This is a genomic window from Bradyrhizobium sp. 147 (genome assembly GCF_023073935.1).
In the GTDB taxonomy this organism is placed as follows: domain Bacteria; phylum Pseudomonadota; class Alphaproteobacteria; order Rhizobiales; family Xanthobacteraceae; genus Bradyrhizobium.
Genome location: NZ_JADPKL010000001.1, coordinates 1 through 113010 on the forward strand (window position 1 = coordinate 1; position 113010 = coordinate 113010).

The following is a 113010-nucleotide window of genomic DNA, read 5'->3' on the forward strand; positions in this document are numbered from 1 at the left end:
CCGAAAGATCCCACGGTCGGGACGAAGAGCTGGCCTGCAATCGAACAAAGAGCTGATCATAAATCTTGACACACCAAACCCCCATGTGAGCAATCCAGATTGTCTCTGCAGAAAGATTCTTGATTGCTTCGCTTCGCGCAATGACGGCGGAAGGGGCCGCACCTAAGCGAACCCCACCGACACCTTGCCCAGCACGCCGAAATCCACTGCAAAATGATCGCGGGCCTCGATCGGCGGCGGTGGATGCACGGGCCCGTGGTCACCACCTCCCTGCCCGATCTGATCCTCATCGAGCATGCGTCGTCACCCGATGATGATTTTTGTTCTTGGTCCCAATCGTCGCAGCAATTGCAGCATCGCAGATTTCGTCATGGCGACGCAGCCTGCGGTCGGGCCGAAATTGTCGCGGGCGAGGTGCAAGAACACCGCGCTGCCGCGGCCGGCGATGCGCGGCCTGGTGTTGTGGTCGATCTCGATGATGAAATCATAGAGATGGTCGGTCCGCTTGAGCCGGTCACCGCCCTGCCCTTCGCCGAGCCGGATACCCTGGTTGTAATGACGGTCTTTGGGGTCCTCGCACCAGGCGTCCTCGCCGGTGATGATCCGGGCCGGCAAGAACGTCTGCGGACGGCTGTGCCGATCGCCCCGCCACCACAGCCGCCTGGGACGGAAGCTGCCTTTCGGGGTGCCGCCGTCGCCCTCGCGCTTGTTGGCGAGGATGCCGCCGCGTCCGAGCGCCACCGGTATCGTCAGTGCTCCGGCCGTCAGCCAGCCCCGGCGGGGATTGCCGGCGGCAGGCCTAACGCGGATCGCGGACAGCGGCCCGGCACTTCGGTTCATGGTGTAACTAGCTGACGCAGCTTTGTTTTTCATGTGAACATGCGGTTTCGAATTCATTACAGGACATTCATCAAAACGCCCTGCTATTCTGGGTTAGAGTGGTTCTGGCTTGTGAATCGGTAACAGCCCACTACTTCAACACGAACAACAATAACAACGGCGACCCCTAACTTTCCCTCGCGGCTGGGTGCGGCTTGGATGCGCGCCGAGCCGGACCCAAAAGGATGATCCCCTATGGCCAATGCCCGCAAGATCCTGATCGTGGATGACGATACCGATCTGCGCGATACGTTGGTGGAGCAATTATCGCTGCACGAAGAATTCGAAGCGTCCGCCGTCGACACCGGCGCCAAGGGCGCAAGCGCCGCAAAGGCCAATGCTCCCGATCTCGTTCTGATGGATGTCGGCCTGCCCGATACCGATGGTCGCGAGGTGGTCCGCTCCTTACGCAAGGGCGGCTTCAAGGCCCCGATCATCATGCTGACCGGCCACGACACCGATTCCGACACCATTTTGGGGCTGGAATCCGGCGCCAATGATTATGTGGCAAAGCCCTTCCGCTTCGCCGTGCTGCTCGCCCGCATCCGCGCTCAGCTTCGCCAGCACGAGGCCAGCGAGGACGCGGTGTTCTCGGTCGGCCCCTACTCTTTCCGCCCCGGCTCGAAGATGCTGACGGCAGCGAACGCGCGCAAGGTCCGCCTTACCGAGAAGGAGACCGCCATCCTCCGCTTCCTCTACCGGGCCGGCCAGATGCCGGTGTCGCGCGAGACGCTGCTCCAGGAGGTCTGGGGTTATAATTCCGGCGTCACCACCCACACGCTGGAAACCCACATCTACCGCCTTCGCCAGAAGATCGAGAAGGACGCCGCCAACCCGGAAATCCTGGTCACGGAAGCCGGTGGCTACAAGCTGGTGCCGTGATACGCTTCAGGGGCCTGCGAATCGTTAGATCGCGTGCCCTTGAGCCTCGGACCTGAATGTCAATCGACGACGATGTAGCGCTTCTCGAGCGTGTCCCGACACTGCGCCTGTTGGGAGGCGCCTCGTTGCGCATGCTGGCGATCGGCTCCGAGCAGCGCAACTTCGTCCGCGGCGACGTCCTGTTCAATCTCGGCGACGATGCCGACGCCGGCTTCGTAGTCCAGCGCGGCGCCTTCCGGGTCGATGACGGCGCCGGTGCCGAAATGATCGCCGGTCCCGGCGCCCTGATCGGCGAGCTCGCGCTGGTGGTGCCGATGAAGCGGCCGTCGACCGCGGTCGCGCTGGAGCACGCCTCCGTCATCCGCATCGCGCGCAGCCTGTTCCAGCGCGTGCTCGAAAGCGACCCCGCCGCCGCGGTTCGCCTGCGCGACGAATTCGCAGTCCGCTCCAGCCAGATCGCCAGCGATATTTTGATGGCCGGTGCGAAGCTGACGTCGTAGCTCGGTCTTTCCGCTCGTCATTCCGGGGCGCGCGTAGCGCGAGCCCGGAATCCATCGAGCCGCAGAGATAGTGGGTGAATGGATTCCGGGTTCGCGACTTCGTCGCGCCCCGGAATGACGGGAGATCAAACCTCCAGGGTCACCGTCACCGGGACATGGTCCGACGGCCGCTCCCAGCTCCGCGCATCGCGAAGGATCTTGAAATCCTGAACCGCATCCTTCAGCGCGCGCGAGACCCAGATGTGGTCGAGCCGGCGGCCGCGATCGCCGACGGTCCAGTCGGGGGAGCGATAGCTCCACCACGTATAGACCTTCTCCGACATCGGGATGCGCTCGCGCGCGACATCGATCCATTCGCCGGCTGCCAGCGCCGCCTTCAGCTTCTCGGTTTCGATCGGTGTGTGCGAAACCACTTTCAGAAGCTGCTTGTGCGACCAGACGTCGTTCTCGTGCGGAGCGACGTTGAGGTCGCCGACCAGGATGTGGCGGTCCTGCCCTCGCGGATGCAGCGGCTCGCAGGCTGTCATCTCGTCGAGGAAGCGCAGCTTGTGGTCGAACTTCTCGTTCAGCGCGGGATCGGGAATGTCGCCGCCGGCGGGCACGTAGAAATTATGCACGATCAGCGGCTGTGCGATGTTGGCCTTGCCGCCGAACGACACCGAGATGTGGCGGGAATCCAGCTTGTCGCAGAAGGTCCGGATGTCTTTCGACTCGAACGGAATCTTCGAGACGATGGCGACGCCATGATAGCCCTTCTGCCCATTCAGCGCGACGTGCTCATATCCCAGCCGCTTGAAACGCTTGAGCGGAAAGGCGTCGTCGATGCATTTGGTCTCCTGCAGGCACAGTACGTCCGGCCGCGCGCTCTTGAGGAATTTCGCGACCAGATCGATGCGTAGCCGCACCGAATTGATGTTCCAGGTTGTCAGGGAAAAACGCATGGGACGTGCGTCTTAGCAAGCTCTCGCAGGATCGGCAAAGGCGCAGAGCGACGTGCTCACCGTCTTTTCGAGCTTGGAAATGCGAGGTCTCGAAGCACGGCCAAAGCAACTTGTCCGCTGCAGCGCGAAGAGCGAAGCGCGCCCACCATGCCGACCGCGAGGAAAGAGATGGTGGGCACGGCGCAAGGGCACCTTCGCTCACCCTACGGCAATAGAACGTTCAACCTGGCGATGGGCCGTAATTGGTGAAATCGATCTTGAACATGTTGGGATCGAGCTTCTTGCTCGAATCCAGATTGTAGACCGCGATCGTGGTGTCGTAGCCCTGCGGATCGGTGACGGTCCATTGCTTCAACTGACCGTCCTTGGCGCCAAACATCAAGAGGAGGCGGCTGGTGCCAACCAGCGCCTGCTTCTCCTCAATGGTAACGCTGATGAAGACGTCGTCGGCCGATACGTTGACGACGTTGGTGTCCCTCATCAGGTCGATGCGATCGGAGAGCAGGAAACGCAGCGGTGTCTGCGACAGCGGATAGACATCCTGGGTTGCGAGCTTGCGATCACGCACCACCAGCGACGACCCGTCAGCGACGATGTCGATCGGGCTCGGCGCATCATATTCGAAGCGGACCTTGCCCGGCTTCTGGATGTAGAAATCGCCCTGCGTCTTGCTGCCGTCGGGGCCGACCTGAACGAAATTCCCGACCAGCGTCTGAAGCGAGGACAGATAGGCGCTGACCTTGGCGGCTTGTGCCTTCTGGTTGGCGTCGAAGGTCTGGAAGATGCTGCTCGGCACGTTGCGGCGCGGATCCGGGATGACGGGATTCGGTGGCGTCTGCGTCGCACCGGTGACAGCCGGCCCGCCCGCGGCGGCGCCGCCGTCACGTCCCTTCGGCGCGGGCTTCGGCACAGGCACAGTCTGCGCCAGCGACGCTGCGGTCACCATCGCGGCGCTCACTAGAAGCACGCCGGCCACACGCGCGCTACGCGCAGCGATGGTGGCAGCGAATCGAATGTCCGTATGTCTGATCAACGCGTCGTCCTAACGTGGCTGGGCGCCTTCTTAGCGTGATTTCGGCCAAAAGCAGATATCGATTCTGCGTGAAATGATGTCTCGAGGCCCCTTGCCTCACATATGGCTGTCTTCTTCCTCGACCAGGATCTCACGCTTGCCGGCATGGTTGGCGGGCCCGACGATGCCTTCCAGTTCCATGCGCTCCATCAGCGATGCAGCGCGGTTATAGCCGATTTGCAGGCGGCGCTGGATGTAGCTGGTCGAGGCCTTGCGGTCACGTTTGACGATGGCAACGGCCTGCGCAAATAAATCGCCGCCGCCGTCGGCACCCATGCCCGTGGCGTCGAACACCGCGCCATCCTCGTCCTCGGTGGGCTCTTCGGCCGTGACCGCTTCGAGATATTCGGGCTGGCCCTGCGTCTTGAGGTGACGCACCACCTTCTCGACCTCCTCGTCGGAGGCAAACGGTCCGTGCACGCGGCTGATGCGGCCGCCGCCGGCCATGTAGAGCATGTCGCCCTGGCCGAGCAGCTGCTCGGCGCCCATCTCGCCGAGGATGGTGCGGCTGTCGATCTTGGACGTCACCTGGAAAGCGATGCGGGTCGGGAAGTTCGCCTTGATGGTGCCGGTGATGACGTCGACCGACGGACGCTGCGTGGCGAGGATCACGTGCAAGCCGGCGGCGCGCGCCATCTGCGCCAGACGCTGCACCGCGCCTTCGATGTCTTTGCCGGCGACCATCATCAGGTCGGCCATTTCGTCGACGATGATGACGATGTAGGGCAGCGGGTCGAGCGAGAGCTTCTCTTCCTCGTAGATCGCCTTCCCGGTCTCCTTGTCGAAGCCGGTATGCACCGTGCGCGTCGGCTCCTCGCCCTTGGCCTTCAATTCGAGCAGGCGCGTGTTGTAGCCGTCGATGTTGCGCACACCGAGCTTGGCCATGTTCTTGTAGCGCTCTTCCATCTCGCGCACGGCCCATTTCAGCGCAACCACCGCCTTCTTCGGGTCGGTCACGACAGGCGTGAGCAGATGGGGGATGCCGTCATAGACGGAGAGTTCGAGCATCTTCGGATCGACCATGATCAGCCGGCACTGGTCGGGGCGCAGCCTATAGACCAGGCTGAGGATCATGGTGTTGATGGCGACCGATTTGCCGGAGCCGGTGGTACCGGCGATCAGCATGTGCGGCGTGCGCGCGAGGTCGATGATGACGGGATCGCCGCCGATGGTCTTGCCGAGGCAGAGCGGCAGCTTTGCAACCGTGTCGGTCGCCTCTTTCGCCACCAGCAGTTCGCGCAGATAAACTTTTTCCCGGTGCGCGTTCGGCAGCTCGATGCCGATCGCGTTACGGCCGGGCACGACCGCGACGCGGGCGGATAGCGCGCTCATCGAGCGCGCGATGTCGTCGGCAAGCCCGATCACGCGCGACGACTTGATGCCGGGCGCCGGCTCCAGCTCGTACAGTGTGACGACGGGACCCGGATTGGCCTTCACGATCTCGCCGCGCACGCCGAAATCCTGGAGCACGCCTTCGAGGGAGCGGGAGTTGGTTTCAAGCTCGGCCTTGCTGAGCGGCTGGCGGTCGCCGGCCTTTGGCGCGGCCAGCATGGAGACGGACGGAAGATCGAACTTGTCGGAGGATTTCTTGGCAGGAGTCTTCGGCGCAGCCTTCTTGCGCGGCGCGCGCGCGGCGGGCTCCTCCTCTTCCTCCTCGTCTTCCTCTTCTTCGTACTCGTCCGCGTGGTCCTCGTCTTCGGACTGCGGTGTGATCGAGGGCGCGGCGCGGCCGCCGCCGAGATTGGGCTCCTGACGACTGAACGCAACGGCCTTGGTCTTCGGCCCGCTCGAGACCAGCGAGCGGTAAGCGGCACCGAGCAGCCAGATCAGTCGCGCCTTGGTGCTCATCAAGGCGTGGAACAGCCAGCCCAGCGACACCGAGCCGCGATCGCTCTCCTCGTCTGCGTCGAGCGGTTTGTCCTCGTTTTCGATCTCCGCGAGCTCGTCGTCATGCTCGCGTGCGCCGAGACCGCAGGCGATCAGGAAGGTCGCCGTCATCGCGGCGAACAGGATCGTGCCGAGCAAGATGCGATAGATCGTGCCCGCCGGCCCGAAGATCACTGCGGGTGCCCGCATCAGGGCGTCGCCGACCACGCCGCCAAGGCCGGTCGGCAGCGGCCAGGCGCCGCCATGCGGCCAGCAGCTGACGAAGCCCGCCGCGATCACCGTGCAGAGGATCCAGGAGCCGAGCCGCAGCGCTTCGCGGTCGAATGGCCGATGCGTCATCATGCGCCAGCCCCAAACCGCGACGGTCAGGACCAGCATGATCGCGCCGAGCCCGAGGATCTGCATTGCGAGATCGGCGCCGATCGCGCCGGCATAGCCGAGGATGTTGCGGATCGGCCGTGAGGTGGCGTGGCTGAGGCTGGGATCCTGCACTGACCAGGTCATCAGCGCCGCCGACGCGACGCCCGACAGCGCGACCAGGCCGAGGCCGGTGAGCTCGCGCAGGCGCCGCGCCAACCCCTCGCGGATCGAGGGCGGCAGATGGCCGACCAGTGGAATGACACGTTCGATTGCCGACATGCTCATGGGCCCCGCCTAACCCAGAGTCTCGACCAGGCGGTGCAGCGCCTGCGCCGTGGTCTCGCCATCCTGCACCAGCGCGAGGCGAATGTAGCCTGCCCCGGGATTGAAGCCGTCGGGCTGGAGCCGCGCCAGGTAGCTGCCGGGCACCACGCGCACGCCTGCTTCCTTGAAGAGTCTCAGCGTCACGGACACGTCGTCGCCGATCGCGGACGTGTCGAGCCAGACGCAGAAGCCGGCATCGGGCCGGCGGTAGCCGTAACGATTGCCGATGATCTGGTCGGCGAGATCGAACTTGATCCGGTAGAGCCTGCGGTTCTCCTCGACATGCGTTTCGTCGCCGTAAGCAACGGTCGCGACATGCTGGAGCGGCACCGGCACTTGTGGCGCCGCGATGTTGCGCAGCTCCAGGAACATGCCGATGAACTTCTTGTCACCGGCGGCAAAACCGACACGCAGGCCCGGAAGGTTGGAGCGCTTCGAGAGCGACTGGAACGCGACCACGCGGGTGAAATCGGGGCCGGCGCATTCGAGCGCGCTGCCCGGTGCCTCGCGGGTGTAGATTTCCGAATAGCACTCGTCGCTGAGAATGACGAAGCCGTGGCGATCGGCGAGTTGCTTCAACCGCTTGAAATAATCGGGTGTAGCGACCGAGCCCTGCGGATTGGCGGGCGAGGCCAGATAGAACGCCACCGTGCGCGCCAGCGTCGCCTCATCGATGGCATCGAGATCGGGCAGGAAGCCGTTGTCGACGGTGGTCGGGAGATAGACCGGCTCGCAAGCTGCTGCGAGGGCGCCGGCGCCATAGACCGGATAGAACGGGTTCGGCATCAGGACGGCGGGCTTGCCCGGGCGCGGGCCGACATAGCGCGCGGCCGCGATCGCGGCGAGGAACAGCCCCTCGCGGCTGCCGTTGAGGACGAGAATCTCGCTCTCGGGGTCGAGCGCCCGGGGCAGGTTGAAACGCGACGACAGCCAGGCGCCGGCGGCTTTGCGGAACGGGTCGGTGCCCTTGTTCATGGGATACCGGCCGAAATCGGCGATGTGCTTGGCCAGCACTGGGCCGACGAAATCAGGCACCGGATGCTGGGGCTCCCCAACCGCAAGCGTAATCAAGGGCTTACCCGGCTGATGCGGGGCCAAGAGCTCATTCAGCCGGACGAAGGGCGAGCGTTCGGTCTCGGAGCTTCCACCGGTCTGCGGCGCACGGGATGAAGCGGTCATAGCCATTCTGGGCGCCAGCACTCTTGGAACAGCCGGTCGCGCGAAGGCACCGGCGGGAAGCGGTTCAGTTCACCATAGATAGGGCGAGGTTAAGACGCGATTAACCATCGGCCGCCGCCTCCGTCCAGAGCGGGAATAATGAGGCGGGATGACGGCGGGATCCATGGCGCTTTTGTCGAGGTCCTCGCTTCTCGTCGCTGACGGTGCTTGATCGTGCTCTTCCCGGGAACGTCGATGTTTCGGCGACGTCATGGCCGGACAAGCCCCGCCAAAACGAGCTTCGCCACAATCGCGCAATTGCAATCTTTTCCTTCGGCACTCCAGATCAAAAGAAAGGGGCTCCAGCTTGCGCTGGAGCCCCTCAACGGTCAGGGCATTGCCGGGTATGTGCCCGAACCGTAGGTCTGGTCGCGGTTCCCAAGGAGATCGCGACTGGGAGGAGAGTTACATGTTGTAGGCGCGCTCGGTATGCTCGGTGATGTCGAGGCCTTCACGTTCGCTCTCGACATTGGTGCGGAGACCAACGATCACATCGACGACCTTGTAGAGGATCGCCGAACCGATGCCCGACCACACCAGCGTGGTGCAGACGCCCCAGAGCTGGGCGATCATCTGCGACGCGAAATCGTAGTCGCCGACCTTCGGCGGGATCGCGGTGTAGTCCATGATGCCGGCACCACCCAGCGCGGGGTTGACGAGGATGCCGGTGCCGATCGCGCCGACGATGCCGCCGACGCAGTGCACGCCGAACACGTCGAGTGAGTCGTCATAGCCCAGCGCGTTCTTCACGGCGGTGCAGAAGAACAGGCAGACTACGCCGACCAGGAGGCCGAGAACGATCGCACCCATCACGCCGGAGTAGCCGGCCGCAGGCGTGACCGCCACGAGGCCCGCGACAGCGCCGGAGATGACGCCGAGCACCGAGGGATGACCCTTAATGATCCACTCCGCGAACATCCACGACAGCGCGGCGGCTGCGGTGGCGACGAAGGAGTTGGTCATGGCGAGCGCAGCGCCGCCGTTGGCCTCGAGGTTGGACCCGGCGTTGAAGCCGAACCAGCCGACCCAGAGCAGCGAGGCACCGATCATCGACATGGTCAGCGAGTGCGGAGCCATCAGCTCCTTGCCATAGCCGACGCGCTTGCCGATCAGCAGAGCGCCGACGAGACCCGCGATGCCGGCGTTGATGTGCACCACGGTGCCGCCCGCGAAGTCGATCGCGCCCTTCTTGAAGATCCAGCCGGCGTCGGCATTGATCTCGTCGAGCTTGGCCTGCGCCGCGGTCTTGGCTGCCGCGTCAGTGGCAGCAGCGAGCGCCTTGGCCGCATCCTGAATCATGTCCGGGCCGGGCCAGTACCAGACCATGTGCGCGATCGGGAAGTAGATCAGCGTGACCCAAAGCGGGATGAAGAGCGCGATCGCCGCGAACTTCATGCGCTCGGCGAAGGCGCCGACGATGAGGGCGGGCGTGATCGCCGCGAAGGTCATCTGGAAGCAGACATAGATGAGCTCCGAGATGTTGGCGTCGACCGAGAAGGTTGCGGCCTTGGTATCGGTGGTCACGCCCATCATGAAGGCCTTGGAGAAGCCGCCGATGAAGTCGGAACCTCCGGTGAAGGTGAGGCTGTAGCCGTAGACGGCCCAGATCACGGTGACGACGCAGACGGTGTAGAACACCTGCATCAGAACCGAGAGCATGTTCTTGGAACGGACGAGGCCGCCGTAGAACAGCGCGAGGCCGGGGATCGTCATCAACAGCACCAGCACTGTCGATGTCAGCATCCAGGCGTTGTCTCCCTTGTTGACCGTTGGCTCGGCATAGGCTGCGGTCGCAGCGAACAGGCCGACTGCGAGAGCCGCCAATCCCGCGCCATAGGGACGCTTAAACGTCATTTTATTCACTCCTGATTGGATAAAGGTTGAGCGCGAAATCAAAGCGCCGCGGCGTCGGCCTCGCCGGTGCGGATGCGCACCGCATGGTCGAGGTTGATGACGAAGATCTTGCCGTCGCCGATCTGGCCGGTTTTCGCGGCAGACGTGATGGCGTCGACGGTCTTGTCGACCTGGTCGGAGGCGATAGCGACCTCGATCTTGATCTTGGGCAGGAAGCTCACGGCATATTCGGCGCCGCGGTAGATTTCCGTATGGCCCTTCTGGCGGCCATATCCCTTGACTTCCGTCACCGTGAGACCGTGAACGCCGATGGCGGTCAGGGCGTCACGGACTTCTTCCAGCTTGAATGGCTTGATAATCGCCATAACAATTTTCATGGGTCCTATCCCCGCTTTGGCCCGGTCCGGACATGGCCGGGCGTTCTCGACTGGTTCGCCACGAGGGAGAAGTTCACTACGCGGGCACAGCCGGGACCCTAGAATCAAATGCCGTGCCAGATCAGGCGCGTTGCCTAATAGATTATGAAAACGGGTGTTTTCGCGCTTGGCGCGTGCTGCTGCGCAGTGCGCTATTACGTCGCGCTCAAAACGTGGTCACGACTGCCCAAAAGGCGGGCAGGACAGGCTGTCGACACAATGTTGCTCATGCCTCGGGCAGCGGAAAGGTAATTTCGTAGCGCAAGGCTTATTGCAGGGCCTCGCCGTGCTGCGAAATGTCCAGGCCTTCGAGTTCGTGCTCACGGGATACGCGCAACGGCACGAACAGGCCGACCAGCTTGAGCAGGATGAAGCTCACGCCCGCCGACCACACGAAGGTGACGGCGACGCCATAGAACTGGATCAACAATTGCTGCGGATGGCCCTCGATCAGGCCGGCGGTGCCGCCGATGGCGCTGGTTGCGAACACGCCGCCAAGCAGGGTGCCGGTCAGGCCGCCCATGCCATGGACGCCGAACACGTCGAGCGAATCGTCATAGTTGAAGCGGTGCTTCAGCCAGGTGCAGGCCCAGTAGCAAACCGCACCGGCGGTGATGCCGATGACAATGCCGTGCCAGGGCGCCACGAATCCGGAGGCCGGCGTGATGGTGCCGAGCCCCGCGACCGCGCCGGAGATCATGCCGAGCACCGAGGGCTTGCGTCGCGTCGACCATTCGATCGCGCCCCAGGTCAGGGCGCCGGCGCAGGCGGCGAGATGCGTTGCGATGATCGCCATCACCGCGCGCGAATTGGCCGCGCCCGCCGAGCCGCCGTTGAAGCCGAACCAGCCGACCCACAACAGGCCGGTGCCCATCACCGCGAGCGAGAGATCGAACGGCGAAAGATTCTCGGTGCCGTAACCGTGACGGCGCCCCATCACCATCGCGGCGACAAGGCCGCCGGTGCCGGCCGACAGATGCACCACGAGGCCGCCGGCGAAATCCAACACGCCCATACTGGCGAGGAAGCCGCCGCCCCACACCCAATGCGCCAGCGGAATGTAGACGAAGATGAACCAGGCGACGGAGAACAAGAGATAGGCGGAGAACCGCATGCGATCGGCGACCGAGCCCGCAACCAGCGCCACCGTGATGATCGCAAACGTCATCTGGTAGAGCATGAACAGCGATTCCGGGATCGTCTTGGCCGCCGGATTGACGCTGTCCATGGTCATGCCCGCAAGGAACCAGCGGTCGAGCGTGCCGATCCACGGACCGTCGCCGACGAAGCACAGCGAGTAGCCGAACGCGACCCAGAGAATCGAGATCAGCGTCACTGCGGCGAGGCTCTGCGCCATGGTGGCAAGCACGTTCTTCTTCCGCACCATGCCGGAGTAGAACAGCGCAAGTCCCGGGATCGTCATCATCAGCACCAGCGCGGTGGCGACGATCATCCAGGCGGTGTCGGCGGTGTTGATATCGGAGCCCGCGGCGTGCGCCGGCCAGGCAATGATCGACAAAAGTCCGATCGGCACAGCCAAACAAGCTGCGCGGCGCAACAATCCCGCCATGTCGTTTCCCCCAGCATGGTGATGACGTCGCACGCTGTGGCCTCGTTGCCCGGTGCGATCGACGAAGACATATCAGCGCGTTTTCGGGCGAAGCGGATTCCGGCTCGCCTCAAGACAACGCGTCAAACCAGAATCTAGAGCGCGTCGCTGTCGGTTTCGCCGGTGCGGATACGCAGCGCGTGGTCGATCGGCGTGACGAAGATCTTGCCGTCACCGATCTGGCCGGTGCGCGCGGTCGCGGTGATCACGCTGACCGCCTTGTCGGCGACGTCGGATGCGACCGCGATCTCGATGCGCAGTTTGGGCAGGAAGTTCACGACATATTCGGCGCCGCGATAGATCTCGGTGTGGCCCTTCTGGCGGCCATAGCCCTTCACCTCGGTCACGGTCATGCCGTGGACGCCGATCGCCGTGAGGGCCTGGCGGACCTCATCGAGCTTGAAGGGTTTGATGATCGCGACGACGAGTTTCATGGTCAGGCCTATTCCCCGGGATGCGCCGTATGTCCCCGGCGCTGCGTCAATCTGGCATCTTTCCGGGCAAATGGCACAAAAAAGTTGCAGATTGAAGCGGAAAAACGTTTGGCCATGTGAACGGCCGCCTCTGTACAGGGCAGCCGTTCATCCCTCACAATGCATTTTTGGCATGGATGCGGTGAACCCAGGCGTCCCAGCCGGTACATAAGTATGTTCGAGGGGGCGGCTACATGGCGAGTTGGTTCTACGCATCCGAGGGCAAGCAGCAGGGGCCCTTTCCGGAGGGGCAATTTCGCGACCTCATCGCCCAAGGAATCGTGCGCCCAGACACGCTGGTGTGGACCGAGGGGATGGCCGGCTGGCAGAAGGCCGCCGAAATTCCTGGCCTGGTCCGCGGCAGCGGCGCGCCGCCGATGATGCCGACCGGCGGATATGCTGACGCTGGCCGCTATGATAGCGCAGCTGGAGAATCGCTTTCGGTCGATTTCGGCATCCTCGAGTTCACCTGGCGCAGCATCGTCTTGCTGATCGGAATGATCTTCGTCCTGCCGGCGCCGTGGGTGTTCGTCTGGTACACGCAATGGATCGTGTCCTGCGTGAAGGTCCCGGGGCGTCCGAACCTCAGCTTCACCGGCAATGCGATGACGCTGGTGCCCTGGTTTTTCGGCTTCATCGTCCTGGCGATCGCCATCTCCTTCATCGGCAGCGAGATCTTGAGCAACCTGCTGTTCATCGTCCAGATCGTTCTCTACTGGCTGCTGATCAAATGGATGGTCGCGAACCTCGCCTCCAACGGGCAGCCGCTGGGCCTGAGCTTCACCGGCTCGATCTGGGCCTATATCGGCTGGAGCCTGCTGTTCGCGGTCTCGATCATCACCATCGTCGGCTGGGCCTGGGTCGCCGCGGCGCAGATGCGCTGGTTCTGCCGCAGCGTCGAAGGCACGCGGCGCGAAATCGTCTTCAAGGGCAGCGGTCTTGACATTCTGTGGCGCGGAATTGTGGCCGTGATCCTGTGCAGCTTCATCATCCCGATCCCGTGGGTGTATCGCTGGATCATGAACTGGTTTGCATCGCAGACCGAGCTCGCTCCGCGCGGCTCGCGCTAAGCTATCCCGTCCTCCGCTCGCGCACCGAGCCTTCCTGCGCGACGGAGGCCACCAGCGTGCCGTCGGGCTTGAGGATCGAGCCGCGGGTCAGGCCGCGGCCGCCTTGTGCGCTCGGCGAATCCTGGGCGTAGAGCAGCCAATCGTCGGCGCGGAACGGGCGGTGAAACCACATCGCGTGGTCGAGACTCGCCGGCATCATGCGCTTGTCGAACAGCGTGCGGCCATAGCGCGCCATGATCGCATCCAGCAGCGAAAAGTCCGAGGCATAGGCGAGCGCACACATGTGTAGTGCCGGATCGTCGGGCAGTTTCGCAGCCGTCTTGATCCAGACGTGAATGCGGCCATCGTCGATCTTCTGGCCGAAATAACGGCCGAGCTCGACCGGGCGCAACTCGATCGGACGATCGGATTCATAATAGCGGCGGATGAACTCCGGCATCTGCTTGAACATCGGCTGCTTCGCCACCTCCTCCGCCGTGAGCTTTTCCGGCGGCGGGACGTCGGGCATCTTGTCCTGATGATCGAACGCACTCTCCTCCTCGGCGTGGAACGATACCATGATCGAGAAGATCGCGTTGCCGTGCTGGATCGCGGTGACGCGGCGCGTCGAGTAGCTCTTGCCGTCGCGCAGGCGCTCGACCTGGTAGATGATCGGGATCTGCGGGTCGCCCGGCAGAATGAAATAGCAATGCAGCGAATGCGGCAGCCGGCGCTCGACGGTGCGGCAGGCCGCCACCATCGCCTGTCCGATCACTTGCCCGCCGAACACCCGCTGCCAGCTCGTCTTTGGGCTGTTGCCGCGGAACAGGTTCACCTCGAGCTGTTCGAGGTCGAGGATTGAAATGAGGTCGATCAGGCCTTTGGACATGCTGCTGCTTTCGAGTGCCTCGTCATTTCGGAGCATCGCGACAGCGATGCCCTGGAATCCCGAGCTGATAACCTCCGGATTCCGGGTTCGCGCTCGCGCGCGCTCCGGGTGACGGAACGATTACCGTTCCGCCCTTGTTTCACCGCACTGTTTCGCCCACCTCAAGTCTGCTAGCAAGTCCAGGAATTGGCCGGGAAAGTCGGGTATGTCGGTACAGGGGAGCATTGTCATTGGCGGCGGCGCGTTTGCAGGGCTGGCGCTGGCGCTGGCGCTGCGCCAGGGGCTCGGGCCCGAGATTCCCGTCATCGTCGCCGATCCCGCGCTCAGCATGCGTCCAAGCCGCGATCCGCGCGCAACTGCGATCGTGGCGGCTTGCCGCCGGCTGTTCGAGGCGATCGGCGCCTGGGACGATGTCAGGGGCGAGGCGCAGCCGATCCTCGACATGGTCGTCACCGATTCCAAGCTGGAGGACGCGACCCGTCCGGTGTTCCTGAATTTCGCCGGCGATGTCGCGCCGGGCGAGCCCTTCGCGCATATGGTCGAAAACCGCCGCCTGATCGATGCATTGGTGGTGCGCGCCGAGGCCGAGGGCGTCGATCTGCGTGCCACCATTGTCGCGTCCTACGACGCGCGTTCCGAAGGCATCGACGTGACGCTCGGCGACGGCAGCGTGATCGCCGCGAGCCTGCTGGTCGCCTCGGATGGCGCCAGATCCAAGCTGCGCGAGCGCGCCGGCATCGCTACCCATGGCTGGGAATATGACCAGTCCGGCATCGTCGTCACCGTCGGGCACGAGCGCGATCACGAGGGCCGCGCCGAGGAGCATTTTCTGCCGGCCGGTCCGTTCGCGATTTTGCCGCTATCCGGCAAACGTTCCTCGCTGGTGTGGACCGAGCGCCGCAGCGAAGCCGCACGCATCATCGCGCTGAGCGAGGCGGAATTTCACGGCGAGCTCGAGCAGCGCTTCGGTCTGCATCTCGGCGAGGTCAAGGCGCTCGACACGCCGCGTGCGTTCCCGCTGTCCTATTTCGTCGCGCGCTCCTTCATCGCCGAGCGTCTGGCGCTGGTCGGCGATGCCGCTCATGTCATCCATCCGATCGCGGGCCAAGGCCTCAACATGGGACTGAAGGATGTCGCCGCGCTGGCCGAGGTGGTGGTCGATGCCGCGCGGCTCGGCATCGATCTCGGCGGCGCCGATGTGCTCGAACGTTACCAGCGCTGGCGCCGCTTCGACACTATGGCCATGGGCGTCGCCACCAACTCGCTGAACTTCCTGTTCTCCAACCAATCGACGCTCCTGCGCTCGTTGCGCGATATCGGCCTCGGCCTCGTCGACCGTGCCCCGCCGCTGAAGAATCTCTTCATCCGACAGGCCGCCGGACTGACCGGCGAGGTGCCAAGGTTGTTGAAGGGCGAAGCGTTGTAGGCGGAGGTTTCAAGAGCGCTCGCCCCACTCTCTCCTCATCGTCCCGGACAAGCGCGCTCCGAACGCGCGCAGATCCGGGACCCATACGCCGCAGCAATAATTTTGCGAACGCCTGGAGTTACCAGCTTCGCGCCATAACCTCTCTTTGTGGTTATGGATACTGGCCCCCCGCACGCAATTGCGCGCTAGGCGGGGACGAAATTAAGAATGTGGTGAAGCCATCGCGCTCCAGCCGGGGTACGCGCCATGACTTCAATCGATCTTGCGCGCCTCTTCCGGCAGCATGATCGGGATGCCGTCGCGGATCGGGTAAGCGAGCTTGGCGCTGCGCGAGATCAGCTCCTGCTTGGCAGCATCGAACTCCAGCGGGCCCTTGGTCAACGGGCAAACCAGAATCTCCAGCAGCTTCGGATCGACGCTGGCTTCGGGGCGGTCGGTGGGCGCGTTCATGATGGTCTCCGGCAGTCGGATTGCCTCTACCATAGAAATTCGCATCCGCCCATCGCGGGCTGTCGTCGTTCGAGCGGAGACTGTCGGCGGGGCGCTGTGGTGGCGCCTGCGGTTGCCGGTGACGAGCGGCCCCGCGCATTTCGGCCCGTGAGGCGTAAGGCCGCAGCCCCGCTTCAAATGCGCGCTGCATGCGGAGAGCGCTGATCTTTTGGCGACCGTTAGAACAAATCTAAGATTGGTCACCCCTGAACCGGATTGACTTCACCTTCGCCTTTGCTTCCTTCGGCTGCGCTTCGCGCTGAGCACACAGCGCACACGACAGAGGAGGAGACGTTCGTGAAGGTCATTCGAGTTGTTGCCATTGCACTGACGATCGGGATTGGTACGGGATCGGCGGTCATGGCCGACGGTTTCAAGAACTGCACCAAGCTCGACAAGGCGTCATGGAAGCCGGCCAGCGAGGCCGAAGCCAAGGCCAAGGCGCTGGGCTACGAGGTGCGGCGCTCCAAGATCGAAGGCTCGTGCTACGAGGTGTACGGCGTCAAGGAAGGCAAGCTCTACGAGCTGTTCTACAGCCCCGAAGATCTCAGCCTGAAGCACACGATTGCCAAGTGACTTGCGCGAAGTAGTCTGCGCCAAATGACTTGCGCAAAGTGAAGCGGAATTGATGGCAGAAGCGATGCCACAAGCGCGCGGGGTGTCCAACCGGACCCCCGCGGATCGAACGGCTCCGCGGGCGGTCGCGGTCTGGGACCTCCCGTTGCGGCTCTGGCACTGGCTTCTCGCGACCTCGGTTCTGATCGCGTGGTTCACGCCGACCGTCTATGGCGGCCTGCACCGCATCGTGGGCTATACGGTCATCGGCCTACTTGGCTTCCGATTGGTCTGGGGCTTCATAGGAGGCCGTTATTCGCGCTTCCGGATGGTCGGGATCAGACTTCGCGCCGCGCCCGGCTATCTCTGGAATCTGCGCCGCGGCATCACCGGCCGCTATATCGGACTCAATCCTGCCGGCACCTTGATGCTGGTGGCGCTGCTGGCTTCGCTCGCGGTGTCGACGATCACGGGCGCGATGTCGGTGACCGTCACCTTTTTCGGCGTCTGGTGGGTCGAGGATACCCACCATTATTCATCGGACGCGGTCATCATCCTGGTCGTGGTCCACGTGCTCGGCGTGGTGCTGATGGGGACGCTCCAGCGCGAGAACCTGATCCGCGCGATGTTCACCGGACGCAAGCGCATCCGCAATCGTCTCTAGGGCTTGTTGCCGATCCTTGCAGGTCTCCTTCGCTCTCCTTGGGCGCGATGGCGGTGTGACGCATGCGCAATGCTCGGCAAAATCGAATTGCGCAGGAAGCATTAACGTCACGGTAAGCATGCAATCAGGCGTTGCACAAAATTAACGCGAACGACGTTTAGCCCGTTCACCATCGACACTATTGACGATGGAGCGATATTGGATGTTCCGCGTTTTTTCCTGCCTTACCGTCGAGCATGATTGGCGGTTGGTCCTGCTGGCTGGCCTGGTCTGTTTCGTCGCGAGTATCGTTGCGATCAGTATCTTCCATCGCGCGATCGCTGCGCGCGCGCGATCACGGTTGATCTGGATCGCCATTGCTGGCGCTGCGATCGGATACGGAATCTGGGCAACCCATTTCGTTGCGATGCTCGCCTATGAGCCCGGCGTCCCGACCGGTTATGGAATCGTGCTGACGACGCTCTCGCTGGCTACGGCAATGCTGCTGACGTCGGGGGGCTTCGGTGTTGCGCTCGGCGATTCCGGCCGGTGGCGCGCGGCGGCCGGCGGCGTCATCATCGGCGGCGGCATTGCCAGCATGCATTATCTCGGCATGTGGGCGCTTGAAGTGCCGGGTCGCGTCGCCTGGTCGCCGGACCTCGTGCTCGTCTCGATCACTCTCGGCATGTGCCTCGGCTATGCGGCCTTGGCTGTGGCGATCAGGTACCAGAACTACCGCGGCACGCTCGCGGCGGCGGTCCTGCTGACCCTTGCCATCGTATCGCATCACTTCACGGCCATGGGTGCCGTGCAAATTACGCCGGACCCAATGCGTGCGACAGGTGTCCTATCGCTTTCTCCGGCCGTGCTCGCGCTTGCTATCGCCGGTGTAGCACTCTCTGTGCTGGGCATGAGCCTGATCGGCGTGGTGGCCGATCGTCGCCTGGCAAGCAGAACCGTGAAGTTCGAAGGGATCATCAGCCAGCTTTCGGACGCACGGCAGCAGCTCGAAGACTCCCAGCAGGAGCTACAGGAACAGAAGCTGAGGCTGGACACGGCCATCAATCACATGGTCGAGGGCCTTTGCATGTTCGATGCCGAGAAGCGGCTGGTCATCTGCAACGAGCGTTACGCCAATCTGTATCGGCTGCCGCCGGAATTGCTGCGCGCGGGAACCTCGCACCGCGACATCATCAGGCATCGCATCATCAGCGGTACACTCAAAAGCGACGCGAGCGACATTGCCGCCGAGCAACTGATCTCGAAGCTCGATGCTTTGCCCGTCAATGCGGTCTCGAGCCGGATAGACGAATTCGCTGATGGCCGGTTGATTTGCGTGACGAGACAGCCGATGGCTGGTGGCGGATGGGTGGCAACGCATCTCGATGTCACGGAGCAACGCCGGTCCGAGGCCAAGATTACCTATATGGCGCAGCACGACGCGCTGACGGAGTTGCCAAATCGCGTGCTGCTGAGAGCGCGTTTGGAGCAGGCCTTCGCCGACACGCGCAGTGGAGTTCGCCATCTGGCGGTCCTCATGATCGATCTCGATCGCTTCAAGGAGGTCAATGACACGCTCGGACATCCGGCCGGCGACTCGCTGCTGCGTGCGGCCGCAACGCGTTTGCGGGAATGCAGCCGAGACACCACCTTGATTGCCCGACTGGGTGGCGATGAGTTCGCCGTCGTGGACTATGTTACAAATCCCGTCGTGGATGCGGCCTCGCTCGCCGAGACGATCAAGGCTGCGCTCTGCGAACCCTTTGACCTTGGCGATCATCAAGTCACCGTGGGCGCCAGCATTGGGATCGCCATCGGCCCCCGCGACGGGGCTGATTCCGACGTCATCCTCAAGAGCGCAGACCTTGCTCTGTACGCGGCAAAGAGTGGCGGACGCGGTGCATTCCGTTTCTTCGAGCCGGAGCTGGACCAGCTCATGCATGTGCGCCGCAACCTGGAAAAGGATATGCGCAGAGCGCTTGCGCGGGGCGAATTCGAGCTCCACTACCAGCCATTTGTGAGTGTGGAGACCGGCCAAACCTGCGGCTATGAGGCGTTATTGCGGTGGCACCATCCCGAGCGCGGTCTGGTCTCGCCTGCCGAATTCATTCCGCTTGCGGAGGAAACCGGCTTGATCCTGCCCCTGGGCGAATGGGTCTTGAGAGCTGCCTGCACTGAGGCAGCCAAGTGGCCGTCCCATCTGATGATCGCAATCAATCTCTCTCCCGCTCAGTTCAGGAGCAAGGAGCTCGTCTCCATCATTGTCAGCGCCCTGGCGACCTCGGAGATTGCGCCGCACCGGCTCGAGCTCGAGGTCACCGAAACCGTCATCATGCATGACAGCGACGCGGTGTTCGCAGCGCTTGGGCAGCTGCGCGAGCTCGGGGTGCGAATTGCCCTCGACGATTTCGGCACGGGCTATTCATCGCTGAGCTTTCTGCAGAAATTTCCATTCGACAAGATCAAGATCGACCGCAGCTTCGTCGGCGAGCTGTCCAGCAAAAGCGAAGAGGCGCATCGGATCGCCCGTGCCGTCGTGGCGTTCGCCGTCAGCCTCGGCAAGACGACGACCGCCGAAGGCGTCGAAGCCGCCGAGCAGCTGGACATTCTGCGCGAACAGGGCTGTGTCGAGGCGCAGGGCTACTATTTCAGCCCGCCAATGCAGGCCTCCAGGATTCCGGAACTGGCCCAGCCGAAGGCACAAGCCGAAGCGGCCATCCGTGCCGCGTAGGTGTTCTCACTGCAGCGGCGGATCGCCGCTGGTGCGCTTCTTGGCGAGATCCATCTCGGTGACCGCGATCAGGATCTCGGCGCGGGTCTTCAAGTCAGGCGCCTCCAGCATGGCCTGCTTTTCCGCGGGTCCGTAGGGCGACATCATCGCCAGCGCGTTGACCAGCGCCTCGTTGGGCGCGCTCTCGACGCCCTCCCAGTCGACCTTGAGATTGTTGGCCTTCAGGAAGTCCGCCAGAACCGCCAGCAGGGCTTCGCGGTCGACCTGGTCCTCGCCCATGCGCGCCGTGAAATCGTCGACGAAGGCGAAGAAATCCACCTTGCACTGCCGATAGGCGGTCAGCACGTCGAGCTCCTCGACCACCTTGAAACGCGAGACGCCGGTGAGCTCGAGGATGTAGCGGCCATCCCCGGATTCAGCGAGCTGGGTGATGCGGCCGACACAGCCGACGCGGAACAGTGCCGGCTTGTCGGAATTCTTCGGCGAGTGCGCCACATCGGGCTGGATCATGCCGATCAGGCGATGGCCGTCGCGGAAGGAATCGTCGACCATCGCGAGATAGCGCGGCTCGAAGATGTTGAGCGGCATCTGGCCCCGCGGCAGCAGCAGCGCACCCGGCAGCGGAAATACCGGAATGACCTCCGGAAGGTCGGCGGGCCCGCGATATTCGATGTTGATCGGCATCTGCCCGGTCCCCCTGGCGTTGCCAGCACGCCCTACGAAAACAGGATCGTCGACAAACGCTTGCGGCCCTCGACGGTTGCATCATCCGTGCCGCCCCAGGCCTCGAAGAACTGCACCAGCTGCTTGCGGGCGCCGTCGTCGTTCCATTTGCGGTCGCGCTTGATGATTTCGAGCAACTGCTCGGTGGCGGCCGCGCGGTCGCCTTGCGCGTTGAGCGCGGTGGCGAGATCGAATCGTGCCTGATGGTCGAGCGGGTTTGCGGCGACTTTCTGTTCCAACTCGGCCACCGGTCCCAGCGCTTCCGCCTGCTCGGCGAGATCGATCGTGGTCTGCACGGCTTTCACAGCGGGATCGTTGCGCTTGGATTCCGGCACCATGGCCAGCGTCTGCTTGGCCTGCTCCATCGCGCCGGAGACGGCGTAGCACTTCGCAAGGCCCGCAAGCGCCGCGATGTTGGTCGAATCATGCTGGAGCGCCTCGGCATAGATCTGCGCGGCCGCAGCCGTGTCGCCCTCGGCGAGCAAGGCCTCAGCCTCCTGCACGATCTCGGCGACGTTGACCTCGCCCGGCGCGGTGACGCCCTTGGTCAGCCGCTCGATGAAGGCGTTGAGCTGGCTCTCGGGCACCGCACCCATGAAGCCGTCGGCCGGCTGGCCGTTGACGAAGGCGATCACGGCCGGAATCGACTGGATGCCCATCTGCCCCGGAATCGCCGGGTGCTGGTCGATGTTCATCTTGACCAGCTTGACCTTGCCCTTGGCTGCCTTGACCGCCTTTTCCAGGATCGGGGTGAGCTGCTTGCAGGGGCCGCACCACTCCGCCCAGAAATCGATCAGCACCGGCTGGCGCTTCGATTCCTCGATGACGTCCTTCACGAAGGTCTGGGTGGTGGTGTCCTTGATCAGATCGGCGGCAGCCGGGCCCGCCGCTCCGTTACCCTGGTCGATGATCGTCACGGGATCCCCTCGTCATGTCTGGAATGGCGGCTCTTTAACACGCCGCCACATCGTGTGCTTGTTGTCGGCACCTAAATTGGGCCGAATGGGCCGAATTTCAATCCAGGTGCCTTGATTCGCCGGTTCCGGGGCGCTTTCGGGCGATTTGGTCGCATTCAGCGTCTATATCGGGCCTCCGATTGCGAATCTATGCCGCCGGTAGCTGTTGCATTCCCCTCCCGCTTTTGGCATACGACAGCCGTTGCCGGCGCGTCACGCGACCGACACAGGATGCGGGTGTAGCTCAGTGGTAGAGCACGACCTTGCCAAGGTCGGGGTCGAGGGTTCGAGCCCCTTCGCCCGCTCCAATTTTTCCCAGAGCATCCAGCCGAACCGGGCCGGGCCGTGGTTTTCCACGCCGCCGGCGACTGCATTGGGTCTCACATGACGATTCTGGTCACGGGCAGCGCGGGCCATCTCGGTGAAGCCATTCTCCGGACGCTGCGGGGGCGCGGATTGCCTGCGCGCGGGGTCGATCTGAAGCCATCTTCCTTCACCGACGCCATCGGATCGATCGTCGACCCAGGCTTCGTCCGGCGCCAGATGGACGGCGTCACGGCGGTGATCCACACTGCGACGCTGCACAAGCCGCATGTGGCGACCCACAGTAAGCAGGATTTCGTCGACACCAACGTCGCCGGCACGCTCAACCTGCTCGAGGCGGCCGCGGCGAGCGGCGTGAAGAGCTTCGTCTTCACCAGCACCACCAGCGCGTTCGGCTCGCAGCTTCGCCTGGAGGCGGAACAAGCCGCAGTGTGGGTCACCGAGGACCTGCCGCCGGTGCCGAAGAACATCTATGGCACGACCAAGCTGATGGCCGAGAACCTCTGCGAGCTGTTCTTTCGCGAGCGCGCCCTGCCGGTCGTCATCCTGCGGACCTCGCGCTTCTTTCCTGAAGCCGATGACGATCCGGCGATGCGACAGGCTTACACGACCGAGAACACGCAGGCCAACGAGCTGCTTTATCGCCGGTTGGACATCGCGGACGCGGTGAGCGCCCACCTGCTCGCCGCCGAGCGCGCGCCCAAGATCGGCTTTGCGCGCTACATCGTCTCGGCCACGAGCCCGTTCGAGCAACGCCATCTCGCGGCGCTCGCGCGCGATGCTGCCGGTGTCGTGCGCGAGCTCTATCCGGATTGTGTGCAGCTCTTTGCCGCGCGGGGCTGGCGCCTCTTCCCCGCGATCGACCGCGTTTATGTCAACGAACGCGCGCGGCGCGAGCTGGGCTGGCGGCCCGAATTCGACTTCGCGCATGTGCTGCGCAGCCTGCATGGTGACCGCGATTTTCGCAGCGCGCTGGCACGCGAGATCGGGTCGAAAGGCTATCACGACACGCTGTTCGACGACGGGCCCTACCCCGTCGCCCCCTAAGCGCGCTTATCGCTATTTTGCTCGATGCTTCAACTGTCTGTCCGGTGTCGCCGAGCGCAGGCTGGCGAGAGCCGTTCTACTGTGCATGGGGTTGTTTTCGCATTTTTTGGATGTCCACCCTCGCGCCGCCTGAAAATGGTCACGCGCCCTATTGATTCCGCGTTGCAGCGGGAGCGTTGGCATCGCGCCGTTCGCCCCCATTGACATTCCGTCTCAATTTTTCCGGAGAGCAACCGCAGTGCATGCGATGCCCTTCTCAGCGCTCGCAGATGTGCTAGCCTTTTTGCGTCTGCCTCCCGGCAGACTCCAAACTTCGCCTCTCGACTAGCAAAACAAAATAAATTGCAGCCCTGACGGCTGCCTTTGGGGAGTGACGCGATGACATCGATGTTCCATCGATCCGTGTTGGCGCTTGCAGCCGTTGCCCTTCTCGCGGGGACGAGCGCTGGCAATGCGCAACAGCAGGACAAGAACCGGGCGCTGAAGAAATACGAATCCGGTACCAAGGAGTTCTGGACCCATCCGCCGGATGACTGGTTCCTCGGCGACGAGACCGAGGCGCAGAAGGGCCTCGCGCCGCCATCGGGTCCGCCGACCGGCGCTTCCGACACCGAGCTCGCCAACATCGTCAAGAAGATCAAGCTGCCGCCGGGCTTCAAGATCGAGGTCTATGCCTCCGGCGTGCTGGCCGCCCGGCAGATGGCCTGGGGCGACAAGGGCACGCTGTTCGTCGGCTCGTTCGGCCTCGGCAACGTCTATGCCATCAAGGACAACAACGGAAAGAAGGAGGTCAAGACCGTCCTCAAGGGCCTGAACATGCCCACCGGTCTCGCCTTCAAGGACGGCGCGCTCTACGTCATCGCCGTCGACAAGCTGATCCGCTATGACGACGCCGAAGCCAAGCTCGACAATCTCGGCGAGGGCAAGGTCGTCTATGACGACATGCCGTCCTATGCCGCGCATGGCTGGAAATATATCGCGGTCGACAAGGATGGCTGGTTCTTCCTGCCGTTCGGGCCGCCGTTCAATGTCGGCATCCCGCCGACCAGCGTCTCGCAGATCCGGCGCGTCGATCCCAAGACCGGCAACGCCGAGATCTGGGCGCTCGGCGTCCGCAACTCGGTCGGCGGGGACGTCGATCCGCGCACCGGCAAATACTGGTTCACCGAGAACGCGCGCGATTGGATCAGCGATGATCTGCCCTCAGACAAGCTGAACATGATCAACAGGATCGGTGAGCATTTCGGCTATCCCTATTGCCACCAGGGCAATTTGCCTGATGACAAGTTCGCGATGGGCCACAAATGCTCCGAGTTCACGCCGCCGGTGCTGAATCTCGGCGCGCATGTCGCTCCGCTCGGCATGAAGTTCTATACCGGCGACCAATTCCCCGCCGAGTACAAGAACAATATCCTGATCGCCGAGCACGGCTCCTGGAATAGGCACAAGTACCAGGGCGCACGCATCGTGCGCGTGATCGTCGGGCCTGACGGCAAGAATCCCAAGCAGGAAATCTTCGCCTCCGGCTGGCTCGAGGGTGATCAGGGCTATCTCGGCCGTCCCAACGACATCCTTCTCGCCAAGGACGGCTCGATCCTCGTGGCCGACGACTGGGCCGGCGCGATCTATCGCATCAGCTACAGCAAGAAGTAGCGCGCGGACGATAAGAGGCTGCGGTGGTCGCGAGCTGCCGCAGCCTCGTTTGCTCTCAACTTCGATGTCGTTCCCGATTGCGCGCCACTTGCGCGCAAGTCCGGAAACCATATCCACGAGCGGGGGTTATGGATTCCGGCTCCCGCCAAGCGGCGCCCCCCGCCCGCAATGACGAACTCGACAGATCGGAAGTCCTAATCATGCGCCGCCAGTTTTTTCCGTATGTCACCGGCGCGCTATCGCTCGCGGCGCTTGCGTTCGTTTCGGCGCAGGCCGCCGATAATGCCGCGATCAAAGAGAAGGCGGCCGCCTGCGCCGGCTGCCACGGCGAGAACGGCATTTCGCAGACCGAGAACGTCCCCTCGCTCGCCGGCCAACCCGATCAATTCCTGCAATGGCAGCTGGTGTTCTTCCGCGCCGGCTCGCGCAAGAACGATCAGATGCAGCCGATCGTCGAAGAGATCAGCAACGAGGACATTCGCAATTTCGGCGCCTATTTTTCGCAGCTGGCGCCGCCGAAGGCACCGGAAGACGAGGACCCGGACTTGTCGAAGAAAGGCGCCCAGGTCGCCGCCGGCCGCCGCTGCGCCTCATGCCATACCGACAGCTACGCTGGCACCAAGGCCGTGGCACGGCTCGCGGGCCAGCGCGAGGAATATCTCGTGAAGGCGCTGCACGACTACAAGGCCGGGCAGCGCGTCGGCGGCGGCGTCGCCGCGATGGCCGATGTCGCCTATCACATGAGCGAGGAAGAGATTACAGCGGTCGCGCACTACCTGGCGCATTTGCAGTAGCGCAAGGCTGTTGCCCCAAACTCCACCGTCGTCTCGAGGACGGGACCGATAACCACAAGGTGTGGTTTGGCGAAGACAGGTCGTTCTTCGATCGTCGCGCGGTACTGATAGCGTCGCTTGCGATAGATCACGCAGTGTGGGTCTCGGCCTTCGTCGGGGCGGTCCCTACCCCGCCCTCTGCTTCTCATACGCCTTCAGATGCGTATACGCGATGCGCAGCTTCGGCACGGGAACCTTCGCCGCATCCCCACGCGCGATGAGATCGCCGATGACGTGATCGGCTTCGACCGGCAGGCCGGCCTTGATGTCGCGGAACATGGATGCCGTCATCGGCGAGCCCTCGGTGGTCAGATTGCCCTTCACGCGCTCGAAGAACGGTCCGCCCGGCGGATAGCCCGACGCAGCGGCAATCGCGCTGGTCTCGTCCAGCATGCCGAGCAGAAAGTCCCTGCCGCCGGGGGCAGCGAGAATGTTGCCGACGGAGCTGCGCATCAGGCTGGTGGACGCTGCGAGCGTGGAGAGGAACACCCACTTCTCCCACATGTCCTGCAGGATGTTCTGGCTGGCGCTGGCGCCATTGATACCGCTCCTGAAGGCCTCGTCGATCGCCTTGACGCGGTCCGACAGCTTGCCGTCGCGCTCGCCGTAATTGATCGATTGCATCGGCTGGAGCTGCACCACCTCGCGCTGCTCGTTGAGGGTCGCGGCGATGGCGCAGAGGCCGCCGAGCACGCGCTCCTTGCCGAACTTGTCGTCGAGGACGTCGAGATGCTTCATGCCGTTGAGCATGGGGATGATCGCGGTGTTCGGCCCGACGGCGGCCGCGAACGACTTGATGGCGTCGTCGAGGTCGAACGCCTTGCAGCTCAGCAGCACGACGTCGAATTTTTCCGCGAGCTTGTCCGCTTGCACGGTCGGCGGCGCCTTCAGCGTCACATCGCCATTCGGGCTCTTGATGACGAGGCCGGCGCTCGCGAGCTCGCTGGCGCGGCGCGGCCGGACCAGAAAGGTGACGTCGCGGCCGGCCTGCAACAGCCTGCCACCAAAATAGCCGCCGATGGCGCCGGCGCCGACCACGAGGATGCGCATGGGGAGAACTCCGTAGTTATTCTTGGCGAATGGCGAATAGGGAGTAGCGAATAGCAGCTTCGCTTTCCACTCGCTATTCGCTACTCACCATTCGCGCCATTCACTTTCCCGACACCATCTCCTCGACCTCGCGCAGCTGCTCCTTGCCGAAGAACATCTCGTTGCCGACGAAGAAGGTCGGCGAGCCGAACGCGCCGCGCGCCACCGCCTCCTCGGTATTCTTGATCAGTCTGCCTTTCACCTCGGGTTCCTGCGCGCGGGCGAATAACTTTTGCGCATCGAGGCCGGATGACGCCAGCGCCTTCGCCGCGATCTCAGGATCGTCCATCTTCTTCGGCTCGCGCCACATGTGGTGGAAGGCGGCCTCGACATAGGTCTCGAACACGCCCTCGAGCTGCGCCGCGATCGCCGCGCGCATCAAGTTCAACGTGTTGACGGGGAAGAACGGATTCATGGCGTAGGGCTGGACTTTGAAGCGCTTGATGAAGCGCTCGGTCTCGACCGCCTGAAACTCGCGCTTGTTCTTGATGCCAGCGAGCGTCTCGGCTGGCGACTTGTTGTTGGTCGCCTTGAAGATGCCGCCGAGCAGGATCGGCACATATTCGAACTTGACGCCGATGCGTTGCTCGATTGCCGGGATCGCCAGATGGCTGAGATAGGCATTCGGGCTGCCGAAATCGAACAGGAATTGCGGGGCTGTGCGGGTCAATTCGATCTCCCTGGCGGCGCTTTTCATCCATTGTGGCGCAGGCCGCGCGACAGGTCCATCGTTTAATGATGGTCATAATGCCTTGATGATCCCGTCAGAGCAGACGCCGGATCGCCTGCTTGCGCCACACCAGGAGATAACAGCCCATCTGCAAAACGAACATGGCGCAGAACACGATCGGATAGGCGGCCCATACGCCCTCAAGGCCAATCGTGCGGCTTAGTATCGTTGCAGCCGGCAGCTCGATCGCGACGATGGCGAAGATCGAGAGCAGCATCGGCGTCAAGGCGATGCCGGCGCCGCGCAGGGCGCCCGAGAACACCGTGGCGAGGCCAAACGGAACCGAGCTCCACAGGGCGATGTAGAGGAGAGTCTTCGCCAGATCGAGCACGGCGCCGTCCGTGATGAAGATGCCGAGCACGGCGCGCGGTACCAGATAGATCAGCGCCACCAGCCCGCCGGTCAGGACGACATTGAACGCGAGGCCGGTGCGCACGATGCCCTCGAACCGCACCCTGTCGCCGCCGCCGATCGCTTGCGCACCGAGGATCGAGACCGCGATCGAAATCGACATTGCCGTGAATTGCGTGTAGCCCATCACCTGATTGACGGCGCCGTACGCGGCCGTGGCGTTTGAGCCGAAGCCGTTGACGAGCCCAAGCAGCACCAGCTCGGCAATCGCCATCACCACCATGCCAATTGCGCTCGGCAGTCCGATGCCGAGGATTTTTCCGAGCACGGCGCCGTTGAGCCGCAGGTGACGCAGCAGTGCAGCGTCCGGTGCCAGTGCATGCTTTCTCCGGAGCAGATGGACGGCCAGCACGATCAGCGTCAGCGCGTTGGCGATTGCGGCTGCCCATGCCGGACTGGTGATGCCCGCTGCCGGCAAGCCGAAGGCGCCGCGGATCAGCAACGGCGTCAGGGCCAGGCCGATCGCGGTCGATAGCGCCAGCGCGAGGAGCGGCGTCAACGTGTCACCGACGCCGCGGATCATCGCTGTCATCAGCAGGAAGACGAAGCCGAGCGGCATGGTCAGCAGCATGATGCGGGCATAGGCGCTGGCCTGGTCGAGGATGTCAGCGGGCGTTGCCAGCATGACCATCAATGGCCGGCTGAAGATCCCGCCAGCGAGTGCAACCGTTGCCGAGAGCGAGAGACCGATTGCGAGCGTCGTGCCGACGACGAGCTTGATCCTGCCGTGCTCGCCCGCGCCAAAGGCTTGGCCGATCAAGACGGTGGCGCCGGTGCTCAGGCCGATGACGAAGGCGAACAGGAAGAACATCACCGGGAAGAACGCCGAGACCGCGGCGAGCGCGTCGATGCCGATCATCTGGCCGAGATAGACGTTGCTGACGGTGCCGAACAGCGATTGCAGCGCGTTGCTCGCCATCAGCGGTGCGAGGAAGCGAAGAAACGTCGTCCAGAGAGGCGCGGATGCGGACATGAATTTGCCTTTCATCGAAGCGTGCGAAGCCGTTGCCGCGCGATGCGCGGCTCGGCCGTTGATGGGGTGAATGCTGCGCGGTTTAAGCGAGGTCGCTGTAGGCGAGCTTGACGATGTGGTCGCGGATGTCAGTCGGCCAGTCGGCGATCAGCCTGGTGAAGCGCCGTCGGTCATCCGCGAACAGCGCGCGCGAGGCTTCCTCGAACTGCGGCAGATTGCCCGCCATGGTCGACATGAAGTGATAGGCCGCATCGCGCGCCTGCCGCTCGCGGTCCTTGTCGCCGCTGGCGCGTCTGGCCTCGTCGACGAGCCTGCGCAGCGCGACCGAGGCGCCGCCGGGTTGCGCGTTGAGCCACTCCCAGTGGCGCGGCAGTAACGTCACCTCGCGCGCGACCACACCGAGCTTCGGCCGGCCGCGGCCGCGCGGCTCGCTCGATGGTTGGGTGCTTTCGCTCGGCGGCGGTATGATCTCGGCGAGCCGCGCCAGCACCTCATGATCCTCGCCGCGCAGGTCGAAATCGATCGACCGGCCAGTCCGGTCGTCGAAAATGATGATCGGCTGGTCCGGCTTCGATCCGGCCCGCTTGACTGCGAGCGCGACGTCGCCGGCCGCTCCCGAGGCCAGCCGGCGCTGGCCCATGAAAGCTGTGAAGGTGGCTTGCATTGGAATCATTGCCAGATTGACTGTGTTGGGGATTTAATACCCGGGTAAATTCACGGCGTCAATATACCCGGGTGAAAATATCCGCACCGATGGCTCGACATTGTGTTCCCGGGCTGGCACCAACGGCGCGACGACCAAGCCAAGCTGGGGACCACGCGATGCTGACCGTTCACCACCTCAACAATTCCCGCTCGCAGCGCGTGCTGTGGCTGCTCGAGGAATTGGGCGTGCCCTACGAGATCGTGCGCTATCAGCGCCAGCCGGACATGCGTGCGCCGAAGGAGCTGCGCGCCATCCATCCGCTCGGCAAATCGCCGGTCATTACAGACAACGGCAACACCATCGCCGAATCGGGCGCGATCATCGAGTATCTCATCGCTACCTATGGCAACGGCCAACTGATCCCGCCACCGAACACGCCGGAACGGCTGCGCTTCACCTATTGGCTGCATTATGCGGAAGGGTCGGCGATGCAGCCGCTGCTGCTCAAGCTGCTGTTCACGCTGATGCCGAAGCGCGCGCCGGCGTTGCTGCGCCCTTTGGTGCGCAAGGTTTCGAACCAGGCGCTCACCGCGCTGGTCAATCCGCAGCTCAAGCAGCACATGGATTTTTGGGAAAGCGAACTCGGCAACAGCGAGTGGTTCGCCGGCAACGAGTTCACCGCAGCCGACATCCAGATGAGCTTTCCGCTGGAAGCAGCGCAAGCGCGCGGCGGGCTGGAGCAGGGTCATCCGAAGGCGATGGCGTTCCTGGAGCGCATCCACGCGCGGCCGGCGTATAACCGCGCGCTCGAAAAGGGCGGGCCTTATCAGGTCGGGCGGTAAATCATCTCGGCGCAGTGACAGGGTTACTGTCCCGCAGCTTCCGCCCCACGCGTGCGCGGATCGGGCGCGCCGAGCGGCCCATTCGACGTCACCAGAATCGAATTGGCCGATGTCTGTCCCATCGGCTCCACAACGAAGTGGCCCATCGCCTTCAGCTCCAGCAGAACATCGGCAGGAAACCCGCTCTCGACGCGCACCTCGTCCGGCAGCCATTGGTGATGCAGCCGCGGTACGGAGACGGCGGCAGCCACATCCATCTTGTAGTCGAGGACGTTCACGATCACCTGGAGCACGGTCGAGATGATGCGGCTGCCACCAGGCGAGCCCGTCACCAGCACTGGCTTGCCGTCTTTGAGCACGATGGTCGGTGACATCGAGGACAGCGGGCGTTTTCCAGGCCCTGGCAGATTGGCCTCGAAGCCGACGAGGCCGTAGGCATTCGAGGCGCCGACCGCCGCGGTGAAGTCGTCGAGCTCGTTATTGAGCAGCACGCCGGTGCCGTCGGCAACGAGGCCGACGCCATAGCTGAAGTTCAATGTGTAGGTGTTGCTGACGGCATTGCCGCGGCCGTCGACGACGGAGAAATGCGTGGTGTTGCTGCCCTCGCGCGGCGAGACAGCAGCGGAAACGAGCTCTTTCGAAGGCGTGGCGCGCTCGGCGGAGATGCCCGCGCGCAGCTTGGCAGCGTAGTCCTTCGCGGTCAGCGTCTCGATCGGTGCGTTGACGAAGGCGGGATCGCCGAGATAGCGCGCGCGGTCCGCATAGGCACGCTTCATGGCTTCGATCAGGAGATGCAGCGATGCCGACGATCCCTGCTTCAGATCGGCGAGCCGGAAGCCTTCGAGAATGTTGAGCGTTTCCACCAGCACCACGCCGCCGGACGATGGCAGCGGCATCGACACGATGTCGTAGCCGCGATAGGTGCCGCGCACCGGCGCGCGGATCACCGCCTGATAGGACTTCAGATCGGCAGGTGTCATGATGCCGCCGGCGTCAGCCACGGCCTTGGCGAGTTTCTCCGCAACTGGCCCCTCATAGAAGCCGCGCGGCCCCTGTGCGGCCACGGCCGATAGCGTTTCGGCGAGATCGCCCTGCGCCAGCCTGTCGCCTTCGCCAAGTGGCGTGCCGTCGGGGCGCGAGAAGATCTTGGCCGAGGAAGGCCAGCGCGCCAGCCGCCGGTGCCAGGCCGGCAGCGTATCGGCCATGTCGTCGCTGACGACAAAGCCATCGCGAGCGAGCGCGATCGCCGGCTCGAGCAATTGCGCCAGCGTGAACTGACCGGAGCCATATTTTTCCAATGCGAGCGCGAGACCTGCAACGGTGCCGGGCACGCCGACGCCAAGCACGGAATCCCGTGACCTCGTCGGGTCAGGCTTGCCGTCGGGCCCGAGGAAAACTTGCGGCGTGGTCGCAGCTGGCGCGGTCTCGCGATAGTCGATAGTGATGTCTTCATTGCGATCGGCGGAATGGATCACCATGAAGCCGCCGCCGCCGATATTTCCTGCGCGCGGATAGGTCACGGCCATCGCAAAGCCGGTGGCGACCGCGGCATCGACGGCATTGCCGCCACGCCGCAGGATGTCGGCGCCGACCTGCGCAGATATCTTCTCCTGCGCCACCACCATGCCGTGTTCGGCAGCAGCGGCGCGCACCATATCGCGCGCGGGCGGGACATAGCCCCGCCGCGCATCCTGGGCCGTCAGAGGGACAAGACCGAACGCCAGCGTGGCTATGACGGCGAAAAATGTCCGCCGTGTCGAATATGACGACATCATCAAAATTCCCGTCGCGCTTTTCGGCCAGTTCACACGCGTCACGGCAATGCTATACGGTTTGCCCCGAGACAGGCAAAACTGTTCGTGATGAGGACTGCGTGATGACGACGATCGCCCAGGATGTGCGCATGGCCGGCGTGCCGCGGACCTATCCGCGGCGCGCCGCCGTCGTCAGCTGGATCTTCTTCGATTGGGCCGCGCAGCCTTATTTCACCCTGATCACCACCTTCGTGTTCGCGCCCTATTTCGCGACCGGCATCGCGCCAAATCCTGCCACCGGTCAATCGCTGTGGGGCTTTGCGATGGCGGCCGCGGGCCTTGCGATCGCATTGCTGTCGCCAGTGCTCGGGGCCATCGCGGATGCTTCGGGCCGCAGGAAACCATGGATCGCAGGTTTCGGCGCGGTGCTGGTGTTGGCGTCCTGCACGCTGTGGATCGGCAAGCCCGGCGATGACGCCATCATTCCGCCGCTGCTCACCGCCGTCGCGCTCGCCAGCGTCGGCGCGGAATTCGCTACCCTCTTCAACAACGCGATGATGCCGACCCTGGTGCCGCCGGAGCGGATCGGGCGGCTGTCCGGCACCGGCTGGGCGACAGGATACATTGGCGGCATCGTCAGCCTGATCATCGTGCTCGGCCTGCTCGCCGCCAATCCCGAGACCGGCCGCACGCTGCTCGGCTTGATGCCGCTATTCGGGCTCGACCCGATCACGCATCAGGGCGACCGTGCCGCCGGGCCGTTGACCGGGCTGTGGTTCATCATCTTCGTGACGCCGATGTTCCTGTTCACGCCGGATTATCCGGCGAAGCGCCCGGTGCGCGAGGCACTGCGCGAAGGACTGTCTGAGCTGAAGCAATCGATCAAAGGTCTGCCGAAGCAGAAATCGCTCGCGGCGTTCCTGCTCGCCAACATGATCTACACCGACGGTCTGGTGTCGCTGTTCGCGTTCGGCGGCATTTATGCCGCCGGCACCTTCGGCTGGCACACGATCCAGATCGGCACGTTCGGCATCATGCTCGCGATCGCCGGTGCCCTCGGTGCGTGGCTTGGCGGCAAGCTCGACGATCGTCTCGGGCCGAAGCGCGTGATTGCCGGCAGCCTGCTGATCCTCCTGCTGTCCGTGGCGGCGATCCTGCTGGTCGACAAGGACAGTGTGTTGTTCGTCAAGGTCGCGCCGCCGCAGCCGGGTGCGGCCCTGTTCTCGAGCGCGGCGGAGCGTGCCTATCTGGTGCTGGGCTGCCTGATCGGCGCCGCCGGCGGCCCGTTGCAAGCCGCTTCGCGCACGCTGCTGATCCGTCTGGCGCCGAAGGACCGCATCGCGCAGTATTTCGGCCTGTTCGCATTGACCGGGAAGGTGACGTCCTTCATCGGTCCGCTGTTGATCGGCATGATCACCGCTGCGACGGCGAGCCAGAAAGCCGGCATGGCCGTGCTGGTGGTGTTCTTCGTCGCGGGATTGGGGCTGTTGATGCGGGTGCGGGATTAGCATTCCTGCCGTCATTCCGGGGCGCGCGGAGCGCGAGCCCGGAATCTATCGTGCAGCGTGTCGCGCGGAGAAATGGATTCCGGGCTCGCGCCAAATGGCGCGCCCCGGAATGACAGCGAATTCAATGCCTGAAGTGCCGCGTCCCCGTGAAGACCATCGCGATGCCGTGCTCGTCGGCGGCCTTGATCACCTCGTCGTCGCGCATCGAGCCGCCGGGTTGCACCACGGCGGTGGCGCCGGCTTCGATGCAGGCGAGCATGCCGTCGGCGAACGGGAAGAACGCATCCGACGCCACCACCGAGCCCTTGGTGAGCGGCTCGGCGAGCTTCAGCTCACTCGCCGCGTCCTGGGCCTTGCGCGCTGCGATCCGCGCTGAATCCACCCGGCTCATCTGGCCCGCGCCGATGCCGACGGTGGCGAGGTCCTTGGCATAGATAATGGTGTTGGACTTCACGTGTTTTGCCACACGGAACGCGAATTTCAGGTCGCGCATCTCGGCATCATCAGGCGCACGCTTGGTCACGACCTTGAACGTCATGTCGTCGACCACGGCATTATCGCGGCTCTGCACCAGCAGGCCGCCCGCCACCGTTTTGGCGGTGAGGCCGGGCGCGCGCGGATCGGGCAGGCTGCCGGCGAGCAACAGGCGGAGGTTCTTCTTACCGCCGATGATGGCGATCGCCTCTTCGCTGGCATCGGGCGCTATGATGACCTCGGTGAAGATCTTGGTGATCTCGCGCGCGGTCTCGGCATCGAGCGGACGATTCATCGCGATGATGCCGCCGAACGCCGAGGTGGAATCGCAGGCCAGCGCCCTGCGATAGGCCTCGACGAGGTTCGGCCCTTCCGCGACGCCGCAGGGATTGGCGTGCTTGACGATGACGCAGGCCGCGGTGCGTTTTGCATCGAACTCGCCGATGCATTCATAGGCCGCGTCGGTGTCGTTGATATTGTTGTAGGAGAGTTCCTTGCCCTGGAGCTGCCGCGCGGTCGAGACGCCCGGGCGCTTCTCGGGGGTTGCGTAGAACGCAGCGGTCTGGTGCGGGTTCTCGCCATAGCGCAGCGACTGGATCAGCCTGCCGCCGAAGGCGCGGAAGTCCGGCGCGTCGACTTCGAGCTGCCGGTTGAACCAGTTCGAGATCGCGGCGTCATAGGCCGCGGTGCGGGCATAGGCCTTTGCCGCAAGGCGCCGACGCAGCTTCAGCGTGGTTGCGCCGTTGTTGGCGACGAGCTCGTCGAGCACGGCCTTGTAGTCCTCTGCCTCGACCACGACGGCGACGTCGTCATGGTTCTTCGCGGCGGCGCGGATCATGGCGGGGCCGCCGATGTCGATGTTCTCGATGCAATCCTCGAAACCGGCGCGTTTGTCGACGGTCGCTTCGAACGGATAGAGGTTGACGACGAGGAGGTCGATCGGCGCGATGCCGTGGGTCTTCATCGCGTCGGTATGGTCCTTGTTGTCGCGGATCGCGAGCAGGCCGCCATGCACCTTCGGATGCAGCGTCTTGACGCGACCGTCCATCATCTCGGGGAAGCCGGTCAGCTCGGAGACGTCCTTCACCTTGAGGCCGGCGGCGGCGATCGCCTTGGCGGTGCCGCCGGTCGAGACCAGTTCGACATCGTGCACGGCAAGCGCCTTTGCGAACTCGATCAGGCCTGTCTTGTCGGAAACGGAGAGCAGGGCGCGGGTGGCGCGACGGAGATGGTCAGTCATGAGCAAGATCCTCTGTTCAGGGAGTGTCTATGCCCAGGCGCGCGGCGGATATGTGTCGCGCTTCCCGATGGTGCTCCATCCAAGGTCGCCAGTCGCGCGAACGAGCGCTCGATAGCAGCTTTCGGAGTCGCTCTCAACGGCTAGATAGCGCCGGATCGCGCCTGTTTACAAGGGAAGTTCCGGCTCGCGACGGGCATTACGGCGCGCATTGGTCACCGCTGGCGAGGCAGTGGAACGCACAAAACTCCAGCGGATCGAGGGAGCCTGCCGCGCATCCTGCCGGATCACGATCTGCGCGGTGCGGCGCGGCCCGTCATTGCCGGCCAGGAACACACTGTCTTCGAGATCGACCTTGTCGTCGAGCGCCTCAAAGGTCCAGACGTCGCGGTTCGGCAGCACCAGCATGACGCCGCGCGCATCCGACAACCGGCTCGCCTTCACTGCCGGATGCAGATGGAAGCGCAGCGCGAAATCGGCATCGGCGCCCTTGAAGCGTCCGCCTTGCGGCGGCGACAGCGTGTCCTCGCCGTCGATCCGCGCACCGTCATTGGCGATCATCAGCACGCGGCGATGAATCGCGCCGAATTTGGCGAAATAGCCGTCATGCGAGGTTGTAAGCAGGGTGCCGTTCTGGACAATTTCGCGATAGCTCTCGACCTCGACCGGGCCGCTGGTGACGGGCGCGCCGTGCAGGAGGCGCTTCATCGCCGACATCTCGACGAACTGGCAGGATGAGGTGTCGTGATAGGCCAGCGTCGAATGCGCTGCGGTGCCCCGTGCGAACGGCCGCCAATTGTCGCGGCCCGTGGTCGGCATTCCGCAATTGGTGACGATGCGGCTGATGCCGGAGGACAGTTCGAACGACAGGCAGCCGGCATGGGCGTCGTGGCTGACGCCCGCCGGTGGCGGGGGTCCGGTATCGATGATCAGCGTGGTCTGGCCGGCGTCGAGCCGCTGGAAGCCTGTATGCGGCATGTTCGCCATCGGTGCGCCGTGGGTATCGTCATAGGCGAGCAGCGTGGCGAGCAGGTCGGACGGCGTCGCACTCATGCCGTTGAACAGCGCGAAATTGCCGTCCCCATGGCGAAAGAAGCGCAGCATCGGCATCATGCGGTCGATCGCGTTGAGCAGCGCCGGCGGCGGCGCGATGTTACGCGCCGCGAAGGTCTGTCGCAGCGGCAACAGGTCGATCAGGAGATCGATCAGGGCGCCCGGGTTACGGGAGATGTGTCCGCCGTCGGGCAGGATCTGCCGCTGCAATTCGTCGGAGAGCTTTTTCGAGGCGGTGCGGATGTGGCGTGCCTGGTTGGCGAGGCATAACGCCGCGTAGCACAGCGCGATCAGCACCTGGAGCTTCGGCACCCCGTCGGGAATGTCGAGCATGGCGTAGCGCAGCAAGCGGATCTCGCGCGCGAGGGCGCGCAAGTAACGGCGGTAAAACTTGTTGTCGGTGTCGTTGAGCACCAAGGGTGCCTGTGACAGCAGCGAGATCACGCGCCGCGCCAGCACGTCGGCGCGCCGCGCGACCGGTCGGCGCTTGTTGGCAGGGTTCGAGATCCAGTCCTCGACCAGTGCGCGCGCATTCGCCCGCGTCAGCGCGGTGTCGGCGGCGCGTAAGTGCCGCAGCCAACCGAAGCCGAGCAGCGCGACCTCCCAATCCTCCGACGGCGGTTCGAGATCGAAGATCGAGCGGCCATGGCAATTGACGATCTTGCCGGCGAAGACGAAGCGGCCGGCATAGATCTCGGCGGCGCGGGTCGCATCCGCGGTACGCAGGTCATGCGGCGCGATGATCAGCCGGTCGGTGCGGCTGGGCCAGACCCGCGACACCGCCACAGGTCCGCCGCTCGCGCGCGCGAGCATGTTCCGCGCGAAGCGGTTCATCACCAGCGTCGAGATACGTCTGCGTTGAGCGACCGACACGCCTTGCCTTGAAGGGGAGAGGAGGATTCCGACGAATCCTTATTAATCCCAAAATCGCACGGCTGACACCACCTTGAAAGGGTGCGAATTAGCGTCGGGGGTGCAAAATCCAGTGCAAAATCAGGATTTAACGAGCCGAGCCGCGTAGAATCCGTCGAGCCCGCCGAGCTTGGGATCGGCGTTTGGAAGATGACTGGGCAGGGTGCGCAGATCGCCTTCCGCGGTGAGGATTTCGTCGAGACCTGCGACCTCGGACGCCTCGATTGGAACGCGGCGAAGCGCGGGCTCTGCGGCCAGCAGCGCAGCGATGGCCTGCTCACCCTCTTCGGGTTCCAGCGAACAGGTGCAGTAGACCAGCGTCCCGCCGGATTTAAGCAGCGACAGGGATTTGCGCAGCAGCCGCTGCTGGAGCGCGGTCAGGGCGGCGATGTCGGATTGCTGCCGGAGCCATGCCACGTCGGGATGACGGCGGATCGTACCGGTCGAGGTGCAGGGCGCATCGATTAAAATACCGTCGAAGGCTTCGGCAGGGCCGGCCCATTCAACGGCGTCAGCGACGACCGTCTCGGCCTGGAGCGACAATCGCCGCAGGTTTTCGCGCAGCCGCGCCACCCGGGCGGGCGAGCGGTCGATGGCCGTGACATGCGCGCCGGCATGTGCCAGCTGCGCGGTCTTGCCGCCGGGGGCAGCGCAGAGATCGGCGATGGACTTGCCGTTGATATCACCGAACAGCCGAGCGGGCAGCGCGGCCGCGGCGTCCTGCACCCACCATTGTCCCTCGGCAAAGCCCGGCAGCATGGTCACCGCGCCATGCAGCAGCATCCGCACGGTCCCGGTCGGCAGCGTCTCGCCATGCAGGCGGCTTGCCCATTGCGCGGCATCCGACTTCACCGTCAGATCGAGCGACGGCTCGTGGCCGAGCGCGAGCGCCATGTCTCTCGCTGTCGCCTCGCCATAATGCGCGCTCCAGCGCGCGAGCAGCCATGGCGGCAGGTCCAGCGATTGCGTGGCAACTTCCTCGACCAGAGCCTTGCCCTCGCGCGCGCAGCGGCGCAGCACGGCATTGACGAGCCCGGCATAACGCGCGGCGCGCCGGTCGGATTGCACGAGGCGAACGGAGAGATCGACGGCGGCGTGGTCGGGCACGTCCATCCAGAGGATCTGCGCCGCGCCGATCAGGAGCGCGCTCTGCGCACGCGGTGCGTCGGAGGGAATGCCCTTGTCGAGCAGGCGGGAGAGCACGTGGCCAAGCGTGCCGAGGCGGCGCAGCACGGTGGCGACCAGGCGCCGCATCAGCGCGCGGTCGCGGTCGGCCAGCGACTTCAGTCCGGGATGAGCGCCGCTTCCGTCGAGTTGGTCGTCGAGCGTGCGGTGCTTGTGCAGCACGCCGTCGACGATGTCGGCGGCAATCCGCCGTGCCGCAAGACCTGGCACTTCGGACGGAGGGGCGAAACGTTGAGATGGCATGCGGAAGCAAGGTTCTGAGCGAGCGGCAGTTCCGCCGCGATGGGCGCATGCCTTAACCGGCTCGTTTGTGGCACGCGAATATGCCAAATGTAAGAATCGCTTCCGGCTTTTTCAGCCCTTGGGCCCCATTTCAGGGATGCGTTATTGGACGTCGCGCTGCGGGCCGTCCTGCGCTAGAAGAGCCGCACGATGAGTGACCAGCCTTCCGTTCCCGATCGCAAGCCGCTGCCGCCCGCAGCCCAGCGCGCGCTGGCTGAAGCCGAGGCGCGACGGCAGGCCGCGGCAGCCGAAGCCAAAGCGCGGCCGAAGGAGCTTCAGGGACCCAAGGGACCAGAGCCCACTCGCTACGGCGATTGGGAGAGCAAGGGCATCGCTTCCGACTTTTGAGCCCTTGCTGGTCCAGCGGGATGTCCGCCGTGGCCATCACAGATCGCGATGCTCGCGCTCGGTGAGCGACAGGCGACATGATCTCGATGAACTTGCCCGCGCGGCTTGCTTATTCTCTGCTCGGATTCCATCTGCTCGATGCCGATCAGGCTTCCTTGAATGTTTTGGCCGCATGCGCGTCGTCGCCGATCCCGTCACCACGACCGAAACAGGGAATCTCGATTGTCTTCTTGCCACCGCGAGCTGTAACAGCACCTCGCGGTGCGACGATCGGGCCGGCGATGTTCAGCACCGAGAAGACGAATGCGCCGCCGACGAGCGCGAAGTTGGCGACACGATCCGCTCCCGCCGCACCGCGAATTCGTTTGCCTCGCCCATCGAGTCGACAATCCATGAAAGTGGGACTTTCCTGCAGGGCTCGTCTGTCGATCGGAATTGTCGCATCTGGAGCGTCGCACTTGTCCGTTTCCCCGACTCAGCCCTAGCTTGGCTGGATGCGCCTGCCCAATCGCCCTAGTGCCTATCGGCCGCAGTTCGGCGGCTCTCCGTTGCATCGCCGATTCTCCGGACTGTTGCCCTGGATGTTCGTGGTCGGCGTCGTGACGGCTGTCGTGCTTGCCTTCCGGCACGGCACGAACTGGCCCGTCCCGCATGGGCCCGAACGCCAGACCACCGAAGTCGTCCTCCAGCAGGCGGGAGATGCTGGCGCTCGCCAGCCGGTCGAGGTCATCCGCACTGTCGACGGCGACACGTTTCTGGCGCGCGTGCATCAGCGCAGCGGCGGCCATCTCGTTGTGCGGGTTCGCCTGCGCGGCATCGATGCGCCGGAACTGAAGGCATCCTGCCAGGATGAGCTGAACAAGGCCGAAGCCGCCACCGATGCGCTGCGCAATCTGCTCGGTCAGGGGGACGTGACGATTTCCAATCTCGGACCCGACAAATACGGACGCATTCTCGCTGATGTCGCGACCCGGCGGACTGCCAACGTCGCGGCCACGCTGCTCGCGGGCGGTTACGTGCGCAGTTACAATGGCGGCCATCGCGACGGCTGGTGCGCGCGGGGCTGGCGTTTCTGGTAACAAAAAAGCCGCGTCGCAAGACGCGGCTTTCGCAATCCTCTCCCGGTCTCTTCGATCAGTGCGTGACGACCACCGTCGTGCCCACGGGGACGCGGCCATAGAGATCGGTGATGTCGTCGTTGAGCATGCGGATACAGCCATAGGAGACGAAGCCGCCGATCGAGCCCGGCACGTTGGTGCCGTGGATCGCATATTCGCCGCCGGACAGCGTCATCGCCGCAACGCCCATCGGGTTGCGAGGCGAGCCGCCCGGGATGACGTCGGGAATGTTCGGCTTGTCGCGCTTCACCTCGGCAGGCGGTGCCCAGGCCGGATTGAGATACTTGCCGTCGATCTTGGTCGTGCCGGCCCATTGCTTGCCGGCCTTGCCGACGCCAACCGGATAGCGCACGGCATGGCCGCTATCGAGAATGAGATAGAGCCGCCGCTCGCTGGTCTTGACCACGATCGTGCCCGGCGAATAATCGGCCAGGTTCGTCCCGACCATTTCCGGCCGCGCCTCGGCCGCCGTCGACATCAAGACCCCGACCCCGATGGTGGCGGCCAGCGCCACCGCAATCCTCATCGATATCATTTTCCCTTGCCCCGAAAGGATCGTCCAAACCACGCAAACCCGGCAATTGCGGCTTGCCCAGACATTCCTAACCGCGCTTGTTAACCGGATGGTTTCCACGCACGGCCGCCAAGTGCCAGCCAGCGGGGGGAACAAAGGAAATGTTCGAAATAAAGTAAATGACTTGAAAACAACACTCGGCGGGAAAGAGGCGGACGTGCGTCGCGCATGCTGACGAGTGCGTGAGGATGTGAGCCGCGTCATTCCGGGCGCGCGACAGCGTGACCCGGAATCTCGAGATTCCGGGTTCGGTCCTGAGGACCGCCCCGGAATGACGATGGGTTGAGCCTATGCTTGTTTCCGGTTCTGCCGGTTCTTGACGAGGTCGTCGACCACGGCGGGATCGGCCAGCGTCGAGGTGTCCCCTAAGCTGCCCGGCTCGTCCTCAGCGATCTTCCGCAGGATGCGGCGCATGATCTTGCCGGAGCGGGTTTTGGGCAGGCTCGGGGCGAACTGGATTTGGTCGGGCGAGGCGATCGGGCCGATCTCCTTGCGCACCCAGGTCACGAGCTCCTTGCGCAGATCGTCGGTCGGCTCGACGCCGGCCATCAGCGTGACATAGGCGTAGATGCCCTGGCCCTTGATGTCGTGCGGGAAGCCGACCACGGCCGCCTCCGACACCTTCTCGTGCGCGACCAGCGCACTCTCGACTTCCGCGGTGCCCATGCGATGGCCGGAGACGTTGATGACGTCGTCGACGCGGCCGGTGATCCAGTAATAGCCGTCGGCGTCACGCCGGCAGCCATCCCCGGTAAAGTATTTGCCCTTGTAGGTCGAAAAATAGGTCTGTTCGAAGCGGGCATGGTCGCCATAGACCGTGCGCATCTGGCCCGGCCAGGATCGCGTCAGGCACAGATTGCCGGTGGCCTCGCCCTCGAGCACCCTACCGTCGGCATCGACGATCTCCGGCACAACGCCGAAGAACGGTTGCGTCGCCGAGCCCGGCTTGAGTTTTGTTGCGCCCGGCAGCGGCGTGATCAGGATGCCGCCGGTCTCGGTCTGCCACCAGGTGTCGACGATCGGGCAGCGGTCGTCGCCAACGACACGGTGATACCACTCCCAGGCTTCCGGATTGATCGGCTCGCCGACCGAACCGAGCAGACGAAGCGAGGCGCGCGAGGTCTTCTTCACCGGCTCGTCGCCGGACTGCATCAGCGCGCGGATCGCGGTCGGCGCGGTGTAGAAGATGTTGACCTTGTGCTTGTCGATGACGTTCCAGAACCTGGAATTATCGGGATAGTTCGGCACGCCTTCGAACATCAGCGTGGTCGCGCCGTTGGCGAGCGGCCCGTAGAGGATGTAGCTGTGACCGGTGACCCAGCCGACGTCGGCGGTGCACCAGTAGATGTCGCCGTCGTGATAGTCGAAGACGTATTGATGCGTCATTGAGGCGAACACGAGATAGCCGCCCGAGGTGTGCAGCACGCCCTTGGGCTGGCCGGTCGAGCCCGAGGTATAGAGGATGAACAGCGGATCCTCGGCATGCATGTGCTCAAGCGGGCATTCCGTCGTCACCATCGCCGCCGCCTCGTGGTACCAGAGGTCGCGCGTCGGGTTCATGTCGATCTTGCCGCCGGTGCGTTTGACCACGACGACCCAGTCGACGCCGTCGGTTTTGGCGAGCGCCGCGTCGACATTGGCCTTCAGCGGCACCTTCTTGCCGCCGCGCAGGCCTTCGTCCGCGGTGATTATCACCTTGGATTGGCAGTCATTGATGCGCTGGGCGAGGCTGTCGGGCGAGAAGCCGGCGAACACCACGGAGTGGATCGCGCCGATTCGCGCGCAGGCCAGCATCACATAGGCCGCTTCCGGGATCATCGGCAGATAGATGGTGACGCGGTCGCCCTTCCCAACGTTGCGGGTGCGCAGGATGTTCGCCATCCGGCAGACCTCGTCGTGCAGCTCCTTGTAGGTGATGTGACGGGATTGGGAGGGATCATCACCTTCCCAGATGATCGCGGTCTGGTTGCCACGCTTGGCCAGATGCCGGTCGATGCAATTATGGGCGACGTTAAGAACGCCGTCCTCGAACCATTTGATCGAGATGTTGCCGGGCGCGAACGAGACGTTCTCGATTTTCGTCGGCGCCTTCATCCAGTCGATGCGCTTGGCCTGCTCCGCCCAAAAACCGTTCGGGTCCGAGATCGAGCGCGCATACATGTCCCTGTACTTGGCCTGGTCGACCCAGGCCCGCTTCGCCCACTCTGCGGGTACGTCGTAGATCTTCTCGGACATGTTTCCCTCCACATACGGCAAGCCGAACGCATGCGATTGGCAAGCCGACTTGATCGCTGAACGATTATGCGTCGGGCTAACCGGACCCGACAAGGAGCACAAGCTGGACCTTCGGCGGGCGGCCGACCATGCGGAGGATCAAGGTCCGCGATGGCGGCTGGCGCAAATCTGAAGCCGGCCAAGGGCGCCTTTCGGCTCTTTACCCAGATCGCCGAAATAGCGGCGTGCAGAGCCGCATGCGCCGTCTGGAGGTATTTGGCAACCGCCTATCACTGATTCAGGACTCGCAATACGGTTCGGAACACCCTAAATGGCCAACCCGGGTCCAAAGAGACCCCAGGAACAAAAATCAGAACAGCGGCATTGAACGGTAAGACACAGGGCCAAGGCTTAACACTATGATGGATCAGCAGAATCTCGGGACGATGCGGCCCGCTTCAGCCGATCCTGCGGCCATTGCCCTCGCCAAAGCCCTTGGACAATGGCCGAAACCAGCTGGTTTTGGGCGTTCCAGCCCCAAAAAGACCTTCGACACGAGGCCGGCGGCAACCGTCGAGGCGCTCGCAAGGGAACTCGGCCTACGGCTCAGCGACCAAAACGAGCTGACCATCCGGCGCATCAAGCGCGGCAAGGGCTATTCCTTCGTCCGCCCGAACGGGGCCCATATCCGCGACGCCCGCACCATCCGCCGGCTGCACGCCATGGCAGTGCCGCCAGCTTACCGGGAGGTGCGCTACTCCGCCGATCCGAGCTCGCATCTCCAGGCCGTGGGACGCGATGCCGCGGGTCGGCTGCAATATCGCTATCACGCCGATTGGGAGAAGGTCCGCGAGCACCGCAAGGCGCATCGCCTGGAGAAGCTTGTCGGCGCGCTGCCCAAAATCCGGCGCAAGGTCTCGGCGTTCCTGTCGGGCGACGAGCCGACGCGCGAATTCGCGCTCTCGGCCGTCATCGAACTGATCGCCCGCACCGCGATCCGTCCGGGCAACGAATCCTACGCCCGTCTCAACGGCACTCGCGGCGCCACCACGCTGCTCAAGTCCAACGTCACGCTGGAAGACGATTGCTTTGTGATGACCTTCAAGGCGAAGGGCGGCAAGGCGGTGCGGAAGGAGTGCGACGCAGCCAAGCTAGTCCGCGCCATCGGCATTTTGCAGCGCGTTCCGGGCAAGCGCATGTTCCAGTATCGCGATGCCTACGGCATCGTGCGCGCGGTCAATACCACGCAGGTGAATGCGTTTCTGCGCGAGATCGCCGGCATCAAGATCTCGCTGAAGGATTTTCGCACGCTGATGGCGTCCGCCGTGGTCGTGGAATCGCTGTCGCGGATCACGCCGGCGACCAGCCAGCGTGGCCGCAAGAAGCAGGTGCTTGACGCAATCCGCGCCGCCGCCGACCAGCTCTCCAACACGCCGGCGATCTGCCGCAAGAGCTACGTCCACGACACCATCGTCACCGCCTTCGAGGACGGCATCCTCGAACGCTTTGCCGCGACCATGAAGGGCCAGCGCTCGCAGGCGAGGCGCGAGCAGCTTCTGGCGCAAGTGGTGGCGACCGCGGCGGTCTGATCCGCCTGTCGGCTACGCTTTGTTCGAAACGCCGCGGTCCGGACCGGGATCGCCGCCCGCAGCGGCCGTGGTGAGCCGTTCCAGATAGTGTGCCCACCCCGTCGCATGTGCGGCGGCCTGTTCTGCGGTCGGCAAGCCGCTGTGGGTCATCCGCAGCAACGTGCCGCCGTCCTGCTCAATCAGATCGATCTCGACCAGGCTCGAGCCGGGCGGCACTTCCTGGCCGCCCTCCCAGCCGAACGTGTAGGCGAGACGATGCACCGGCACGACCTCGCGGAAAGCGCCGCGGGCGACGCCGCCGCGCGGGCCGACGCCCTTCAGAAGATAGAGCCCGCCGGGATGCGGCTCCGTGGTCGCGTCGGAACCCATCCAGCTCAAAATCTTCTCGGGGTCGGTCAGATAGGCGAAAACAGTCGCGCGCGGGGCGGCGATCTGGGTCTCGCGTCGCACTATGAACGGTTCGGTCATTGGCGATCATCCCTGGGCTCACACTCGGACATGGCGGGGCCGGAGCGGCCCGTCAAGGATTGCCCGTGACAAAGACGGCGCGCTTTCGTCATGATTGAGCCATGCACCTCTCCCCGACCCTCGCCTGGCTTGTCGATGCCGCCGCAGATAGTGTTGGGGCGGACCGCCTGCTTGCGGAACTCGGCGCACATTTGGTCGCTGATGGCGTGCCGCTTGCAGCGGGCGCGCTGACCCTGGAAGTGCCTCACCCGCTGATCGCGAAGCGGACCTGGTTGTGGCGCGCCGATACCGGCCGGGTGATCGAAGCGCTCGGCTTTGCGCCGGGCGGCCTGGCACCGGACCCGCCGAACGATGCCGGCCGCCGCTGGCTGCGCGATATCGCGGGCGGTGAGGTGCAGGAAGACATCGTCGGACGGGCCGATGGGCCTTTGCTCGGGTGGATCGGGCCGCGTCCGTTCACCTCGGACGAGATCGAACGATTGCGTCAGGCTGCACGTTTTGCCGCGACGCCGCTCGCCGTGCTCGCCGCGCGTGCCACGTTGCGGGCGACGCTCGACGCCTATCTCGGCAAGCGCAGTGCGGAGCGGGTGCTGGCGGCGCCGCTGCGGCGCGATCTTGGCGACACCATTCAGGCCGCGTTGCTCTATGCCGACTTGCGCAACTTCACCGGTTTGTCGGAGACAAGTCCGCCGGGCGATGTCATCGCAGCGCTCGATGCCTGGTTCGACCGCATCGCCGGCGCCGTTCACGCCTTCGGCGGCGAGGTGCTGAAATTCATCGGCGACGGCGTGCTGGCGATCTTTCCGGTGGTCGAAGCGTCACCGCGGCGTGCCTGCGAGGCCGCTCTGCGCGCCGCGAGCGCGGCCGAAGCCGGGATGGCCTATCTCAACGAGGAGCGCCGCGGCAACGGCTCGCCGCCGCTCGCGTTCGGTGCCGCCCTCCATCTCGGCGAGATGCTCTGGGGCAATATCGGCGCTGCCAACCGGCTCGATTTCACGGCGATCGGCCCCGCCGTCAATCTCGTCAGCCGGCTCGAAGGGTTATGCAAGCCGTTGGGGCGGACCGTGCTGGTGTCGGGCGCGCTCGCTGCAGAGACGGACATGCCTCTGATCGCGCTCGGATCGCATTCGCTGCGTGGGATCGCCGCGCCGTGCGAGGTGTTTGCGCTGCCGGAGACGTAGGGTCGAGTTTCGCTTATTCGGGCTACGTACCTAGGACGACATCCCACCCATCTTGCAGACGAGCTTCCACTCCTCCGCCGTCACCGGCTGCACCGACAGGCGCGAATATTTCACAAGCGCCATGTCGGCGAGCTTCCTCTCGGCCTTGATCGCCGCCATCGTCACCGGTGTCTTCAGGGGCTTGTCGGCCTTGATGTCGACGCAGACGAACTTGCCGGTCTTGTCGGTCGGATCCGGATAGGCTTCCTTGATGACCTCCGCGATGCCGACGATCTCCTTGCCCTCGTTGGAATGATAGAAGAACGCCTTGTCGCCCCTCTTCATGGCGACGAGGTTCTGGCGCGCGGTGAAGTTGCGCACGCCGGTCCAGGCCTCGCCCTTGGCGCCCTTCGCCACCTGCTGGTCCCAGGACCACACCGACGGTTCGGATTTCACCAGCCAATAAGCCATGTTCATTCCTCTGCCTTGAAGGGGCGCGTCAACAGCCCCGAGATCGCGGCGTCGATTGTGCTCCGGCCGCTCAGGATCGAAGCGACCGCTTCCGATACCGGCATCTCGATGTTTTGCGAAGCCGCAAGCTCGATCAGCACCGGCGCGGTGGACTCGCCCTCGGCAAGCTTGCCTGCGGGCGGGTTCTCACCGCGGCCCAGTGCGAGGCCAAGCGCGAAATTCCGTGATTGCGGGCTCGAACAGGTCAGAATGAGATCACCGAGGCCGGACAGGCCCGTGAGGGTCTCGCTGCGCGCACCAAGCGCGCGACCGAGGCGTGTCAGTTCGGCAAAGCCGCGGGTCGTGAGCGCGGCCTGGGCCGAGGCGCCAAGCTCGCGTCCGACCGCAATGCCGACCGCGATCGCCAGCACGTTCTTGGCCGCGCCGCCGATCTCGACGCCGCGGATGTCGGTGGAATGATAGGGCCGGAATGTCGGCGAGCCCAGCGCCTGCACGAGCCTGGTAGCCAGCGCTTCTTCCTTCGCCGCCAGCGTTACCGCGGTCGGCAGGCCGCGCGCGACATCGTCGGCGAAGCTCGGGCCTGACAGGATCGCCGGCTGCGCGCCCGGTGCAGCTTCGGTGATCACATCGGTCATGAATTTGTGGGTGCCGTGCTCGATGCCCTTGGCGCAGGCGACGACGGGTACCGGCCTTGCAATGTGCGAAGCCAGCAGGTTGACCGCGCCGCGCAGGTGCTGCGCGGGCGTTGCGATCAGCAGCATGTCGGCGCGCGCGGCGAGCGCCAGATCGCTCGTCACGACGATTTCCGCAGCGATCCGCACGCCGGGCAGCCGCGGATTGTCGCGCGTCGAGGCAATCCGCGTCGCATGTTCGGCATTGCGCGCCCACAGCATCACGTTCCGTCCTGCCCGCGCCGCCACAATTGCGAGAGCCGTGCCCCAGGCACCTGCCCCGACCACGGCGACGGAATCGAACGCGGTCATCACTAGAATCCCGCTCGCGTGTTGCCGTAGCCCGCCGGTGCCGTCGCGTTGGCATCGAGCAGCCAGCGTGCGCGGGGCTGCGCGTCCATCGTATCGGTCATGCCGAGCGCGAGGCGTTCGGCGCCGGCCCAGGCGATCATCGCGCCATTGTCGGTGCAGAGCTCGGGCGGCGGCATGATCAGCTGGGTCCCGGCCTGCTGCGCGACGTCGTGCAGGGCCCCGCGGATCGCCTGATTGGCGGCCACGCCGCCGGCGGCCACGAGCGCGCGCGGCGCGCCGAACCGCTCGCGGAAATGTCTTAGACCGACGCTCAACCGGTCGGCCGTCGACTCCAGCACGGCGGCTTGAAAACTCGCGCAGAGGTCGCTGATGTCCTGCAGTGTGAGCTCGGCGATGCGACTTGCTTCGTTGCGGACGGCCGTCTTCAAACCGGATAGCGAGAAATTGGCGTCGGGGCGCCCTTGCATCGGGCGTGGAAAGGCGAAGCGGATCGCATCGCCGCTTGCCGCCGCGCGCTCGACCTGCGGACCGCCGGGATAAGGCAGGCCCAGCATCTTCGCGACCTTGTCAAAGGCCTCGCCAATGGCGTCGTCGACTGTGGTGCCGAGCCGCACATACTTGCCGACGCCGGTGACCGCAACGATCTGGGTATGTCCGCCCGAGGCGAGAAATAGGCAATAGGGAAATTCGATCCCGTCGGTGAGACGTGGCGTCAGCGCGTGCGCCTCCAGGTGGTTCACGGCGATGAGCGGGGTGTCGTGCACCATCGCGATCGCCTTGGCGGTGGTGAGCCCAACGATGACGCCGCCGATCAGCCCCGGACCCGCGGCCGCCGCGACCCCTCCCAGCTGGGCGAAGCCGACGCCGGCCTCACTCATGGCGCGGCCGATGATGTCATCGAGCAGATCGACATGGGCGCGGGCGGCGATCTCCGGTACCACGCCGCCGAAGCGGGCGTGCTCCTCGACCTGCGACCGTACGATGTTGGACAGGATCTTGCCGCTACCGTCATGCGCGCGCTCGACCACGGCTGCGGCGGTTTCGTCGCACGTGGTTTCGATGCCCAATACCAGCATTGGCGAATTGTTATCCAACTTGCGCCCTTGCGCTCATCCGTAAAGCAGAGTTCTGGTACGTCCGGTAGCATTCCGGGCACGGCTTGCGCAATCGTCACGCGCGGCCGCCCTCGCAAATGGCCACCGTCAAATGGCTCGGGAACACCAAGCGATGTCCATTCTCGTCACACGACCACATCCCGACAATGAGGCGACGGCGGCGAGTTTGCGCGCGCGAGGGCATGTGGTGCTGCTTGCGCCGGTGCTCAAGTTCGAGCCGGTCGCCTTTCATGACGAGAGTGAGACGAGCTATAACGGCATCATCGTTACATCGGCCAATGCGATCCGCGGCGTCGCGCCGCAATTGCCGGGCCTTGGTCTGTTGCACTTGCCGCTGTTTGCGGTCGGCGAGCACACGGCTATTGCGGCACGCGACGCCGGCTTTGCCGAGGTGATCGTTGCCGGTGGCGACGCCGCGGCCTTGCGCGACAAGGTGGTGCAGAGTGCACGCGACAAGGTGCTGAAGAAAAGGAGCACGCTGCTTTATCTGGCGGGTGCGGATCTGTCGCGTGATCTCGGCGCCGAGCTCAGCGCCGAAGGATTCAATGTGGTCACGCAGACCACTTATCGCATGGCTCCGGTCAAGTTGCTGCCGCGAGAAGTTTGCGAGGGCTTTGCCACCCACGGGATCGAGGCGGTGCTGCACTACTCCCGGCGCAGCGCGCGGGCGTTCCTGGAGGCGGCGCGGGACGAAGGTGTCGAAATCTCGGCGCTGGCTATACCGCAATGCTGCCTGTCCGAGACGGTTGCCGGCGTGCTGCGAGAGGCCGGCGCGTCGCAGGTTCTGGTGGCGGCGACGCCGGACGAAAATGCCTTATTCGACACCTTGGAGCGTGCTTTGCGCACCCGTTTGGCGTAAGAGGTCGAGCCGAATCCGACGCAATCGGATCCGAAGGATCTGTGCAAGGTATGGATGTGAGGAACCGTCACGATGGTCGACGACAAGCCTGAAGACGCAGGATTGGCCCCCGACAGCCGTCGTGCCAAGCGTGCCCCGCCCACCATCGACCTCGAGGCGAGCGAAGTCTCGACCCAGCCGCAGCAGGCGGCGGGCGAGCCCGAGGCTCAGCCGACGCCGGAGCACGCCGAGCCCGAGCCGGCACAATCCGAGCCGGCAAAGTCCGAACTTGCTGACGCTGAGCCGGAACGTGACGAGGCGCCGGCCGCTGTGGCATCCGCGCCCGTATCGCAGCCGATTTCGCCCTGGGTCGTTGCCCCGCTCTCCGGCGCTGTCGCAGCGGCAATCGTGATTGCGGTCGGTTGGATGCTGGGCTGGCCCGCGGTGCAGGCGCCGCCTGCCGCACCGCAAGTCACGAGCGCGACGGTTGATGCGCTCAGCGGGCGTGTGAGCGCAGTCGAAGCCAAGGCCGGCAAGCCCGTCGCCGATCCGGCGATGACGGCGCGGATCGACGCGCTGGAGAAGTCCGTCAGCAGTCTGCGCAGCGATATCGCCAATCTGCGCGCACAATCCGACAAGACTGCGAGCGCACTGAACGACGTGAAATCCGCTCCAGGTGCTGCCGCGCCCGATTTTGCCACGCTCAACGACCGCATCGCGCAGCTCGAGCGCGCCAGCAGGACCGAACGGGCCGAGCTCGCGCAGCAAGGCGAGAAGATCGCCGACGCCAGGACGATGGACGACAAGCCGCTGCGCCATGTGGTGGCGGCGGCCCTGCTCGACGTCGCCGTTCGCCATGGCGATCCCTATCAACAGCAATTGGCAGCGGCGCGATCGCTGGCGGCAAAGCCGGATATGCTGAAGCCGCTCGACGCCTTTGCATCGTCCGGCATCCCGACGCCGGTCGCGCTGAGCCGCGAGCTTCTCAATATCGTGCCGAAGCTGTCGCCGCCGGCGGAAACCCAGACCGGCGGTACCGGTATCGTCGAGCGTCTCCAGGCGGGCGCGTCGAAGCTCGTCCGCATCGAACGCACCGACGGCATCGGCAATGACCGCGGTGCGATCGTGGCGCGCATCACCTCGGCGGCGCTGCGCAACGATGTGGCGGAGGCGCGTCGCGAGCTGAAGTCGCTTCCGGAGACTGATCGCACTGCCGCGCAAGCCTGGCTCGACAAGGCCGATGCTCGCGACGCCGCGCTCGCCGCCTCCCGCAAATTCGCCGACGATGCCATGGCGGATCTCGCCAAATCTGATCCAGCCAAGCCTGCTCAATAAAGATTCGCGCAACGATCGGCGCGTATAGGGATCGCCATGCTTCGCATCGTCCTCTTTCTCATTCTGATCGCATTGGCGGCGGCCGGCGGAGCCTGGGTTGCCGATCAGCCCGGCGATCTGGTCCTGACCTGGGGCGGTCTCCGTGCCACGACGACCTTTCCCGGGTTCGTGCTCGGGCTCGGCATCTTCGCAGCCGCGATCGTGCTGGTCTGGAGCGTCTTGACCATGATGTGGCGCATGCCGGGGCGTCTGCGCCGCCGTCGTCATGAGAAGCGCCATGCCCGCGGTCGCCACGCTATCACTCACGGCCTGCTCGCGATCGGTCATGGCGACACCGCGCTTGCCCGTCGACATGCGGCAGCGGCGCGACGGCATGCGCCGGACGATCCGCTCGCGCTGCTCTTGCACGCGCAGTCGGCGCAGCTCGAAGGCAATCGCGACGAAGCGCAGCGCGTCTTCCGCGCCATGACCGAGCGTGAGGACACGCGGCTGCTCGGCCTGCGGGGCCTGTTCATCGAGGCGCAGCGCGCCGACGATGCGCTCGGCGCCGTGACGATCGCGGAGGAAGCCATCAAGCTGTCGCCGTCCTCGACCTGGGCCTCCCATGCCGTGCTTGGCTTCCGCTGCGCGCGCGGCGACTGGGGCGGCGCGCTCGCGATCCTCGATTCGAATCTGTCCGCGGGTCTGATCGACAAGGGTACCTATCGCCGGCAGCGCGGCGTCCTGCTCACCGCCCGCGCGCTGGAATTGGAAACCATGGATCGCGACGTCGCGCGCGAGAGCGTGATGGAGGCGATCAAGCTCGCGCCGACCCTGGTGCCGGCCGCGGTGCTCGCCGCAAGGTTCGAGAGCGAGGCGCATCAGGTGCGCCGCGCCATGAAGCTGATCGAGGCCGCCTGGCTCGCCAATCCGCATCCCGATCTTGCGGAAGCCTATGCCCATGTGAAGCTCGGCGATTCCGCCCGGCAGCGCTTGCAGCGGGTCGAGACGCTCGCGGCCAAGACGCCTGCCGACAAGCCCGGCCATGTCGAGGGCCAGCTCGCGATCGCGCGCGCTGCGATCGATGCCGCCGAGTTCGCCCGCGCGCGCGAGGTGCTCGCACCGTATCTCAACGATCCGACCCAGCGCGTCGCGCTGCTGATGGCCGAGATCGAGCGTACCGAGCATGGCGATGGCGGCCGTGCGCGCGCGTGGACCTTGCGTGCGGTGCGGGCCCGCCTCGATCCAGCCTGGACTGCGGACGGCTATGTCAGCGACCGCTGGCGCCCGGTCTCTCCGGTCACCGGCCGTCTCGACGCCTTCCAATGGCAGACGCCGGTCGCGAGCCTGCCTTCCGACAAGGGCACCACGATCGAATCCTCGGCCTTCGAGGAGGCCATGCTGGCGGCGCCCCCGCCGAAGCGAGTGACCGTGGCCAGCGAGGCGCCGGTGGAACCGCTGGAGACGGCCCCCGCCCTCGCCGCCCAGGACAATTCCCCTCCTCAGGCCAAGGAAGGTTCCGAGAAAGCTCCCGAGGAAGCCCCCAAGGAGGCTGCCAAGGAAGAGCCAACGATCGCGCCTTCCGAGCCGCTTGATCCGGCTCCCGCGCCTGCCGAATCATCGCCGCCGGCGGCAACGCCGGTCTTCCGGAGCCGTGCCGATATTGGCAAACCCGGACCGGCCCCCATCCCCGCCGTGATCCCGATCGTGCGCGCGCCGGATGATCCCGGGGTCGACGACGAGGGTCCGAGCGACGAATTTACGGAACAAATCGGCACGCCAAAGGCCCAGGCCGGCGGGTGGCGCGGATTCTGGTCTCGCTGGGGCGCATGAGGCCCATTTCGAACGCTTGTCCTTGCCAATTCGGGCCATGCCCGATATCAGGGGCGCGCGTATCGGGGCCGGCATCGTCCTGGCTCCGGCTGGGTTCGCCGCAATAGCTCAGTCGGTAGAGCACGTCATTCGTAATGACGGGGTCGGGGGTTCGAATCCCTCTTGCGGCACCAGCGCCCCTTTTGTCTAGCCCGGACACATAGGTAACAGGTCGTACCTGAGACATGGGTGACAACCTCGTGCCGAACGGGTTGTCGAGGGTTGCAGGGTTCTTCACGCATTGATGGCACACCCCATTGTTGCTCGGCCCGCGCTCTCGCCGCCATGTCCCGAGCTGTTGACGAGAGCCCAAGAACGTGGATGGCCGGGACGAGCCCGGCCACAGCGCAAGTTGAAGCTATCTGAGCGGGTGATCGCCTACTGCGAGACCGTCTGCACCACACTCGATATCGGGCGGGAGTTCGTGCCTGAGGTCGGCACCTTCAGGTCCTTCAGCAACGCCTCGTCATATTCCGGCAGCGTCTGGAGGCTCGTCTTGGCCTTCATCTGCACGATCTTGTAGCCGCCGGCCTTGAGCCGCGCGAGCAGCCCCGGCATGGCTTCGCCGGTGTGCTTCTGGAAGTCGTGCATCAGGATGATGCCCTTGCCGAGCTTGTCCAGCCTGGTCATCACGGTCTCGACGATCTTCTCCGGCGTGGCGCCCTTCCTGAAGTCGAAGGAGTCGATGTCGGTCGAGAACATCGCGACATTGCGGGTGCCGAAATAGGTCACCATCGCCGGATTGTGCTGAAGCTGCGGGAAGCGGAAGAACGGCGCCGGATTGGTGCCGAGCGCGAATCTCACTGCGCTGAAGCCCTTCTCGACCTCGTCCTTGACCTGCTGCTCCGTCATCTTCTTGCTGTTGAGGTTGACATGCGACCAGGTGTGCGTGCCGACCGTGTGGCCCTGGGCCAGCACCTGGCGCAGGATCTCCGGATGATAGGTTGCGTGCTTGCCGACCGAGAAAAACAGGCCCTTGGTGCATTCATCCGCGAGCGCCTTGAGTACCGCGGGCGTATTGACCGGCCACGGACCGTCGTCGAAGGTCAGCACGACCTCCTTCTCGGTCAGAAAGTCGAACTGCTTGAAGTGCTCGAAGCCGAAGCCGGGACCGCCTGTGGTGTCGATCTCGACCACGCGGGCAACACCCAGCGCATTCGGATTGGCGCAGGCTTGTTTCTGCTGCACCGGCATGGCCGGGGCGGGCGATGGGGCAGCTGCCGCCGGCTTGGCCGCGATCGCCGCGGTGGTCTCGACGTCATCCTTGGCGGCGAGCTTCGCCGGTGCCGGCAATGGATCGGCGGCACGGGCTGCAACTGTCTTGGGGGCGCCCTGATCGGCGCGCGCGGAATAATAAAACCAACCGCCGGCGGCGATCACGACCGCCGCAACTACACTGGCCAGCATCAGGCCCAACGCATTACGCATCGCTATTCTTTCCAATTACGCAACCAAACCGGCGGAATTTCCCGCGCGACGAGCCATTAATGCGAAGGAACAGTTAACGTGACACCAACGCGACGCCGGTCGCGCAGGAATTTCAGCGAGGTGCGCCAAAGTGGAAGTGCGCCAAAGTGACTGAGGTCACAGAGGCTGTGCCTCCCGTGACCATCATCACGGTGGAAACGGTTTGGCCGGAGCATCGTAGTTCCCATCAACAACCGGCGCCGTTCCGACGGTGCCAATGGGAGCTTCAAATGACCAAGTCGTTTTCCAGCAGGATCCGCGACACCAACCTGGCCCTGTGCTTTGCCGCCATCGTGTCGACCGTCTCGACGACCTCGGGCTTCGCCTTCTCGGCCGAAGCGCAGCAGATGTGCACTGGCGATGCCTTCCGACTCTGCTCCGCGGACATTCCCAATATCCCGAAGATCACGGCGTGCATGATCAAGCATCGTTCTGACTTAAGCGCCGGCTGCCGCGCGGTGATGGACAAGGACCTCGCCAAGGGCGCGTCGCGCAAGGTCGCTGACACGCAGGACAAGCAGTAAGCAACACGGCGATCGTTGCGTCGGATAGCTCCCCTCGCGATGTGCCCCGGCGTCAAGCCGGGGCCATGCGGCGGCACGTTGCAGCCACTCAACAAAGCCGTTGCGGCCTTAGGACCATCGCACTAGCTTCGCCCGCACATTTCTTCCGGGTAAGAGGCATTACGCGATGGCTAGATTTCTTTTCGTTATTTCTTTGCTCCTGTGCGCATCGGCCGCGTCCGCGCAGCAGCAGCCCGGCCACGATGCCTGCGCGCGTGATGTCAGTCGCTTCTGCCGCGCCGTGATGAACAATGGCGATGGCGCCGTGCTCGCCTGCCTGAAGCAGAACCGCACCCGGCTGAGCAAAGGCTGCGACAAGGTGCTGACGGATCACGGGCAGTAAGCTGTCATTCCGGCCTCGCGCCTGACGGCGCGCTGCGGAATGACGAACGTGAGGCTTACGTGCTGCTCCCCGCCGCGGTCGCGACCACCGGCAGCACTTCGCTATTGGCGCGGTCCGGCGTGTCCTCCTTCCAGCGCACCGAGCCGAACGGACGCTCCAGCATGCGCCGGATCCGCACCGGCTCGGGGCCGATGTGGAAGGCCATGGCTTCCTGATGCAGCGCGCGTTCGGACTGAGTCGAACGGTTGCGCTGGCGTAAGTAGTCGAGCCAAGTCGGACAATGATAGCGCTCGGTCCACAATTCCGGATCGGCGATGTCGCGTGCGATCGACCAGCCATAGGCGCCGTTGCGCTGCCGGGAGAGCTGTACGTCCTGCATCACATTGTGGAAGGCGCGGGCATTCTCTTGGCTTACGCGGTATTCGATCTCAACCACCAGGGGCCCGCTGCGGCCGGTCAGCGACAGCTTCACCTCAGGATCGGCCAGCACCTCGGCATCCTCATTGCGCGCGCCGACGCGCGGCATCGCTAGCCAGACGCCGAGCAGCGGCGAGATCAGCATCAGGCCGGCCGCGACCAGGAGTGCGACCTCGACCCCGGCATAGTCGGTGAGATGGCCCCAGCCCCAGGCGCCGATCGCGATACCACCCGAGATCGAGGCCTGGAACGCCGCGAGCGAGCGGCCCGCGACCCAGCGCGGCGCCGAGAGCTGCACGCCGATATTGAACAGCGCGATCGCGGCCATCCAGACCGCGCCGGCCAGCACCAGCGCGGTTGCCGTCAGCACCGGCTCCGTGCTCAAGCCGAGCGCGGCCATCGCAAACGCCATCGAGATGGTGCAGGCGCGGATCGCGGCTTCGCCGCTCATGCGCTTGCGCAATTCATGGATGTTGAGCGCGCCGATCACGGCCCCCATGCCGAAGGCGCCGAGCATGATGCCGTAGGTCTGCGCGCCGCCATGCAAGAGGTCGCGCGCGACCAGCGGCATCAGCGCCATCACGGCCCCGCCGATCAGGCCCATCACCAGCGTGCGCAACAGCACGATCTTGATCGGCGGTGAATTGGTGATGTACCGGAAGCCCGATACCATCGCGCGGTTGAGCTTCTCTCGCGGCAGGCGCGAGGGTTCGGTGTTGCGGCGCCAGAGCAGCAGCACCACCAGCAGCGGCAGATAGAGAATCGCGTTGCAGGCGAACGCCGCCACCGCGCCGAGCGCAGCGACGATCACGCCGCCAACTGCGGGACCGAAGCTGCGCGCAATGTTGTAGCTGATGCCGTTGAGCGCGACGGCCGAGGGCAGTGCGTCGGGCGGCACCTGTTCGCTCACCGAGGACTGCCAGGCGGGGCCGAACAGCGCATTGCCGCTGCCGACGACGAAGCAAAAGGCGAGCAGCAATTCTGGCGTGATCAGATTAAGGCCGGCCAGCACAGTGAGCGCGCTCGCGCCGACCAGCGCGATCGACAGCGAGACCAGAGTGACGATGCGTCGATCATACATGTCTGCGATGGCGCCCGCCGGCATCGAGATCAGCATGATCGGCAACATGAGCGCGGTTTGCACCAGCGCCACCTTATTGGCCGAGGCCGCCATCTGCGTCATCGCCCAGGCGGCACCAACGCCTTGGATCAGGAGGCCGAGATTGGAGAGCAGGCTGGCAAGCCAGATGCGCCGGAATACGGTGTACCGCAGCGGCGCGGTGATGCGTTCGGCGACAATTTTCTGGCGGTTGCTCTGCTCGGTCATATCCCTTCCAAACGGTCTGGCAGAAATGGTCCTGGCGATTCCGGCAAATTCAGTGATGCCCGCGAAAGTCCTTCGCTGTCCAGTGGTTAGGCCGGTATAAGCGGTGCAAAGAGGCGTTTGCCGGGGAGGAACAGATGAAGCTGTCGCGACGGACGATCCTGCAAGGGGTCAGCAGCTTGCCTTTCGCAGTTGCGAGCTTGCGGGCGGGCGCGATGGCCCAAACCGCACCGGCCGCCACGCCAAGCACTGAGCTGCCGCCGATCCTGTTGGTCCACGGCAACGGCGACTACGACGCGCTCTGGATGACGACTTTGTGGCGGATGGAATCGAACGGCGTCGCACGCGATCGCATGGCGGCGATCAATTTCACCGATCCGCTGGCGCGCAGCGACGACAAGGTCGAGCAGGCGAACCGGTTCTCGACCGAAGACCAGCGCCGCGAGCTCACCGCCGCCATCGCTGACCTGAAGCGCCGTACCGGCGCGCCGCGCGTGGCGCTGGTCGGCAGCTCCCGCGGTGGCTATGCGATCCGTAACGTCATCAAAAATGGCGGTGCCGGCGATGTCAGCCACGCCGTGTTGTGTGGCACGCCCAATCACGGCGTGTTCGCGACCGACGACCAGCCCAACAACGAGTTCAATGGCCGCGGCGCATTCCTGCGCGGCTTGAACGAGGGCGAGAGCGAGGTGACGGCGGGCACAGCTTTTCTCACCTTGCGCAGTGACGGCCTGGACAAATATGCCCAAGCCGACGGCCGTTTCATCGGAAACCCCGGCGTCCCGACCGGTGTTACCGCGGAGGGGCCGGAGCTGAAGGGCGCCACCAACCTCGTGCTCGGTGCGCTCGATCATCGCGAGGTTGCGTTTCATCCGCGCGCATTTCGCGAGATCTACAAGTTCGTCGCCGGCCGCGAGCCGATGCGCATCGCGATTGTGCCGGAGCCAAGCGTGAAGTTGAGCGGTTTGGTCACGGGCACGCCGGGCGGCGTGCCGACCAACCGTCCGGTGGCCGGCGCAACCGTCGAGGTCTTCCGCGTCGATCCCGAGACCGGAGAGCGCAAGGGCGGTGCGCTGCACAGCTCAACGATGGCCGCTGGGGACCGGTCCAGGTCGATCCCACCTGGTCGCTCGAATTCGTCCTGGCATCGCCCGACGCGCCGACGACGCACATCTACCGCTCGCCATTCCCGCGCTCGTCGGACGTCGTGCACCTGCGGCCCGCGCGCCCGCTCGGGCCGGCTGACAAGGACGCAGGAGCTGTCGTGATCATGTCTCGGCCGCGCGGCTATTTCGGTCTGCCACGCGACGTGGTGCTGCTCGACGGCAAGGAGCCGGCCGACGTCAAATCGGGCGTGCCCACGGATGCGGCAGCAACCCTGCGGCTTCCGGCGAGCGAGGTCGGGCGTAACATCGTGGCCCAGTTTGGCGAAGAACGGATTGTGGCACGCGCCTGGCCCGCCTCTGAGAACAGGATTGCGATTGCCGAGCTGACTTATTAGCTGTTTGCTTGCGTCACTTCCGCGGGAGAGAGCCATGAACATCGCCAGCGTGCGTCGGCCCATCATCCCTCCGACCCCGCCGCGTGCGCCGGACGATATGTCGTTCTTTGGCAAGCTCGCGGTGATCCGCCAGAACATGATCGCGTCCTGGGGGCAGCGCGCCTATGAGGAAGACGTCATCCCGGGCCGCTTTTTTTTCCGCAACAGTTTCATCCTGAACCAGCCGGACGCGATCCGGCACGTCCTGCTCAGCAATTACGAGAACTATACGCGCACGCCGGCGGGCATCCGCATGCTGCGCCCGGTGCTCGGTGACGGCCTCCTGATTGCGGAAGGTCATTCCTGGACGTTTCAGCGCCGCACGCTAGCCCCGGCCTTCACGCCGCGCGCTACCGCAAATCTCGTCCCGCACATGACCGCGGTGCTCGACGAAGCGATTGCGAAGCTCGACGCGCGAACCGGCGAGCCGGTCGATCTGCGCGAGGTCATGCAGCGCATGACGCTCGAGATCGCCGGACGCACGATGTTCTCGTTCGGTATGGACCGCCATGGCACGAGCTTGCGCAATTTCATCATGGAATATGCCGCGCGGCTGGGACGGCCCTATTTCCTCGACATGGTGCTGCCGGTGTCCTGGCCGAGCCCGATGGATCTTGCACGAGCGCGCTTTCGCAAGCGCTGGACCGAATTCGTTGCCATGCTGGTCGCCGAACGGCGCGCGGCGGGCAAGAAGGACGGCGCGCCGCCGCGTGACCTGTTCGACCTCATGGACGAGGCCCGCGATCCTGAAACGGGCAAGGGCTTTTCCGACGGACAGCTCGTCGACGAGGTCGCAACCATGATCCTGGCGGGTCACGAGACAACGGCGACGGCGCTGTTCTGGGCGCTCTATCTGCTGTCGCTCGACCCTGGCACGCAGGAGGAGGTCGCCTCCGAGACCCGCGGCGAACATCTCGACAGCATGGCCGACATCGAGCGGCAGAAATTCACCCGTGCCGTGATCGAGGAGACCATGCGGCTCTATCCGCCCGCCTTCCTGGTCGCGCGTGCCGCGCGCGAGAAGGACAACGCGGCCGGCATCGAGATCGGCAAGGGCGACATCATCATGATCGCGCCGTGGCTTTTGCACCGGCACGAGAAATTGTGGGATCAGCCGAACGCGTTCATTCCAAAGCGCTTCATGGCGAAAGAGCCGCCTGATCGCTTCGCATATCTGCCGTTCGGCGCGGGCCCCCGCGTCTGCATCGGCGCGCCGTTTGCGCAAGCCGAATCGGTGCTGGCGCTGGCCCGGCTGATCGGCGCGTTCCGCGTCGAGCTTGCCGATACCGTTCCCGTGATTCCGCATGGCGTCGTCACGACGCAGCCAGACCACTCACCCATGTTCCGCATCACGCGTCGGTAACGGACGCTCGTCTGGCCGATGGCGTGATCCACCTTAGACAGAGCCCCCGCCATGAGCGACATCCAGGCCCAGTTTTCCGTTCTGAAGCAGACCGCCGACGCCAAGGTGGTCGACGCGATTGCGCAACTGATCGCCAATGGTCAGGATCGAGACCTCAACCGCATCAACGTGCTGGATTTTGCCGATCGTGCCGGGCTCGATCAGGAGAAGGTCATTTCTGGATTCCTGCACGCATCGCGGCTCGGCCTGTTCGACATGAGCTGGAACGTGCTGTGTCCCGGCTGCGGAGGAGTTCTGGGTGCGCATACGACGTTGAAATCCCTGAAGCATGAAGACTACAACTGTGCGCTCTGTGCAGCTGGGTACGAGGCGTCAGTCGATGAGATGGTCGAGGTGGCTTTTACCGTCAGTCCGCGCGTCCGCCGAATCGGTGCCCACGATCCCGACACATTGCCGATCTGGGAATATGTGCGGCAGATGTTCTGGAGCTCTGGGGTCGACATCAACGATGAATCGTTCTCGCGCCTGATCAACGAAGTGACGCTGGAAGCGCTCGAATTGCCTGCCGGCGAAAAGGCGATCCTCTCGCTGAAGCTTCCTAGCCAGTTCGTCATCGTCTTCGAGCCGGTGACGCATTCCGCCCATTTCCTGGATGTTCAGGGTGAGCCGACGAGCGAACGTCAGCAGCTTTCGATCATGTTCAACAAATTAGAGGCGCCTACGGGGACCACTGTGATGCGCCCTGGACCGTTGCGCCTCACGCTCGAGAATCAATCAGGCAATCGCGTGTTGCCCTCGGTGTGGATTGCCGCCGATGCGCTGCATGAGATGATCGGCAAGCGCAAGCCCATTCTGACGGCCAAGCGGATGCTGTCCAATCAGACGTTCCGCGACGTCTTCAAGGCCGACAACCTCAATGTCGACCAGCGATTGAAGATCACGTCGCTGACCTTCCTGTTCACTGACCTGAAGGGGTCGACGGCGCTATACGAGCGAGTCGGTGATCTCAGTGCTTTTGACCTCGTGCGCGCGCATTTTCGTGCGCTGCTGGAGATCATTGCCGCCGAGAAGGGGGCGGTGGTGAAGACAATCGGCGACGCTGTCATGGCGACCTTCGTCAGACCTGAGCACGCAATTACCGCGGGGCTGCGCATGCGCGCCGCCATGGATGAATTGAACAAGGAGCGCGGCGCCAACGATCTCATTCTCAAGATCGGTATTCATGAGGGGCCTTGCCTCGCGGTGATGCTCAACGAGCGCCAGGATTATTTCGGCCAGACCGTCAACATCGCCGCGCGCGTGCAAAGCCTGTCGACCGCGCAGGAGATCCACATCACCGGTCCAGTGCTCGACGTGCCGGCGGTTGCCGAAATCCTTCAGCAGCGCGAGATCAAGCCGATCCAGAAGCAGGCGGCTCTGCGCGGCATTGCCGACAAGATGGTGGTGTACGAGATACCGTGAGGGATGCGTCCGACATGCGCTCCGTCGCAATGAGGGCGTGGCGGCGGATGCGCGCTACATCCTCCAGCGCCGATCGGACCGGGCATAACGCCAACCGGCAGATTGCCGAAACGTAATGCAGCGCGCGGAACTGACGCACATTGCGCCGGTTGAATTTGCGCCTCATATAATGCTGGTAACATCCGCCCCTCGCGGCTTCATCGATCTCGGTAGGACTTTATGCTCGACGGCCTGCGCCAATTCATCGCCGACATTGTTGCTCCCCACGACCAGACTCGCGCATTTGGCGATAGCGACTATCGGCTGGCAGCCACGGCGCTGCTGATTCACGTGGTCTCGCTGGACGGTCAGCCGAGCGCAGCCGAGCAACGTAAACTACATAGCCTGATCGAAAGCCACTTTGGGCTGGATCGCGGCACTGCGGACCGGCTGATCGCCGACGCCACCCAGGTCGAGGGCGAGGCGGTCGATCTCTATCATTTCACCAGCGTCATCATGCGCTCGCTCGACGAAGAGGGTCGCAAGCGCATCGTGCGGATGATGTGGGAGCTGGTCTATGCAGACGGCCAGGTCAGCGAGTTCGAGGACAACGTCGTCTGGCGCGCCTCCGATCTGCTCGGGATTTCGCAGCGCGACCGGATCGACTTGAAGCACGCGGTCGCGGACCGAGCCGGTGGTCAGGTCAAGGACACCGCGGTCGCGGCTGACGGCTCTGGCCTCGACTGATCGCGGCCTGCGCGGAGACATGACGAAACTTTAATTTATTCGCCGCCTGCGCCGAATTCGCCTGCAAATCAAAGGTTTTTCAGCGCGGCCTGTCGTTCTGCTCAAGCGGCCATGCTGGCGGCGCAGCTTGCATGTCGCGCGTGGCCTATGCTCTCGTTCCACCATTGCGGGGCCAAAAACTTGAATTCAAGAGACTTCGATCGTGACTGAGCGGGTGACGCTGATTACCGGTGCCTCGGCGGGTATCGGCATGGAGCTGGCGCGCGTGTTTGCCGCCAACGGGCATCGCCTCGCATTGACCGCGCGCCGGGCAGACCGGTTGGAAGCGCTCGCCGCTGAGCTGGCCGCCAAGGGCGGCAAGAAACCGATCGTGATCGCCTGCGATCTCGAGGAAGCGGATGCCGGCGACAAGATCGCGGCAGCGCTTGCCGCTGAAGGTGTCGAGCTCGATCATCTCGTCAACAATGCCGGCTTCGGCGTGTTCGGTGATGCGATCGAGCGCGATCGCGTTGAGCAGCTCGGCGTCGTCGATGTCAATGTCCGGGCCCTGACGGATCTGTCGCTGCGCTTTGCCGATCAGCTCATCAAGAACAGGGGCGGTCTTCTCAATGTCGGATCTGTCGCCGGCTTTCTGCCTGGCCCCGGCATGGCCGTCTACTACGCCTCAAAGGCCTATGTCATCTCCTTCACCGAAGCGCTGCGGGCGGAGCTTGCACCGCGCGGCGTCCGCGTCACCGTGCTTTGCCCGGGCCCGGTGCCAACCGAATTCCAGGCTCGCGCCGGTGTCGGATCCCAACATGATACGGCGGTTCTCAACGTCTCTGCCGCCGAGGTGGCCCGCGATGCGTATCGCGGTCTGATGGCCAACAAACGGGCAGTGCTGCCTGGTCTGGGCATCAAGATTGTGCCGTTGGCGCTGCGTTTCTTCCCGCGCGGCTTCATCCTGGCCGCGACCAGCCGATTCCAGAGGCGCAGATACTAAGAGAAAGCCTGAGGCGCCCCGTAGTGGCCCGGAGCTTGCTTTGATCCCGGTGTGTGCGCGAACTCACACGATGTTAACCATCGCTTAGCTATGCTGGCGGTCTGAACCGATAGCACTCGCAGAGGCCATGTCGTTCCGGACGGACAGGTTTCGTCGCGCAGAATTGGTGCCCCTCCGAAAGAGGACGCCTGGCGCGGCCGCCTTCGCCTCCGAAGCCCGGCTCCCGGTTCTGATCGTCCTGCATCAGGAATCCTCGAGCCCCGGCCGAATAGGCAACGCCCTGCGCGCGCTCGGTCATCGTCTCGACATCCGGCGACCGCGCTTCGGCGATGCCCTGCCCGAGACGCTCGATCAGCATGCCGGCGTCGTGATCTTCGGCGGCCCCATGAGCGTCAACGATCCCGACGACTACATCCGCCGTGAGATCGACTGGATCGAAATTCCGCTCCGCGAGCAGCGGCCGTTCCTCGGCGTCTGCTTAGGTGCACAGATGCTGGCGATGCAGCTCGGGGCCCGGGTCGCGCCTCATGCGGAGGCGCTGGCCCAGATCGGATACTACCCGATCAGGCCCACTGCCGCGGGACATGCGCTCTGCCCGCACTGGCCGGAGCAAGTCTACCACTGGCATCGCGAAGGATTTGATCTTCCGGTCGGCGCCGAGCTGCTTGCCGAGGGCGATGATTTTCCGGTGCAGGCGTTCCGTACGGGCAATGCCTTCGGTGTGCAGTTTCATCCAGACGTGACCTACGCGATGATGTGTCGCTGGACCACGCGCGGCTATGATGGCTTCAGCGCGCCGGGTGCGCGGCAGCGGCATCATCATTTTGCAGATCGTGCCGTCTACGATGCCGCGGAACGCGCCTGGCTCGATCACTTCATCGATGGCTGGCTGGCGCGCCGGCCGGCGCTGGCGCAAGCCGCCGAGTGATCGCGCCTTCGCGCGAAGCCCTTGCCTCTCCCCTGAATATGCTAGGCTCTCTGTCAACGTGCGCGCACGAACGCGCCGGCAAAGGGAGAGCGCCATGGCCTACGAGCACATTCTCTATGAAGTGAGCGATAAGATCGCAACCATCACGCTCAATCGCCCGGATCGTATGAACGCTTGGACGCCGATCATGGAGCGCGACGTGCGTCACGCGATGGAAGGGTCGAGCATCGACGACAATGTCCGCGTCATCGTGCTCACCGGTGCGGGCCGCGCCTTCTGCGCCGGCGCCGACATGGATGCGCTGAAGGGGCTCGATCCCGATGACGTCAGACGCGCCTCGAACCTGCCGCCCTTTGACATGAACCGCCGGCCGGATTGGCAGACGCGCTACGGCTATTACCCATCGATCAAGAAGCCGATCATTGCCATGCTCAACGGCGCGACCGCGGGCATCGGCCTCGTCCACGCGCTCTATTGCGATCTGCGCTTTGCCGCCGACAACACGGTGTTCACGACCGCCTTCGCGCGGCGCGGTCTGATCGCCGAGCACGGCATATCCTGGATGCTGCCGCGCATCGTCGGTCATGCCAATGCGCTGGACCTGTTGCTTTCGGCCCGGCGCGTGCCGAGCGCGGAAGCGCTGCGGATCGGGCTGGTGAACCGGCTCTGCTCGCCGGAAAAACTCCGCGAGGAGACCTATGCCTATGCCCGCGACCTCGCCGATTTGGTCTCACCGAGCGCGATGGCGGTGATCAAGCGGCAGCTTTACGAGGTGCCGTTCCAGACGCTGGCCGAGGCGACGATCGAAGCCAACCGAGAGATGATGGTGGCGCTGAACGGCAGCGATTTCCGGGAAGGAGTCGCAAGCTTCATGGAGAAGCGGCCACCGCGGTTTATGGGGAAATAGGGGCAGGAGCTTCGAACAGTCCGTCTTCGCCCTTTGGGCTTCGCCGGACACCACGCTTCGCGCCACGCGTAGCCCGAAGGGCCTTGGCTAATTGCTGTTTCGATTTGCGGATACGGTCCGTCTTCGCCCTTTGGGCTTCGCCGGACACCACGTTTCGCTCTTCGGACTCCTCGTGGCTGCGCCACGCGGAGCCCGGAGGCCTTGGCTAATTGCTGTTTCGATGCGGATACGGTCCGTCTTCGCCCTTTGGGCTTCGCCGGACACCACGCTTCCGGTCCGTCTTCGCCCTTTGGGCTTCGCCGGACACCACGCTTCGCTCTTCGGACTCCTCGTGGCTGCGCCACGCGTAGCCTGAAGGGCCTTGGCTAATTGCTGTTTCGATTTGCGGATACGGTCCGTCTTCGCCCTTCGGGCTTCGCCGGACACCACGCTTCGCTCTTCGGACTCCTCGTGGCTGCGCCACGCGTAGCCCGAAGGGCCTTGGCTAAGTGCTGTTTCGATTTGCGGATACGGTCCGTCTTCGCCCTTCGGGCTTCGCCGGACACCACGCTTCGCTCTTCGGACTCCTCGTGGCTGCGCCACGCGTAGCCCGAAGGGCGAAGCGTGGTGGAGCCAGGCGGGATCGAACCGCCGACCTCGTCATTGCGAACGACGCGCTCTCCCAGCTGAGCTATGGCCCCTTTGCTGGCCGCTCTGGTGAATGCGGCCGACAACCGGGCGCCATTTAAGTCCCCGCCAAGGTCAAGTCAAGGACGGGTATAACCCGGTTTTAGCCATCCGGGCGCCGACTTCCCTTGTTTGGGTCGGGGGGAACCGATATCAAGCCAGCGGCGTCAATCCCGACCGGAGCCAGAGTTTTCAAAAACCATGCGTGCCGTTCTCGACATCGTCATCATCGTGCTCGATCTTTACGTCTGGCTGCTGATCGCGTCCGCGATCCTGTCCTGGCTGATCGCCTTCAACGTGGTGAACACCCGCAACCAGTTCGTCTCGGCGGTGGCGGAGTTCCTGTACCGGATCACCGAGCCCCTGCTGGCACCTATTCGCAATTTCCTGCCCAGTCTCGGCGGCCTCGACATCTCGCCGATCATCCTGATCCTGCTGATCATGTTCATCGAGCGGGTGATCCTGTATTACATCTACCCGAACGTGATCTAGGCAAGCTGGAGCGCCTTGGTTGTCAAAGAACCCTGGCGTCCCTCCGCCACAGGAATCAGCATCGCGCTGCGGGTGACGCCGCGCGGCGGCCGCGACGACATCGACGGGATCGAGCAGCTCTCCGACGGCCGCAGCGTGCTCAAGGTGCGGGTACGCGCCATTGCCGATGGTGGCGAGGCCAACAAGTCGGTCTTGGTCCTGCTGGCGAAATCGCTTGGTGTGCCCAAGGCCAACGTCAGGCTTTTATCCGGGGCGACCTCGCGGCTGAAGCAGATCGCGATCGAAGGCGATTCGGCACGGCTCGGCGAAGCCTTGCGTCAGCTCGCTTTCGCCAAATCGATAGACCATAGGAACTGACATGACCGCGAAAATCATCGATGGAAAAGTCATTGCCGCGGAACTTCGCGGCCGCGTCGCCGAGGAGGTCGCCCGCGTCAAGCGCGAGCACAATCTGGTGCCGGGCCTTGCGGTGGTGCTGGTCGGCAACGACCCTGCCAGTGAGGTCTATGTCCGCTCCAAGCACACTCAGACGCAAGGCGCCGGCATGGCCTCGTTCGAGCACAAGCTGCCGGCCGACGTTGCGCAAGCAGATCTCCTGGCGCTCGTCGCAAAGCTCAACCGCGATCCGGCCGTGCACGGCATTCTGGTGCAACTGCCGCTGCCGAAGGGGCTGAACACCGAGGCCGTGATCAATGCCATCGATCCCGCCAAGGATGTCGATGGCCTGCATCCGAGCAATGCCGGCCGGCTCGCCGCCGGTTTTGAGGCGCTGTCGCCCTGCACGCCGCTGGGCTGCATCATCCTGACCAAAAGCGTGCACGCTTCGCTCGAAGGCATGAACGCCATCGTCATCGGCCGCTCCAACCTGGTCGGCCGTCCGCTGGTGCAGTTGCTGCTGAACGAGAACGCCACGGTCACGATCGCGCATTCGCGCTCGCGCGACCTGCCTGGCCTCGTGAAGCGCGCCGACCTCGTCTACGCCGCTGTCGGCAAGCCGGAGATGGTGCGCGGCGACTGGCTAAAGCCGGGCGCAACCGTGATCGACGTCGGCATCAATCGCATCCCCAAACAAGACGGCAAGACCCGCCTCGTCGGCGACGTTGCCTATCAGGAAGCGCTTGGGGTTGCCGGCGCGATTACGCCGGTGCCGGGCGGCGTCGGCCAGATGACGGTCGCCTGTCTGCTGGTGAATACGCTCCGTGCCGCCTGCGCGATCACAAGGCTGCCGAAGCCGGCGGTGTAGGTTTGTCGTCATTCCGGGCGATGCGCAGCATCGAACCCGGAATCTCGGGACACAAACTCCTGGATTCCGGGTTCGCGCTTCGCGCGCCCCGGAATGACCGTTAGCCCTTCTTTTTCTTCTCGCGCTCAATGCCTTCGAGGATCAGCTTGTGCGCGTCCTCGGGGCCGCCCCAGCGCAGGATTTTCACCCACTTGCCCTTCTCAAGGTCCTTGTAGTGCTCGAAGAAGTGCTGGATCTGCTGGAGCGTGATGTCAGGCAGGTCAGAGTAGCTCTTCACCTTATCGTACCGCTGCGTCAGCTTCGACGACGGCACCGCCAAAATCTTTTCGTCGCCGCCGGCCTCATCTTCCATGAACAGCACGCCGACCGGGCGCACGCTCATGACGGCGCCGGGAATGATGGCGCGGGTGTTGATGATCAGGACGTCACAGGGATCGCCGTCATCCGACAAGGTGTGCGGGATGAAGCCGTAATTCCCGGGGTAACGCATCGGCGTGTAGAGGAAGCGGTCGACCACGAGCGTGCCAGCCTCCTTGTCCATCTCGTATTTGATCGGTTCGCCACCCACGGGGACCTCGATGATGACATTGACGTCATGTGGTACGTTTTTCCCGATCGAGACCGCATCGATACGCATTCAAGGCTCCGTTGTTGCCGAGGTGACATCGCGCCCGGCAGCGATTTTGGCGCTGTCATACGCGGGCTTCGCCCGCTGATCCATCGCGTTTTTGTGAAATAATGAATCCGGCGATCACCGGCCCAAGTGGCAACGGTATCGACGGATGGAAACGCTGCCGATTCAGGTTTCAGCAGCTCAATTGGTCCAGGCGAAGGCAACCTTGTCGAGCGACTTCGGCCCGAACCGCTCCGAGGAGCGTGCCACCATGCGGCCGCCCAGGGCACGGTAGAACTCGGTGGCCGGATCGTTGTCCGACAGCGCCCACACCACCATGCTTTTCAGGCCGCTCTGCATCAGGTCGCGGCGGGCGGCGGCGAACAGGCGGCGGCCGAAGCCGAGGCCCTGGAATTCAGGACGCAGATAGAGCTCGTAGATCTCGCCGTCGAAATGCAGGCTGCGGGCGCGGTTGCGGCCATAATTGGCGTAGCCTGCGATCTTGTCGCCGAACACCAGCACGCTGACGCGGCTGCCCTTGCGGATCGCACTGTCCCACCATTGCGGACCGCGGCGGTTGATCAGCTTCTCCAGCTCGGCGCCGGGAATGATGCCCTGATAGGCCGAGCGCCAGGCTTCGTCATGGGTCGACGCCACCGCAGTTGCATCTGCGGCTTTGGCCGGCCGGACTTCGATCAGGGTTGTGCTCATGGACGCGATCAAACCAAGTCGCCGCGCCGGCGGCAAGACCTATCGTTAATTATCGGTTAACCTGTGGACTTTCTGCATCAGTTTTTAACCATGTTGTACCGAAAGAGGACAAGCCGCCGTTCAGAACGGGATCGCCCTGCCGTGCGTCGGTGCAAAACTCGCTGCGGCACCCAATGAATGCGATGGCTGCGCAAAAAGTCTGGCCGGAGTGATTCGTTCCTACTGGAGCATGATCCGGAAAAGTGAGGAGCGGTTTTCCGAAAAGATTATGCTCAAACAATAGTCTAAAGCGCGGTGACCATTCGTCTTCATCTCATCGCGCTTTCGTGTGACATCGCTGTCGGTGTCCGCCTCCTCTGGCAATTCATGCGGCTCCTCATCACCCCTGCGTTTCTGTCTTGGCTGGCCGTGCTGACTGCGTCACCTCTGTGCGCTCAGACCACGTTTGGCCCCTCCGGAGAGGAGGGCGAACCGTTTCGCCGGCAACAGTGGCGCGTGCCGTCGCCGGATACCGGCATTGCCGCGCATGCGCTGCTGTTTCGCCCCGTCGGCGCCGGCCCGTTCCGGTTCGCGGTCATTGCCCACGCCTCGACGCAGAATGGCTTGCGTCGCGCGCAAATGCCGCGACCGGAATATCGCGCGCTCACGGCGTATCTCGTCGCGCACGGGTTTGCCGTGCTGGTGCCGGAACGGCTCGGTCACGGCGCGACCGGCGGCCACTATGTCGAAGACCAGGGCGGCTGCGACGAGGCGGACTACGCGCGATCGGCCCGTGCAACGGCCGACGAAATCTCGCTCGCGCTGGACTATTTGCGAAAACAGGAATTCATCCGCAAGGAGGCTGCAACGGTCATCGGCCATTCCGCCGGCGGTTGGGGCGCGCTGGCGCTCGCCAGCGCCGAGCCGAAGGCGATCTCCGCCATCGTTGCATTCGCGCCGGGGCGCGGCGGCCATGCCAATGATGAGCCGAACAGGATCTGCGCGCCGCATACGCTCCTTGCGGCCGCCGCCGAATTCGGCAAGACCGCGCGCATCCCCGTCACGTGGCTCGTTGCCGCCAACGACAGTTACTTCGCACCGGCATTTTCTCAAAGATTGGCCGAGGCGTTTGGCGGCGGTGGCGACAAGCTCGACTTTCGCATCCTGCCGGCCGTCGGCAGCGAGGGTCATTGGATGATCGAAACCGAGGCCGGCGTCAAAGCCGCAAGCGGCGAGCTCGCGCGCGCGCTGAACCAGGGCAGGCCGGTGGCGGCCAAGAAGCCGTGGGACAATCGCTGATGCCTGAATGGCCCGACGACGATGTGATCCTGTTCGATGGCGTGTGCATCTTCTGCTCGCGCTGGGTCCGTTTCGTGGCCGCCCGCGATACGGCGAAGGGGTTTCGCTTCACGCCGGTCCAGTCGGATTATGGGGCGCGGCTCGCGCGCACGTTCGGGATCGATCCGCACGATCCCGATACCAATGCAGTGATCCACGGCGGCGAGGTGTTCATGAAGTCCGATGCCGCGCTCATGGTGCTGTCTCAGCTCCCCGGCTGGGAATGGGTGCGCCGGCTGTTCGCCGTGCCGAGGCCGCTGCGGGATCCCGTGTACAGCCTCGTCGCACGCAATCGCTATCGCATCTTCGGCAAGTACGATCCCTGTTTCGTGCCCGATGCCGATTTATGGGCGCGGGTGATCGAATAGTATCCTCGTCTTGCGAGGAGCGAAGCGACGAAGCGATCCAGAATCTCTCCGGAGAAAGACCCTGGATTTGCTTCGCTGCGCTCGCAACACGGAGCTTGCGGTCATGGCCTGCCTAGGGCCGCCAGCACTTCCCTGGCCGCTCGCTCGCCGCTGTCGCGCGCGCCATGCGCTGTCGAGAAGAAATTTGGCGAGGTTGCCTCGCCGGCGAAGAACAGCCGGCCATCAACCGGTGCGGCCAGCACGGCGCGATCGTCGGCGTGACCCGGCAGCGCGTGCGAATAGGAGCCGCGGGCGAAAGGATCGTGCGCCCAGCGCGACTCGCGCAGGGGTTTTAGCTTGCGGCGGATGTCGTTGCCGAGAAAGCCTGTAATCTCGTCGATGCTATGGGCGGCGAAGGCGCCCTCGCCGGCGTCTTCCAATTGACGCGCAAAGCTGCCGCCGAAGAAGCCATCGATGCAGGGCTGCCCGAATGGGCGGATGTGATAGGTGCCCATCGCGGTGCGCATGGTGGCGCCGCGCAGGTTTCCGTCCTTCGGAAAGGCTTCAGCATCCGCGAGCGCCAGTGTCACCTTGTCGTTGACACCGAGCGGCAGGCCGCGTGCGGCATCGAGCTTGGCGGGAAGCGGCGGAGAAAAGCGGATCGCCTCATCGGCAATCAGATTGGTCGGGACGGTGACGATCACCTTGTTCACGATCATCGTGCCCTGCGAGGTCTGGAGCCGGATGCGCTGACCGGAGTGATCGACCAGCGTAACGTTGCAGTTCAGCGCGACCGGACAGGGCACACCATAGGCCGCGATCAGCGTTCCATACCCGGCTCGCACACGCCAATTGAAATACGTGTCCTCGTAGCGCTCCATGTCGAGGATCGAGACTTGATCGAGTTCGCACCCGTTCACATAAGTCGAGACCGCGTCGATCATCGGATTCCAGCGGTTGCCAGGCTCGAGGTAGCAGGAGGCGGGCGCGTCCTCGCCGCTTTCCGCGGCCTCCCAGGCGCGTTCGTAGAATTCGTCGATCGCGTCCGCAAAGGCGATGCGCTCGGCTTCCGGAAAGGCGTCGCCATAGGCGCGATCGCCCCAAGGCGGCAGATCCGTGTTGATCTCGAAGCCGAGCTGGCGGGCAATCGCAACGAAGGAATTCTTGTCAGCCGAGTGCAGCCAGCCGCAGCCGACGTCGAAGGTCACGTCAGGCGAGGCCTGCACGGTCCAGGCGCGGCCGCCGAGCCGATTACGCGCCTCCAGAACGATCACGGAGAGGCCGGAGCCATGCAGCGCATGCGCGGCGCCAAGGCCGGCGGCACCTGCGCCGATGATCGCGACGTCGACGGAGGAGGGGAAGGACATGGAAGGGCGAATAGTGAGTGGCGAATGGCGAATAGAGTATAAGAAATGCCGCCTCTCGCCAAATAACCCTATTCGCTACTCGCCATTCCCCATTCGCTTGGCCTACGCCACCGCTTCCTTGGCCTTTTCCGCACGCTTGCGCTCGTTCGGGTCGAGATGCTTCTTACGCAGGCGGATCGACTTCGGGGTGACCTCGACGAGCTCGTCGTCCTCGATATAAGCGAGCGCCTTTTCCAGGGTCATGCGGATCGGCGGGGTCAGGCGCACCGCTTCGTCCTTGGAGGTCGTGCGGATGTTGGTGAGCTGCTTGCCCTTGAGCACGTTAATCTCGAGATCGTTGTCGCGGGTATGCTCGCCGACGATCATGCCGCGATAGACCTTCCAGCCCGGCTCGATCATCATCGGCCCGCGGTCTTCCAGCTTGAACATGGCGTAGGCGACCGCCTCGCCCTGGTCGTTGGAGATCAGGACGCCGTTGCGGCGGCCCTGGATCTCGCCCTTGTAAGGGGCATAGCCGTGGAACAGGCGGTTCATGATCGCGGTGCCGCGGGTGTCGGTCAGAAGTTCGCCCTGGTAGCCGATCAGGCCGCGGGTCGGCGCGTAGAACACCAGACGCAGGCGGTTGCCGCCGGACGGCTTCATCTCGATCAGCTCGGCCTTGCGCTCGCTCATCTTCTGCACGACGACGCCGGAATGCTCCTCGTCGACGTCGATCACGACCTCCTCGATCGGCTCCATCGTGGCACCGGTGGCTTCGTCCTTCTGGAACACGACGCGCGGGCGCGACACCGAGAGCTCAAAGCCCTCGCGGCGCATGGTCTCGATCAGGATGGCGAGCTGCAATTCGCCGCGGCCCGAGACTTCCATCGCGTCCTTGTCGGCGGCTTCGACGACGCGCAGCGCAACGTTGCCTTCGGCCTCGCGCAAGAGACGGTCGCGGATCATGCGGCTCGTCACCTTGTCGCCTTCGGTGCCGGCGAGGGGGGAGTTGTTGACGATGAACGACATCGACACGGTCGGCGGGTCGATCGGCTGGGCCGGCAGCGGCACTTCCACGGTCGGATCGCAGAACGTATCGGCGACGGTGCCCTTGGTCAGGCCCGCAATCGCAACGATGTCGCCGGCTTCCGCTTCATCGAGCGGCGTGCGCTCGAGGCCGCGGAACGCCAGGATCTTGGTGATGCGCCCCGACTCGACCAGCTTGCCGTCGGCGTTGAGCACCTTGACCTGTTGGTTCGGCTTGAGCACGCCGGAGGAGATGCGGCCGGTGATGATACGGCCGAGATAGGGGTTGGCTTCCAGGATGGTGCCGATCATCTTGAACGGACCTTCCTCGACCTTCGGCGCCGCGACGTGGCGCAGGATCAGGTCGAACAGCGGCTCCATGCCCTTGTCCTTCGGACCCTCCGGGCTTTCGGCCATCCAGCCCTGCTTGGCCGACCCGTAGAGGATCGGGAAGTCGAGCTGCTCTTCGCTGGCATCGAGCGCTGCGAACAGGTCGAACACCTCGTTGATGACCTCGGTCGGGCGCGCGTCGGGACGGTCGACCTTGTTGATGACGACGATCGGCTTCAGGCCGACCTTGAGTGCCTTGGACACCACGAACTTGGTCTGCGGCAGCGGGCCTTCGGCGGCGTCCACCAGCACCAGCGCGCCGTCCACCATGTTCAGGATGCGCTCGACCTCACCGCCGAAATCGGCGTGGCCGGGGGTGTCGACGATGTTGACGCGGGTGTCCTTCCACTGCACCGAGGCCGCCTTGGCCAGAATGGTGATGCCGCGCTCGCGCTCCAGATCGTTGGAGTCCATGGCGCGTTCGGTCACCTTCTGGTTCTCGCGGAACGTGCCGGACTGCTGGAGGAGGCGGTCGACCAGGGTCGTCTTGCCGTGGTCGACGTGGGCGATAATGGCAACGTTGCGGAGGTTCATGAGTGAGCTTCTTTGCGTTCGAACAATGGGTTAAGCGCGATCTCGCCGGTCGGACCGGGACCTCTTCTCGAAACAACGCTGAAAGACTGGAAACGGGCGCTCGCCGCCCAAAAAGGAAGCCCGGCCATATCAGACCGGGCGCCCTACGCGTTGCGGCGCAATATATGCAAAAACAGCCAAAAAACAATGTGTACTTTGGCCGTTGGTTGACTGAATTTTGTCCGGGAATCTCCGGGGGTTAGGCGAATAGCGGCGTTAAGCGCGCCGCCCCTTGATCGCCGCCCAGATCAGGGCAATCCCGCCGATTCCCACGACTAGGCCCAGGAAGACCAGCGGTGCGATGTCGGAGGCGATCCGGCCGTCCTCGACGACCGACATTCCGCCAAAGAGCAAGGCGCAGACACCCGGCAGCAGCATGATCAGCCCGAAGATCGCCATGAGGGCGGTCAGGCAGCCGCCGCGTTTGTTCGCCGGGGCAGGAGGCAGTCCCGGCGGCGGTATGTTGCTGATGCTCATGCTTGCAAGACTCCGTCGGTCGTCTGTGCAGCGAGGGCCGCGCGAACGCCGTCGATGTTTCCGTTGCGGTAGAACAGATTGTAGGTGTCAAACGGAATGATCGAGCCTTGCTCCGTCACGAAATGGATGCAGCTGCGCTTGACGTTGCCGACGCAGAAATTGAAGCGATCGAGAAACTGCACGATGGTGACGCGGAACACGTTCTCGTAAGTGAGCCCTTGCGGCACCTGAAAGCTCGGCAGGCAACATAGCAGTTCGCAGACGCGTTCGGGGGTGTTGAGCGGGCCCGACGACAGCGAGAAGAGGTCAATAAACTTCTCCTTCAGCACCGGATATTTCTCCGGGCTGATCGTGTTCGGCATCACCGCGACGAGCTGCTCCTGCGGGATCAGCGAGGTCAGCGGCAGCACGTTCTCGCCGTTGCGCAGGCCGTAGCCGATCGAGATGCTTTCGGGATTGCAGGGCAGCGGGATCATGTCCTTGTCGCCGAACACGTCGGTCTCGATCACGCGCTTGCGGATCTCCGACAGCATGATGCGGTCGGTGTTCTTGTCGAAGTTCTCGTTACGGCCGGCGTCCTGCACCGGCTGCAGCGTGACCCCACGCACGCATTTCCAGGTGAGCGCGTGGCGGACGATGAAGCGCGAACACGCCCATGGCGGTGCTCTCATAGAGCTGCACCGGGTGGCGAAGAAGGCCGTCGCCGAAATCATGGCCAAAGGGCAGCGCCGTGGGCGTGCCATAGGTGAAATCGTCGAGGCCCGCGAAGTAGCAGCCGATCCGGCCGACCGCGATGCCGAGCGCCAGCGGCAGGGCAAAACGGGCGCCGGTTCGCGCCGTGATGCCTGCGGACCATTTGTAGAGCTCGATCGCCACGATGCCGCCGGCGAGCGCACCCTCGACCGAGCGCGCAACGCCGCTCTGGCCCGACAGCCACAGATTGACCGACCCGAACAGGTAGGCGCCGACGCCTGCGCCGAACACCAGGGCGGCGATGTAGGACATTTCGAAGGATTGCACAGGAAACCGCAAGCCCTGTCGCGACAGCCAGTAGACGGCAGCTGCCGCCGCCAGCCATGCTGCAATATCGAAGACCGTATGAAGGAAAGCCCCGCTCATGCGGCGGAGAGCATAGCACGATCACGCCAGCGGAGCGCTCATGTCCTCTCCCATGTGCACTGCCTTCACAAGGGAGAAGAGGCGAGACTAGGTTCGCTATCCGGCCTCCCGCTCCTCCGTTGGATAGACGCCTCGCAGCACTTCCTCGAAGTGCAGCTTGACAGCATCGTTGCAGAGGCAGGCGCGCAGGCGAAGGCCGTCGCGGCTGCGGACGAGGATTGAACCGCGCCTCGTGTCGAGCACGCCTTCGGCTTTGAACGATTGGAGCACGCGGCTCGCATAGCTGCGCCCCACTCCGAGCAATGTCGCAAGCTGCTCATGCGTCAGCGGCACGCTGCTTTCGTCGCCGGTACGCTCCATTGCTGCCAAGATCCATTTGGCGGTGCGCTGCTCGATCGAGTGGATGGCGTTGCAGGCGGTCGACTGGAAGATTTGCGCCAGCATGCAATCGGCATAGCGGGCGAAGATGTTGCGCAGTGACGGCGAACGTGTCTTGGCTGCTTCCAGTTTGCCGACGTGAATGCGCGAAAATGGGCCGCCGAACTTCACGCAGATGCGGGTATAGGCCGGCAGAAATCCCTCGCTGACGATGCCGCCCACCGCGCCTTCACGACCGACCAGGATGGTCTCGACGTCGCGGCCATCCTCGTTAGGGACGAGAAAGGTCGCAAGCGAGGGTCCGCAGGGGAAGTGGACGACCTGGACGTCATCGCCGGGATTGTAGAGCAGTTCGCCGGCCGCGCAGTCCTCGATGATGACGTGCGGCGCGAGCAGTGCGTAATCCGCCGGGCTCAGGCGCCGCAACAGATTGTTGATCGGCCGGCTGTCGACCTCGCTTGTACTGCCGATACGCGCATCCATCGTGAACCCCCCGTGCTCTTTTCCACAATACCGGGTTCCGTCCGTTTCCTGTGTGCACAAGTGGACAGACTGAAGAACTGTGATGTGGTGGTTTCGTTCCGGGAACCCTCCGATGCGCTGGGCGCAGGCGTCGTGGCGCGGCTGTCCTGATCAGAAAAACCTCTCGCTCCAAGATGCGATCATGGCACCCGCACTTCTCGATGGCTTCCCATGTCCTGCCGACGTCCTCGTCGTCGAGGACGATCCGATCATTGCAATCGATTTCGAGGACCGTCTGCTCGGGTTTGGCGTGAGGCAGGTGCGCACCGCCGGGTCGGTGACGCAGGCGCTGGACGCGATCGCGAAAGGTGCTCCCGATTTCGCCCTGCTCGACGTCGAGCTGAACCGCGAGAAGAGCTTTGCGATCGCCGAGCGACTGGTGGCGCTGAACGTCCCATTTGTCTTCGTCACCGGTTATGGTGCCGAAACGCGGATTCCGCCCGAATTTGCGGCGCGGCCGCGGCTGCAAAAGCCGTGCTCGAGCGAGGCGCTGGAGGCTGCGCTGCGGACGCGCGGTCGCTGAGGTTCAGGCAGATTTCGGGTCGAGCGTGGTCGACCACAGCGCCACGTCGGCGCGGTCGCGCAAGCTCACCGTCATCTGGCCGGAGGCGCCGTCGATCTTGACGTGGCCGAAGAACTGCATCCCGGCAGACGGCGGCAGGTTCTGGCTGTCCTTGCCCGGTGCCTTGACGAAGCGCACCTCCGGCCCAAAGGTGTTGTCGAGCGCGTTCGGACCGAAAGTGCCCGCATGCAGCGGACCCGAGACGAACTCCCAGAACGGCTCGAAATCCTGGAATTGTGCCTTGTTCGGATCGTAATAATGCGCGGCGGCATAGTGTACGTCCGCGGTCAGCCACACCGTGTTGCTGATCGACGCCATCTTAATGAAGCGAAGGATGTCCGCGATCTCGAACTCGCGGCCGCGTACCGGGCCGTCGCCTTGCGCAATCGCTTCCGATCCGCCTTTCGGCGTGTCCGCGACGATGAGACTGAGCGGCATGTCGGAGGCGATCACCTTCCAGGTCGCGCGCGAATTCAACAGGCCGCGCTTGAGCCAGGCGATCTGGTCGGGTCCGAGGAAGTGGCTGGCCGGTCCGTATTCCGTTTCCAGATTGGCGCCGTTCGCGCCGCGATAGCTGCGCTCGTCGAGCACGAACACGTCGAGATGCGGGCCGTAGGAGATCTGGCGATAAATCCGGCCCGGTTCAGTGATGCTCTCGCGCATCGGATACATCTCGTGAAAGGCGCGCGTTGCGCGCGCGGCGAGCAGCGTGATGTCGCGTACTTTGTATGACGCCGGCAACTCCTTCGATAGCGACCAGTTGTTGGTGACCTCGTGGTCGTCCCACTGCACGAAGATCGGCACGTCGGCATTGAAGGCGCGGAGGTTGTCGTCGATCAGATTGTATTTGTGCGCGGCGCGGTACTCGTCCAGCGTCTCCGCGACCTTGGCCTTCTCGGGGATTGTGACGTTCTTCCAGATCTTGCCGTCGGCGAGCTTCACCTCGGATTGGATGAGGCTGTCGGCGTAGATCGTATCGCCCGAGTGCAGGAAGAAATCCGGACGATGCTTGCGCATCGCGGCGAAGGTGAACATGCCGCCGTCGTCAGGGTTGATGCCCCAGCCCTGGCCGGCGACGTCGCCACCCCAGATGAAGCTGACATCGCGGCGGTCGGCCGGCGCGGTGCGGAAGCGGCCGGTCACCGGCTCGCCCTCGACCGCGCTATGCGAGAGATCGCGGAAGCGCACGCGATAGAAGATGTCCTGTCCGCCCGGCAGGTTCTCGATCAGCATTTTGGCCGTGAAGTCGCTCTCGGGCAGCGCTGCGATCGGCGGCAGCGCGCGAGCGTCCCTGAACGACTCCGTCGTCGCCACCTCGACCAGCATTTGAGCCGGCCGGTCGGTGCGTGCCCACACCACGCCGCCGTCGACCGTGACGTCGCCTGATTGTACGCCATGGGTGACTGCAGGCCGGTCAGCCGCTCGCGACAGATAAGGCATCGCGATCGTGCCAAGCGCGCCCGCGCTGGTGGTGAGGAAACGGCGGCGTGAGAATGTGATGGTCATGGGACGGTCCCGATTTCGCCAGGGACGGGTGCCTTGCGGCAGCCGCCACGATGAGATCAGACCCTATATTGAGACAATGTGACGCAGCAATAACGCGCAGGCGCTACGCGTTGCCGGCGGCTCTGAATTGCGTGCCCGTGCGGGGCGGCGTCTGCGGCAGGCTGAACAGCACCGCCTTACGGTCGGCGACGGCGGCATGGAATTGGTCGAGTGCGATGTTGAAGGCGGTGAGCGCGGCCTCCTCGATCGCACCGTGATCGAAGCAGCGCAGCGTGTCGCGCAAAATCACGTCGGCTTCGGCCTGCATCTGGTCGAGCTCTTCGGTCGTCTCGCTCTTGCGGGCCGCCGTGATCATGTCGAGCAGGCGTTCGCGCAAATGGCTGTTGTTGTCGCGCTCGTCCTTCTTCAGATAGCCGGCAAACCAGGCGCCGATCGAGCCCATGGCGGAGAGCGCCATCAGGCTCCACCAGATGTAGTCGCTGTATTTGTCGAGAAAGGTTTTTTCCTCGCCGTCGACGAAGGCGGCGGCGCCGGGATGCACGGGGATCACCGCATCCTTGTCGGTGTCGGGCGTCTCGATCTTCGCCGCCAGTGGGAATTCCGTCACCAATTGCTGGCGCACGGCGAACAGCTGGCGCGTGAATGCCGCGATGGTGGTTTCGGACACAGCTTTGCGCGCCACGATGTGGTGCGCAAAGCTGATGGTCTTGACCTCGTCGTCCGGGCGGTCGGGTGAACCGCCATAGGCGCCGGCTGGAATCTCCGCGGATTCGTAGACCGGGTGGTTCTGCGCGATCGCGTCGGCGGAATCGATCGCGAGGAAAGTCGGCGTGCCGCCCTCTTTGACCGATGCAGAGATCGCGTCCGCCGTGATCTTGCTGTTGACCGGGCCGGCCGCGAGGTAGACGTCGGCCTTCTGGGCCTTGATCGCCTCGGCAACCTCGTTGGCCGGGAATTGCACGATCTCGACCTTGGCGGGATCGACGCCGTATTGCTGGAGGATCACCTTGAGCAGGTTGACGTTGGCCTGGGTGCGGCCGACGACACCGACGCGATGGCCGGCGAGTTGTGCCACCTTGGTGATCTTCGCGCCCTTCTTCTTGCCCTTGCCCGCTACGGCCCACAGCACCACGACATTCTTGCGCAGCGTCGCGACCGCCTGCGCGTTCTTCGGCACATCGAGGTCGCCGCGCACGATGGCAAGATCGACCTTGCCTTCCGCGAGGGCATTGGCGCTGGCGGTGGCGCCGTCGGTCTGGATCGGGCGCAGCCGCACCTGACTCTTGTTCTGCGTGAAAGCCTGAGTCAGCGCCTGCACCACCTTGACGTCATCGCTGCTGGCGGGACCAACCGCGATCTTCAGCGTCACCGGCCGCATCGCGAAGTAGTAACCGCCGGCGAGCGCACCGACGATCGCAAGCACGAGGGCCAGAGACACGAGCGCGGTCTTCCGCGCCGCGGATCGCGGCGAAGGCGGAGAGGGCGTTTCGGCCAGGTTCAGTCCCCCGGTCATCGATCTCCCAAACAGGCGCTTGAGGCTCAGTTTCATCTTCGCCGGCGATTTACGCCCGCAATTGTAGCAAATTTCTTGTCCGGCGGGGTTACATCTCCTTCATGGTTAGCGGATGGACGAAATCCCGTATGAACCCGGGCATCGACACGGCGTTAGGGTAAAGTTCCCCTGAACGACGGAGGCGATCATGGCAGAGCGGCTATCGGCGGAGGCGCGCAAGCAGGCGCTCGGCGGACTACCGGGCTGGGGTGAGATGTCCGGCCGCGACGCCATCGGGAAGACCTTCGTCTTCAAGGATTTCAACCAGGCCTTCGGCTTCATGACCCGCGCGGCGCTGGTCGCCGAGAAGGTGGATCACCACCCCGAATGGCGCAACGTCTACAAGACGGTCGAGGTGGTGCTGTCGACCCATGACGCCGGCGGCGTTACTGCGCTCGATATCGAACTGGCCAAGGCGATGAACGCCATTGCCGGCTGACGTCTTGCGGCTCCTGGCCTTATCCCCATCTTGTGATCAGCAGGCGACGCGGCGATCCGCCGCTCCGGCTGAAAGGGGAGTTTGAGCATGGCTGCCGAACACAGCGTCGGCTTTGAGCCCGCCGATCGGCTCGCGGAAGACCGCGAGGGCGTTCGCCGCCGCTTCTGGCGCAAGCTGAAGCGCGTTGCCGCGCAACTGCCGTTCGCCGAAGACCTGCTCGCGGCCTATTACTGCGCCTTCGACCGGCAGACGCCGCGCCATGTTCAGGCCTCGCTGCTGGGGGCGATCGCCTATTTCATCCTGCCATTCGACTTCGTCGCTGATGTGATGCCGATCCTCGGTTTCGCCGATGACGCCGCCGTGCTCGCCACCGCGATCCGCATGGTGGCCGGCCACATCACGAACGAGCACCGCGAGGCCGCCCGTGCCGCGCTGAAGCGCGGGGTGGATAAGGCGGAGGAGTGACGGCGCCACTACTTCTTTTCCCCCGCACGCGCCTTCTCCGCGTCCCATGCCTGGAATTGCTTGAACAGCGTCTCCTTGTCCGCATCGGACACCTGCGCGGCCGCCGGGCTCTGCTTCAGGAACGCTTCGAAGCGCTGGCGCGTCACCGGCTCGACGCCGTGCCGGTCGAGCCATTGCTGCGCCACCGGCAATCTGCTCCAGCCCGACAGAGGCGCCGCGAGCGAGACCTCCTTCCACTTGGGATGGAAGGGCGGGTTCTGGAGCGCGGGGAACTTGGTGAAGAACGCGTCAACGAACAGCGCGAGCTTGCGATAGCGCTCGGTGTTGGGCGTCCAGTTGTAGGCCGCGAGCACCGCAGGCACCGCGATCGTGTCCACGCTCTCGCCCTCCTTGATCAGGTTCGGATAGTCCTTGGCGGTCAGCGTTGCCGGCAGATAATCGCTCTGCAGGGGCTTTGCATAGTCGACCTTCGCAAGATGGAAGCGGCCGTCATTGCCGAAGGTCGAGACCGACTTGTACGGCTTGCCGCCGACCACGATGACGGCGTCGATCTCGCCGGCCTTCAGTTTCTCCATCGCGATGCGCTGCTCGACATAGACGAATTTCGCCTTGATCCCGAGCCGCTCGAACACGGTGAGCGCCGTGACGAAGGTGCCGCCGTTCGGCAGGTCCACGCTCACCGTCTTGTCTTCGAGGTCTTTGAGCGTCGCGACCGATCTTGGCGCGATCACCTGCATCTCCTCATTGTAGAGCTTGGTGACATAGGTGAACTGCTTCTTGATGCCCGTGGCAAAACCCTTGCGCTCGAGATAGTCGAGCGTGTCGGCGCGCACGATTCCGAGATCGACACCTTGCAGGAACAGGATATCGGCGACGCTTTGCACCGAGCCGCGGCCGACGATCGGCAGCACGCGGATCTTGTTGCCGTCGTCGAGCACGGAAGCGAGGTCGGCGCCGAATTGCACATAGGTGCCGCCGATCGTGCCGGTGATCAGCGTGACCGTGTTTGCGTTCAGCGCCTGCTTGGTCGAGGTCGAGCCGAACTGGAAGATGGCCTTCAGGCCGTCAGAGACCTTGGCGGGATCGTATTCGGTCTGATCGGCGCGCGCCGCGAAGGCACAGATCGTCATAATGGCGGCAAGCGCCATTCCCAAAGCGTTACGCATGATGTCCCCCTGAAACGATCTAGTTCTGAAGCTGGGCGAGGCGCTGCCGCGCCTCGGCCGATCCGAGTGCCGCGGCCTTTTGATACCAGTCGCGCGCGGCGGTCGCGTCAGCGGCGATGCGCCGCGCGTCGCTAGTGCCCAGCACGGCCGGGTCATAGGTCTGGGCCAGCAGAAACGCCGCTGCCGCATCCTGTGCATTGGCGGCGCGTTCGAGCAGCAGGCGGGCCGCAACAATGTCACCAATTCCCAACAGGCTCTTCGCGCGCGTCATCAGCCCGGCCAGCGTGTCGGCGTCGAGCGTGCTGGCGGGCGGAGGGGGCGCATGCGGTGCCGCCGCGGGCTGAGGCACAGGCGTCTGGGCTTGCAGCGCGGTCTGATAGGCGGTCGCGATCTCCTCGCGGCTCGGCGGTGCAGGAAGATCCTGCGTGTCAGCGCTCGCCAGGCGTGGATCGGTCACGCGCGCCGAATCCTTGCGCGGGCTCTGCGGTATGACCGACGGGTTGGCCGAGGCCACCGCCTGCTCCAGCGCGACGACTGCCGAGCCACCGGCATCGAAGATGCCGCGAAGGTCGGACTGAAACAGCGCGGCCAGAATTGCCAGAATGGACGCCACGAGAACGGCTGCGAGACCGCCCGCAAGAACACGCGGCACAATTCTGACCCGGGGACGCAACTCCAGCGAGGTATATTCGTCCGGGTTCGGGGCACCGCGCGGATCGGACAGGAATAGTGGAATTGGATCGTCGGGTGACAGATCGATCCGTGCGGCGCGCGCACGGATGTACGATGCGGTGGACGGATGTGATGCGGCTTGATCGGAATCGAATGCCCTCGATTCCCTGGACGGACGGAACGCCGTCGTCTCCATGGTGATGCTCCCCAAGACTGACACGACGCGGGGCATACCGGTTTCAGTTTTTTTGTTGTTGTCCAGGAGCGCCCAGCAAACTGGAGCCGGTAAATCGCAATCTGAATCAGCCCAAAAAGCGACGGCGATGGGGACGAATCGGGAAATATTTGGGTTTGATTCGGGCGAGGTTGTGGAATGCACCTCAATTTTGCCCGCGCTGGTTGAGGAGACCTTACCAGGTGGCGGTCTAGGAATGGGGTGCCATGAACTCAGCTGTCATGCGCATATCTTCGCGACAGCCAGCGCAGTCGCAATCACGGGTGCAAGATCACCTTTCCCATCGCCTGACGTCCCGCGAGCACCTTCAACGCGTCCGCGGTCTGGGCCAGCGGGAAGGTCCGGTCGACATGCGAGGAGATCTTGCCTTCCGCCGTCCACTTCACGAGCTTCTCCAGATTGGCGCGATTCTTGGCCGGGTTGAGCCGGGTCCAGGCGCCCCAGAACACGCCGCGGATGTCGCAGCCCTTCAGCAGTGCGAGGTTCAGCGGCATCTTCGGAATGTCGCCGGCGGCGAAGCCGATCACAAGGAAGCGACCCTCCCAGGCGATCGAGCGCAGCGCCTGCTCGGCGTAAGCACCGCCCACGGGATCGAAGATGATGTCGACGCCCTTGCCGTCGGTGAGCTTGCGCAAACCTTCCTTCAAATCCTCCTTGGCGTAATTGAGCGTCAGCTCGGCGCCGTGCGCCCTGGCGAATGCGAGCTTCTCGTCCGATGAGGCGCAGGCGATCACCTTCAGGCCCATCAGCTTGCCGAGCTCGCAGGCAGCAAGGCCCGTGCCGCCGGCTGCGCCCAGTACCGCGAGCGTCTCGCCCGGCTTCGGACTGGCGCGATCCTCCAGCGCATGCAGCGCGGTGCCGTAGATGATGATGATGCCGGCCGCGCGATCATAGTCGAGATTGTCCGGGATCTTGACAATCGAGGCCGCCGGCAGCGCGATCTTCTCGCGTGCGCCATTGTGGCCGCACGAGGCGACAACGCGATCGCCGACCTTCAGATCAGTGACGCCAGCGCCGATGCTCTCGATCACACCCGCGACTTCAGCGGCCGGCGAGAACGGGAACGGCGGCTTGATCTGATACTTGCCCTGAATCATCAGGATGTCGAAGAAGTTCAGCGCCGCCGCTTTGATCGCGATCACGGCCTCGCCGGGTCCTGCTACCGGATCCGGCACGTCAGCCAGAACGAGATCGTCGGGCTGGCAATATTGCGAGCAGAGGATGGCTTTCATGGCGGGCACCTGGAGCGTTTCGAGTGGAATTATGATTGGCCCGGTTTTGCCGGATTTAGAGCAGCCGGACAATCCGGATTCTTTGTTGGTCGTTCTGTTCGGCCTATCATCACGTCATTGCGAGCCAACGGGTCCGCGCAAAGCGCGGCCCGATGACAGGCTCCGCGAGGCAATCCAGAGTCCGCCCTGCGGAAATAATCTGAATTGCTTCGTCGCTTCGCTCCTTGCAATGACGAAATCCGCGGAGATAAGGATTCAAACGATGTTTGAAACGAACCTGCTCAACGACAAGCGCATCCTCGTCACCGGCGGCGGCTCCGGCCTTGGCGCGGCGATGGGCCGTCGCTTCCTCGCACTCGGCGCCGAGCTCGTGATCTGTGGCCGCAAGCTCGACCGGCTCGAGGCAACGGCGAGCGAGATGCGCAAAGAGAGCAGTGGCAAAGTCACGACCATCGCCTGCGACGTTCGCGACGGTGCGGCCGTCGACAACATGATGGATCAGATCTGGCGCGAGGCGCCGCTCGATATCCTCGTCAACAATGCTGCGGCGACCTTCATCGCGCAGAGCGAGCATCTCTCGTTTCGCGCCGCGGACGCGATCCTCGCGCCGACCCTGCATGGCGCGATGTATTGCACGCTCGCCGCCGGCAAGCGCTGGATCGAGAGTAAGCATGGCGGCGTCGTGCTCTCGATCCTCTCGACCTCGACCATCACCGGCCGCGCCTTCACCGTGCCTTCGGCGATGGCGAAGTCGGCGCTGCTGGCGATGACCAAAAGTCTCGCCGTGGAATGGGGTCCGAAGGGCATCCGAACCGTTGCCATCGCGCCGGGACCGTTCCCGACCGCCGGCGCGTCGGGGCAGCTCCGCCCTGAAGGTCGCGACGAAGGCTGGACCGCCCGCAACCCGCTGGGCCGCACCGGCGAGCACGGCGAACTTGCTGACCTCGCCAGCTTCATGGTCTCGGACCGCGCCGGCTATATCAATGGCGAGATGGTGGTGATCGACGGAGGCGCGCATTTGCGCAGTTCCGGGGCCGAGGACCTGCTCGGCTGGACCGAGGCGCAATGGGCCGAGCAGCGCGCCGCGCGATCTCGAGGCTAGTGCTGACAACCCGCTAACTGCCTTCCCAAATTGGACTTTCCCGGCTATCCCTGCCGGGGGACAAAACACGCCGGGCCATCTTCCAGTCACAATATTGAGGGAACCACTCCAGCATGTGGCGGGTGCTATCTTTCATTTTGATGATCGGCATGATGACGTGCGGGATCGCCGATCTCGCTGGGGCGCAGACGCCGCAACCGGCGCCGAAGGCGGCACCAAAGCCGGCGCCCCCAGCGGCCCATCCGACTGCCAAGACGGCGGCAAAGCCAGAGAGCAAACCGGCGGCAGCGCCCGCGGCGGTTGCGGGCGGCGCGGAGCCGACCCTGATCGGCCAGTTCGGCACCTGGGGCGCCTATTCAGCCACGCCGAACGGCAAGAAGGTCTGCTTCGCGCTGGCCAAGCCCTCGTCGTCGAAGACCAACCCGCCGAACCGGCCGCGCGATCCTGCTTATGCGTTCGTGTCGACCCGGCCGGCCGAGAAGGTCAACAACGAAGTCTCGGTCATGATCGGCTATGCGCTGAAACCGGGTTCGGAATCGACGGCCGAGGTCGGCGGCGCTGCTTTCGCGATGTATACGCAGGGCGATGGCCTCTGGATCAAGAACGCGGCCGAGGAGGAGCGGATGGTCGAAGCCATGCGCAAATCCGCCGATCTCGTGGTCAAGGGGGTCTCGGCCAAGGGCACCGAGACGACCGACACGTTTTCGCTGAAGGGCCTCGCCCAGGCGCTCGATAAGATCGCCCAGGACTGCAAAAGATAGGATTGCAGGCGGTAAGGCTAAGTCATAGCCGCGGTCGCAATCGGCAGATCCGGTTGCTATATAGGGGCTGTTCCAGATTTACCGTCATTCCGGGGCGATGCGCAGCATCGAACCCGGAATCTCGAGGTTCCGGGTCTGGTCCTCCGGACCAATCCCGGAACGACAAAACCCATCAGGTCCATTCAATGCAACCGACGACCGAGCCGCACAACGCAATCCTGGTGGAGAAGACTCCGCTCGAAACTTATGTGCCGCCGGCGAGGCCCTCGCTGATCGGCCTGTCGCGTGCCGAGCTCGCCGATCGCCTCGGCGAGATCGGTGTCGCACCGGCGCAACGCAAGATGCGGGTGCAGCAGCTGTGGCACTGGCTCTATTTCCGCGGCGCCCAGAGCTTTGACGAGATGACCTCGATTTCGAAGGGCATTCGCGCCGAGCTCGCGCAGCATTTCACCGTCGACCGGCCCGAGGTCGTGGCCGAGCAGATCTCCAACGATGGCACCCGCAAATGGCTGCTGCGTCTGCCGAGCGGCGACAACATCCAGAAGGCGCATGAGGTCGAGTGCGTCTACATCCCCGAGACCGATCGCGGCACGCTCTGCGTCTCCTCGCAGGTCGGCTGCACCCTGAACTGCTCGTTCTGCCATACCGGCACCCAGCGCCTGGTGCGCAACCTCACCGCCGGCGAGATCGTGGGACAGGTGATGGTGGCGCGCGATCGCCTCAACGACTGGGCCGATCGCGAAGACGGCACGCGCCGCGTCACCAACATCGTGATGATGGGCATGGGCGAGCCGCTCTACAATTTCGATGCGGTGCGCGATGCGCTGCTGATCGTCGGCGACAATGAAGGCATCGGCATCTCCCGCCGCCGCATCACGCTGTCGACCTCGGGCGTGGTGCCGAACATCGTGCGCGCCGGCGAGGAGATCGGCGTGATGCTCGCGATCTCGCTGCATGCGGTGCGCGACGAATTGCGCAACGAGCTCGTGCCGCTCAACCGCAAATATCCGATCAAGGAACTGCTGCAGGCCTGCCGCGACTATCCCGGCGCCTCGAATGCGCGCCGCATCACGTTCGAATATGTGATGCTCAAGGGCGTCAACGATTCGCTCGACGATGCGAAATTGCTGGTGAAGCTGCTCAAGGGCATTCCGGCCAAGATCAACCTCATTCCGTTCAATCCCTGGCCCGGCACCGCCTATGAATGCTCGGACTGGGACCAGATCGAAAAGTTCTCCGAATACATCTTCAACGCTGGCTATTCCTCGCCGGTGCGCACCCCGCGCGGCCGCGACATCCTCGCTGCCTGCGGCCAGCTCAAATCAGAGACGGAGAAGCTCTCGGCGCGTGAACGCCAGGCGCTGCGCGCGATGGCGATGACGGATTGATAGGTAATGCCTGCGCCTTCGCATCCTTGTCATTGCGAGCGCAGCGAAGCAAATCCAGAATCTTTCCGCGGAGGCAGTCTGGATTGCCTCGTCGCGGAGCCTGTCATCCGGCCGCCGAAGGCGGGACCGGCTGGCTCCTCGCAACGACGGTGAAGGTGACGTCATGTCCCTGATCGGCCGCCTTGTCGTCATCTTCATCGGCTTCCTCGCCGCCTGCTTCGTCGGCGGCATAATCGTCGTCGTCGCGCTGCTGTTTCCGGAATTCGCTGACCTCGGCGCGGGTCCCGTCGATCAGGGCACGATCGACATCCTGTTCGGCTTCGGCTTCATCTTCGTCTCCGGCTTCGCCCTGGTGCCGGCCGCGGTGATCGTTGCCATCACCGAGGCGCTCTATATCCGCAGCGCGCTCGCTTATGCCGCAGGCGGCGGCCTTGTCGGGCTCGCCTGCTATCTCGGTCTCGTCCCCTTCCACGGCGACACGTTCCAATTCGAGGGTATCGTGCGGCGCCACCTGGAGATCATGACGGGCGCGGGCATCGTCGCCGGCGTGGTCTACTGGCTGATCGCCGGCCGCAATGCAGGCGCCTGGCGCATCCCGCCGCCTTCGCACCTGCCCCCACCTCCGCTGCCGTCGAATTCCAGGCCCGATGCGCGGTGACTTCTTATCCTCCTCCAGGGGAGGATGGGGACCGCCGTTGGGGTTTTCATCTCCGCCCTGCTCCGCTAAACCGCGCGCCATGAACCGGACTGGACTCTTCATCGCCCTTTCGCTGTGGCTCGTGATCGGCCTTGTCTTCGGCCTCTATCCCGAGCTCGACCTCAAGCTCGCGTCGCTGTTCTTCGACCCCGCGACCAAGACATTCCCGCTCAAGCTGAACGGCTGGGCCGGCTTTGCGCGCGATGCGGCGATGTGGATCGCCTGGGCATTCGCGCTTCCCTCGATCGTCGCGCTCGTCGTCAAGATGATCCGGCCTGACCGGCCGCTGCTGGTGCCGGGGCGCACGGTCGTCTTCCTGCTGGTAACGCTGACGATGTCGGCCGGCATTCTGACCAACCTGACGTTCAAGAATTATTGGGGCCGGCCGCGTCCGGTCGTGGTGACCGAGTTTGCTGGCGATCAGCAGTTCGTGCCGTGGTGGGATCCGCGCGGCGGCTGCGGGCGCAACTGCTCGTTCTTCTCCGGGGAAGGCGCGACCGCGTTCTGGACGCTGGCACCGGCCGCTCTCGCTCCGCCGGCGTGGCGGCCGCTCGCCTATACGGCCGCCGTGGTGTTCGGCGCTGTGACCAGCGGGCTGCGTATGGCCTTCGGCGGCCACTTCTTCACCGATGTCTCGATTGCCGGCCTCGTCACCTTCGTGGTGATCTGGTTCGCCTACGCGCTGATTTACCGCTGGCCTCGAACGCGGTTTTCGGACGAGGCGGTCGACGCGGCCCTGACGCGGCTGAACTGGCCCGCCTACCGGCTCCGCCAGCGCCTGTTCGGCCGCAAGACAGGTCCAGAGCCGTCGATTTGAGCCATTAAAGAGGTGCCGAGGCGTGCGAAATTTGATATTCGCGCGGGTCAAACCCGGCCCGACATCAGCCCTTGTGACCCGATTGGAAGCCCCATGACCACAATCCTGAAAAGCCTGCCCAAGGGTGAGAAAGTCGGCATCGCTTTTTCGGGCGGCCTCGACACCTCTGCGGCGCTGCTCTGGATGAAGCAGAAGGGCGCACGCTGCTACGCCTACACCGCCAATCTCGGCCAGCCTGATGAGGCCGACTACAACGAGATTCCGCGCAAGGCGATGGAGTTCGGCGCCGAGAAGGCCCGGCTGGTCGATTGCCGCACGCAACTCGTCCACGAAGGCATCGCCGCGATCCAGTCGGGCGCCTTCCATATCTCGACCGGCGGCATCACCTATTTCAACACCACGCCTCTGGGGCGCGCCGTCACCGGCACGATGCTGGTCGCGGCGATGAAGGAGGACGGCGTCAACATTTGGGGCGACGGCTCGACCTTCAAGGGCAACGACATCGAGCGCTTCTACCGCTACGGCCTGCTAACCAATCCCGCTTTGAAGATCTACAAGCCCTGGCTCGACCAGCAGTTCATCGACGAGCTCGGCGGCCGCGCCGAGATGTCGGCGTTCATGACGGCCCAGGGCTTTGCCTACAAGATGAGCGCCGAGAAGGCGTATTCGACCGACAGCAATCTGCTCGGCGCCACGCACGAGGCGAAAGATCTCGAGAGCCTCGACAGCGGCATCAAGATCGTCAACCCGATCATGGGCGTGCCGTTCTGGCGCGACGACTGCGCCGTTAAGGCCGAGAAGGTCGTGGTGCGTTTCGAAGAAGGCCAGCCGGTTGCGCTCAACGGCCAGACCTTCTCTGATGCCGTCGCGCTGTTCCTCGAGGCCAACGCGATCGGCGGCCGCCACGGCCTCGGCATGAGCGACCAGATCGAGAACCGCATCATCGAAGCCAAGAGCCGCGGCATCTATGAGGCGCCCGGCATGGCGCTCTTGCACATCGCCTATGAGCGCCTCGTCACCGGCATCCACAACGAGGACACCATCGAGCAGTACCGCATCAGCGGCATGCGTCTCGGCCGGCTGCTCTATCAGGGCCGCTGGTTCGACTCGCAGGCCCTGATGCTGCGCGAGACCGCGCAGCGCTGGGTCGCGCGCGCCGTCACCGGCGAAGTCACGCTGGAGCTGCGCCGCGGCAACGACTACTCGATCCTCAACACCGAGAGTCCCAATCTCACCTACGCGCCCGAGCGGCTCAGCATGGAGAAGGTCGAGGACGCCGCCTTCACGCCTGCCGACCGAATCGGTCAGCTCACCATGCGCAATCTCGACATCGCCGACACGCGCAGCAAGCTGAAGCTCTACAGCGACACCGGCCTGCTGTCGGGCAGCGAAGGCTCGCAGATCTTCCGGCTGGAGAGCGACAAGGATTGAGCCCTTTGTCGCGGCGATCGGGCGATGCACGACATAATGACGGTGTCATTGAGGGCCGCTAGGCTCCTAGCTTCCCCCGGAATGGGCAGCGCGGAGCATCGAACATGGTCAAGCAGTCGGCCGTCGCCTCTCTCATCGTCCTTCTTTGGGCAACGTCAGTGTCGGCACAGACGATCTATCCCATTGATCGTGCCGAGATCCTGGCCGGAGCTCAATTCGATTTTAAGGTCGAACTCCCCGGGCCGGTTGACCCGGCCAAGTTGAAGGTGACGGTGAACGGCACAGATTACGCAGTCGCGTTCGGCCGCTCCGGGATTTTCGTCGATCGCGAGGACGGCAAGGAACAGTCGGCCCTGGTCCTGCGCGACGTTACACTGACTACGCCGGGCAGCGTTGCCGTGGACGTGAGCGACGGCACGCGCCAGCGCAGCGTCACATGGACGGTCTACGACACGGGTCCGCGCAAGGCGAAGAACGTCATCCTGTTCATCGGTGATGGCATGTCGCCGGCGCATCGGGTCGCAGCCCGCATCCTGTCCAAGGGCATTTCGGAGGGCAAGAGCCGCGGCAAGCTCGCCATCGACGACATGCCTCACATGGCACTGGTGGCGACCGCAGGCTCGGACTCGATCATCACGGACTCTGCGAATTCGGCCAGCGCCTATGCGACCGGGCACAAGAGCGCCGTCAACGCTTTGGGCGTCTATGCGGACCGCACCGCAAGCCCGTTCGACGATCCACGGGTCGAAACCATCACGAGCCTCGCCAGGAGGCGGCTCGGCATGGCGATCGGTATCGTCACCAATACCGAGATCGAGGACGCGACGCCGGCGGCGATGCTTGCGCACACCCGCCGGCGCGCCGCCTATGACGAGATCGTCGAGCAATTCTTCGCGGCGAAGCCGGATGTGCTGATGGGCGGCGGCAGCGCAAATTTTCTGCCGAAATCCGCCGCCGGCTCGAAACGCAAGGACGAGACCGATTACATCGCGAAGTTTCGCGATGCAGGCTATCAGGTGGCGACCACCGCGCGTGAGCTCGGCGCTCTCGCGGCCAAGCCGGAGACGGGCAAGCTGCTCGGCCTGTTCGCAACGGGAAACATGGACGGCGCACTGGACCGCAAGTTCCTGAAGGGCGGCGGCGTCAGGAAATTCCCCGAGCAGCCCGACCTGACCGAGCAGGTGCAGGCGGCGCTGAAACTCTTGTCGCGGAATGAGGCCGGTTTCTTCCTGATGGTCGAGTCCGGGATGATCGACAAATACGCGCATTTGCTCGACATGGAGCGAGCCGTCTACGACACGATCATGCTCGACAATGCTGTGCGCCAGACACGTGAATGGGCGCATGCGCGTGGCGACGACACCCTCATTCTGGTGGTGGCGGACCACAATCATCCCAACAGCCTCGTCGGTACGGTGATTGACGACATGGGCACTGCGCCCAACGTGCCGCTGCGCGAGCGCGTCGGCGTCTACGAGCAGGCCGGATTTCCCAATTATCCGGCTGCGGATGCGGAGGGCTATCCGGCACGCGTCGACGTGAGCCGGCGGCTCGCCATCTTCTCGGCCAGTCTGCCGGACCATTACGAGACGTTCCGCCCGAAGCTCGACAATCCCAACGAGCCTACCGTGAAGGGTGGCGAGGATGGGACCTTCAAGGCCAACGACAAATACAAGGATGTTCCAGGCGTCGTGCTGCGCCCGGGCAATCTGCCGGCGATGATCGGCGCCAGTGTGCATTCGGGTGAGGACGTCATCCTCACGGCGGCAGGGCCAGGCAGTGATGGTGTGCGCGGTTCGATGGACAATACCGAGATCTTTCGCCTCATGGTCGACGCGCTTGGGCTGGCTGCTCGGCCGTAGCGGCGATGCTGTTCGAAAAAAATGGCCGGGATCGCTCCCGGCCATTTGCGTTCGTAATGCTTCGTCTCAGCGCGGCGGCGCGGTGCCGGGCGGGGGCGGCGGCAGCGAGGCCTGGCCGCCATTGAGCAGCGGTGTGATGCGGCGGATGGTGACGCGCCGGTTGATCAGGCTCGGCCCTTGCGTCTGCTCCTTCAGATACTGCTCGCCGTAGCCTTGCGACGTCAGGTTCTCCGCGGGCACACCGAACTGCTGCGTCAGCAATTCGGCCGCTGACTGTGCGCGGCGGTCCGACAGCGATAGATTGTCGACCTCGTTGCCAACCGCGTCAGTATGTCCCTCGATCAGGAACACCTCGCGCGGGTTGCGCTGAATCGCCTGGTTGAGGCCGTCGGCGATCACCTGCAACCGGGCCGCCTGGTCCGGCGGGATGGTCCACGATCCGGTCTCGAAGTTGATCGTGTTGACGTCGATGCTCGGCATCTGCATGCGAACATTGGGGCTGTAGCGGATCTCGTCGAGCGAGTAACGCCGATCGATCCGCTGCACCGGCGGTGCCTGCATGGTCGCGTAGATCACGTCCGGCGACGCCTCCTGGGCATCGACGATGTAGCGATCATAGGGAATGTTGACCACCGGCGGCGGCACGTCGACATAGAACCCGCCGATCGCGCGCGGATCCCGGTAGCTGTTGTCGATGATGACAATCTCGCGCCCGCCGGGGTCCCTGCGGATTCGGCGCAGCAGCGAACCGTCCGCACCGACCACGGTGATCACCTCGCTGCCGTCAGGGCGGACCACGACGGTGCGGGTTTCGCCGCCGACTGTGTCGGTGCGGATGTCGCGGGCGCCGTAGCGGAAGCGATAGAGATCGTTGCCGCGGACATAGGCCTGCCCGCCCGGATCGCGAATGATGATGCGATCCGGCTCGGTGTAGACGGTGCGGCCGCCTTCGACGACCTCGCGCCGCTGGTTGTGGAGGTCGGCGATGGTGGCGCCGATCGCGACGCCGGCCACCACGCCTGCGCCGATCGCGAGCGGCGTCAGGTCACGCTGCGGCGGACGCGGCGGAGGCGGCAACGGTGCTGCAACGGTGGGCGCGGCTCGGAAGGCCGGCGCGACCGTGGGCGGAGCGTATTGCGCCCGGTTCGGCGGCGGTGCTGCGGCCGCCGTGCCAGGGACGACAGTTGGCGCCGCGGCACCGGCGGGAGGCGCCGGCGGCCGGGCCGGGGCGCCGGCTTGCGGCGACGCGGGCGGAGTTCCGGCAGCGGGCGCACCCGCAGGCGGCGTACCCCCCTGAGGGCCAGGCGTCGGTGTTGCGCCCGGGGCCGGTGTTGCGCCGGGAGCAGGCGTCGGTGCTGCACCGGGACGTCCGGGCAGCGGCGTCGGGGTGCCGGGACTTGGTGCCGGTGTCGCCGTTGGAGCGGGCGTTGCACCGGGAGCTGGCGATCCTGCAGCCGGTGGCGCGCCCGGGCGTCCGGGCAGCGGTGCACCGGGGCGTCCAGCCGGCGGCGCGCCGGGCGTGCTCCCGGGAGCCGGCGTCGCGGTCGGCGCAGGCGTCGGGGCTGGTGTCGCAGTCGGTGCAGGCGTGGCGGTCGGGGCAGGCGCGCCAGGTCGTGCCGTCGGCGCTGCGGGCGAAGGCGAAGGCGAAGGCGTCGGCGCCGGGCGGCCTTGAGGCGCTGCTGCGGGCGGGGCCGGCGGCGTCGGAGCCGGGCGTGCGCCAGACGGCGCCGGAGGCGGCGTATGCGGCTGCGCGGCAGGAGGCGGCGTCGGTGTCGGTGTCGGGCGAGCCGCAGGTGGCGGTGGCGTCGGCGCATGCTGCTGCGGAGCTGCGGCGGGAGGAGGTGCTGGCGGCGTGGGAGCCGGACGTGCTGCAGGCGGTGCCGAAGGGGACGGTGTCGGCGCATGCTGCTGCGGCGCCGCAGCCGGCGGCGAAGGCTGCTTCGGTGCGGCAGGCGGCGGAGGTGGCGGCGGCGCCGGACGGGCCGCAGGCGGAGGCGGGGGCGGCGCTGCCGGGCGCGGCGGTGCGGCGGCCGGCGGAGGCGCGGCGGGCGGATGCGGCGGTGCAGCCGCGGGCGGCGGTGCGGCCGGGCGCGCGGGCGCCGCAGGTGGCGCGGCCGCTGGCGGGCCCTTCGGAGGCTGCTTCGGTTTTCCGTCAGGGCCAGTCTCTTGTGGCTGGGCCTGCGCGACGACGAGCGGCGGCGCACTTTGCGCATGCGATGCGGAGCTTGCGAATTGCATCGCGGTCAGGGCCGTCGTTGCAAGCAGCACGAGACGAAGGTTGGTCATGGTGGTGAGCTTCCCCGGAAGGTTCTTTGACGAAGTGTTGGGATGAACAGCTACGCGTTAGGCCGGAATGTGGCGGGCCAAGCAGTCGGGGCCCGATTTATTTCTGCACGCAAATAACTTCATTATGACGACGTTCATTGCGCATTCAGACGCATGTTGCAATCGCCCCGCATGTGATCGCTCGCCTCATGTGTGATCCCGCGGCGAACGCGCGTCCGTCGCGGGATTGGGCGTGAGCGGTCCGTTCGGCCCGCGTCGTGGAATCTCTTCGGGAACATGGCCGGGCAATTCATCCGGCCGCGGTGTTTCGCCGGGCTCGCGCATCGGCGGCGTGATGTCGGGTTGCGGATTGCCCGGCGGAATTCCAGGAGGCGGCTCGGTTGGAGTCCCCGGTGTTGTCGGTGGAATCTCTGGCGGCTCGATTGGCATCGGCACCTTCGTGATCAATGGCCCAGAGGACGATAACGATGATGCCGTGCCGATGTTCCCTGTTCGCCGGTGTGCAGCGCGGCTTATTCCGGTGCGTGGCAGACCGCCTCGATGTTGTGCCCGTCGGGATCGAGCACGAAGGCGCCGTAATAGTTCGCATGATAATGCGGGCGGATGCCGGGCGGCCCGTTGTCGCGTCCGCCCGCCGCTATCGCCGCTTTGTAGAACGCGTCCACCGTGGCGCGGTCCTTGGCTGCGATCGCGATGTGGACCGGCTTGTTCATCGCGCCTTCGCCGCCGAACCAGAAATCCGGCTTGCCGTCGGCGCCGAACCCTGCGGCTGCGGCGTGCCCGGTCTGCTCGGCCGTCACTTCCATGATCAGGCTGTAACCGAGCGGGGCCAGCGCCTTGGCGTAGAACGCCTTGGCGCGCTCATAGTCGGAGACCGAGAATCCCATGTGATCCAGCATCGCAACCTCCGTTGTTCGTCCCTGTCAGCGCGACAGGAACGTATTGCTGCGCGTCTTGCGCGCGATGGAAAAGCCGCGCGCCACCATGTCGGCAATGCAATCCTGCTGCCATTCGTTTTGAGACAAGTGTTCGATTACCACGGCGCGAGGCCACAGCGATGGCGGCGCGTCGCGGAAGAAGCGGATCAGCACGCGGTCCTCGAAGCCTTCGACGTCGATCTTGAGCGAATCGATCTGCGTGACGCCAGCCTCGTCGAGGATACGGGTCAGGCGCAGCGAGGGGACCCTGATCGCATCAGCGCTCGCCGTGCCGGTGACGACGTGCGTGGCACCGAGATTACCGCCGCCGCTCTCGATCATCAGCTCGCCGTTGCTGTCACCGGCAGCGGCCTGCACCAGGCGCACCTGTGTCGCGTTCGATGCGGCGTGATTGAACGCGAGCCGCGCAAACGTCGTCGGATGCGGCTCGATCGCCACAACCTTGCCTGTGGTGCCGACCTGCCGCGCCATCACCAGCGCAAACGTGCCGACATTGGCGCCGACGTCGACGAATGTGCCGCCCGCCGGGGTGTGCTCACGCAGGAAATCGAGCTCGTCGAGATTGTAGTCGGGATTGAACAGCGCACCGCGCTCGGTCGCGCTGCCCTGGTGATAGAAGCGGAACGAAGCGCCCTGATATTGCACGTCGACCGGGCCGCCGCGCAGCAGGTTGACCAGCCGCGACATCCAGGGCCGGAATGCGCCGCGCTTCAGCCCGGACTGTTGGGCCAGGCGAATGAGAGCGGCCTGCGCCGCATTCGGCGCAAAGGCGCCGAACGGCGCGGACGAAGGGGCGTTGTCGGTCGTCAAGCAGGCGGTCCTCATTGCAGGCGGCGCATGCATAGCCGGTTTTGCGAGGGACTCCAACGCTCGATGCGGACGATTACGGCCGGGACGGCGAAGCGAAAGTCACGCCGCCTTCTTCGGCGGGGCCATGCGCTGGCGCAGGAAGCGGCCGAGCAGCCTGCGCTTGCCCTTGCGCGGGATCAGCTCGACGTCGCTGACGAGCCTGGCGCCGCCCTTGCGGCGCTCCAGCACAATCTTGCGGCTGTGGAAAGCCTCCAGCTCGGCGCGATGTGCGACGCTGACGATGGTCGCCTTCGGCAGCTCGTCGGTGACCATCTTCATCATCTTGTCCTGGCTCTTCTCGTCGAGCGCGGATGTGGCCTCGTCGAGCACGATGATGTCGGGGCTGTGCAGCAGCAGCCGCGCAAAGGCGAGGCGCTGCTTCTCGCCGCCTGATAGCGTCTGGTCCCACGGCGCCTCCTCCTCGATCTTCTCCTTGAGGTGATCGAGGCCGACCTTGCGCAGGGCCTTGCCGATCTCCTCGATCGTCCAATCCTCGGCGGCGCCGGGATAGGCTACCGCGCGGCGCAGCGATCCCGCGGGTACGTAGGGCCGCTGCGGCAGCATGAACAGCCGACGGTCGGGATGGAAATTGACGCTGCCGCCGCCCCACGGCCATAACCCTGCGATAGCGCGCACCAGCGTGCTCTTGCCGGTGCCGGATTCGCCGGCGACCAGAAGCCGCTCGCCCGGCTCTATCACCACCTCCGTCTCGCCGACCACGGCGGTGCCGTCGTCCAGCGTGACAGAAAGGTCTTTCAACTCCAGCATGGCGTCATTGCTGGTCTCGCCGCGCTTGATGCGGCCAAGCCCATCGCCTTGCTCGGCACGTTCGAGACCGTCGAGCGACATCATCAGTGAGGCGATGCGCCGCGCGCAGGCGTTCCAGTCGGCGAGTCGCGGATAATTGTCGACCAGCCAGCCGAACGCGCTCTGCACGATTGTGAAGGCGGAGGCCGCCTGCATGACTTGTCCCAGCGTCATGCTGCCGTCGAGGAATTTTGGCGCACAGAGCAGGAGAGGGACCACGGGCGCGACGAGGCTGGAGCCCTGCGAGACAAGCGTCGTCCGCATGTGCTGTCCGGCCAGGCGCGCCCATTGCCGAAGTACGCTGGTGAAATTGCGGTCGATGCCGTCGCGCTCCTCCTCTTCGCCGCCGAGCAGCGCGATGCTCTCGCCATGTTCGCGCACGCGCGTCAGCGTGTAGCGGAAATCGGCTTCGGCTTGGTTCTTGTCCTCGGAGATCTGCACGAAGCGGCGGCCGATCACCAAAATCGAGCTGGAGGCGATCGCGGCGTAGAGGATCGCGGCGATCACCAGGAAGCCGGGAATGGTGAGGCTTGAGCCGCCGAGCCTGACGGTGAGTGCGCCGCCGATGGTCCAGAGCACGACGATGAAGGTCACGGCCGACAGCAGCGCGGACGTGACGCCGGCGAGGAAATCGACCGGCGAGTCGGTCGCAATGCGCAGATCCTCGGCGATGCGGTATTCGGGATTCTTGTGGTCGCCGCCGACGAGGTTAAGCTGATAATAGCGGCCGTTGGCGAGCCAGCGCGTCAGCACGCTGCTCGTGAGCCAGGCTCGCCAGCGCCGCTGGATGCTCATCCGCGCGAACACCTGGGCGACGCCGAGCACGATGCTGCCGATTGCGAGCGGGAAGAACAGCGCCGTGAGATGGAAGACGCTCGTCGCATCGCGCTTCTCGATGGCGTCGAAGATCGCGCGATTCCAGACGTTGATGCCGTATTGGAAGCCGACGGTCAGGACGATCAGCATGCCGAGGCCGATCGAGAACGGCCAGGCCATGCGGTCGCCGTTGCGGCCCCAGAAGCCGCGCGCGCTGATCCAGAAACGCGTCAGCAGATAGTCCTTGCGGGCCTGCTGGGCTTCTTCGGGCGACAGTTCGGGGTCCGGTTCGAGCAGCTCGGGCGGCGGCGGCGCCACGTCATCGCCGTTCTCGCCTTTGACCTCGACAATGGGCGGATTCTTGCCCTGTTCGCGCTTCGCGGCCGGCTTGTGCATGGGCGGACAACGCAAAGGAAATCAAACGGTTCCCTTGGGTTCCGAGCACCGATTCATTCGGCAGCGCCGTCCCGGACGCGCCGCAGCCGGGCGGTCCGGTGGAGCACGCCCGACAATTCTTCGATCGAATAGGGCTTCTGCACGAGATCGAACTCGGCGGCGCCATCCTGGGATAGAGCCTGGCTGTAGCCCGTGGTCAGCACGACCGGCACGCCGATGCCGCGGTCGCGGACCGCCTGCGCCAGGTCGAGCCCGGTCATCCCCGGCATCACCACGTCGGAGAACACGACGTCGAATCGATCGGCGTCCACGACGAGCTCGGCAAGCGCGTCGGTCGCATTGTCGACCAGCGTGATGCTGTAACCGAGCTCGGTCAGCCCGTCGGCGGCAAAATTGGCGAGCTCGATGTTGTCTTCGACCACCAGCACCGACATGCCGCTGCCGGCCACCGCGGGCGCTGTGCTCGGCGCCTGCCGCTGCGGCCGCAGCTCCAGCGGCACGCGCGGCAGATAGAGCGAGAAGGTGCTGCCTTGTCCCACCTCGCTCGCGACCGTCACCTCGCCGCCGGATTGCCGGGCGAAACCGAACACCTGGGACAGGCCGAGACCGGTGCCGTGGCCGACCTGCTTGGTGGTGAAGAACGGCTCGAAGATGCGCCCGAGCCGCGCCGCAGGAATGCCGATCCCGGTGTCACGGACGGTGACGCTTATGTAGCCATGAGCGCCGGGGGCCAGCGTGTCCGGAATGGTCGTCGCGGCCTCGACCTCGAAGGTGATCCTGCCCTTGCCCTGCATGGCATCGCGCGCATTGGTCGCCATGTTGATCAGCGCCGTCTCGAACTGGCCGGCATCGGCGTTGACGAGGCAGGGTTCGGCCGGCAACCGCGTGACGATCTCGATGGCGGGCCCGAGCAGCGTTGCCAGCATGTCATGCAGCGACTGCATCCGCTGTCCGACATCGAACACTTCCGGCTTCAGGGTCTGGCGCCGCGCGAAGGCGAGGAGCTGGGACGTCAGCTTGGCGGCGCGCGCAACTGCGTCCGCGATGGCCGTGATGTAGCGCTGCCGCCGCTCTTCGGTCAGTTGCGGGCGATTCAGCAGGTCGACCGAGGCGCGGATCACCGTCAGCAGATTGTTGAAGTCGTGCGCGACGCCGCCGGTGAGCTGCCCGAGCGCCTCCAGGCGCTGACTGTGCTTGAGCGCGTCCTCGGCTTCTCGCCGCGCTGCGGCCTCGGCCTGGAGATGCTGGGTGCGGCGGAACGCGAAGGCGAGCAGCAGGAACAGCAGCGCGGTCGCGGGAATGCCGAACACCAGATGCTGGCCCATGGTGGCGAACCAGCGGGCCCGGATGGCCGAGCTTTCGAGCCCGGCGCTGACATAGATCGGATATTCGGCGATGCGCCGGTAGCCGATGCGGCGCTCAATCCCGTCCAACGGCCAGGCGATGGTCATGAGGCCGTGCTCGGGGCTTGTTGCGATCTTTTGGCCCACCGGGCCGCCCGGATCGAGCCGCAGGTCGTGGTCGAGCCGCGGGAAATGCGCGAGCAGTGCGCCGTCCGTGCGCCCCATCGCGAAGAAGCTGCCGGGATCTGAGCCGATCCTGGCATAAAAGCTCTCGAAATATTCCGGCAGGACCGAGGCCTGGATCACGCCGATGAAGCGGCCGTCGTCGGCATCGCGGCGCCGGCTCACGCCGAAGAAGCGGGCGCCCTGATAGGGCGGGCGTGGCGTCAGCGCCGTGCCGATGAAGGTGCCGATGCTCTGGTCGACGTGGGCATAGAAGTAATCGCGGTCCGCAAAGCTCAGCTCCGGCGGCGGCGAGACGAGGCTGTTGACCAGCGCTTTTCCGTCCGCATCGAAGATCCAGGCCGATTTGAGCTGCGGCAGCGAATCGGTCAGCCGCTTCAGGCGACGGTGCAAAGCCGGTTCGCGCGCGCGGATGGTTTCGTCGGGAAGGCTGCGCACGACCTCGTTGAGCTCGGCAAGGCTGCGGTCGATGGTTTCGAACACCTTGAGCGCATGCTCATGCGCGACGTCGAGGGTGCGCTCGATCTCGCGGTCGGCGATATCATTCGTCGATGTGTAGGAGATCGTGGCGGCGATGGCGAACAACGCAATCGGCAGCGCCAGGGATGCCGCCATCATCCACTGCAACAGTTTCAGCGAATTGCGTTGCGCCCTCTGCACAGTCGCTCCGTCCCTGGCCGGAGCTTAACTGAATCACGCGCAGGGAAGGAAGCAGCTTCTGCTGGAACCTTTGGTTGTGGGTTCAAAATTTGCGCGCGCAGCGGGCCGGAGAAAATTCTCCTCGAATTGAGTGCGATCGCAGCATGCCCGGGCCAGCCCGGCCGGGGCGGGCCCATCAATTTCGACTCAGATCTGGCGCTCGACCATCTTGAGCTTGAGCTCGGCGATGGCTTCCGCGGGGTTCAGGCCCTTCGGGCAGGCCTTGGCGCAGTTCATGATGGTGTGGCAGCGATAGAGGCGGAACGGGTCCTCGAGATTGTCGAGCCGCTCGCCGGTCGCTTCATCGCGCGAATCGGACACCCAGCGGTTGGCCTGAAGCAGCGCGGCGGGGCCGAGATAGCGCTCGCTGTTCCACCAATAGCTCGGGCAGGAGGTCGAGCAGCAGGCACACAGGATGCATTCATAGAGGCCGTCAAGCTTCTCGCGGTCCTCGTGGCTCTGGCGCCATTCCTTCTGCGGCGTCGGCGAGGTCGTCTTCAGCCACGGCTCGACCGAGGCGTATTGCGCGTAGAAATTGGTCAGGTCGGGGACGAGGTCCTTGACGACCGGCTGATGCGGCAGCGGGTTGATCTTCACCGCGCCGTCCTTGACGTCGTGCATCGAGCGGGTGCAGGCCAGCGTGTTCTGGCCGTCGATGTTCATGGCGCAGGAGCCGCAGACGCCTTCGCGGCAGGAGCGGCGGAAGGTCAGCGACGGATCGATGTGGTTCTTGATCCAGATCAGGCCGTCCAGCACCATCGGACCGCAATCATTGGTATCGACGTAATAGGTGTCGACGCTCGGATTCTTGCCGTCGTCCGGATTCCAGCGATAGACCCTGAACTCGCGGAGCTCGGTGGCGCCCGCCGGCTTCGGCCAGGTCTTGCCGCCAGTGATCTTGGAGTTCTTCGGAAGTGCGAATTCAACCATTGCTCTAACCTTTTGTCATTCCGGGATGATCCGAAGGACCAGACCCGGAATCTCGAGATTCCGGGCTCGATGCTGCGCATCGCCCCGGAATGACGGCTATTGTTCGATCAATACACGCGCGCCTTCGGCGGGATGTACTGCACGTCGTTGGTCATGGTGTAGTTGTGAACCGGGCGGTACTCGATCTTGACCTTGCCGGATTCGTCCAGCCAGGCCAGCGTGTGCTTCATCCAGTTCTTGTCGTCGCGTTCGGAGAAATCCTCGCGCGCATGAGCGCCGCGGCTCTCGGTGCGGTTGGCGGCCGAGTTCATCGTCACCACCGCCTGCGAGATCAGATTGTCGAATTCGAGCGTCTCGACGAGGTCCGAATTCCACACCAGCGAGCGGTCGGACACGGCAATGTCGGTGATGCCGCTGTGGACCTTCTGGATCAGGTTCTGGCCTTCGCTCAAAACCTCGCCGGTGCGGAACACCGCGCAATTGTTCTGCATCACGTGCTGCATGCCCTCACGCAACTTCGCCGTCGGCGTACCGCCGGAGGCGTAGCGGTAATGGTCGAGCCGGCCGAGCGCGAGGTCAGCCGAGTTCGCCGGCAGCTCGGGCTGCTTGGCGTTGGGCGTGAGCTTCTCGGCGAGGCGGAGCGCCGCGGCGCGGCCGAACACGACGAGATCGATCAGCGAGTTGGAGCCGAGGCGGTTGGCGCCGTGCACGGACACGCAGGCGGCTTCACCGATCGCCATCAGGCCCGGGATGATGGCGTTGTCGTCGCCATCCTTCTTAGTCAGCACCTCGCCGTGATAATTCGTGGGGATGCCGCCCATGTTGTAGTGCACGGTCGGCACGATCGGGATCGGCTCGCGCGTCACGTCGACATTGGCGAAGATCTTCGCGGATTCGGAGATGCCCGGCAGCCGTTCGGCCAGCACCGCGGGATCGAGATGGTCGAGGTGCAGGAAGATGTGATCCTTCTTCTTGCCGACGCCGCGCCCTTCGCGGATCTCGATGGTCATCGCGCGCGAGACGACGTCACGCGAGGCGAGATCCTTGGCCGACGGCGCATAGCGCTCCATGAAGCGCTCGCCCTCGGAGTTGACGAGATAGCCGCCTTCGCCGCGCGCGCCCTCGGTGACGAGACAGCCCGATCCGTAGATGCCGGTCGGGTGAAACTGGACGAACTCCATGTCCTGCATCGGCAGGCCGGCGCGCAGCACCATGCCGCCGCCATCGCCGGTGCAGGTATGCGCCGAGGTGCAGGAGGCATAGGCGCGGCCGTAGCCGCCGGTGGCCAGGATCGTGGTTTGGGCGCGGAAGCGGTGCAGCGTGCCGTCGTCGAGCTTGAGCGCGATGACGCCGCGGCAGGTGCCCTGGTCGTCCATGATCAGGTCGATGGCGAAGAACTCGATGAAGAACTCGGCTGCGTGGCGCAGCGACTGGCCGTACATCGTGTGGAGCATGGCGTGGCCGGTGCGGTCGGCGGCGGCGCAGGTGCGCTGCGCCTGGGCCTTGCCGAACTCGGTCGTCATGCCGCCGAACGGCCGCTGGTAGATCTTGCCGTCCTCGGTGCGTGAGAACGGCACGCCCCAATGCTCGAGCTCGTAGACCGCGTCGGGCGCGTTACGAACCATGTATTCGATCGCGTCCTGGTCACCGAGCCAATCCGACCCCTTGACGGTGTCGTACATGTGCCAGCGCCAGTCGTCCTTGTGCATGTTGCCGAGCGAGGCGGAGATGCCGCCCTGCGCTGCGACCGTGTGCGAGCGGGTCGGAAACACTTTTGTGATGCAGGCGGTGCGCAGGCCGGCTTCGCTGCAGCCGACCACGGCGCGCAGGCCCGCGCCGCCGGCGCCGACCACGACGACGTCATAGGTGTGGTCTTCGATCGGATAGGCTTTGCCGTTGGTGGCGGGAGCGCCCTTGCCCGAGCCATTCGTTGTGGTGGCCATGGGTTACACTCCGGATGACAGTTTCAGGATCGCGTAGGTCGAGGCGAGCGCCACGGCGACCGAGAAGAAGTTGTTGAGCATGATGGCAGTGAGCTTCAGCTTCTCGTTATGGACGTAGTCCTCGATCACCACCTGCATGCCGATCTTCATGTGCCAGGCGCTGGCGATGATGAAGAGGAGCAGGATCACGGCGACAGGAATGGAACTGAGAATCTGCGCAGCGCCGACCTGGTTGCGGCCGAGCAGCATCATGATGATCACCAGCACCGGGATCATCAGCAGCGTCATCGCGACGCCGGTGATGCGCTGGCGCCAGAAATCGGACGTGCCCGAATGCGCGGCGCCGAGATTGCGGACGCGGCCAAGCGGGGTGCGCATCGAGGGACGCTGCGGCGAGCCGTGGGATTCGTCAAAACTCATCGGCCGCCTCCAATCGCATAGGCGATGATCCAGATCAGCACCGTCAGAGCGATGCCGCCGATCAGGGCGCCCCAGGTCAGCGCTTCCCGCTCATTGGCCTTGAAGCCGTAGCCGAGGTCCCACACGAAATGCCGGATGCCGCTGAGCATATGATGCATCAGCGCCCAAGTGTAGCCGAACACGATCAGCCGGCCGATGATGCTGCCGGCGAAGGCCTGGACATGGCCGTAGGCGGCCGGACCGGAGGCTGCGGCAACCAGCCACCAGACCAGCAGCAGGGTTCCGACATAAAGGGCGATACCGGTGGCGCGATGGACGATGGACAGCGCCATCGTCAGTGTCCAGCGGTAGACTTGCATGTGTGGCGAGAGCGGTCGTTCGATCCGTGCGGTCATGGGCTTTGATGTTGTATTGCGGCCCAACAGAAGGGCGCGTGGGGATCGGAAAGGTCGGCTCTATTTACGGAGTCGACTTCACCTGCGCAATCACCAAATGGCCATAAATCGAACGCGAGTTCAGCTCTAGAGCCTTGATGAAACAAGGCCAATCAGAGGCTTGGTATACCAGAGCGTAGGCCTACCAGCGAAATATCGAATCTTGGTTCATCCTTTTCTGGCGTCGGCGCGGTCCATTGAAATCACTATTGGAACGCCTCTAAGCGATGGTGGTTCGAATGTCGCTCAAGCCAGCAGTTCATGACGCCGGAAGCACCTCGGGCGAACCACAAGGGCATGTCTAATTCTGCCGTGCGCACCGACTTTCCGTGCGATGGCGGATATGCACGTCCTGCATCCCACCCAAGGCGGCAGGCGCGGCGTGTCGACCAGGCAAATCAGATCTTCTACAGCTGGGCCTGCAGCCGAATCCGAGCAGATGTTTCGGGGGCGATGCCGGAGCAGGTCAGGGGTGATTCCAGGTCTTGATATCAAGGAGATCATCGAGCTCGCGCTGTTGCTGATTGCAACCGGCGCACTCTCGGGATTCCTGGCCGGCGTGTTCGGCATCGGCGGCGGCGCGATCCTCGTGCCGGTGCTCTACGAATGCTTTCGCATCGTCGGCGTGCCGCTGGAGGTGCGGATGCCGCTCTGCATAGGAACCTCGCTCGCGATCATCATCCCGACCTCGCTTCGCTCGTTCCAGGCGCATTACCGGCGCGGCGCGGTCGACATGGCGATCCTGCGTCTCTGGTGGCTGCCGATCGTCATTGGCGTCGTCGCCGGCAGCGTGGTGGCGCGCTACGCGCCGGAGCGGCTGTTCAAGATCGTGTTCGTCTGTGTCGCCTACGCCGCTGCGGCGAGGCTTGTCTTCGCGCGCGAGAGCTGGAAGCTCGGAGGTGACATGCCCGAGGGGCTCTTGATGCGCGCCTACGGCTTCTGCGTCGGCATCCTCTCGACGCTGATGGGCATCGGCGGCGGCCTGTTCTCCAACCTGCTGATGACGTTCTACGGCCGTCCGATCCATCAGGCGGTCGCGACCTCATCGGCGCTCGCCGTGCTGATCTCGATCCCCGGCGCGCTCGGCTACGTCTATGCCGGCTGGCCGGCCGCGACGACCTATCCGGCCATCGTAGCGCTGCAAGTTCCGTTCGCGCTCGGCTACGTCTCGCTGATCGGCGCCGCGCTGGTGATGCCGATGAGCCTCGTCACCGCGCCGCTCGGTGTAAGAGCCGCCCATGCGATGTCGAAGCGAACGCTGGAGGTCGCGTTCGGCTGCTATCTGTTCATCGTGGGCAGCCGGTTTGTGCTGAGCCTGTTAGGCGGGCAGTAGCCGCCACACACTCCTTGCGTGCGAAGCGAACAATCAAGACTCTTTCAACAACAGCAGTCTGGATTGGTCGCAAGGCGGGGTTGAGAGCGTACGCTACACCAAGTGAACGGGACTGAGCCCCGATCTGGCCTAATCGGCGGTCTAGTCCTTCAATCGTACTTCGCTGTGGCGCCACATTCGCAGATCGCCGATGCCTTCGATGCGATCGGAGTCGGAAAGCGCCTTCAATCGCGCAGCAACCATTTCGTCGTCGATCGACAATCCAAGTTCCTTGCAGCGATTCACCACAAGCCAGACCATCATGGCGGTCTTCCGCCAAGTCCGCTCCATGACCGAAAAAATGATCTCGTCGAAACGCTGCTCGGTCACTGACGGCGGAAGCTGGACGTCATTCCATGTGAGCTCGCTGGTGACCGTCGGCTCCTCTAAATCGGCCGCTGGCGGCTCCAGCTCCGGATGCTGCTCGTAAATCGGCAGGAGCAGCTTGTCCTCCAGGGCGCCGACGATAGCGACAAGCCAGTCCCCGAGCTCGATCCGCTCGGTCTTGCCAAGTGCTGCAATCGCCATTCGAGCCCGGTCGAGGGCTTCGCAAGCATCAAGCAGATGATCGTTGATCCGGACGGCCTGCTCTCGGTTCATGCGTTCCCCATCCCGGAGCGATTGAGCCCCTATTTCTTCGAGTAAATATCCTTATACGTCTCGCGCAAAATGTTCTTTTGCACCTTGCCCATGGTGTTGCGCGGCAGCTCGTCGACGACGAAAACGCGCTTGGGCATCTTGAATTTGGCGAGTCGTCCTTCCAGGCCCTTCAGCACGGTCGCCTCATCGATGCTCGCGCCGGGCTGGCGCACCAGCACCGCGGTGACGCCCTCGCCGAAGTCGGCGTGCGGCACGCCGATCACGGCGGATTCGACCACGCCGGGCATGGCGTCGATCTCGCTCTCGATTTCCTTCGGATAGACGTTGAAGCCACCGGAGATGACGAGGTCCTTGCCGCGGCCGAGGATGTGGACGTAGCCCTTGGCGTCGATCTTACCGAGATCGCCGGTGATGAAGAACCCGTCGGGCCGGAATTCCGCCTTGGTCTTCTCCGGCATACGCCAATAGCCCTTGAAGACGTTTGGGCCCTTCACCTCGATCATGCCGACTTCGTCGCGCGGAAGCTCTTTGCCTGTCTCGGGATCGGTCACGCGCAACGAGACGCCCGGCAGCGGGAAGCCGACCGCGCCGGGCACGCGCTCGCCGTCATAGGGGTTCGACGTGTTCATGTTGGTCTCGGTCATGCCGTAGCGCTCGAGCACCGCGTGGCCGGTGCGGGCCGACCATTCGCGATGGGTCTCGGCCAGCAGCGGTGCGGAGCCCGAGATGAACAGCCGCATGTGCTTGGTCGTCTCTCGCGACAGCGCGGGGTTCTGCAGAAGCCGTGTGTAGAAGGTCGGAACGCCCATGAGCACCGTGGCGCGCGCCATCAGCTTGATGATCAGATCCGGATCGAGCTTCGGCAAAAAGATCATCGACGCGCGCGCGAACAGCGTCACGTTGGTCGCAACGAACAGGCCGTGGGTGTGGTAGATCGGCAGCGCGTGGATCAAGACGTCCTTGTCGGTGAAGCGCCAGTAATCGACGAGGCTGAGCGAGTTCGACGCTAGATTGTCGTGGGTGAGCATCGCGCCCTTGGAGCGGCCCGTGGTGCCTGACGTGTAGAGGATCGCGGCGAGGTCGCCGTTTTCGCGCGGCACCGTCGTGAACTCGCTGCTCGCCTTGGCGGCGGCGTCCGTCAGCGAGCCCCTGCCGTCAGGGCCGAGCGTCTCGACCCCGGCCTTCACCTTGGCAGCAATCGGGGCGAGGCCCTCGGCCTTGGAGGGATCGCAGACCACCAGCGACGGTTCGGCATCGCCAATGAAGTAGTCGAGCTCGTTCAGCGTATAGGCAGTGTTCAGCGGCAGATAGACCGCGCCGGCCCGCACCGTGGCAAGATACAGCACGATATTGGCGACCGATTTCTCCACCTGCACCGCGACGCGATCGCCGGGCTTCACGCCGCGTGCGACCAGCACATTCGCCATCTGCCCCGCGCGCGCGATCAGATCGCCATAGCTGATATGGGCGCCGTCATGCGTCTCGATCGCGAGGCGTTTGGGATCGGAAAGACCGTCGAACAGGCGGGAAAACAGGTTGGCGTTGGCAGCTTGGTTCATGCAACATTCCTCGCCGGCAAAGGCCGGTCAAAACCGAGGGCTGGATTAGCAAAAACCGCCCCGCAGAAGCAACGGAGACAGTTGGCATGACAAGAAACGGAAAACGCGTGGCCTGGGTCACCGGCGGCGGCAGCGGCATCGGGGAGGCCGGCGCCGAGGCGCTCGCGGCCGATGGCTGGACGGTGGTGGTCTCGGGCCGGCGTCAGCCAGCCCTGGATGCCGTGGTCGCGAAGATCACGGGAGCAGGCGGGACGGCCGAGGCCATTGTGTTGGACGTGTCCAACGCCACTGAAGCGCAGAAGGCGGCCGATCGGATCGTCGCCAGACATGGCCGGATCGATCTGCTGGTGAACAATGCCGGCATCAATGTCCCCAAGCGCAGCTGGAAGGATATGGAACTGGAAGGCTGGGACAGACTGGTTCAGGTCAATCTCAACGGGGTGCTCTATTGCATGCGCGCGGTGCTGCCGACGATGCGCAAGCAGCAGGACGGCGCGATCATCAACGTCTCGTCCTGGGCCGGCCGTCACGTCTCGAAGATGCCGGGCCCGGCCTATACCACGACCAAGCATGCGGTGCTGGCGCTGACCCATTCCTTCAACATGGACGAATGCGTCAACGGCCTGCGCGCCTGCTGCCTGATGCCGGGCGAGGTGGCGACGCCAATCCTGAAACTGCGCCCGGTGGTGCCGAGCGAGGAGGAGCAGGCCAGGATGCTGCAATCCGAAGATCTCGGCCGCACCATCGCCTTCATCGCAAGCATGCCGGCCAGAGTCTGCATCAACGAAGTGTTGATCAGCCCCACGCATAATCGCGGCTTCATCCAGACGCCGAACAATAGGGATTAGCCCCGGTCGTAGCCGCGAGTTCGTCATTGCGAGCGAAGCGAAGCAAATCCAGAAATATCCGCGCAGATAGCCCGGATTGCTTTGTCGCTTCGCTCCTCGCAATGACGGCGGAGCCACCACACGAACATCCCCCCCGCATAGTTTCACGCATCACAAAGAATTTTTCTGCGAAACCGCATCGCAAACCCTCCCGTAGTTCGGTCCAACGACGCGCTGCTGCTCCAGATCGAACTGTCGCAGCCGCCGTTGTTGTCAGCTCAACGCCGGCCATCGCCGGTCTCAATTCAATCGGGAGATTCTTCATGTCGAAGCGCATTGCCTGTCTCGCTGCCGCCGCCTTCAGTGCCCTGGCCATCACCGCGACCGTCGTCGCGCCTGTCAGCGCCGAGGAAAGGACCGTCATGGTCGGCGGCGCCGCGATGTTCCCGTCCAAGAACATCGTCCAGAACGCGGTCAACTCCAAGGATCACACCACGCTGGTCGCGGCGGTCAAGGCGGCGGGCCTGGTGCCGACGCTGGAAAGCAAAGGCCCGTTCACGGTGTTCGCGCCGACCAACGCCGCCTTCGGCAAGCTGCCAGCCGGCACCGTCGACAATCTGGTCAAGCCCGAGAACAAGGCGACGCTGACCAAGATCCTCACCTATCACGTCGTGCCCGGCAAGCTCGTGGCCGCCGACCTCACCGACGGCAAAAAGATGAAGACCGCCGAGGGCGAGGAACTGACAGTGAAGAAGATGGACGGCAAGACCTGGATCGTCGATGCCAAAGGCGGCACCTCGATGGTCACGATCTCCAACGTCAACCAGTCGAATGGCGTCATCCATGTGGTTGACACCGTGCTGATGCCGGCGACGTAACACCGCGCGGTCCTGTTTCATCCCCCCAACAGGAGGCCTTGAGGCCGCGAGCCGGGGGTACCCGGCTCGCTTTATTGTGACCGTGATAGCCCCCGGTATCGATTCGATGCCGGAAGGGCGTAACGAAAGCGGACGCTTCGGCGTATAATTGCTGACACACGACCTTCAGGACGGAACCATCATGGCGAGCCTCACAGTCACCGACGAGCAGGTCAGGGCCACTCCGGCCAAAGTGATCCAGCCGGCCTGGGTGCGGATCATGCACTGGATCAATGCGCTTGCCATGATCCTGATGATCCTGTCGGGCTGGCAGATCTACAACGCCTCGCCGCTGTTCGGCTTCAGCTTTCCGCGCGAGTACACACTCGGCGGCTGGCTTGGCGGCGGCCTGCTCTGGCATTTTGCGGCGATGTGGCTGTTGATGATCAACGGCCTCGCTTATCTCATCACCGGTTTCGCCACCGGCCGCTTCCGCAAGAAGCTGCTGCCGATCACGGCGTCCGGCGTGCTGCACGACGTCAGGGCGGCGCTGACCTTCAAGCTCGGCCATGACGATCTCACCGTCTACAATTACGTGCAGCGCCTGCTCTATGCCGGCATCATCGTGGTCGGCGTGCTGATCGTGCTCTCGGGCCTCGCGATCTGGAAGCCGGTGCAGCTCTATTATTTGGTGATGCTGTTCGGCGATTATCCAACCGCGCGCTATGTGCACTTCTTCTGCATGGCCGCGATCTGCGCGTTCCTGGTCATTCACGTTGCTCTCGCGCTGCTGGTGCCGAAGAGCCTGCGCGCGATGATCATTGGTCGTTGAGAGGGAGGAGATCATGGCCAAGCGCTCATTCCTGATCCCCGGCGTCGACAAGCGATTGCTGATCAAAGACTCCATCAAGGCGATGCCGGATGTCACCCGCCGCCGCTTCATCGCGGGCGGCGCCAGCTTAGGGGCGCTGACGCTGCTCACCGGCTGCGACATCGTCGATTCCTCCTCGGCCGAGGAGATGCTGAAGCAGGTCTCGAAATTTAACGACGCGGTGCAGGCCTTCATCTTCAATCCCGATGCGCTGGCGCCGACGTTTCCCGAGAGCGCGATCACCAAGCCGTTCCCGTTCAACGCCTATTACGATCTCGACGACGCGCCCGACGTCGACGGCAAAGACTGGAAGCTCGAGGTGCGCGGCCTCGTCGACAACAAGAAGTCCTGGACACTGGATGAGCTCTACAAGCTGCCGCAGGTCACGCAAATCACCCGCCACATCTGCGTCGAGGGCTGGAGCGCGATCGGAAGCTGGACCGGCACGCCGCTGCGCGATTTCCTCAAGCTGATCGGCGCCGACACGCGTGCGAAATATGTCTGGTTCCAGTGCGCCGACAAGGACGGCTACAATTCTCCCCTCGACATGCGCAGCGCGCTGCATCCGCAGACCCAGATGACGTTCAAATACGCGAACGAGATTCTGCCGCGCGCCTACGGTTTCCCGATGAAGATTCGCGTGCCGACCAAGCTCGGCTTCAAGAACCCGAAATACGTGGTCTCGATGGAGGTCACCAACGACTACAAGGGTGGTTATTGGGAAGACCAGGGGTATAATTCGTTTAGTGGGAGCTGAGAGGCGAATGGCGAATCGGGAGTAGCGAATAGGGAAGCAGTGAAGCCAACCCGCTCTCAATTCGCTATTCACCATTCGCCGCCTTCGGCCCCACCTTGCGCTGGCACAGCGCCGCCACCGCCCCCAGCGCCAGCAGCGCCGCCGATACGTTCAACGCGTAACTCAAGCTCCCCAGCGCATCCGTGATCGCGCCGACCACGATTGGCCCGAGCGTCTGGCCGACGCCGAACGAGATCGTCATCGCCGCGATCGCGGTCGGCCACACCTCTGGCGGATAGTTGAAGCGCACGAAGGCGGTGGTCGAGCCGACCACGGCGAAGAACGCGACGCCGAACACCACCGCGGAGACCGCAAGCCACGCCGGCGAATGTCCGAGCATCGGCAAGGCGGCTCCTAACGCGTTGGTGCCGAGAATGATAGCGGTGGCAAGCCCGCCGCGATCGAGCGCCAGCACGCCGCGCCAAACCCATGGCGTGACGAAGGCGCTCAGCCCGATCAGGCTCCAGAATCCGGCCTGTGCCGCGGCCCCGCCGCCGCCGTCGCGCACATAGGCGATCATGAAGGTCATGTAGGCGATGTAGCCGGCGCCGAACAGGAAGTAGCCGGCGAGATAGATCAGCACCGGCAGAATCGCAAACGACGCGTGGCTGCCTTCCGAGAAGCGCGCACCGCTTTCGATGCGGATCAGGAACAGCGGAATCGTCATTGCGACAGACAGCAGGGTTAGCGCCCACCAGACGATCCACCACGAGCCCGGCCCGAAATATTGCAGCGTGAACGGGGCGATCAGCCCCGAGGCGAGAATGCCGATGCCCGGGCCGGCGTAGAACAGGCTCAGCAGGAAATTGGCGCGCTCCGGGCGGGACTGGGCGATGGTCGCAGCCAGCGCGCCGCCGGCGACGAAGCCGGCCGCCGCGCCCAAGCCCAGCACGAGGCGCGCGAGGCTCAGCGCAACGAAATTGCCTGATAGCGCGCAGGTGGCGAGCGCGGCGACGCAGGCCAGGGTTCCCAGGCGGATCGCCGCCGACCAGCCGACCCGCTGGATCAGCCGGGACGCCATCAGCGCGCCAACGAGATAGCCGACGGCGTTGATGGTGTTCATGAATCCGGCCGCCGAGTAGGGCCAGCCGAGGGTCTCCCGCATATCCGGCAGCACCAGTGCATAGGCAAAGCGGCCGATCCCGAGCCCGACCGTCGCTGCCAGCGACAAGGTCAGGATCAGCCGCGCGGGATGCGCGTTCGGCGGGGCGCGGTCAGGGGCGTGCAAGGGGTACTCCGGCCGAGCGAGTGTGGCAGGCTCCATCCGCTTTGCACAGCCGGCTCCCCGGCAATGGTGTCTTGCCAAGCGCGCAACGCCGCTCTAGCACTCCGGCCGAAATTCATGCCCTTCGTCATGTCCGGGCTTTGACCCCGGCATCCATCTTTCAAGAAGGCTGGATTGCCGGGTCAAGCCCGGCAATGACGAGGAAAAACTGAGGACACGACCATGGCGACCCATAAACTGCTGCTGCTCCCCGGCGACGGTATCGGCCCCGAGGTGATAGGCGAGGTGAAGCGGCTGATCGATTGGCTCAATTCGGCCGGGATCGCCAAGTTCGAGACCGATACGGGCCTTGTCGGCGGCGCGGCCTATGACGCGCACAAGGTGTCGATTTCGGAAGGCGACATGGCCAAGGCCAAGGACGCCGACGCCGTGATCTTCGGCGCGGTCGGCGGCCCGAAATGGGATGCCGTGCCCTACGAGGTGCGCCCGGAGGCCGGCCTGCTTCGCCTGCGCAAGGATCTCGCTCTGTTCGCGAATCTCCGTCCCGCCGTGTGCTACCCGGCGCTGGCCGATGCATCCAGCCTGAAGCGCGAAGCGGTCGAGGGCCTCGACATCGTCATCGTGCGCGAGCTCACCGGCGGGGTCTATTTCGGCGAGCCCAAGACCATCACCGATCTCGGCAACGGCCAGAAGCGCGCCGTCGATACCCAGGTCTACGACACCTATGAGATCGAGCGCATCGCCCGCGTCGCCTTCGAGCTTGCCAAGAAGCGCAAGAACAAGGTGACGTCGATGGAGAAGCGCAACGTCATGAAGTCGGGCGTGCTCTGGAACGAGG

At 64.4% G+C, this 113010-nt stretch carries 103 protein-coding genes, 3 tRNA genes, 3 pseudogenes and 1 riboswitch (1 of these 110 only partly in view); of the genes and pseudogenes, 51 read left to right on the top strand and 58 right to left on the bottom strand.

The window, feature by feature from the left end; genetic code table 11:
- Positions 1-162: 162 nt before the first annotated feature.
- Together IVA87_RS35065 and IVA87_RS00005 are read right to left on the bottom strand one after the other, a co-directional pair.
- On the bottom strand, positions 163-297 hold the full coding sequence (locus IVA87_RS35065; protein ID WP_256466435.1) for a hypothetical protein: 135 nt from the start codon (positions 295-297) through the stop codon (positions 163-165).
- A gap of 6 nt (positions 298-303) precedes the next feature.
- A complete protein-coding gene (locus IVA87_RS00005; RefSeq protein WP_247299718.1) occupies positions 304-840 on the bottom strand; it encodes a L,D-transpeptidase family protein in 537 nt (178 codons plus the stop codon).
- A 234-nt stretch (positions 841-1074) separates the two neighbouring features.
- On the opposite strand from IVA87_RS00005, the gene IVA87_RS00010 reads away from it, so the two are divergent.
- A complete protein-coding gene (locus IVA87_RS00010; RefSeq protein WP_007598630.1) occupies positions 1075-1761 on the top strand; it encodes a response regulator transcription factor in 687 nt (228 codons plus the stop codon).
- 56 nt (positions 1762-1817) lie between these two features.
- Entirely contained in the window at positions 1818-2261 is a 444-nt protein-coding gene (locus IVA87_RS00015) for a cyclic nucleotide-binding domain-containing protein (protein ID WP_247332282.1), read from the top strand.
- Positions 2262-2386: 125 nt separating this feature from the next.
- Here the strand turns inward: IVA87_RS00015 and xth are convergent, their stop codons facing one another.
- From xth to IVA87_RS00055, 8 genes are all read right to left on the bottom strand, one after another.
- On the bottom strand, positions 2387-3202 hold the full coding sequence (xth, locus tag IVA87_RS00020) for an exodeoxyribonuclease III (protein WP_247299720.1): 816 nt from the start codon (positions 3200-3202) through the stop codon (positions 2387-2389).
- 220 nt (positions 3203-3422) lie between these two features.
- Positions 3423-4178 carry an outer membrane lipoprotein carrier protein LolA gene (locus tag IVA87_RS00025; protein ID WP_247300056.1) on the bottom strand — a complete coding sequence of 252 codons (756 nt, stop codon included), beginning with the start codon at positions 4176-4178 and terminating at the stop codon, positions 3423-3425.
- Between the two features lie 153 nt (positions 4179-4331).
- Positions 4332-6806 carry a DNA translocase FtsK gene (locus IVA87_RS00030; protein WP_247299723.1) on the bottom strand — a complete coding sequence of 825 codons (2475 nt, stop codon included), beginning with the start codon at positions 6804-6806 and terminating at the stop codon, positions 4332-4334.
- 9 nt (positions 6807-6815) lie between these two features.
- On the bottom strand, positions 6816-8030 hold the full coding sequence (locus IVA87_RS00035; RefSeq protein WP_247279967.1) for an aminotransferase class I/II-fold pyridoxal phosphate-dependent enzyme: 1215 nt from the start codon (positions 8028-8030) through the stop codon (positions 6816-6818).
- Positions 8031-8468: 438 nt separating this feature from the next.
- On the bottom strand, positions 8469-9917 hold the full coding sequence (locus tag IVA87_RS00040; protein WP_247332284.1) for an ammonium transporter: 1449 nt from the start codon (positions 9915-9917) through the stop codon (positions 8469-8471).
- Positions 9918-9955: 38 nt separating this feature from the next.
- Entirely contained in the window at positions 9956-10294 is a 339-nt protein-coding gene (locus tag IVA87_RS00045; RefSeq protein WP_247279969.1) for a P-II family nitrogen regulator, read from the bottom strand.
- A 307-nt stretch (positions 10295-10601) separates the two neighbouring features.
- Positions 10602-11903, bottom strand: a complete 1302-nt coding sequence (locus tag IVA87_RS00050) for an ammonium transporter (protein ID WP_247299727.1) — start codon at positions 11901-11903, stop codon at positions 10602-10604.
- Positions 11904-12037: 134 nt separating this feature from the next.
- Entirely contained in the window at positions 12038-12376 is a 339-nt protein-coding gene (locus IVA87_RS00055; RefSeq protein ID WP_028176997.1) for a P-II family nitrogen regulator, read from the bottom strand.
- A 233-nt stretch (positions 12377-12609) separates the two neighbouring features.
- Between IVA87_RS00055 and IVA87_RS00060 the strand changes: the two genes are divergently transcribed.
- Positions 12610-13485 carry a DUF4339 domain-containing protein gene (locus tag IVA87_RS00060; RefSeq protein WP_247299729.1) on the top strand — a complete coding sequence of 292 codons (876 nt, stop codon included), beginning with the start codon at positions 12610-12612 and terminating at the stop codon, positions 13483-13485.
- 1 nt (position 13486) lies between these two features.
- Here IVA87_RS00060 and tesB read toward each other — a convergent pair whose 3' ends face one another.
- Positions 13487-14353, bottom strand: coding sequence for an acyl-CoA thioesterase II (tesB, locus tag IVA87_RS00065; protein WP_247332286.1), 867 nt, complete (start codon positions 14351-14353; stop codon positions 13487-13489).
- A gap of 205 nt (positions 14354-14558) precedes the next feature.
- Between tesB and IVA87_RS00070 the strand changes: the two genes are divergently transcribed.
- Positions 14559-15779, top strand: a complete 1221-nt coding sequence (locus IVA87_RS00070; RefSeq protein ID WP_247299732.1) for a ubiquinone biosynthesis hydroxylase — start codon at positions 14559-14561, stop codon at positions 15777-15779.
- 252 nt (positions 15780-16031) lie between these two features.
- Here the strand turns inward: IVA87_RS00070 and IVA87_RS00075 are convergent, their stop codons facing one another.
- Complete coding sequence (locus IVA87_RS00075; protein WP_246922246.1) at positions 16032-16229, bottom strand: Trm112 family protein; 198 nt, start codon at positions 16227-16229, stop codon at positions 16032-16034.
- Between the two features lie 336 nt (positions 16230-16565).
- Here IVA87_RS00075 and IVA87_RS00080 point away from each other — a divergent pair, with 336 nt between their 5' ends.
- From IVA87_RS00080 to IVA87_RS00090, 3 genes are all read left to right on the top strand, one after another.
- Complete coding sequence (locus IVA87_RS00080) at positions 16566-16844, top strand: PepSY domain-containing protein (protein ID WP_247299734.1); 279 nt, start codon at positions 16566-16568, stop codon at positions 16842-16844.
- A gap of 49 nt (positions 16845-16893) precedes the next feature.
- Positions 16894-17487, top strand: coding sequence for a cytochrome b/b6 domain-containing protein (locus tag IVA87_RS00085; RefSeq protein WP_247299736.1), 594 nt, complete (start codon positions 16894-16896; stop codon positions 17485-17487).
- Positions 17488-17689: 202 nt separating this feature from the next.
- Positions 17690-20197, top strand: coding sequence for an EAL domain-containing protein (locus IVA87_RS00090; protein ID WP_247332289.1), 2508 nt, complete (start codon positions 17690-17692; stop codon positions 20195-20197).
- Between the two features lie 6 nt (positions 20198-20203).
- Here IVA87_RS00090 and IVA87_RS00095 read toward each other — a convergent pair whose 3' ends face one another.
- The gene (locus IVA87_RS00095; protein ID WP_247279979.1) at positions 20204-20881 is read right to left on the bottom strand and encodes an LON peptidase substrate-binding domain-containing protein; all 678 of its coding nucleotides are present in this window, start codon (positions 20879-20881) and stop codon (positions 20204-20206) included.
- A 32-nt stretch (positions 20882-20913) separates the two neighbouring features.
- Positions 20914-21837, bottom strand: a complete 924-nt coding sequence (gene trxA, locus IVA87_RS00100; protein WP_247299739.1) for a thioredoxin — start codon at positions 21835-21837, stop codon at positions 20914-20916.
- A 272-nt stretch (positions 21838-22109) separates the two neighbouring features.
- Between trxA and IVA87_RS00105 the strand changes: the two genes are divergently transcribed.
- From IVA87_RS00105 to IVA87_RS00120, 4 genes are all read left to right on the top strand, one after another.
- A tRNA-Gly gene (locus tag IVA87_RS00105) sits at positions 22110-22184 on the top strand.
- A gap of 76 nt (positions 22185-22260) precedes the next feature.
- Positions 22261-23247 carry an NAD(P)-dependent oxidoreductase gene (locus tag IVA87_RS00110; protein WP_247332292.1) on the top strand — a complete coding sequence of 329 codons (987 nt, stop codon included), beginning with the start codon at positions 22261-22263 and terminating at the stop codon, positions 23245-23247.
- A 378-nt stretch (positions 23248-23625) separates the two neighbouring features.
- Complete coding sequence (locus IVA87_RS00115; RefSeq protein WP_247299753.1) at positions 23626-24900, top strand: PQQ-dependent sugar dehydrogenase; 1275 nt, start codon at positions 23626-23628, stop codon at positions 24898-24900.
- Positions 24901-25100: 200 nt separating this feature from the next.
- The gene (locus IVA87_RS00120) at positions 25101-25694 is read left to right on the top strand and encodes a c-type cytochrome (RefSeq protein WP_247299755.1); all 594 of its coding nucleotides are present in this window, start codon (positions 25101-25103) and stop codon (positions 25692-25694) included.
- A 165-nt stretch (positions 25695-25859) separates the two neighbouring features.
- On the opposite strand, the gene panE is transcribed toward IVA87_RS00120, so the two are convergent.
- The 4 genes from panE to IVA87_RS00140 all read right to left on the bottom strand — a co-directional run bounded on the left by panE (position 25860) and on the right by IVA87_RS00140 (position 29600).
- On the bottom strand, positions 25860-26783 hold the full coding sequence (gene panE / locus IVA87_RS00125) for a 2-dehydropantoate 2-reductase (RefSeq protein WP_247299757.1): 924 nt from the start codon (positions 26781-26783) through the stop codon (positions 25860-25862).
- Positions 26784-26883: 100 nt separating this feature from the next.
- Entirely contained in the window at positions 26884-27492 is a 609-nt protein-coding gene (locus tag IVA87_RS00130) for a 2-hydroxychromene-2-carboxylate isomerase (protein WP_247299759.1), read from the bottom strand.
- 94 nt (positions 27493-27586) lie between these two features.
- Positions 27587-28936, bottom strand: a complete 1350-nt coding sequence (locus IVA87_RS00135; RefSeq protein ID WP_247299761.1) for an MATE family efflux transporter — start codon at positions 28934-28936, stop codon at positions 27587-27589.
- A gap of 82 nt (positions 28937-29018) precedes the next feature.
- The gene (locus tag IVA87_RS00140) at positions 29019-29600 is read right to left on the bottom strand and encodes a DUF2239 family protein (RefSeq protein ID WP_247299763.1); all 582 of its coding nucleotides are present in this window, start codon (positions 29598-29600) and stop codon (positions 29019-29021) included.
- Between the two features lie 158 nt (positions 29601-29758).
- Between IVA87_RS00140 and IVA87_RS00145 the strand changes: the two genes are divergently transcribed.
- The gene (locus IVA87_RS00145) at positions 29759-30424 is read left to right on the top strand and encodes a glutathione S-transferase (RefSeq protein ID WP_247299765.1); all 666 of its coding nucleotides are present in this window, start codon (positions 29759-29761) and stop codon (positions 30422-30424) included.
- 23 nt (positions 30425-30447) lie between these two features.
- Here IVA87_RS00145 and ggt read toward each other — a convergent pair whose 3' ends face one another.
- A complete protein-coding gene (gene ggt, locus IVA87_RS00150; RefSeq protein ID WP_247299767.1) occupies positions 30448-32199 on the bottom strand; it encodes a gamma-glutamyltransferase in 1752 nt (583 codons plus the stop codon).
- Positions 32200-32300: 101 nt separating this feature from the next.
- On the opposite strand from ggt, the gene IVA87_RS00155 reads away from it, so the two are divergent.
- The gene (locus IVA87_RS00155) at positions 32301-33686 is read left to right on the top strand and encodes an MFS transporter (protein WP_247299769.1); all 1386 of its coding nucleotides are present in this window, start codon (positions 32301-32303) and stop codon (positions 33684-33686) included.
- Between the two features lie 121 nt (positions 33687-33807).
- On the opposite strand, the gene purH is transcribed toward IVA87_RS00155, so the two are convergent.
- From purH to IVA87_RS00170, 3 genes are all read right to left on the bottom strand, one after another.
- The gene (purH, locus tag IVA87_RS00160) at positions 33808-35400 is read right to left on the bottom strand and encodes a bifunctional phosphoribosylaminoimidazolecarboxamide formyltransferase/IMP cyclohydrolase (RefSeq protein ID WP_247299771.1); all 1593 of its coding nucleotides are present in this window, start codon (positions 35398-35400) and stop codon (positions 33808-33810) included.
- A 24-nt stretch (positions 35401-35424) separates the two neighbouring features.
- A riboswitch (ZMP/ZTP riboswitch) is annotated at positions 35425-35506 on the bottom strand.
- 59 nt (positions 35507-35565) lie between these two features.
- Positions 35566-37284 carry a heparinase II/III family protein gene (locus IVA87_RS00165; RefSeq protein ID WP_247300058.1) on the bottom strand — a complete coding sequence of 573 codons (1719 nt, stop codon included), beginning with the start codon at positions 37282-37284 and terminating at the stop codon, positions 35566-35568.
- A gap of 159 nt (positions 37285-37443) precedes the next feature.
- A complete protein-coding gene (locus IVA87_RS00170) occupies positions 37444-38790 on the bottom strand; it encodes a transcription antitermination factor NusB (protein WP_247332294.1) in 1347 nt (448 codons plus the stop codon).
- 189 nt (positions 38791-38979) lie between these two features.
- Between IVA87_RS00170 and IVA87_RS00175 the strand changes: the two genes are divergently transcribed.
- Positions 38980-39177 carry a DUF1674 domain-containing protein gene (locus IVA87_RS00175; protein WP_247279992.1) on the top strand — a complete coding sequence of 66 codons (198 nt, stop codon included), beginning with the start codon at positions 38980-38982 and terminating at the stop codon, positions 39175-39177.
- 145 nt (positions 39178-39322) lie between these two features.
- Here the strand turns inward: IVA87_RS00175 and IVA87_RS00180 are convergent, their stop codons facing one another.
- A complete protein-coding gene (locus IVA87_RS00180) occupies positions 39323-39571 on the bottom strand; it encodes a hypothetical protein (RefSeq protein ID WP_247299775.1) in 249 nt (82 codons plus the stop codon).
- A gap of 100 nt (positions 39572-39671) precedes the next feature.
- Here IVA87_RS00180 and IVA87_RS00185 point away from each other — a divergent pair, with 100 nt between their 5' ends.
- Entirely contained in the window at positions 39672-40256 is a 585-nt protein-coding gene (locus IVA87_RS00185; RefSeq protein ID WP_247332295.1) for a thermonuclease family protein, read from the top strand.
- 55 nt (positions 40257-40311) lie between these two features.
- Here the strand turns inward: IVA87_RS00185 and IVA87_RS00190 are convergent, their stop codons facing one another.
- Entirely contained in the window at positions 40312-40827 is a 516-nt protein-coding gene (locus IVA87_RS00190; RefSeq protein WP_247300060.1) for a L,D-transpeptidase, read from the bottom strand.
- A gap of 330 nt (positions 40828-41157) precedes the next feature.
- Positions 41158-43104 (bottom strand): acetate--CoA ligase, encoded by a 1947-nt coding sequence (gene acs, locus IVA87_RS00195; protein ID WP_247332297.1) that lies wholly within the window; start codon positions 43102-43104, stop codon positions 41158-41160.
- 398 nt (positions 43105-43502) lie between these two features.
- On the opposite strand from acs, the gene IVA87_RS00200 reads away from it, so the two are divergent.
- The gene (locus IVA87_RS00200; RefSeq protein WP_247332299.1) at positions 43503-44672 is read left to right on the top strand and encodes a DNA topoisomerase IB; all 1170 of its coding nucleotides are present in this window, start codon (positions 43503-43505) and stop codon (positions 44670-44672) included.
- A 12-nt stretch (positions 44673-44684) separates the two neighbouring features.
- Here the strand turns inward: IVA87_RS00200 and IVA87_RS00205 are convergent, their stop codons facing one another.
- Entirely contained in the window at positions 44685-45140 is a 456-nt protein-coding gene (locus IVA87_RS00205) for an SRPBCC family protein (protein ID WP_247299794.1), read from the bottom strand.
- Between the two features lie 101 nt (positions 45141-45241).
- Between IVA87_RS00205 and IVA87_RS00210 the strand changes: the two genes are divergently transcribed.
- Entirely contained in the window at positions 45242-46321 is a 1080-nt protein-coding gene (locus tag IVA87_RS00210; RefSeq protein ID WP_247299796.1) for an adenylate/guanylate cyclase domain-containing protein, read from the top strand.
- A 30-nt stretch (positions 46322-46351) separates the two neighbouring features.
- On the opposite strand, the gene IVA87_RS00215 is transcribed toward IVA87_RS00210, so the two are convergent.
- From IVA87_RS00215 to tsaD, 3 genes are read right to left on the bottom strand one after another with little or no spacing between them, the layout of a single operon-like run.
- The gene (locus IVA87_RS00215) at positions 46352-46771 is read right to left on the bottom strand and encodes an EVE domain-containing protein (RefSeq protein WP_247299799.1); all 420 of its coding nucleotides are present in this window, start codon (positions 46769-46771) and stop codon (positions 46352-46354) included.
- A 2-nt stretch (positions 46772-46773) separates the two neighbouring features.
- Positions 46774-47754 carry an NAD(P)H-dependent glycerol-3-phosphate dehydrogenase gene (locus IVA87_RS00220; RefSeq protein ID WP_247299802.1) on the bottom strand — a complete coding sequence of 327 codons (981 nt, stop codon included), beginning with the start codon at positions 47752-47754 and terminating at the stop codon, positions 46774-46776.
- Positions 47755-47756: 2 nt separating this feature from the next.
- The gene (tsaD, locus tag IVA87_RS00225; RefSeq protein ID WP_247299805.1) at positions 47757-48830 is read right to left on the bottom strand and encodes a tRNA (adenosine(37)-N6)-threonylcarbamoyltransferase complex transferase subunit TsaD; all 1074 of its coding nucleotides are present in this window, start codon (positions 48828-48830) and stop codon (positions 47757-47759) included.
- A 151-nt stretch (positions 48831-48981) separates the two neighbouring features.
- On the opposite strand from tsaD, the gene IVA87_RS00230 reads away from it, so the two are divergent.
- From IVA87_RS00230 to IVA87_RS00245, 4 genes are all read left to right on the top strand, one after another.
- Positions 48982-49728 carry a uroporphyrinogen-III synthase gene (locus IVA87_RS00230; RefSeq protein WP_247299808.1) on the top strand — a complete coding sequence of 249 codons (747 nt, stop codon included), beginning with the start codon at positions 48982-48984 and terminating at the stop codon, positions 49726-49728.
- A gap of 72 nt (positions 49729-49800) precedes the next feature.
- Positions 49801-51042: a hypothetical protein gene (locus tag IVA87_RS00235; RefSeq protein ID WP_247299809.1), complete on the top strand. Its 1242-nt coding sequence runs from the start codon at positions 49801-49803 to the stop codon at positions 51040-51042.
- Positions 51043-51078: 36 nt separating this feature from the next.
- Positions 51079-52854: a heme biosynthesis HemY N-terminal domain-containing protein gene (locus IVA87_RS00240; RefSeq protein ID WP_247299810.1), complete on the top strand. Its 1776-nt coding sequence runs from the start codon at positions 51079-51081 to the stop codon at positions 52852-52854.
- A 97-nt stretch (positions 52855-52951) separates the two neighbouring features.
- A tRNA-Thr gene (locus tag IVA87_RS00245) sits at positions 52952-53027 on the top strand.
- 244 nt (positions 53028-53271) lie between these two features.
- On the opposite strand, the gene IVA87_RS00250 is transcribed toward IVA87_RS00245, so the two are convergent.
- Positions 53272-54321 (bottom strand): polysaccharide deacetylase family protein, encoded by a 1050-nt coding sequence (locus IVA87_RS00250; protein WP_247299813.1) that lies wholly within the window; start codon positions 54319-54321, stop codon positions 53272-53274.
- 269 nt (positions 54322-54590) lie between these two features.
- Between IVA87_RS00250 and IVA87_RS00255 the strand changes: the two genes are divergently transcribed.
- Positions 54591-54884: a hypothetical protein gene (locus IVA87_RS00255; protein ID WP_247299814.1), complete on the top strand. Its 294-nt coding sequence runs from the start codon at positions 54591-54593 to the stop codon at positions 54882-54884.
- Between the two features lie 166 nt (positions 54885-55050).
- A complete protein-coding gene (locus IVA87_RS00260) occupies positions 55051-55266 on the top strand; it encodes a cysteine rich repeat-containing protein (protein WP_247280007.1) in 216 nt (71 codons plus the stop codon).
- A gap of 55 nt (positions 55267-55321) precedes the next feature.
- On the opposite strand, the gene IVA87_RS00265 is transcribed toward IVA87_RS00260, so the two are convergent.
- A complete protein-coding gene (locus IVA87_RS00265) occupies positions 55322-57010 on the bottom strand; it encodes an MFS transporter (protein ID WP_247332301.1) in 1689 nt (562 codons plus the stop codon).
- Between the two features lie 134 nt (positions 57011-57144).
- Here IVA87_RS00265 and IVA87_RS00270 point away from each other — a divergent pair.
- The 7 genes and pseudogenes from IVA87_RS00270 (at position 57145) to IVA87_RS00300 (ending at position 64914) form a co-directional block, all read left to right on the top strand.
- Positions 57145-58508, top strand: a pseudogene (locus IVA87_RS00270) (hydrolase).
- Between the two features lie 34 nt (positions 58509-58542).
- On the top strand, positions 58543-59910 hold the full coding sequence (locus IVA87_RS00275) for a cytochrome P450 (RefSeq protein ID WP_247332303.1): 1368 nt from the start codon (positions 58543-58545) through the stop codon (positions 59908-59910).
- Positions 59911-59961: 51 nt separating this feature from the next.
- Positions 59962-61371, top strand: a complete 1410-nt coding sequence (locus IVA87_RS00280; protein ID WP_247299823.1) for an adenylate/guanylate cyclase domain-containing protein — start codon at positions 59962-59964, stop codon at positions 61369-61371.
- A gap of 219 nt (positions 61372-61590) precedes the next feature.
- Positions 61591-62097 carry a TerB family tellurite resistance protein gene (locus IVA87_RS00285; protein ID WP_247299824.1) on the top strand — a complete coding sequence of 169 codons (507 nt, stop codon included), beginning with the start codon at positions 61591-61593 and terminating at the stop codon, positions 62095-62097.
- A 202-nt stretch (positions 62098-62299) separates the two neighbouring features.
- Entirely contained in the window at positions 62300-63079 is a 780-nt protein-coding gene (locus IVA87_RS00290; RefSeq protein ID WP_247299826.1) for an SDR family oxidoreductase, read from the top strand.
- Between the two features lie 127 nt (positions 63080-63206).
- Complete coding sequence (locus IVA87_RS00295; RefSeq protein ID WP_247299827.1) at positions 63207-64007, top strand: glutamine amidotransferase; 801 nt, start codon at positions 63207-63209, stop codon at positions 64005-64007.
- A gap of 94 nt (positions 64008-64101) precedes the next feature.
- Complete coding sequence (locus IVA87_RS00300) at positions 64102-64914, top strand: enoyl-CoA hydratase (protein ID WP_247332305.1); 813 nt, start codon at positions 64102-64104, stop codon at positions 64912-64914.
- Positions 64915-65518: 604 nt separating this feature from the next.
- On the opposite strand, the gene IVA87_RS00305 is transcribed toward IVA87_RS00300, so the two are convergent.
- Positions 65519-65594 (bottom strand) — tRNA-Ala (locus IVA87_RS00305).
- Between the two features lie 187 nt (positions 65595-65781).
- Between IVA87_RS00305 and IVA87_RS00310 the strand changes: the two genes are divergently transcribed.
- The 3 genes from IVA87_RS00310 to folD are packed head-to-tail and all read left to right on the top strand — an operon-like array spanning position 65782 to position 67315.
- A complete protein-coding gene (locus tag IVA87_RS00310; RefSeq protein ID WP_008539240.1) occupies positions 65782-66072 on the top strand; it encodes a YggT family protein in 291 nt (96 codons plus the stop codon).
- 15 nt (positions 66073-66087) lie between these two features.
- A complete protein-coding gene (locus IVA87_RS00315) occupies positions 66088-66429 on the top strand; it encodes a DUF167 domain-containing protein (protein WP_247299831.1) in 342 nt (113 codons plus the stop codon).
- Between the two features lies 1 nt (position 66430).
- Positions 66431-67315 carry a bifunctional methylenetetrahydrofolate dehydrogenase/methenyltetrahydrofolate cyclohydrolase FolD gene (gene folD / locus IVA87_RS00320; RefSeq protein ID WP_247299834.1) on the top strand — a complete coding sequence of 295 codons (885 nt, stop codon included), beginning with the start codon at positions 66431-66433 and terminating at the stop codon, positions 67313-67315.
- A 100-nt stretch (positions 67316-67415) separates the two neighbouring features.
- Here folD and ppa read toward each other — a convergent pair whose 3' ends face one another.
- Positions 67416-67952, bottom strand: coding sequence for an inorganic diphosphatase (gene ppa / locus IVA87_RS00325; RefSeq protein ID WP_247299836.1), 537 nt, complete (start codon positions 67950-67952; stop codon positions 67416-67418).
- Positions 67953-68129: 177 nt separating this feature from the next.
- Positions 68130-68639, bottom strand: coding sequence for a GNAT family N-acetyltransferase (locus tag IVA87_RS00330; protein ID WP_008136728.1), 510 nt, complete (start codon positions 68637-68639; stop codon positions 68130-68132).
- 366 nt (positions 68640-69005) lie between these two features.
- Between IVA87_RS00330 and IVA87_RS00335 the strand changes: the two genes are divergently transcribed.
- Together IVA87_RS00335 and IVA87_RS00340 are read left to right on the top strand one after the other, a co-directional pair.
- Positions 69006-69917 (top strand): alpha/beta fold hydrolase, encoded by a 912-nt coding sequence (locus tag IVA87_RS00335; protein ID WP_247299838.1) that lies wholly within the window; start codon positions 69006-69008, stop codon positions 69915-69917.
- Positions 69917-70324 carry a DCC1-like thiol-disulfide oxidoreductase family protein gene (locus IVA87_RS00340; protein ID WP_247299841.1) on the top strand — a complete coding sequence of 136 codons (408 nt, stop codon included), beginning with the start codon at positions 69917-69919 and terminating at the stop codon, positions 70322-70324. Before IVA87_RS00335 ends, IVA87_RS00340 begins: the two co-directional genes overlap by 1 nt.
- Before the next feature lie 101 nt (positions 70325-70425).
- On the opposite strand, the gene IVA87_RS00345 is transcribed toward IVA87_RS00340, so the two are convergent.
- The 6 genes and pseudogenes from IVA87_RS00345 to IVA87_RS00370 form a co-directional block, all read right to left on the bottom strand.
- Complete coding sequence (locus IVA87_RS00345; RefSeq protein WP_247332307.1) at positions 70426-71670, bottom strand: NAD(P)/FAD-dependent oxidoreductase; 1245 nt, start codon at positions 71668-71670, stop codon at positions 70426-70428.
- Positions 71671-71772: 102 nt separating this feature from the next.
- Positions 71773-73599 (bottom strand): translational GTPase TypA, encoded by a 1827-nt coding sequence (gene typA / locus IVA87_RS00350; RefSeq protein ID WP_247299845.1) that lies wholly within the window; start codon positions 73597-73599, stop codon positions 71773-71775.
- 255 nt (positions 73600-73854) lie between these two features.
- Entirely contained in the window at positions 73855-74115 is a 261-nt protein-coding gene (locus IVA87_RS00355) for a hypothetical protein (RefSeq protein WP_247299849.1), read from the bottom strand.
- Positions 74112-74753, bottom strand: a pseudogene (locus IVA87_RS00360) (radical SAM protein); the annotation flags it as partial. The gene IVA87_RS00355 and the pseudogene IVA87_RS00360, both read right to left, overlap by 4 nt.
- 1 nt (position 74754) lies before the next feature.
- Positions 74755-75234, bottom strand: a pseudogene (locus IVA87_RS00365) (prolipoprotein diacylglyceryl transferase family protein); the annotation flags it as partial.
- 96 nt (positions 75235-75330) lie between these two features.
- Positions 75331-76095: a Crp/Fnr family transcriptional regulator gene (locus IVA87_RS00370; protein ID WP_247299853.1), complete on the bottom strand. Its 765-nt coding sequence runs from the start codon at positions 76093-76095 to the stop codon at positions 75331-75333.
- 181 nt (positions 76096-76276) lie between these two features.
- Between IVA87_RS00370 and IVA87_RS00375 the strand changes: the two genes are divergently transcribed.
- Positions 76277-76657 (top strand): response regulator, encoded by a 381-nt coding sequence (locus IVA87_RS00375; RefSeq protein ID WP_247332309.1) that lies wholly within the window; start codon positions 76277-76279, stop codon positions 76655-76657.
- Positions 76658-76660: 3 nt separating this feature from the next.
- On the opposite strand, the gene IVA87_RS00380 is transcribed toward IVA87_RS00375, so the two are convergent.
- Together IVA87_RS00380 and IVA87_RS00385 are read right to left on the bottom strand one after the other, a co-directional pair.
- Positions 76661-78202, bottom strand: coding sequence for an alkaline phosphatase D family protein (locus IVA87_RS00380; protein WP_247332311.1), 1542 nt, complete (start codon positions 78200-78202; stop codon positions 76661-76663).
- A 103-nt stretch (positions 78203-78305) separates the two neighbouring features.
- Positions 78306-79751 (bottom strand): TAXI family TRAP transporter solute-binding subunit, encoded by a 1446-nt coding sequence (locus IVA87_RS00385; RefSeq protein ID WP_247299859.1) that lies wholly within the window; start codon positions 79749-79751, stop codon positions 78306-78308.
- 151 nt (positions 79752-79902) lie between these two features.
- Between IVA87_RS00385 and IVA87_RS00390 the strand changes: the two genes are divergently transcribed.
- Complete coding sequence (locus IVA87_RS00390) at positions 79903-80193, top strand: 4a-hydroxytetrahydrobiopterin dehydratase (protein ID WP_247299861.1); 291 nt, start codon at positions 79903-79905, stop codon at positions 80191-80193.
- Between the two features lie 87 nt (positions 80194-80280).
- Positions 80281-80658 carry a YkvA family protein gene (locus tag IVA87_RS00395; protein ID WP_247280031.1) on the top strand — a complete coding sequence of 126 codons (378 nt, stop codon included), beginning with the start codon at positions 80281-80283 and terminating at the stop codon, positions 80656-80658.
- 8 nt (positions 80659-80666) lie between these two features.
- On the opposite strand, the gene IVA87_RS00400 is transcribed toward IVA87_RS00395, so the two are convergent.
- From IVA87_RS00400 to IVA87_RS00410, 3 genes are all read right to left on the bottom strand, one after another.
- Positions 80667-81824, bottom strand: coding sequence for a TAXI family TRAP transporter solute-binding subunit (locus IVA87_RS00400; protein WP_247332315.1), 1158 nt, complete (start codon positions 81822-81824; stop codon positions 80667-80669).
- Positions 81825-81843: 19 nt separating this feature from the next.
- On the bottom strand, positions 81844-82875 hold the full coding sequence (locus IVA87_RS00405) for a hypothetical protein (protein WP_247332316.1): 1032 nt from the start codon (positions 82873-82875) through the stop codon (positions 81844-81846).
- Positions 82876-82988: 113 nt separating this feature from the next.
- Complete coding sequence (locus IVA87_RS00410) at positions 82989-83963, bottom strand: NADPH:quinone oxidoreductase family protein (RefSeq protein ID WP_247299867.1); 975 nt, start codon at positions 83961-83963, stop codon at positions 82989-82991.
- A 262-nt stretch (positions 83964-84225) separates the two neighbouring features.
- On the opposite strand from IVA87_RS00410, the gene IVA87_RS00415 reads away from it, so the two are divergent.
- The 7 genes from IVA87_RS00415 (at position 84226) to IVA87_RS00445 (ending at position 92021) form a co-directional block, all read left to right on the top strand.
- On the top strand, positions 84226-85065 hold the full coding sequence (locus IVA87_RS00415; protein WP_247299869.1) for an SDR family oxidoreductase: 840 nt from the start codon (positions 84226-84228) through the stop codon (positions 85063-85065).
- Positions 85066-85178: 113 nt separating this feature from the next.
- Positions 85179-85826, top strand: coding sequence for an invasion associated locus B family protein (locus tag IVA87_RS00420; RefSeq protein WP_247299871.1), 648 nt, complete (start codon positions 85179-85181; stop codon positions 85824-85826).
- Positions 85827-86011: 185 nt separating this feature from the next.
- Positions 86012-87214 carry a 23S rRNA (adenine(2503)-C(2))-methyltransferase RlmN gene (rlmN, locus tag IVA87_RS00425; protein WP_247299873.1) on the top strand — a complete coding sequence of 401 codons (1203 nt, stop codon included), beginning with the start codon at positions 86012-86014 and terminating at the stop codon, positions 87212-87214.
- A 163-nt stretch (positions 87215-87377) separates the two neighbouring features.
- Positions 87378-87872: a hypothetical protein gene (locus tag IVA87_RS00430; RefSeq protein WP_247299876.1), complete on the top strand. Its 495-nt coding sequence runs from the start codon at positions 87378-87380 to the stop codon at positions 87870-87872.
- Positions 87873-87951: 79 nt separating this feature from the next.
- Entirely contained in the window at positions 87952-88728 is a 777-nt protein-coding gene (locus tag IVA87_RS00435; RefSeq protein ID WP_247299878.1) for a phosphatase PAP2 family protein, read from the top strand.
- Between the two features lie 93 nt (positions 88729-88821).
- Positions 88822-90159 (top strand): argininosuccinate synthase, encoded by a 1338-nt coding sequence (gene argG, locus IVA87_RS00440; protein ID WP_247299880.1) that lies wholly within the window; start codon positions 88822-88824, stop codon positions 90157-90159.
- A gap of 104 nt (positions 90160-90263) precedes the next feature.
- Positions 90264-92021 carry an alkaline phosphatase gene (locus tag IVA87_RS00445; protein WP_247299881.1) on the top strand — a complete coding sequence of 586 codons (1758 nt, stop codon included), beginning with the start codon at positions 90264-90266 and terminating at the stop codon, positions 92019-92021.
- Positions 92022-92087: 66 nt separating this feature from the next.
- Here IVA87_RS00445 and IVA87_RS00450 read toward each other — a convergent pair whose 3' ends face one another.
- From IVA87_RS00450 to sdhC, 10 genes are all read right to left on the bottom strand, one after another.
- Entirely contained in the window at positions 92088-94307 is a 2220-nt protein-coding gene (locus IVA87_RS00450) for an OmpA family protein (RefSeq protein ID WP_247332318.1), read from the bottom strand.
- Positions 94308-94493: 186 nt separating this feature from the next.
- Entirely contained in the window at positions 94494-94736 is a 243-nt protein-coding gene (locus tag IVA87_RS00455; RefSeq protein WP_247299885.1) for a hypothetical protein, read from the bottom strand.
- Between the two features lie 83 nt (positions 94737-94819).
- A complete protein-coding gene (locus IVA87_RS00460; protein WP_247276134.1) occupies positions 94820-95206 on the bottom strand; it encodes a VOC family protein in 387 nt (128 codons plus the stop codon).
- A gap of 24 nt (positions 95207-95230) precedes the next feature.
- Positions 95231-96055, bottom strand: coding sequence for an FkbM family methyltransferase (locus tag IVA87_RS00465; protein WP_247299888.1), 825 nt, complete (start codon positions 96053-96055; stop codon positions 95231-95233).
- A 99-nt stretch (positions 96056-96154) separates the two neighbouring features.
- Positions 96155-98113: an ABC transporter ATP-binding protein/permease gene (locus IVA87_RS00470; protein ID WP_247332320.1), complete on the bottom strand. Its 1959-nt coding sequence runs from the start codon at positions 98111-98113 to the stop codon at positions 96155-96157.
- A gap of 53 nt (positions 98114-98166) precedes the next feature.
- Complete coding sequence (locus IVA87_RS00475; protein WP_247299891.1) at positions 98167-100299, bottom strand: hybrid sensor histidine kinase/response regulator; 2133 nt, start codon at positions 100297-100299, stop codon at positions 98167-98169.
- Between the two features lie 186 nt (positions 100300-100485).
- Positions 100486-101268, bottom strand: a complete 783-nt coding sequence (locus tag IVA87_RS00480) for a succinate dehydrogenase iron-sulfur subunit (protein ID WP_247276138.1) — start codon at positions 101266-101268, stop codon at positions 100486-100488.
- A gap of 107 nt (positions 101269-101375) precedes the next feature.
- Positions 101376-103211 carry a succinate dehydrogenase flavoprotein subunit gene (gene sdhA, locus IVA87_RS00485; protein WP_247299894.1) on the bottom strand — a complete coding sequence of 612 codons (1836 nt, stop codon included), beginning with the start codon at positions 103209-103211 and terminating at the stop codon, positions 101376-101378.
- A 3-nt stretch (positions 103212-103214) separates the two neighbouring features.
- Positions 103215-103631 (bottom strand): succinate dehydrogenase, hydrophobic membrane anchor protein, encoded by a 417-nt coding sequence (gene sdhD, locus IVA87_RS00490; protein WP_247276140.1) that lies wholly within the window; start codon positions 103629-103631, stop codon positions 103215-103217.
- Positions 103628-104026, bottom strand: coding sequence for a succinate dehydrogenase, cytochrome b556 subunit (gene sdhC / locus IVA87_RS00495; protein ID WP_247299897.1), 399 nt, complete (start codon positions 104024-104026; stop codon positions 103628-103630). The genes sdhD and sdhC overlap by 4 nt, the downstream gene beginning before the upstream one ends.
- Positions 104027-104537: 511 nt before the next feature.
- Here sdhC and IVA87_RS00500 point away from each other — a divergent pair.
- A complete protein-coding gene (locus tag IVA87_RS00500) occupies positions 104538-105398 on the top strand; it encodes a sulfite exporter TauE/SafE family protein (RefSeq protein ID WP_247299898.1) in 861 nt (286 codons plus the stop codon).
- Between the two features lie 141 nt (positions 105399-105539).
- Here IVA87_RS00500 and IVA87_RS00505 read toward each other — a convergent pair whose 3' ends face one another.
- A complete protein-coding gene (locus tag IVA87_RS00505) occupies positions 105540-106037 on the bottom strand; it encodes a DUF3658 domain-containing protein (protein WP_247299901.1) in 498 nt (165 codons plus the stop codon).
- Between the two features lie 29 nt (positions 106038-106066).
- A complete protein-coding gene (locus tag IVA87_RS00510; protein ID WP_247299904.1) occupies positions 106067-107596 on the bottom strand; it encodes a malonyl-CoA synthase in 1530 nt (509 codons plus the stop codon).
- 86 nt (positions 107597-107682) lie between these two features.
- Here IVA87_RS00510 and IVA87_RS00515 point away from each other — a divergent pair, with 86 nt between their 5' ends.
- From IVA87_RS00515 to IVA87_RS00530, 4 genes are all read left to right on the top strand, one after another.
- Positions 107683-108444 (top strand): SDR family NAD(P)-dependent oxidoreductase, encoded by a 762-nt coding sequence (locus IVA87_RS00515; RefSeq protein WP_247299907.1) that lies wholly within the window; start codon positions 107683-107685, stop codon positions 108442-108444.
- A gap of 302 nt (positions 108445-108746) precedes the next feature.
- On the top strand, positions 108747-109301 hold the full coding sequence (locus IVA87_RS00520) for a fasciclin domain-containing protein (RefSeq protein ID WP_247299910.1): 555 nt from the start codon (positions 108747-108749) through the stop codon (positions 109299-109301).
- Positions 109302-109482: 181 nt separating this feature from the next.
- Complete coding sequence (locus tag IVA87_RS00525) at positions 109483-110112, top strand: cytochrome b/b6 domain-containing protein (protein ID WP_247299912.1); 630 nt, start codon at positions 109483-109485, stop codon at positions 110110-110112.
- A 13-nt stretch (positions 110113-110125) separates the two neighbouring features.
- Positions 110126-110908 carry a molybdopterin-binding protein gene (locus tag IVA87_RS00530; RefSeq protein ID WP_247299915.1) on the top strand — a complete coding sequence of 261 codons (783 nt, stop codon included), beginning with the start codon at positions 110126-110128 and terminating at the stop codon, positions 110906-110908.
- Positions 110909-110972: 64 nt separating this feature from the next.
- Here IVA87_RS00530 and IVA87_RS00535 read toward each other — a convergent pair whose 3' ends face one another.
- Positions 110973-112175 (bottom strand): YbfB/YjiJ family MFS transporter, encoded by a 1203-nt coding sequence (locus IVA87_RS00535; protein ID WP_247299918.1) that lies wholly within the window; start codon positions 112173-112175, stop codon positions 110973-110975.
- A gap of 219 nt (positions 112176-112394) precedes the next feature.
- On the opposite strand from IVA87_RS00535, the gene leuB reads away from it, so the two are divergent.
- A protein-coding gene (gene leuB, locus IVA87_RS00540; protein WP_247332322.1) for a 3-isopropylmalate dehydrogenase crosses the window boundary here: on the top strand, positions 112395-113010 show its 5' portion. Its footprint extends 497 nt past the window's final position; the window shows 616 of its 1113 coding nt (coding positions 1-616); it begins with the start codon at positions 112395-112397; its stop codon lies beyond the right edge, outside the window.

Bases quoted from the DNA above. Each gene is read 5' to 3' on its own strand.
- IVA87_RS35065 (WP_256466435.1), bottom strand. From the start codon at position 297: ATGCTCGATGAGGATCAGATCGGGCAGGGAGGTGGTGACCACGGGCCC.
- IVA87_RS00005 (WP_247299718.1), bottom strand. From the start codon at position 840: ATGAACCGAAGTGCCGGGCCGCTGTCCGCGATCCGCGTTAGGCCTGCC.
- IVA87_RS00010 (WP_007598630.1), top strand. From the start codon at position 1,075: ATGGCCAATGCCCGCAAGATCCTGATCGTGGATGACGATACCGATCTG.
- IVA87_RS00015 (WP_247332282.1), top strand. From the start codon at position 1,818: ATGTCAATCGACGACGATGTAGCGCTTCTCGAGCGTGTCCCGACACTG.
- xth (WP_247299720.1), bottom strand. From the start codon at position 3,202: ATGCGTTTTTCCCTGACAACCTGGAACATCAATTCGGTGCGGCTACGC.
- IVA87_RS00030 (WP_247299723.1), bottom strand. From the start codon at position 6,806: ATGAGCATGTCGGCAATCGAACGTGTCATTCCACTGGTCGGCCATCTG.
- IVA87_RS00035 (WP_247279967.1), bottom strand. From the start codon at position 8,030: ATGGCTATGACCGCTTCATCCCGTGCGCCGCAGACCGGTGGAAGCTCC.
- IVA87_RS00040 (WP_247332284.1), bottom strand. From the start codon at position 9,917: ATGACGTTTAAGCGTCCCTATGGCGCGGGATTGGCGGCTCTCGCAGTC.
- IVA87_RS00045 (WP_247279969.1), bottom strand. From the start codon at position 10,294: ATGAAAATTGTTATGGCGATTATCAAGCCATTCAAGCTGGAAGAAGTC.
- IVA87_RS00050 (WP_247299727.1), bottom strand. From the start codon at position 11,903: ATGGCGGGATTGTTGCGCCGCGCAGCTTGTTTGGCTGTGCCGATCGGA.
- IVA87_RS00055 (WP_028176997.1), bottom strand. From the start codon at position 12,376: ATGAAACTCGTCGTCGCGATCATCAAACCCTTCAAGCTCGATGAGGTC.
- IVA87_RS00060 (WP_247299729.1), top strand. From the start codon at position 12,610: ATGGCGAGTTGGTTCTACGCATCCGAGGGCAAGCAGCAGGGGCCCTTT.
- tesB (WP_247332286.1), bottom strand. From the start codon at position 14,353: ATGTCCAAAGGCCTGATCGACCTCATTTCAATCCTCGACCTCGAACAG.
- IVA87_RS00070 (WP_247299732.1), top strand. From the start codon at position 14,559: ATGTCGGTACAGGGGAGCATTGTCATTGGCGGCGGCGCGTTTGCAGGG.
- IVA87_RS00075 (WP_246922246.1), bottom strand. From the start codon at position 16,229: ATGAACGCGCCCACCGACCGCCCCGAAGCCAGCGTCGATCCGAAGCTG.
- IVA87_RS00090 (WP_247332289.1), top strand. From the start codon at position 17,690: ATGTTCCGCGTTTTTTCCTGCCTTACCGTCGAGCATGATTGGCGGTTG.
- IVA87_RS00095 (WP_247279979.1), bottom strand. From the start codon at position 20,881: ATGCCGATCAACATCGAATATCGCGGGCCCGCCGACCTTCCGGAGGTC.
- IVA87_RS00110 (WP_247332292.1), top strand. From the start codon at position 22,261: ATGACGATTCTGGTCACGGGCAGCGCGGGCCATCTCGGTGAAGCCATT.
- IVA87_RS00115 (WP_247299753.1), top strand. From the start codon at position 23,626: ATGACATCGATGTTCCATCGATCCGTGTTGGCGCTTGCAGCCGTTGCC.
- IVA87_RS00120 (WP_247299755.1), top strand. From the start codon at position 25,101: ATGCGCCGCCAGTTTTTTCCGTATGTCACCGGCGCGCTATCGCTCGCG.
- panE (WP_247299757.1), bottom strand. From the start codon at position 26,783: ATGCGCATCCTCGTGGTCGGCGCCGGCGCCATCGGCGGCTATTTTGGT.
- IVA87_RS00135 (WP_247299761.1), bottom strand. From the start codon at position 28,936: ATGTCCGCATCCGCGCCTCTCTGGACGACGTTTCTTCGCTTCCTCGCA.
- IVA87_RS00140 (WP_247299763.1), bottom strand. From the start codon at position 29,600: ATGCAAGCCACCTTCACAGCTTTCATGGGCCAGCGCCGGCTGGCCTCG.
- IVA87_RS00145 (WP_247299765.1), top strand. From the start codon at position 29,759: ATGCTGACCGTTCACCACCTCAACAATTCCCGCTCGCAGCGCGTGCTG.
- ggt (WP_247299767.1), bottom strand. From the start codon at position 32,199: ATGATGTCGTCATATTCGACACGGCGGACATTTTTCGCCGTCATAGCC.
- IVA87_RS00155 (WP_247299769.1), top strand. From the start codon at position 32,301: ATGACGACGATCGCCCAGGATGTGCGCATGGCCGGCGTGCCGCGGACC.
- purH (WP_247299771.1), bottom strand. From the start codon at position 35,400: ATGACTGACCATCTCCGTCGCGCCACCCGCGCCCTGCTCTCCGTTTCC.
- IVA87_RS00165 (WP_247300058.1), bottom strand. From the start codon at position 37,284: ATGAACCGCTTCGCGCGGAACATGCTCGCGCGCGCGAGCGGCGGACCT.
- IVA87_RS00170 (WP_247332294.1), bottom strand. From the start codon at position 38,790: ATGCCATCTCAACGTTTCGCCCCTCCGTCCGAAGTGCCAGGTCTTGCG.
- IVA87_RS00175 (WP_247279992.1), top strand. From the start codon at position 38,980: ATGAGTGACCAGCCTTCCGTTCCCGATCGCAAGCCGCTGCCGCCCGCA.
- IVA87_RS00180 (WP_247299775.1), bottom strand. From the start codon at position 39,571: ATGGATTGTCGACTCGATGGGCGAGGCAAACGAATTCGCGGTGCGGCG.
- IVA87_RS00185 (WP_247332295.1), top strand. From the start codon at position 39,672: ATGCGCCTGCCCAATCGCCCTAGTGCCTATCGGCCGCAGTTCGGCGGC.
- acs (WP_247332297.1), bottom strand. From the start codon at position 43,104: ATGTCCGAGAAGATCTACGACGTACCCGCAGAGTGGGCGAAGCGGGCC.
- IVA87_RS00200 (WP_247332299.1), top strand. From the start codon at position 43,503: ATGATGGATCAGCAGAATCTCGGGACGATGCGGCCCGCTTCAGCCGAT.
- IVA87_RS00205 (WP_247299794.1), bottom strand. From the start codon at position 45,140: ATGACCGAACCGTTCATAGTGCGACGCGAGACCCAGATCGCCGCCCCG.
- IVA87_RS00210 (WP_247299796.1), top strand. From the start codon at position 45,242: ATGCACCTCTCCCCGACCCTCGCCTGGCTTGTCGATGCCGCCGCAGAT.
- IVA87_RS00215 (WP_247299799.1), bottom strand. From the start codon at position 46,771: ATGGCTTATTGGCTGGTGAAATCCGAACCGTCGGTGTGGTCCTGGGAC.
- IVA87_RS00220 (WP_247299802.1), bottom strand. From the start codon at position 47,754: ATGACCGCGTTCGATTCCGTCGCCGTGGTCGGGGCAGGTGCCTGGGGC.
- tsaD (WP_247299805.1), bottom strand. From the start codon at position 48,830: ATGCTGGTATTGGGCATCGAAACCACGTGCGACGAAACCGCCGCAGCC.
- IVA87_RS00230 (WP_247299808.1), top strand. From the start codon at position 48,982: ATGTCCATTCTCGTCACACGACCACATCCCGACAATGAGGCGACGGCG.
- IVA87_RS00235 (WP_247299809.1), top strand. From the start codon at position 49,801: ATGGTCGACGACAAGCCTGAAGACGCAGGATTGGCCCCCGACAGCCGT.
- IVA87_RS00240 (WP_247299810.1), top strand. From the start codon at position 51,079: ATGCTTCGCATCGTCCTCTTTCTCATTCTGATCGCATTGGCGGCGGCC.
- IVA87_RS00250 (WP_247299813.1), bottom strand. From the start codon at position 54,321: ATGCGTAATGCGTTGGGCCTGATGCTGGCCAGTGTAGTTGCGGCGGTC.
- IVA87_RS00255 (WP_247299814.1), top strand. From the start codon at position 54,591: ATGACCAAGTCGTTTTCCAGCAGGATCCGCGACACCAACCTGGCCCTG.
- IVA87_RS00260 (WP_247280007.1), top strand. From the start codon at position 55,051: ATGGCTAGATTTCTTTTCGTTATTTCTTTGCTCCTGTGCGCATCGGCC.
- IVA87_RS00265 (WP_247332301.1), bottom strand. From the start codon at position 57,010: ATGACCGAGCAGAGCAACCGCCAGAAAATTGTCGCCGAACGCATCACC.
- IVA87_RS00275 (WP_247332303.1), top strand. From the start codon at position 58,543: ATGAACATCGCCAGCGTGCGTCGGCCCATCATCCCTCCGACCCCGCCG.
- IVA87_RS00280 (WP_247299823.1), top strand. From the start codon at position 59,962: ATGAGCGACATCCAGGCCCAGTTTTCCGTTCTGAAGCAGACCGCCGAC.
- IVA87_RS00285 (WP_247299824.1), top strand. From the start codon at position 61,591: ATGCTCGACGGCCTGCGCCAATTCATCGCCGACATTGTTGCTCCCCAC.
- IVA87_RS00295 (WP_247299827.1), top strand. From the start codon at position 63,207: ATGTCGTTCCGGACGGACAGGTTTCGTCGCGCAGAATTGGTGCCCCTC.
- IVA87_RS00300 (WP_247332305.1), top strand. From the start codon at position 64,102: ATGGCCTACGAGCACATTCTCTATGAAGTGAGCGATAAGATCGCAACC.
- IVA87_RS00310 (WP_008539240.1), top strand. From the start codon at position 65,782: ATGCGTGCCGTTCTCGACATCGTCATCATCGTGCTCGATCTTTACGTC.
- folD (WP_247299834.1), top strand. From the start codon at position 66,431: ATGACCGCGAAAATCATCGATGGAAAAGTCATTGCCGCGGAACTTCGC.
- ppa (WP_247299836.1), bottom strand. From the start codon at position 67,952: ATGCGTATCGATGCGGTCTCGATCGGGAAAAACGTACCACATGACGTC.
- IVA87_RS00330 (WP_008136728.1), bottom strand. From the start codon at position 68,639: ATGAGCACAACCCTGATCGAAGTCCGGCCGGCCAAAGCCGCAGATGCA.
- IVA87_RS00335 (WP_247299838.1), top strand. From the start codon at position 69,006: ATGCGGCTCCTCATCACCCCTGCGTTTCTGTCTTGGCTGGCCGTGCTG.
- IVA87_RS00340 (WP_247299841.1), top strand. From the start codon at position 69,917: ATGCCTGAATGGCCCGACGACGATGTGATCCTGTTCGATGGCGTGTGC.
- IVA87_RS00345 (WP_247332307.1), bottom strand. From the start codon at position 71,670: ATGTCCTTCCCCTCCTCCGTCGACGTCGCGATCATCGGCGCAGGTGCC.
- typA (WP_247299845.1), bottom strand. From the start codon at position 73,599: ATGAACCTCCGCAACGTTGCCATTATCGCCCACGTCGACCACGGCAAG.
- IVA87_RS00355 (WP_247299849.1), bottom strand. From the start codon at position 74,115: ATGAGCATCAGCAACATACCGCCGCCGGGACTGCCTCCTGCCCCGGCG.
- IVA87_RS00370 (WP_247299853.1), bottom strand. From the start codon at position 76,095: ATGGATGCGCGTATCGGCAGTACAAGCGAGGTCGACAGCCGGCCGATC.
- IVA87_RS00375 (WP_247332309.1), top strand. From the start codon at position 76,277: ATGGCACCCGCACTTCTCGATGGCTTCCCATGTCCTGCCGACGTCCTC.
- IVA87_RS00380 (WP_247332311.1), bottom strand. From the start codon at position 78,202: ATGACCATCACATTCTCACGCCGCCGTTTCCTCACCACCAGCGCGGGC.
- IVA87_RS00385 (WP_247299859.1), bottom strand. From the start codon at position 79,751: ATGAAACTGAGCCTCAAGCGCCTGTTTGGGAGATCGATGACCGGGGGA.
- IVA87_RS00390 (WP_247299861.1), top strand. From the start codon at position 79,903: ATGGCAGAGCGGCTATCGGCGGAGGCGCGCAAGCAGGCGCTCGGCGGA.
- IVA87_RS00395 (WP_247280031.1), top strand. From the start codon at position 80,281: ATGGCTGCCGAACACAGCGTCGGCTTTGAGCCCGCCGATCGGCTCGCG.
- IVA87_RS00400 (WP_247332315.1), bottom strand. From the start codon at position 81,824: ATGCGTAACGCTTTGGGAATGGCGCTTGCCGCCATTATGACGATCTGT.
- IVA87_RS00410 (WP_247299867.1), bottom strand. From the start codon at position 83,963: ATGAAAGCCATCCTCTGCTCGCAATATTGCCAGCCCGACGATCTCGTT.
- IVA87_RS00415 (WP_247299869.1), top strand. From the start codon at position 84,226: ATGTTTGAAACGAACCTGCTCAACGACAAGCGCATCCTCGTCACCGGC.
- IVA87_RS00420 (WP_247299871.1), top strand. From the start codon at position 85,179: ATGTGGCGGGTGCTATCTTTCATTTTGATGATCGGCATGATGACGTGC.
- rlmN (WP_247299873.1), top strand. From the start codon at position 86,012: ATGCAACCGACGACCGAGCCGCACAACGCAATCCTGGTGGAGAAGACT.
- IVA87_RS00430 (WP_247299876.1), top strand. From the start codon at position 87,378: ATGTCCCTGATCGGCCGCCTTGTCGTCATCTTCATCGGCTTCCTCGCC.
- IVA87_RS00435 (WP_247299878.1), top strand. From the start codon at position 87,952: ATGAACCGGACTGGACTCTTCATCGCCCTTTCGCTGTGGCTCGTGATC.
- argG (WP_247299880.1), top strand. From the start codon at position 88,822: ATGACCACAATCCTGAAAAGCCTGCCCAAGGGTGAGAAAGTCGGCATC.
- IVA87_RS00445 (WP_247299881.1), top strand. From the start codon at position 90,264: ATGGTCAAGCAGTCGGCCGTCGCCTCTCTCATCGTCCTTCTTTGGGCA.
- IVA87_RS00450 (WP_247332318.1), bottom strand. From the start codon at position 94,307: ATGACCAACCTTCGTCTCGTGCTGCTTGCAACGACGGCCCTGACCGCG.
- IVA87_RS00455 (WP_247299885.1), bottom strand. From the start codon at position 94,736: ATGCCAATCGAGCCGCCAGAGATTCCACCGACAACACCGGGGACTCCA.
- IVA87_RS00460 (WP_247276134.1), bottom strand. From the start codon at position 95,206: ATGCTGGATCACATGGGATTCTCGGTCTCCGACTATGAGCGCGCCAAG.
- IVA87_RS00470 (WP_247332320.1), bottom strand. From the start codon at position 98,113: ATGCACAAGCCGGCCGCGAAGCGCGAACAGGGCAAGAATCCGCCCATT.
- IVA87_RS00480 (WP_247276138.1), bottom strand. From the start codon at position 101,268: ATGGTTGAATTCGCACTTCCGAAGAACTCCAAGATCACTGGCGGCAAG.
- sdhA (WP_247299894.1), bottom strand. From the start codon at position 103,211: ATGGCCACCACAACGAATGGCTCGGGCAAGGGCGCTCCCGCCACCAAC.
- sdhD (WP_247276140.1), bottom strand. From the start codon at position 103,631: ATGAGTTTTGACGAATCCCACGGCTCGCCGCAGCGTCCCTCGATGCGC.
- sdhC (WP_247299897.1), bottom strand. From the start codon at position 104,026: ATGACCGCACGGATCGAACGACCGCTCTCGCCACACATGCAAGTCTAC.
- IVA87_RS00505 (WP_247299901.1), bottom strand. From the start codon at position 106,037: ATGAACCGAGAGCAGGCCGTCCGGATCAACGATCATCTGCTTGATGCT.
- IVA87_RS00510 (WP_247299904.1), bottom strand. From the start codon at position 107,596: ATGAACCAAGCTGCCAACGCCAACCTGTTTTCCCGCCTGTTCGACGGT.
- IVA87_RS00515 (WP_247299907.1), top strand. From the start codon at position 107,683: ATGACAAGAAACGGAAAACGCGTGGCCTGGGTCACCGGCGGCGGCAGC.
- IVA87_RS00520 (WP_247299910.1), top strand. From the start codon at position 108,747: ATGTCGAAGCGCATTGCCTGTCTCGCTGCCGCCGCCTTCAGTGCCCTG.
- IVA87_RS00525 (WP_247299912.1), top strand. From the start codon at position 109,483: ATGGCGAGCCTCACAGTCACCGACGAGCAGGTCAGGGCCACTCCGGCC.
- IVA87_RS00530 (WP_247299915.1), top strand. From the start codon at position 110,126: ATGGCCAAGCGCTCATTCCTGATCCCCGGCGTCGACAAGCGATTGCTG.